The organism is Spirillospora sp. NPDC049024 (genome assembly GCF_040649235.1).
Taxonomy (GTDB): Bacteria; Actinomycetota; Actinomycetes; order Streptosporangiales; family Streptosporangiaceae; genus Spirillospora.
Genome location: NZ_JBEZFD010000006.1, coordinates 1 through 112,137, shown reverse-complemented (window position 1 = coordinate 112,137; position 112,137 = coordinate 1). Strand labels below are relative to the sequence as shown.

Genomic DNA, 112,137 nt, shown 5'->3' with positions numbered 1-112,137 from the left:
CCGACGAGGCCGGGCAGCACCTCGTCCACGAGGACCCGGGTGCTGCGCTCCTCTTCCAGGGTGTCGGCCTGCCGGAGCCGGTTCTCCCGGACGGGGCCGGTGTCGGCGGTGGCGCGGGTGGCCGCCAGCACGAGGCCGAGGACGAGGTCGGGGTGCCGCCGGCACAGCGCCATCGCCACGTACCCGCCCATGGACAGCCCGCCGACGACGGCCCGGCGGACGCCGAGCGAGCGGCACATGCGGGCGACGTCGTCGGCCATCGCGTCCACGGACGGCTCCTCGTCGCCCAGCAGGGAGCCGCCGAAGCCGCGCAGGTCGGGGGTGATGACCCGGAACCGGCCGGCGAGCCCCTCGCGCTGGGCCAGCCACATCGCCGAGGACAGGGGGAAGGCGTGCAGCAACACGAGCGGCGTGCCGGTCCCTACGTCCCTTGCGTACAGCTGCACCGTCATTGGGCAATGGTCGCCCGCCGGCGCGTCCCGTGGGACGGAGTGGCCGCGATCGGCCGCATGTGTTTATCTGTCCCTTTTATCCCTTTCAGTCGGTCCATTCGGTGGGGAGCGGAAAGGCGGCCGGCGCCACCCGCTTGACGATCTCGTTCAGCACGATCCGGACGTAGGGCTCGCCCACCCAGAGGTGCTTGGCGTTGTCCACCCCGACCACCTCGGCCTGCGGGACGCGCTTGAACCGCTCCCGCGCCTCCGCCGGGCGCAGGTAGTCGTCGAACTCCGGCACCAGCGCCACCACGGGCCGCCCGTCGGCGCCCCACGCGTCCAGGTCGGCGTCGCCGGCCCTCTTCAGCGGCGGCGACAGCAGGATCACGCCCTCGACCAGCGGGTCGCGCCCCCACTTGAGCGCGAGCTCCGTGCCGAACGACCAGCCGAGCAGCCACGGCCGCGGCAGGTCGTGGTACTCGGTGTACTCCAGCGCCGCCGCGACGTCGAACCGCTCGGTCTCGCCGTCGCCGAACTCGCCCTGGCTCGTGCCGCGCGCCGACGTCGTCCCCCGCGTGTTGAACCGCAGGACCGCGATGCCGGCGAGCGCGGGCAGCCGGAAGGACGCCTTGCGCAGGACGTGGCTGTCCATCATGCCCTCGGCCGTGGGAAGCGGATGCAGGCAGACCAGCGTCGCCACCGGCGGCCGCTCCGGCGGCAGCGCCAGCTCCCCGACCAGCTCCAGGCCGTCGGACGTGTGCAGCGTGATCTCCTCGCGCCGCGCCGGCAGCACCGTCGCCGCCCTGATCTCCGCCATCGCTTCTCTCCGTCTCTCGTTCGGCCGGGTGGTGTCCGCCGCGCTCCGGACGCCGGTCGTCAGTAGCGCGGGGCGTTGCGCGACCGCAGGACGCGGGGCGAGCGGCGGGTCCGGGCCTGCCAGCAGGGCCGGTGCCAGTGCCGCCGGTCGTCGCCGCCGTCCCCCGCCCGCCAGGCGACGACGTGGCCGACGCCCGGCGGGATCTCCTGGTCGCATCCCGGGCAGCGGTACGGCTTCACCGCGCCGGCCCCGGAGACGGACCGGACGATCCACTCGCCGTCCGGCCCCTCCTCGGTCTCCTGAGCCCACGACGTGCCCCCGCCCCTCGCGGGGCGTCCGGATTCGGCACGGCGGTTCTTCCGGGGGCTCATGTCCTCAAGCATATGAACCCCGCCCACCCCGCACGGGCCGCCCGGATCGTGAGGGGCGCCACGGAGCCTTCCGTCCGGGTCAGCGCAGCGGCTTGCCCGCGGTGGCGTGCTCCACGAGGAGCGGCGCCGGGGCGAGGGCCGGGTCGCGGGTCTCGGCGTGCAGGGCGCGCAGGACGGCGACGGCGCGGTCCGGGCCGATGCGGTCGAGGTCGGCGATGGGGCCGGTCGGGTAGCCGCAGCCCAGGGTCATCGCGGCGTCGATCGAGTCGGCGTCGGCGTATCCGGCGCCGAGCATGGCGGCGGCGTCGTTCAGGTAGGGCAGGCGCAGTGCGTCGACGATGAACCCGGCGCGGTCGCGGCAGCGCGCGACGGTGAGGCCGAGGCGCGCGAGGAGGGCGGCGGCGCGGTCGGCGACGCCGGGGTCCGTCGCGATCGTGGCGGACATCTCCGCCAGGGCGCCGGCCGGGTCGGGAAGGTGCAGCCCGACGACGTCGGACGGACGTCCGGTGGCCATGGCCTGCCGGATCGCGGAACCGTCCGCGGAGCCGTCCAGCGAGGTGACGGCGATGACCGTGCCGGGCTTGGCGGCCTGGACGGCGGCCGACAGCAGCGCCCGCGCGGCCTCGGGGTCCTCCGCGGCCTCGATGATCAGGTCGCAGCCGGCGAGGTCGGCGGCGGAGTCGCCGACCCGGGCGCCCGCCCGGTCGCACAGCGCGGCGACCGCGTCCGCGAGCGGGCCGACGCCGACGACGCCCACGGTCGGCGCCGCGCCGCCCGGCTCCCGCACCGCCTCCGCGGCCGGCGCCGACTTGTCGTAGGTGTAGAAGCCGCGGCCCGTCTTGCGGCCGAGCAGCCCGGCGGTGACGAGTTCGCGGAGCAGCGGCGAGGCGGCGTGCCGGCGGTCGCGGGACTCGGCGTAGATCGCCTCCAGCACCTCCAGGCAGGTGTCGAGGCCGATCAGGTCCATCAGGGTGAACGGGCCCATCGGCAGGCCGGCGCCCGCCTTCATCGCCGCGTCGATGTCGTCGCGGGTGGCGTGGCCGGTCTCCAGCATCGCCGCGGCCTGGTTCAGGTAGCCGAACAGCAGGCGGTTGGCGACGAACCCGGCCCGGTCCCCGATCGTCACCGGCGTCTTGCCGAGGCCCTTGACCAGGTCGGCGACCCGGGCGACGGACTCCGGCTCGGTGAGGACGGTCCCGATGACCTCCACCAGCTTCATGACCGGCGCCGGGTTGAAGAAGTGCACCCCGACGATCTTGGTGGGACGGCCGGTGGTGACCGCGATGTCGGTGACCGACAGCGAGGAGGTGTTCGTGGCGAGGACGGCGTCGTCCCGGCACACGCGGTCGAGCTCGGCGAACACCGTGCGCTTCAGGTCGAGCCGCTCGGGGACGGCCTCGATGACGAGGTCGCAGTCGCCGAGGTCGGCGAAGTCGGTCGACAGCGTGATCCGGCCGAGGATCTCGCGCTGGGCGTCCTCGGTGAGCCTGCCGCGCTTGACGGCCCGTCCGGTGGAGGACTCCAGGTTGCCGCGCCCGCGCTCCAGCGCCTCCCGGTTCACCTCGATGCCGACGACCGCGAGGCCGCCGCGCGCCAGCACCTCGGCGATCCCCGCGCCCATCGTGCCCAGTCCGACGACCCCGACCCTGTTGAACGAACCACCAGTCATGAACGGCAGTCTTGCAGAGCGGTCGCCCGAAGCCGCTGCCGGGTACGACGGGGACGTGCGCCTCGGAATCTTCCTCCTGTCCGCCCGTTTCCCCGGCGAGGACGACGCCGCCGCCCTGTCCCGCACCGTCGAGGCCGCCGTCGCCGCCGAGCGCGCCGGGTTCGACGACGTGTGGCTCGCCGAGCACCACTTCATGTCGTACGGGGTGGTGCCGTCCGCGGTCCTGCTGGCGGGTCATCTGCTGGCCGCCACCACCCGGATCGGAGTCGGGACGGCGGTGAGCGTGCTGTCCACCCAGCATCCGGTCGCGCTGGCGGAGCAGGCCGCGATGCTGGCGCTGCTGTCCGGCGGACGCTTCCGGCTGGGCGTCGGGCGCGGCGGACCGTGGCGGGACCTGGAGGTGTTCGGCACGGGCCTCCCCCGCTACGAGCACGGTTTCGCCGAGTCCCTCGACCTGCTGCTGGCGTGGCTGCGCTCCGACCGCCTCGCGTGGGCGGGCGAGCACTTCGCCTTCCGCGAGGTGCCGGTCGTCCCGCGGGCACCCGTCCCGCCTCCGGTGACGGTCGCCTGCACGTCGCCCGCGACCGAGGCGCTGGCGGCGGAACGCGGCCTGCCGATGCTCCTCGGCATGCACGTCGGACCGGAGGAGAAGGCCGCCGCCGTCGCCCGCCACGGCGACCCGTCCCTCCCGCACATCTCGACCCATGTTGCCCAGGTCGCCGACACGCGGGAGGAGGCGGTCGCCGCCCTCATGGACGGGATGCCGCCCTGGCTCGGCCCCGGTTTGGAGGGATACGTCGCCGTGGACGACCGTCCGCGCCCGTCCCGCGACCCCGTCGCCTACACGCGCCTGATGTGCGACCTCCATCCGGTCGGCTCGCCGGACGACTGCGTCGAATCCCTCGCCGCCACCGTCGAGCGGACCGGCATCGGGCACCTGATCCTGCTGGTGGAGGGCGCCGGGTCACGCGCCGCGACCCTGGAGAACATCACCCGCCTGGGCCGTGACGTCCTCCCCAGGCTTCGTGCCACCACATGAACGCGCGGCGTGCCGAACGTGTCGGCACGCCGCGGCGGTCGGGCGGGTCAGCAGTCGCGGAGTTCGGGGGACTGGTTGAGGATCTGTTCGCGGGCCGTGACGAACGTCCGGTACGCGCTGGAGTCGCCGGTGGGGAAGACCGCGACGCGGTGGCAGTTCTGGAACGCGAGTCTCACCCCGAAGTAACGCTCCAGCGCGCCGCGCATGGCGTCGCTCGCGAGGACGCGCAGGAGCTGGCCGCGCGCCTTCTCGTCCGGGGGCGGCGTGAGGTTGTCGGCGAAGTCGCCGCCGTCCACCTGCAGCCGGGCGACGAGGCCGCTGATCATCTCCCATGCGTAGGGGAGGGAGGTCTTGATGCACTCGACGAAGTCCGCGTCGCCGACCTCGCCCTTCTGCGCCGTCTCCAGCAGTTCCGGGGTCACGTCGAGAGACATGCGGGGTCCTTTCGCAGACGGAGGATGAACACCCACACGCCGACGGTAGACACGGCCCCGGGATAATTCCAGGCTTGACAAAGGTTTTCATTCCGCTATGAACGCGGCCCCGGCCGGCCCCCGGCCGACCGAGGCCTCCGTCATCCCGCGGCGGCGGCGTTGTGGTGGCGCCGCCGTCCGGCCGACCGGGCGGCGAGCCGCTCGGCGCAATCGGCCCAGTACTCGCGGGCCAGCCGCGCCAGCCGGGCGTCCCGTGCGGCCCCGGCCTCCGCGCGCAGGGCGCGAGCCCGCTCGCTCATGACCGACTGCATGATCTCGTGGTGGTACACGGCCCCTCCGTAATGGTCCGGGCCGCTCGGCACGACCCGACATCCAAGAGACTCGCGCTAAGGTCCCCGTCCCCACATGGGCACGACGCCTTATATCGCCCGGTCAGTGGCCTTAGGCGGGCTCAGGGGCCCGCGGCCCGGTACCGCTGGCATGATCGCGGCATGGCGGAACCGCTGGCGGGGCTGGACGGCATCGACTGGGCGGGCCTCGACCACGCCTACGGCTCGGCGGAGGACGTGCCCGACCTTCTCCGCGCCCTTTCCTCTCCCGACGAGGATGAACGGGACGCCGCGCTGGGCGAGCTGTTCACCAACGTCTTCCATCAGGGGAGGCGGTACGGCGCGGCCGCCGCAGCGGTCCCGTTTCTGCTCGCCCTGGCGTCCCATCCGGGCACTCCCGAACGCACCGGGCCGCTCTACCTGACGGCCGCGCTGGCCATCGGGTACGACGCGGCGCACCTGCCGTCCGGCGTCGACATCCGGGCCTGGCGCGAGGAGGCGGCACGGCTGCGCGCGACCGAAGACCAGGACCACTTCGACTTCGCGCGGGCCCTGCGCTCCGCGGAGGCGGAACTCGCCGCGTACGACGCCGTTCGCGCCGGGCTGCCCACCGTCCGGAACCTGCTCGGCGACGACGACCCCGGAGTGCGGGCCACCGCCGCGTACACGGCGGGCTGGTTCCCCGAGGAGGCGGCGGCCACGCTTCCCGCGCTGGAGGCGCTGCTCGAATCCGAGCGGGACACGAACGTCATCGCGCACGCGCTCGTCGCCGCCGGGCTGCTGGACGGCCGGGCGCTGCTCCCCCGGTTCCGCGAGCACCTGGCGGGCGCCGAGCCGCTGCCGCGCTGGGCCGCCGCGACCGCGCTCGCCCGGCTGGGCGCCGCCGACGCACCCGTCATCGCCGAACTCGCGGCCTCCAGCGCGTCCCCGCCCGAGGGCCACATGGTCTTCCTGGAAGGCGACCTGCGCCTCTACTCGGCTCTGACGCTGGCCGCACTGGACGAGGTGCCGCCCGATGCGGTCGACGCCGTCCTCGACGGCCTGTCCCGAACGTCCGACGACGCGTCGTTCCCGATGGCGGAGGCGGCGCTGAAGCTGACGTTCCGCACACCGGCCCTCCCATTCCCCCAGTTCGCCGACCTCACCCCCGCGCAGCAGCGGACCGTCCGCACGATCGCCGAACTGCCGCCCGAGAGCTGGCGCTGGGGCAACCTCATGGAGATCCTCCGCGCGTGGGGCCTGCCCGCCGACCCCGACGACTGCCGCCGGTACGCCCGTCTCGCCTAAAGCAGGCCGGGCGCCGCACTAAGGTGATGCACCGTGCGTCTCGTTATCGCCCGCTGCAGCGTCGACTACGCCGGCAAGCTCACCGCCCACCTGCCGATGGCCCTCCGCCTGATCCTGATCAAGGCGGACGGAAGCGTGAGCGTGCACGCCGACGACCGCGCCTACAAGCCCCTCAACTGGATGAACCCGCCCTGCTCGCTGCGCGAGGAGGGCTACGAGGAGAACGGCGCCGTCGCGCGCTGGACGGTCACGCACGGCAAGTCGGGCGAGCGGCTCATCCTCACCATCGAGGAGTTCCTGCACGACACCAGCCACGAACTGGGCATCGACCCCGGCCTCCAGAAGGACGGTGTCGAGGCGCACCTGCAGGAGCTGCTCGCCGAGCACATCACCACCCTCGGCGAGGGCTACACCCTGATCCGCCGCGAGTTCCCCACCGCGATCGGCCCGGTCGACATCCTCTGCCGCGACGCCGCCAGCGCCACCGTCGCCATCGAGATCAAACGCCGAGGCGAGATCGACGGCGTCGAGCAGCTCACCCGCTACCTGGAGCTGCTGAACCGCGACCCGCACCTGGCCCCCGTCCGGGGCGTCTTCGCGGCCCAGGAGATCAAGCCCCAGGCCCGCGTCCTCGCCACCGACCGCGGCATCACCTGCGTCACCCTCGACTACGACGCCCTGCGCGGCATCGAGCACGAGGGCACCCTCTTCTGACCCGCCGCCGGCCGCACGACCTCACATTTCCGGCCTCCATTCCGTCGTACCAGTGAGAAGCCGAACTCCCACGACGAACGGGGTTGGAAGGTCATGCCTACGCAGCACGAGGTCGACGAAGCCAGGATCCGCCGCCAGATCGACAAGATCGTCGAAGGGATCCGTGCCAAGGACCTGAAGGCACTGGAACAGGTCTACGCACCTGACGTCGTGTCCTTCGACGTCGAGCCGCCGCTCCAGCACGTGGGGATCGCGGCGAAGCTGAAGAACTGGACGAACGTGTTCACGTTCTTCCAGGACGTCTCCTACGAGATCCGCGACCTGACCCTCACCGTGGGCGACGAGGTGGCCTTCGGCCACGGCTTCGGCAGGCTCAGCGGCACGCTGGGGAACGGAACGGCGACGAACGGCATATGGGTCCGGGCCACCCTCTGCTTCCGCAAGACCGACGACACCTGGCTGATCGCCCACGACCAGGCCTCCGTCCCCCTCGACATCCCGACCGGCAAGGGAGTGACCGACCTCCAACCCTGACGCCCCGGCCGGCGCGCTAGGCAGCGGGGCCGTCGGTGTTGGCGATCATTTTTTGGAGGACTCTCACGGTGGTGGCGTAGTCGGCGTCGTCGATGCCCTCGTGGATGCGGGCGCGGATCTCCGGGGTGTGCCGCTTGAGGTCGAGGCGGGCCTGCTCCCCCGCTTCGGTGATCCACCACCGGCCCTCGCCGTCGCGGGTGAGGCAGCCGCGCTCCAGGAGGACCTTCGCCTCGGCCTCCAGGTCGTCCTCGCGCCTCAGGTAGGACTTCATGGCCTGCTCGAGTTCGGGGACGGTCATGCCCCGGCCGTCGGACGAGAGATCGTTCTTCGACAGGTGGCGCAGCAGCCAGAACTGGGGCTGGGTGAGGCCGAGCTCGGCCTGCCGGGCCCGGATGAACGCGATGATGGACTCGTAGGCCAGTCCGGTCCAGTAGCCGACCGGCTGGGCGGCCAGTTCGGCGTCGGAAACCTGCTGGGTCGCCATGTGCGGTGCTCCCATCGAATGATCATTGATGCGGCAACCGTAGAACCTGAAGTTAAGTTGAGGTCAAGGCGCGGAGCCGGGCGGCCCGCCGGCGGGGATCGCGCGTCACGGGGTCTGCTGGGCCAGGATGGCCGCCGCGCGGTCGAGCAGTTCGCAGAGGGCCGCGTGTTCGGCGGGGGTGAACGCGTCGGTCAGCGCGCGCTCCAGCACGATCACTTCCTCGTAGGCGCGCTCCAGCAGCCGGCGGCCCTCCTCGGTCGGTGTGGCGATCATGACCTTGGCGTGCACCGGGGACGGCTCGCGGACCACGAGGCCCTTGTTCTGCAGGCCGGTCAGGACGGTGGCCATGGTCTGCTGGGTGACGCCCAGGGCGCGCGCGAGCTGGGCACCGGACATGCCGCCCTCCCGGGAGAGGGTGAGCAGCACCGTGTACTGCGTCATCGTGAGCCCGTAGCCGCGCAGCACCGCCTCGTGGTGGCCCATCAGCGCCTGCTCGGTGCGCCGGATGCGGGTGCACAGGTACTCCTCGACCGGGATCTCGGTCACCGTCCCACCACTTTCACAGGTTGCTGTATTGACTAAGCATGCTGAGAATCGCTAGGTTCCCGAGTGTCAGGTTACTGATTCAGCTCAGGAGGCTGCAATCGTGAAAGCCGTCGTGCTCGACACCGACGACCAGTTCCACCTCGCCGATCTGCCCGAGCCCGTCCCCGGTCCCGGCGAGGTAGCCATCGCCGTCGCCTATGCCGGCATCCAGTACGGCGACGTGCTGGTCCGCGGCGGCCACTTCCCGCTGCCGCGCCCGTTCGTCCCCGGCTTCGAGGCGGCCGGGCGCGTCATCGCGGTCGGCGACGGCGTGGACCCCGGCCGCGTAGGGCAGCAGGTCACGGCGCTGACCAGCGGCGGCGCGTACGCCGAAGTGGTCCTCGCGCCGGATGTGCTCACCTTCGAGGCCGCCGGCCTCGACCCGCGGACCGCCGCCGGGTTCGGCTGGGTCACCCCCACCGCCTACGACCTGGTCAACACCGTCGGCCGCGTGCGGTCCGGCGAGAGCGTGCTGATCCACGCCGCGGCCGGCGGCGTGGGCTCCCTGGCCGTCCAGTTCGCCAAGGCCGCCGGGGCGGGGACGACGGTCGGCGTGGTCGGGAACGCCGGCCAGACCGGCTACGCCGCCGGGTTCGGCTTCGACCGGGTCCTGGTGAGCGAGGAGTTCCCCGACGCCCTGGACGACCGGCGGTTCGACGTGATCCTCGACCCCATCGGCGGACCCGCACGCCTCGCCAACCTGGAACGCCTCGCCCCGCACGGCCGGCTGGCCGTCTACGGCAACATCGCCACCTTCGAGCCCGTCCAGGTCTCCGCCAACGACCTGCTCATGGACGGCAAGTCCCTGCTCACCTACAACAGCAACCTGCTCAGCCAGACCCACCCGGAGCGGCTCGCCGACAGCGCGCGCCAAGCCCTCCGACTCGTCGTCGACGGCCAGGTCAGCATCGACATCACCGCCGAGTACGAAGCAGCCGACCTCGACACCGCCGTGCAGCGCCTCGCCGACGGCGCCGTGCACGGCAAGAGCGTCCTCCGCATCGCCTGAGTCCCAAGGGCGCGGAAGGACGGTGATCTTGCCTGCGGGCTCCCCCGGCGTCGGACGGGACGGGCATCATGGCGGGCATGACGTTTCAAGCCAGCGGCAGCTTCGACATCGAAGCATGGGACGCCGACAAGCCCTACGACGAGCAGGCGGGCAACCGGTTGACCCGCGTCCACGTCGGCAAGACGTTCCACGGGGATCTCGTGGGGACGAGCTCCACCGAGCTGATCACGGTTGAGTCGCCGGCGGGGCCGGTCGCCTACGTGGGGATCGAGCACGTCCAGGGCATCCTGCACGGCCGCGAGGGGACGTTCGTCCTGCAGCACAGCGCGGGCAGCGAGGACGGGACGTCCGACACCCAGTGGCTGCGGTGGCTCATCGTCCCCACCTCCGGGACGGGCGAGCTCGCCGGCATCCGCGGTGTCGGCCAGATCTCCGTCACGGAGGACGGCGGGCACACCTGGGCGCTGGAGTACACGCTGGACTGAGCGCCGATCTCCGGCCGGTAATGTTCGGTTCATGCCCCCGGTCACCGGCGACGCCACGCGCGAGCGCATCATCGACGCGGCCGAAGCGTGCTTCGGCCGCTTCGGTGTCGCCAAGACCACGGTCGAGGACATCGCCGCCGCCGCGCGGCTCTCGCGGGCGACCGTGTACCGCAGCGTCACCGGCGGGCGGGACGAGCTGATCCTCGCCGTGGTGGTGCGCGACCTGCACCGGTTCCTCGACCGGCTCGCCGACCGGCTGCGCCGGGAGCGGTCGGTCTCGGAGGCGATCGTCGAGGGCACGTTGGACGCGGTGGACTACGTCCGCAACGAGCCCGCGATCGCGCACTTCCTCGTCCCCGAGGCGGCGGGCCACATGCAGGCGGCGGTGGCGGGGGCGGCCGAGCACGTGCTCGCACTGTGCTGCGAGTACGTGCGGCCCTATTTCGAGCAGGCGCAGCGGCAGCGGACGCTGCGCGCCGACATCGAGGTGGAGGGGACGGTCGAGTTCCTCTTCCGCATCATCACCTCGCTGATCGTGATGGACCGCGACCGGGACGCCGACGGGCTGCGCCGCTTCCTGCGCACCTACGTCGTCCCGGTCATCGCGGCGCCGGCGTCCGGGCGGACGGCCTCGGCATGAGGATCTGGGACGGGACGCCGCGGAGACGGCGCGGCGAGAGGGGCCGGGAACGATGAATGGCACTGCGCGCGGGATGCGGGGCAACGCGGCCGTCCGGCCGAGCCCGGTGTTCCTCGCGGTCGTGGGGGCGACGATCCTGTGCGGCCTGATCGCCTGGCGCTACGGAACGATCCTGGACACCTACGGCCGGGTCGCGCTGTTCGGGTTCGTGATCGCGGCGTGGGTGCTGTCGCTGTCCCTGCACGAGTTCGGGCACGCGTACATGGCCTACCGCTCGGGCGACCGCAGCGTCGTCGCCAAGGGCTACCTCACGCTGAACCCGCTGAAGTACTCCGACGTCACGCTGAGCTTCCTCATCCCCGTCGTGTTCATCATCCTGGGCGGCATCGGCCTGCCGGGCGGCGCGGTGTGGATCGACCGGCACGTGATCCCGGGCCGGCTGCGGCACAGCCTGATCTCGGCGGCGGGCCCGCTGTCGAACGCGCTGTTCGCCGTCATGCTCGCGGTGATCTTCAAGAACTTCGCCGACGCCGAGCACGCGCTGTTCTGGTCGGGGCTGGCCTTCCTGGCCTTCCTCCAGGTCACGGCGGCGATCCTGAACCTGCTGCCGATCCCCGGCCTGGACGGCTTCGGGATCATCGAGCCGTACCTGCCGCGCCACTGGGCGAACCAGGCCAACGCCTACGGCGGCTACGTCTTCCTCGTCCTGATCGCGCTGCTGTGGCTGGGCCCGATCAACGAGGGCTTCTTCAACGTCATCTACCACATCACCGACGCCATCGGCCTCGGCGAGTTCCCCTTCGACGTCTTCGACGAGCGGATCAACCACCCGATCCAGCTCGGCCACTCGCTGTTCATGTGGTGGCAGAACTAGTCGTCGGCGGAACCGGTCATCAGGCGGCGGACGATGCGGCGGAGCTGCTCGGCGTAGCGCTCCTGGAACTCCGGTGAGCGCGGGTCCATGCCGAAGACGTGGCGGACGGCGAGGGGCTTGGTGACCGGCGCCGACACCATCGCCATGACGGCGAGCATGATCGCGGCCGGGTCCAGGTCGGGGGCCAGCTCCCCGGCGGCCTGGCGGCGCTCGATGTCGGAGAGGTCCTCCCCCTCGCCGGGCGGGATGTCGTCGAGGTCCTCGGTGAGGCCGCGCCAGGCGTTCAGCCGCGCGCCGCGCGGGTCGTCCAGGACGTGCCGCAGGTACCGGGCCACGATCTCGTCGAACGGGACGGCCGGGTCGTTGAACTCGGCCTCCCGCTCCGTCCAGCGGCGGTGGAGCTCGCGGTACAGCCCCTCCTTGCCGCCGAAGTAGTAGTTGATCAGCTGCTTGTTGACGCCGGCGCGGTCGGCGATGTCCTGGACGCGGGCGCCCGCGTAGCCCTTGGCGGAGAACTCGTCCAGCGCGGCGTCCAGCAGCAGGCGCCGCGACCGCTCGGCGTCGAGCGTGCGCTCGTCCGGGGCGGGGGCGCGCCTCGACTGCTTCGGCGCAGGCCGCTTCGTCGTGTCGGTCACGGTCCCCATGGTAGCCGGATGTTTGATCAGTTCAACCATCCGGCTGTTTGACAACTTCATCCAACTGGTTGAAGCTGGCCGCATGATTCTCGTAACCGGAGCGACCGGGAACGTCGGACGCCATCTCGTCGGCGAGCTGCTGACCGCGGGCGCCGCCGTCCGCGCCCTGTCCCGGGACCCCGCCACCGCGAACCTGCCCAGCGAGGCGCAGGTCGCCCGCACCGACGAGATGCCGCTGGACGGCGTCACGTCGCTCTTCCTCAACCCGGCCGCGTTCTGGGGCGGCCTCGGCGACCTGCTCCCCCGCGCCGCCGACCACGGCGTCCGGCGCGTCGTGATGCTGTCGTCCGCCGCCGCGCTGGACGACGACCCGTCCAACGAGCTGGCCTCGCACCACCTCGCCATCGAGCGGGCGATCGAGGCCACCGGGATGGAGTGGACTTTCACGCGGCCCGGCGAGTTCGCCACCAACACGCTGGCGTGGCGGGAGGCGATCAGCGCCGGCGAGCCCGTCCGCGAGCCGTACGCGGCGGCGCGCAGCACGCCGATCCACGAGCGCGACATCGCGGCCGTCGCGGCGCAGGCCCTGCTCACCGACGCCCTTGTCGGCGCCAAGCCGGTGCTGACCGGCCCCGAGGTGATCACCCATCCGGAGATGGTCGAGCTGATCGGCGAGGCGACCGGGCTTCCGGCGCGCTTCGAGGAGATCTCTCCCGAGCGGGCCCGGGAGGAGATGCTCGGCCGCCCCTACATGCGCGAGGGCCTGGTCGACATCCTGCTCCGCCTGCGCGCGCAGGCCGTCGAGGCCCCGGTCGAGCCGTCCGGGGAGGTCGAGCGCATCACCGGCCGCCCCGGCCGGACGTTCAAGGAGTGGGCCGCCGACCACGCTCACGACTTCCGCTGACCCACCCCGCCACCGGGCCGCGAGCCACCCGGCTCGCGGCCCTCCCCGCCCTCGCCGGCGCGCCCGTCTGCACTCTCGCGGGATGGAGTATCCGGAGCTGGAGTTGGCTCTACCGGGACCCGAGCGGGATCGCGGAGTGAAAGCGATCCTGTCCGGAGAGAAGACGGCGCTCACGGGGTTGCCGGAGCTCTACGAGCGGGCCGGATCAACGGGCGAAGACTCGATCGCCTAGCCGCGCCCGACTACTCGCCCGCGCTGGAGTCCTCGCGCGTGCCGGGCTGCTTCTGAGGGCGGCCGCGGTCGTTGAGGGACTCGATCTCGTCGGAGGCCCATTCGAACCAGTCGCGGCGCATCGCGGCGTAGCGCTTGCCGTACTCGATGACCAGGCGGCCGTAGACGGACAGGTCGTCCTCGCCCCAGTCGATGCCCTTCTCCAGTGAGGCCAGCTCGTCGAGGTACTTCCCGAGCCCCGCCGCGTGCGCCCGCAGGTAGCGCCGGGCCTCCTCCGGCTCGACCAGGCCCAGGAAGAAGACCCGCAGCAGCGACTCGTCCTTCCGGCTCCCCTTCGAGCGGACGTCCACCAGCCAGTGGCGCAGCTCCGCGCGGCCGGACTCGGTGATCCGGTACGCCTTGCGGCCGCGCGGCCCCTCCTCGGCGACCTCGATCAGCCCGGCTCCGGAGAGCTTGCCCAGCTCGCCGTAGATCTGGCTCTGCCGGGCCGGCCAGACGTTGCCCAGCGAGATCTCGAACGTCTTCAGCAGGTCGTAGCCGCTGGCGCCGTCCATCTCGGCGATGAGCCCGAGCACGGCGTGTCGCAAACTCATGCCGATACTTTAGCGTTCATTGTTGACATGTCAAAATTGGAACGTCTATCTTCGACGTGTCAAAGTTGGAACGTGAAGCCAGGAGCCCCCGGCATGCCGAAGTACTACGCCCGCACCTTCCTCCCCTGGATCCTGCTCGCCGTGGTCAGCGGCTTCGACGACCGGGCCGGCGCCACCGCCGGGCTCGTCGCCGCGCTGGTCCTGCTCGGAGTGGACCTGCGCCGGGGCCACCGCGCCGACTCGCTGATCCTGGAGGCCTCCACCTCGGTGTTCATGGCCGTCCTCACCGCGCTCGCGTTCACCGTCCCCGGCTCGGCGGTGCTGGACTACGGCGCCTCGCTCGCGATCGGCTGGCTGGCCCTCACCGCCTGGGGGACGCTCCTGCTCGGACGCCCCTTCACCGCGGGCATCGCGCGCCGCCAGGTCACCGCCGAGATCGCCGCGACGGACCTGTTCCGGAGCATCAACCGCGTGCTCACCGCCGTGTGGGCGGCGAGCTTCACCGTGCTGGCGGCCGCCCTCGGCTGCGTCCAGCACTGGACACCGGACGCCACGGCGCTGCTGGTCGCGGTGAAGGTCGCCGGGTTCATGGTCCCCGCCGTCTGCACCGCGCGGTACCCGGAGTACGCGCGCAGGCGCCATCTGGCCCGGCTCGGACTACCGTTGACAGAGGCGCCCGCCACGTCGCAGCCCGAGCCGTCCGTTCGCTGACCCCCGCCGAAGACCGGCTCGGAAAGGAGCACCGAGATGGGCGAGAACACCACCGAGCGCCCCGCCACCTGGCTGGACGGCCCCCTGGCCCCCGTCCCCGACGAGACCGACGCCCGCGACCTGGAGGTCACCGGCGCGCTGCCCCCCGAGCTGACCGGCCGGTACTTCCGCAACGGGCCGAACCCCAAGCCCGGCGAGCCGAGCAGGCACTGGTTCGGCGGCCACGGGATGATCCACGGCGTGCGGCTGCGGGACGGCCGCGCCGAGTGGTACCGCAACCGCTGGGTCCGGACCGAGGCCTTCGTCCACGGGACGTCCTTCGTCCGCGACGACCTCACCTTCGACCGCCGCGCGGTGCAGGCCAACACCCATGTGATCCCGCACGCGGGCAAGATCTGGGCGCTGGTGGAGGCCGGGTTCCCCTACGAGGTGACGCCCGAGCTGGAGACCGTCGGCGCGTGCGACTTCGGCGGGCGCCTCACCACCGCCATGACCGCGCACCCGAAGGAGGACCCGGCCACCGGCGAGCTCCTGTTCTTCGGCTACGGGGTGTTCGAGCCCTACCTCACCTTCCACCGGCTCGCGGCGGACGGGACGCTGGTCGAGAGCCGCGAGGTCGAGGTGCCGGGCCCGACGATGATGCACGACTTCGCGATCACCGAGAACCACGTGGTCTGGCTCGACCTGCCGGTGGTGTTCGACCTCGACCTGGCGCTGTCCGGAACGACCGGCATGCCGTACGTCTGGGACGACGCCTACGGCGCCCGGCTCGGCGTGATGCGGCGGGACGGCACCGCCGAGGTCGCCTGGTACGAGATCGACCCCTGCTACGTCTTCCATGTCGGCAACGCCCACGAGGACGCCGCCGGACGGGTCGTGGTGGACGGTGCGCGCTACCGTCCCGAGAACTTCGGCGCCCTGTGGGGGGACATCGGCGGGACCGTCGACCCCGCCACCGGGGCGGCGCGCTCGCAGAGCGCGAGCCTGCACCGCTGGGTCCTCGACCCCGCGACCGGCCGCGCGGCCGAGGAGTCCATCGACGACCGCGGCGTCGAGTTCCCCACCCACGACGACACCCGAACCGGCAGGGAGCACCGCTACCTCTACACGGTCGGCGGCGGCTCGATCGTGAAGTACGACCTGCGCGGGCAGGGGACGTCCGTGCACGACTTCGGCGAGGACGCGCACGTCGGCGAGGCGGTCTTCGTCCCGGCCGAGGGGGCCCGCGCCGAGGACGAGGGCTGGCTGCTGTCGATCGTCACCCGCGACGCGGCGTCCGACCTGCTGGTGCTGGACGCGGCCGACCTCTCGCACACCGCGACCGTCCGGCTGCCGCGCCGCGTCCCGGCCGGATTCCACGGAAGCTGGATCCCCGACGCCCGATCCGGCGCCTAGGGTGGTTTACTAGCCGGTACCGCCGCGCAAGCAGTCACTTACCAGGCCCCTCCCGGGAGGTCCCCATGTCCGTGGCCACGGAGAACACCGAGACGTTCGCGTCGCTGAACCCGGCCACCGGCGAGGTCGTCGCCGAGCACCCCGTCCAGGACGCCGCCGCCGTGGCGGCGGCGGTCGAGCGCGCCCGCGAGGCGGCCGACTGGTGGCGCGCCCTCGGCTGGAAGGAGCGCAGGCTCCGGCTGCTGAACGTCAAGGGCTCGCTCGCCCGCAACCTGAACCGGATGGCCGAGCTCATCCACCAGGAGACCGGCAAGCCGGTCCAGGACGCCCAGCTTGAGACGATCATGGCGATCACGCACCTGGACTGGGCGGCGCGCAACGCGCGGAAGGTCCTCGGGCCGCGCAACGTCTACCCCGGGCTCATGGCCGTCAACCAGCGCTGCGTCCTGGAGTACCAGGCGCTCGGCGTCGTCGGCGTCATCGGCCCGTGGAACTACCCGATCTTCACCCCGATGGGCTCGATCGCCTACGCGCTCGCCGCCGGCAACGCCGTGGTGTTCAAGCCGTCCGAGTACACCCCCGGCGTCGGCGTGTTCCTCGCCGAGCTGTTCGCCGCGGTGATCCCCGAGCACCCCGTCCTGCAGACGGTCACCGGGCTCGGCGAGACGGGCGCGGCGCTCGCCTCGTCCCCGCACGTCGACAAGATCGCCTTCACCGGCTCGACCCGCACCGCCAAGCGCGTCATGGCGGCGTGCGCCGAGAACCTCACCCCGCTCGTCGCCGAGTGCGGCGGAAAGGACGCCTGCATCGTCGACGCCGACGCGAACCTCGACGCCGCCGCCGACGCCGCGCTGTGGGGCGCCATGTCGAACGCGGGCCAGACCTGCATCGGCGTCGAGCGGATCTACGTCGTGGACGAGGCCTACGACAAGTTCCTCGGCAAGCTGACCGAGAAGGCCCGCGACCTGCGTCCCGGCTTCGACCGCGAGGCCGCCTACGGCCCCATCACGATGCCCTCGCAGCTCGACATCATCGAACGCCACATCAAGGACGCCATCGACAAGGGCGGCAAGGCGGTCGTCGGCGGCGCCGAGTCCGTCCGCAAGCCCTACGTGGAGCCGGTCGTGCTGACCGACGTCCCGGACGACTCGTCCGCAGTGTGCGAGGAGACGTTCGGCCCCACCATCACCGTCCACCGCGTGAAGGACATGGACGAGGCGGTCGAGAAGGCCAACAGGACCAGCTACGGCCTCGCCGGGACGATCTTCTCCGGCGACAAGTCGCGCGCCATGGACGTCGCCCGCCGGATGCGGTCGGGCATGACGTCCATCAACGCGTTCGCCGCGTTCGCCCAGGTCGCGGCCCTGCCGTTCGGCGGCGTCGGCGAGTCCGGCTTCGGCCGCATCCACGGCGCCGACGGCCTGCGCGAGTTCGCCCGCCCGAAGGCCATCACCCGACAGCGGTTCGCGACCATGAACCTCACCACCTTCGCCCGCAGCGAGAAGGAGATGGCGCGCGTCCTCGGCATGATCAACATGATCCACGGCCGCCGCTACAAGCGCTGACCGGGGAACGCCCCCGCCGGTCTCCGGCGGGTGCCCCGCCTACACTCGACACCATGAACGCCCCCGTGCGGAGCCGCCTTGAGGTGCGCCTGGGCGCGGCGCCTCCTCCCCCGCCCGGTTTCCGGCCGTTCACCGACGGCGACGTCCCCGCCTTGGCCGCCCTGATGTGGGACGCCTACCGCGGCACCCCCGACGAGGCCGACGTGGGGGACGTCCAGGGCGCCGTCCGCGAGATCCACCTCACCATGGCCGGCGAGTACGGCACGTTCCTCCCGGACGGGTCGTTCGTGGCCGACCACGAGGGCCGCCCTGTGGGCGCCGCCCTCGTCACCCTCTACCGCGACCTCCCCCTGCTCGCCTTCCTGTTCACCGCCCCGGCCCACGCGGGCCGCGGCCTGGGCCAGGGTCTCGTCCAGGCCGTCATGCACGCCCTGGCCGCGGAGGGCCACGACACCCTCACCCTGGCCGTGACCCGCCGCAACCGCCGCGCCCGCCGCCTCTACGACCGCCTGGGCTTCATCGAGGTCTGACCCGTCGCTAGTCGGCGACGAGGCGGGAGCCCCAGCCGCCGGGGGCGTACTCGCGCTGGCGGCGGACGGCGTAGCGGCCCGGCGTGCAGCCGGACGCGCCGTGCTCCGGGTGCAGCAGGTAGACGGGGGCGGACGCCTCGAAGACGCCGATGACAAGGCCGCCGGGCTCGGACACGTTCGTCGTCCAGCGGCAGGTGCCGGGGTCGGCGACGAGGGTGTGCGGGTTGCCGCCCGCCGCGCCCCGCAGCAGCTCGACGCCCTCTGGCGGCACGTCCGTCCACGTGCCGTGCTGCCAGAACGACAGATCCGAGATCTCGGACATGGGAATGACGATCAGATCGCCCTGGGCCTGGATGCCGTCGACGACGGGGATGCGGACCGACCGTTCGAGATGGTCGAGCACGGCGAGCCCGGTCCGCCGGGAGAGGGACGCGAGGGTCACGGGCGGAGCATGGTGCACGGTCATGAGAGTCACCTTCAGGTTCGGCGGACGAGTCGGGAGTACTGCTCGGCGGACAGCCCGTAGGTCCATCCGGCGGCGGCGACCGGGTCGGTGAAGACGCCCGGGACCGCCAGCCCGTACCGGCGGCGGTGCCCGTCGCGCTCGACGGAGCCGTTGACGGCGAGCAGCACCCTGGTCTGCTCGCGCAGGTCGTAGAGGCGCAGCTCCGAGCCGGGGTTGCCGGGGTCCGGGGCGGCGGCCACGAGCCGCAGCCCGGCCCGGTCGATGTAGTCGCCCCAGCCGATGCGCTCGATCGCGCACCGCCGGACCTCGACGTTGGCCTCCCGCTCGATCCGCTCGACGCTCGGGTCCTCCACCGCCCAGGCCGGCACCTTCGTGCCGTGCCAGGCGTGCGCGTCCCACCCGTCGGCGTACCGGAGCGCGGGGCCGTCCGGACGGTGCAGGCGCACCTGCGCCTCGTCTCCCCAGACCTCGGTGTGGAGTTCCACGGGCCGCTCGGACACCACGCAGACGTCCTCGCGCGGCAACCACCAGCCGCAGGCCCGGGCCTGCGTCGCCCACAGGCCGAGCAGACGATCCTCCTCGGGCGTGAAGACCACGCCGGACATCCGGCGAACCGCGTCGTAGTGGGCGCTCCAGGACGGGGACAGGGCCGCGTGCCAGGAGTCGCTCCGCTCGAACCTCTCGTACTCCGACCAGAGCGCCAGGCGCACCGTGCTCCGGACGGAGTCCGCGACCGGCATCCGGACCAGTTGCCGGATCATCGGGTCCAGCGTCCGCGAGCGCTGCATGACCCGGGTGTCCAGCTGCACCGACAATCCACCGATCAACCGGCGGAAACGCGTCGGAAGCGGCCATTCGGACAGGCGGTTCGCGGCCTCGTACGGGCGCGGCCGGACGCCGGGCGGTACGGTCTCCAGGGCCGCCAGCGGCGACGGCACCCAGTGGAAGCGGGGTGGATCGAGCCCGATCAGCAGGTAGAGCTCGGAGATTGCGGCCTCGGCGGCCGGACGGTCGGCGGGCGCGGTGGAGAGCAGATGCCCGAGCCACTCCGCGCGGACGGCGGCAGCTTCCCGCTGCGCCTCGACGCTCACCGGATGAGGGCGGCGCCGCCCCTTTCATTGATCATGGCTCGGATCCTCGCATACCGGCTCCCCTCCGTCCACCTCTTCCGGTCGGGCTCTTTAGCGCCGTCCGTCCGGGCGAGGACTCGGCTGACCGCCGGAAGGCCACGGGTCGGCGACCGCGTGCAGCAGCCGGCCGATGGCCGGCAGATCTCCCACGACGGCGGCGCTGCCGTCGGCGCACGCGGTCGCGAGCGCGTCCGGGTCGGTCAGCAGGGCGCCGAGCGTCTTGGGGTCGGTACGGAGCGAGACGTCCGCCTTCGCGGGTTCGCCGGGCTCCACCTGAACCCGTCCGGACGCCAGCCGGATCGTCCAGACCCGGCCGCCGAGTTCGAGACGGCACGTCGTCGGGGGCGCCGCGGGGTCGGGGCGCGCGGCGCGGCGCAGGAAGATCAGCACGGAGGTGGCGCTGAGCGAGGACGGCGCGGGGGGTTCCGGGACGGAGACACCCCAATCGCTCAGAGCCATCAGGACGGGCTCCAGCTGCCGGCCCCTCTCGGACAGTTCGTAGACCCGCGGGCCTTCCGCCGCTGCCGGCGCGCGGCGGATCACCCCGTTGTGCTCGAGTTCTCGGAGCCGGTCCGCGAGCACGTTGGTGCTGACGTGGGGCAGCGCATGCCGCAGCTCCGAGAAGCGCTGCGGCGCCAGGAGCAGCTCGCGGACGACCAGGAGAGCCCATCGCTCCCCGACGACGTCGAGGGCCCGGGCGATGCCGCAGGAGTCCCGATAGCTACGGCTGGTCGGCATGGCCTCCCTCTCCTCGTCCTTCGCGCCCGAAACTAGCACAAGGTCTAGTTGTTCTTTACAACTATTGCTAGTTGTTTTTAACAAGCGACTGTGTCTACCGTTGGGCACGAGAACCGATCACCTGGAGGACGCATGGGCGGACTGCTGCTCGAGAACAAGAACGCCGTGATCTACGGGGGCGGGGGCGCCATCGGCGGCGCCGTCGCACGGGTGTTCGCCCGGGAGGGCGCGAAGGTCTTCATCGCAGGCCGGACGCAGGCGAGGCTCGACGCGGTGGCGCGCGACATCGCCGCCGCGGGCGGAACGGTCGAGACCGCACAGGTCGACGTCCTCGACCCCCAGGCGGTCGACAAGCACGCCGACGCGGTCGCGGCGGCGGCCGGCGGCATCGATGTCGCCCTCAACGCCGTGAGCGTCATGCACGACCAGGGGACTCCGCTGGCGGATCTCTCGCTGGAGGAGTTCATGCGGCCGATCGACGGCTTTCTGCGGACCCTGTTCATCACGAGCAAGGCCGTGGCGCGGCACATGGGCCGCGGGCGTCCGGGCGTGGTCCTGACCCTGTCCGAGCCGGGCGCCAGACTCGCCGTGCCCGGCATCTTGGGGCACGGGGTGAGCTCGGCCGGCAAGGAGGCGTTCTCGCGGCTCCTGGCCGCGGAGCTGGCACCCGCCGGCGTCCGGGTGGTCGCCATCCGCCCGCACGCCGTGGTCGACGGGCCCGCCGCGGGTTCCTACACCGCGGACCTCTTCGAACGGTCCGCGGCAGCGGCCGGGCAGTCGGTCCAGGACTTCCTCGAAAGCGGGGGGATGGTGCAGGGGACGCTCCTGAAGAGGCTGCCCACGCTCTCCGAGATCGCGGAGACGGCCGCGTTCCTGGCCTCGGACCGGGCCGGAGCCATCACCGGCACGGTCGCCAACCTGTCCGGCGGCGCGCTGGTGGACTGAGCCCCGGTCTCCAGGCGCGCGCGGTCCGCAGGGAGGCGTCGTACCCCATCCGCGCTCGCCTCAGATCCCACCGGCGGGACGGAGCGGTCTAAGGCGTCCTAGGCATGCCTAGATAGGGCTTCGTCCCGATGTAGGGGGTGGGGCCTTAGGGCGAACCTTGTACATGTCGGGCCAAGAGGGCCCGGCGAGAACAAGGAGAAGCGGATGTTCAGCCAGGAGTTCATGAAGGTCGTCATCGAGGACCGGGTACGCATGCTGCGGACGGAGGCGAAGAACAGCCGGCGCGCCCGCATCGCGAAGGCGCTCAAGCGGTGAGCCCCGCAGCCTGTGCCCACGCGGCAACGCCCCCGTCGTCTCCGGCGGGGGCGTTCCTCATTTCGGGGCGCCGGCGGGGGTCAGGGGCGTGCGGCCCCGGATCAGGTCGGCGGCGCGCTCGGCTATCGCGATCGTCGGGGCGTTGGTGTTGCCGCGCGGGACGGTCGGCATGACGGAGGCGTCCACCACGCGGAGGCCCTCGACGCCGCGGACTCGCAGCTCGGTGTCGCAGACGGAGTCGTCGCCGCCCATCGCGCACGTGCTGGTCGGGTGGAACAGCGTCGCGGCCTCGCGGCGGACGAAGTCGGCGATGGCCTCGTCGGAGTCGACCTGCTCGCCGGGGGCCCACTCGCCGCCGATCAGCGACGCCAGCGGCCCGGTCGCGGCGATCTCGCGGGCCTGCCGGACGCCGGCGACGAGGATGTCCAGGTCGGCCTTGTCGGCGAGGTAGGCGGGATCGATCAGCGGCTTGGCGTGCGGGCTGGCCGAGCGCAGGGTGAGCTCGCCGCGGCTCGCGATCGCCACCGCGGTGACCATGACCGACAGCAGGCGCTCGGACGACTCGGTGAGGCCCTGGTTGACGAAGGGCGTCGGCAGCACGTGGTACTGCAGGTCGGGGGCGGGCAGTCCCTCCACCGTGCGGGTGAACCCGCCGGCCTCGGCGACGTTCGAGGCGTAGGGGCCGCGCGCCAGGGCCTGGTAGAGGGCGAAGGATCGGGCGTTCGCCAGCTCCCAGAGGGGCTTGGTGCGGGGGGTTGCGAACATGACGTTCACGAAGGGGTGGTCCTGGAGGCGCTGCCCCACCGGGGAGTCGACCAGGACGTCGATGCCGAGGGAGCGCAGGTGGTCGGCGGGGCCGACGCCCGAGAGCATGAGGAGCTGCGGGCTGTTCACCGCGCCGCCGGACAGGATCACCTCGGCCTCGGCGCGGGCCGACATCGTCTCGCCGCGCGCCTCGTAGCGGACGCCGGTGGCGCGGCCGTCCTCGATCACGACGCGGGTGGCGAGGGCGTCGGTGACGACCGTCAGGTTCGGGCGGTACTCGATCGGGTGCAGGTAGCCGGCGGCGGTCGACCAGCGGCGCCCGCGCTTGTGGGTGACCTGGTAGAAGCCGACGCCGTCCTGGTCGGCGCCGTTGAAGTCGTTGTTCGCGGCGAGGCCGTACGCCTTGGCCGACTGCACCCAGGCCCGGGTCAGGGGGTGCTTGTAGCGCAGGTCCTCGACGCGCAGCGGGCCGCCGACGCCGTGGTAGGGCAGCTCGCCGCGCTGCTGGTCCTCGGCCCGGCGGAAGTAGGGCAGCAGGTCCTCGTAGCCCCAGCCTTCGCAGCCGTGGGAGTCGCGCCAGGTGTCGTAGTCGTGGCGCGCCCCGCGGATGTAGATCATCGCGTTGGTGGACGAGCTGCCGCCGAGCGTGCGCCCGCGCGGCCAGTACACGCTGCGCCCCGCCGCGTGCTCCTGCGGGACGGTCGCGTAGTCCCAGTCGTACGGCCCCTTGATCAGCGCGGCCACGGCGGCCGGGATGTGGATCTCGGGGGCGTCGTCGGGCGGACCCGCCTCCAGGAGGAGGACCTTCACGGAGGGGTCCTCGGTCAGTCGGGCGGCGAGGACGCAGCCCGCGCTGCCCGCTCCCACGATGATGTAGTCGTACACGGCGGCCTCCGAGGTCTTTCCGAAACCCTACCGAACGGGCTTCTGCCTGCGGCAGGGCTAGGCTGCTGCTCATGGCGAAGAACAGGGACAATCCCGTCGTCCTCTCCCGGATCTACACCCGCACCGGGGACGACGGCACCACCGCGCTCGGCGACGCGTCCCGCACGTCCAAGACCGACCCGCGCCTCGCCGCGTACGCCGACGTGGAGGAGGCCAACGCCGCGATCGGCACGGCGCTCGCGCTCGGCGCCCTGCCCGAGCCCCTCGCCGCGCTGCTGACCCGCGTCCAGAACGACCTGTTCGACGTGGGCGCCGACCTGTGCGCCCCCGTCGTCCCCGACCCGGAGTACCCGCCGCTGCGCATCGAGCCGTCCTACATCGAGCGGCTGGAGGAGGCCTGCGACGAGCACAACGCCGAGCTTCCGGCGCTGCGCAGCTTCATCCTCCCCGGCGGGACGCCCGGCGCCGCGCTCCTGCACGTCGCGCGGACGGTGACCCGCCGCGCCGAACGGTCCGCCTGGGCGGCGATCGAGGCCCACGGCAGCGCCGACGCCGGGGCCGAGGGCGGCGTGAACCCGCTGACGGCCAAGTACCTCAACCGGCTGTCGGACCTGCTGTTCATCCTCTGCCGCGTCGCCAACGCCGAGCACGGCGACGTCCTGTGGAAGCCCGGCGGGGAGCGCTGAGGCGGCGGGGTGGGGCTAACCCCACCCCCGGTTGACCGGCTCCCCTCCTGGCGGGGCCCGCGGCCGCTGGAGCAGGCTGGGCCGTACGGGCGCACGCCGACAGCGGGGAGAGAGCACGTGAGGACCCTGACAGCCACGGCCGCCGCGACGGCGGCGGTGACGGCGGCGGTGCTGGCCGGCTGCGGCAACCTGAGCGTCGGCCGGCACCAGGAGGACCGCTCCTACGCCGCCCCCGCGGGCACCACCGGCCTGAAGATCACCACGAACGGGGGGCGGGTCGAGGTCACCGCGTCCGACTCCCCCGGCATCCGGGTCACCGAGCGGCTCCGCTGGAGCAACGACAAGAACAGGCCTAAGGCCCGGCACACCGCCGAGGGCACCACGCTGGCGCTGTCGTCCTCCTGCGGCACGAACGCGATCGGGTGGGGCACGTGCGGGGTCTCCTACCGCGTCCGCGTCCCGCGCGCCACCGCCGTGGAGATCGAGAACCGGGACGGGACGATCGAGGCGTCCGGGCTCGCCGGAACGGTGCGGCTGCGCACCGGCAGCGGCTCGGTCAGGGCCACGGACCTGCGCGCGTCGGCGGTGTCGATCGGCTCCGGCGACGGCTCGCTGCACGTGACGGGCCGCGCCGCCACCGCCGACCTGCACAGCGGCAGCGGCTCGATCACCGCCAGGCGGCTCACCACCGACCGGCTGAAGGTTCGCACCTCCGACGGGCGGATCGCGGTGAGCGGGCGCGCCACCGCCGCCGACCTCGGCACCGGCAGCGGCTCGATCACCCTGGACGGGCTCGCCGCCGACCGGATCACCGCCCGGACCCGCGACGGCGCCGTCACGATGCGGCTGGACGCGCCGCCCGCGAACGTCCAGGCCGTCTCCGGCAGCGGCGCGATCCGGCTGCGCCTCCCGGCCGGGGAGGCCTACGCCCTCGACCTGTCCGCCGACGGCGACAAGCGGATCGACCCGGGCGTCCACCAGGACTCGGAGTCCGCGCGGCGCATCAGGCTCGCCACCCGGGACGGCTCGATCACGGTGACGCCGAACTAGCGGAGCAGGTAAGGGCCCTGCCGCAGCGGCTCGTAGGGCGGGACCCGGACCCGGTCGAGTCCGGTGCCCCCGTTCACCGCGGCCGTCGACCGCGCCAGGTGCTCCAGGACGTACGCGACACCGTCGGCGTTGCCGTCGAGCAGCTTCAAGTCGACGTTCTTCAGGCGGTCGCACCTGGCGTGGTAGCACGGGTCGTACGCCTTGCCCGCCCTGCCGCCGAACGTCTTGGCCTCGGCGGCGGTCTTCAACCCCTCCGCGCCGGTGTCGATCCCGCCCGCCGGGATGCCCCGCTCGATGAACGGGCCGTAGTCGGACCGCCCGTCGAACCGGCTCTCGGCCACCGGCAGGTGGCGGCTCTTGAAGTACCGGTGGAACATCCGCTCGATCGCCCCGGAACCGGCGGGCGCCCGCGTGCCGGTGCCGGTCGAGTGGTCGCCGTCGTAGACGCCCCGCCTGCCGTTCGGCGAACCGAGCATGTCGAAGTTCAGGTTCAGGGCGATCCGCCGGCGCTGGGTCGCGGACAGGGAGCGCACGTAGTGCTCGGAGCCCTGCAGCCCCTCCTCCTCGGCGCCCCACCAGGCGAACCGCACCCGGTTGCGCAGCCCGCTCCTGCCGAGCTTGCCGATCTGCCCGGCGATGGCGAGCAGGGTGGCCGCGCCGGTGCCGTTGTCGTTGATCCCCGGACCCGCCGGGACGCTGTCCAGGTGGGCGCCGACGACCACGACGTTGTCGGCCCGCCCGACCCGGGTCTCCGCGATGACGTTCTCCGACGACCGCTTCCCGTGCGCGGTGTCGGTCTTCACCCGCAGCCTGAGCCCGCCCTTCCGGGCGGCCTTCACCAGGTCCGCGCCCACCTTGTGGGACGGCCCGATGACCGGGAACGCGTACGGCTTGGACAGCGTGCCGTGCAACGGCCCCTTCTCCCCCGGCTTGTTGAAGATCACGACGGCGGACGCGCCGGCCGCCCTCGCCTTCGTCGCCTTGACCGCGAACGAGCAGGTCCCCCGCTGGATGAGCGCGATCGAGCCCCGCTTGAAGCCCCTGAAGTCGCCGGCCTGGCAGCCGCTCGTCCCCTCGCCCTTGGCGGGGATGTCCACCGCCGTCACCGGCGCCGTCACGTCCCCGGAGCCGGAGAACGCCAGCGTGACGAAGTCGGTCTCCCGCTTGTAGGACGCCTTGGACGGCGCCGTCCGCGCGAACACCGCATGCGACCGCTCCCGCCAGTACGGGAAGGCGAACTTCTGCACCAGCGGCACGAGCCCGGCCTTCCTCAGGCGTCCGGTGACGTAGCGCACCGACATCGTGTAGCCGGCCCGCCCCGCCGCGCGGTTGCCGCCGTTGTAGTCGGCGATCTCCTGGAGCGCGGCCAGGTGCCGCCGGATGTCCTTCACCGTGACCAGCGCGGCGAGGTGCGGACGGGCCGGCGCGGCCCCGGCCATGGGCAGGGCGGCGGGCAGGAGGACGGCGGGCAGCGCCACGGCCGTCCCCACGAAGAGCCTGCGGCCGATGAGGAGCTTGCGCACGTGCACGATCCTCGCCCCGCGTCCCGGCGGCCCCGGGCAGCGGCGGCACAGGAAGATCATTTCGATACCGGGGTCTTACCGGTTCATGCCAGAAACGCCGTCCGGACCGCTCGTTGCGGACCCGTACCGCTCACTCCGGGGAGTGCAGGTCCACCGGGAAGCCGGGCGGGGCCGCCTCCAGCCACGCCAGGAAGCCGGTCAGCGCCGCCGCGCCCATCGCCAGCTCGACCGCCTGGTCGCCGTTCCTGACCTCGATGACGCTCACGTCCGGCAGCAGGCCCTCGGCCTCCTCCGGATCGGGGACGCGCCGGTTGGACACGACGAGGCCCCGGCGGTGGATCACCTGCCGGGGCCGTCTGCGGAAACCGAACACGCGGTGCCAGTGCAGGACATCGCCCTTGTAGCGGCCGATGCCGAGCCTCCACACTCCGGGGGCTCCGCCCTCCTGGGGCAGTTCGCGCAGGCTGCACTCCACGGTGCCGCCGCCGCGCGTGAAGAGCCAGCGGCGCACCGCCATGGAGACGAACAGCAGCGCCGCCACCAGGACGAGCGCGGCGAGCACCCCGCCGACGTCCAGTGCCAGGTGCTCGCCCAAATCCCCCGCCGTCCGCCCGAAACCTAGGCCTCGACGCCCGCCGCGCGCAGCCGCGCCCTGGCCCGCCGCTCCGGCGTCGCGTCCTCGCCCTCGGCGGCCAGCGCCGCGTCCAGCGCCCGCTTGGCGTCGTCCACGTCGATCTCTTCGTCCCGCTCGACCTGCTCGGCCAGCACCGAGACCTCGTTGGCGGCGACGGAGAAGAACCCGCTGCTGACCGCAGCGAGAACCGGCGCACCGCCGTCCGCGGGCTCGATCTTCACCACGCTGCCGTCGAGGAGGACGCCCAGCACCGGGGCGTGCCCCGGCAGGATGCCGAGCGAGCCCTCGATGGTCTGCGCGACCACCATCTTGGCCTCGCCGGACCAGATCTCGCGCTCCGGCGAGACCAGCCCGACCTTCAGGGTTGCCACGTCATTCCCTCCGACTACTGGAGCGGTTCCGGCGGGCCGCCCCGGGCGCGAGGCCCGTGGGCGGCCCGCCGGAGCGGACTACTTCTCCAGCTCCTTGGCCTTCTTCTCGACATCCTCGATGCCGCCGCACATGAAGAACGCCTGCTCGGGGAGGTGGTCGTACTTGCCCTCGGCGAGCGCCTTGAACGAGGCGATCGTCTCGTCCTTCGGCACCGTCTCACCGGGCTGGCCGGTGAACTGCTCGGCCACGTACATCGGGTGCGACAGGAAGCGCTCGATGCGCCGCGCCCGCTGGACGGTGACCTTGTCCTCCTCGGAGAGCTCGTCGATACCGAGGATCGCGATGATGTCCTGCAGCTCCTTGTACTTCTGCAGGATCCGGATCACTTCCTGGGCGACCTCGTAGTGCTCGTTCCCCAGGATCTGCGGGTCCATGATCCGCGAGGTGGAGTCGAGCGGGTCCACCGCCGGGAAGATCCCCTTCTCGGAGATGCTCCGCGACAGCGTCGTGGTGGCGTCCAGGTGCGCGAACGTGGTGTGCGGCGCCGGGTCGGTGATGTCGTCGGCGGGCACGTAGATCGCCTGCATCGAGGTGATCGAGTTACCGCGCGTCGAGGTGATCCGCTCCTGGAGCACGCCCATCTCGTCGGCCAGCGTCGGCTGGTACCCCACCGCGGAGGGCATGCGCCCGAGCAGCGTGGAGACCTCCGAACCGGCCTGCGTGAACCGGAAGATGTTGTCGATGAACAGCAGCACGTCCTGGTTCTGGACGTCGCGGAAGTACTCCGCCATCGTCAGCGCGGACAGCGCCACCCGCAGCCGGGTGCCCGGCGGCTCGTCCATCTGGCCGAACACCATCGCGGTGTCCTTGAGGACGTCCGCCTCGGCCATCTCCACCCAGAGGTCGTTGCCCTCACGGGTGCGCTCGCCGACGCCGGCGAACACCGAGGTGCCGCCGAAGTTGCGGGCGACACGGCGGATCATCTCCTGGATGAGGACCGTCTTGCCCACACCCGCGCCGCCGAACAGGCCGATCTTGCCGCCCTTGACGTACGGGCACAGCAGGTCGATGACCTTGATGCCGGTCTCCAGCATCTCCGTCTTCGACTCGAGCTGGTCGAATGCCGGAGCGCGGCGGTGGATGCCCCACCGCTCGTTGATCTCCAGCGAGGCGGTCGGGACGTCCAGCGCGTCGCCGAGGGCGTTCCACACGTGGCCCTTGGTGATGTCGCCGACCGGCACCGCGATCGACTTGCCCGAGTCGGTCACCGGAGCGCCGCGGACGAGGCCGTCCGTCGGCTGCATCGAGATGGCCCTGACCATGTTGTCGCCGAGGTGCTGGGCGACCTCGAACGTCAGGGTCTTGGTCTCGTCGCCCAGGGTGACCTGCGCGTTGAGGGCGTTGTAAATGTCCGGGATGGCGTCGGCGGGGAACTCCACGTCGACGACCGGGCCGATGACCCGGGCGACGCGCCCGGTCGCGGTCGCCGTCTCTACCTGAGCAGTCATTCTCACTCCCCGCCAGACTCGGCGAGCGCGTCAGCGCCACCGACGATCTCGCTGATTTCCTGGGTGATCGCGGCCTGCCGCGCCTGGTTCATCTGGCGCGTGTAGACCCCGAGCAGTTCGTTGGCATTGTCGGTCGCCGACTTCATGGCCCGCCGGACGGACGCCTGGAAGGACGCCGCCGACTGCAGCAGCATGTGGAAGATGCGGCTCTCGATGTAGTTCGGCAGGAGCAGGTCGAGCGCGGCCTTGGCGGACGGCTCGAACTCGTACGCCGGCGGGACCTTGGAGGACTCGGCCTCCTCGATCTCCAGCGGCATCAGCCGGGTGACCCGGACGGCCTGGGTCAGCATCGAGACGAACTCGGTGTAGACCACGTGGATCTCCCCGACCCCGCCCTCGGCGTCGGTCTTGAGGAAGTCCGCCGCCAGCCGCCGCCCGATCTCCTCGGCGTTGCCGAAGTGGGGGCGGTCGCTGAACCCGCTCCAGGTCTCGGCGACGTCCCGGCCCCGGAACCGGTACCAGGTGATGCCCTTGTTGCCGACGACGTAGGGGACCGGCTCGCGGCCCTGGTCCCGCAGCGCCCTGATCAACGACTCCGCCTCGCGGATGACGTTGGCGTTGTAGGCGCCGCAGAACCCGCGGTCACTGGTGATGACCAGCACGGCGCTGCGGTTGTCGGCCGGCTGCTCGTTCAGCAGCGGATGGTCGATCCCCACGTTGTGGCTCACCAGCGCGGTCAGGGCCTGCGTGATCTGGTCGGCGTACGGCTTGGAGGCCGCCACCGCCTGCTGGGCCTTGACGATCCGCGACGTGGCGATCATCTCCTGGGCACGAGTGATCTTGGCGGTCGACTTGACCGTCTTGATCTTCTGCCGGAGTTGACGAAGCTGTGCGGCCATGGCCGTCAGTCCTTCTTGACGCGGGTGATCGTCTCCTGCTTGACGTCCTCTTCGTCGAGCGCCTCGACGTGCTCCTCGGCGAGCAGCTCGCCCTCGCTCGTCTGGAAGCCCCTCTTGAACTCCGTGATGGCGTTCTTGAGGGCGGTGAGGCCGTCGTCGGACAGCTTGCCGGTCTCCCGGATGGAGGTCAGCAGGCCGCCCTCCTCGCGCTCCATGTAGTCGAGGAACTCGCGCTCGAAGCGGCGGATGTCGGCCACCGGGACGTCGTCCAGCTCGCCGGAGGTGCCCGCCCACACGGACACGACCTCCTGCTCGACCGGGAACGGGCTGCCCTGCGGCTGCTTCAGCAGCTCGACCAGCCGGGCGCCGCGCTCCAGCTGCGCGCGCGACGCGGCGTCCAGGTCGGACGCGAACGCGGCGAACGCCTCCAGGTCGCGGAACTGCGACAGCGCGAGGCGCAGCGTGCCGGCGACCGTCTTCATCGCCTTGATCTGCGCGTCGCCGCCGACCCGGGAGACCGAGATGCCGACGTTGATCGCCGGCCGGACGCCCTGGTTGAACAGGTCCGTCTCCAGGAAGCACTGCCCGTCGGTGATCGAGATGACGTTCGTCGGGATGTAGGCCGACACGTCGTTGCCCTTGGTCTCGATGATCGGCAGACCCGTCATCGAACCGCCGCCCATGTCGTCCGACAGCTTCGCGCAGCGCTCCAGCAGGCGCGAGTGCAGGTAGAAGACGTCACCGGGGTACGCCTCGCGGCCCGGCGGGCGGCGCAGCAGCAGCGACACCGCGCGGTAGGCCTCGGCCTGCTTCGACAGGTCGTCGAAGATGATCAGGACGTGCTTGCCCTGGTACATCCAGTGCTGGCCGATCGCGGACCCGGTGTAGGGGGCGATGTACTTGTAGCCCGCGGGCTCGGAGGCGGGAGCCGCCACGATCGTGGTGTACTCCAGCGCGCCGGCCTCCTCGAGGGAGCGCCGCACGTTGGCGATCGTGGAGCCCTTCTGGCCGATGGCGACGTAGACGCAGCGGACCTGCTTCTTCTCGTCGCCCGACTCCCAGTTCTCCTTCTGGTTGATGATGGTGTCCACGGCGACCGTCGTCTTGCCGGTCTGCCGGTCACCGATGATGAGCTGCCGCTGGCCGCGGCCGATCGGCGTCATCGCGTCGATGGCCTTGATGCCGGTCTGCAGCGGCTCGCTCACCGACTGCCGCTGCACGACCGTGGGGGCCTGCAGCTCGAGCGCGCGGCGCTCGGTCGTCTCGATCGGGCCCTTGCCGTCCAGGGGGTTGCCCAGCGCGTCCACGACGCGGCCAAGGAAGCCGTCGCCGACGGGGACCGAGAGGACCTCCCCGGTCCGGCGGACCTTCTGGCCCTCTTCGATCTTGCTGAAGTCGCCAAGGACAACGGCGCCGATCTCACGCACGTCCAGGTTCAGAGCCAGGCCACGGGTACCGTCCTCGAACTCAAGGAGTTCGTTCGCCATCGCGGAGGGCAGGCCCTCGACGTGGGCGATACCGTCGCCGGAATCGACGACGGTGCCGACCTCTTCGCGCGCGGCGGCCTCGGGCTCGTACGACTGGACGAAGCGCTCCAGCGCGTTCCGGATCTCATCCGGACGGATCGTCAGCTCCGCCATGATTCCTCTCTTGCTCCCTATGGGGTCAGCCAACCGGCGGGTCAGCCGGTGCCGAGCCGCCGGCGGACGTCGTCCAGCCGTCCGGCGATCGTGCCGTCGATGATCTCGTCCCCGATCTGGACCGACAGGCCGCCGATCGCGGTGGGGTCGAGCTCGATGTTCAGGTGTACTTCGTGCCCGTAGGCGGCGGCGAGCACCGCGGCGAGCCGCGTCCGCTGCTCCGCCGACAGCGGGACCGGCGTGCGGACCAGGGCCACCAGCCGCTGCCGACGCTGGGCGACGAGCCTGCCGTACTCGGCGAGCCCACCTTCCAGGCTACGTCCTCGCGGGCGCAGCACTAGCTCGGTGACGAGCGTCAGCGTCGCGTCGGTGACCTTGCCCTCCACCAGCGCGTTGACCAGGCCGAGCTTGTTCTCGCCCGGCAGGCCCGGGTTGGCGAGGGCGCCGCGCAGGTCCGGCTCCCCCTCGACGACCCGGGAGAAGCGGAACAGCTCGTCCTCCAGGTCGTCGATCCTCCCGTCCGCCTCGGCGCGGGCGGACTCGGCGGTGACCGCGAGGATCTCCACCGCGTCCGTCAGCTCCGACGGCGTCGACCAGCGCAGCCGGACGACGTCGGCGACCAGCCCGAGAGCGGCCGGCGACACCTTGCCCTCCAGCAGGATCTGGACGAGCTGCGCCTTCTCGGCACCGTCCCGCGACGGGTCGGAGACCGCCCGCCGCAGGCCGTGCTCGCGGTCGATCAGGTGCAGCACCGCGAACAGGTCGCCGCCGAGCCGCGCCAGGTCGGCGGAGGGGATCACGGCCTCCAGCCGCTCCTTGGCCTCGGCCAGCGACGCCCTGCTCACCGCTCCCGTGATGGTCATGATGTGATCTGCTCCTGGGTGCGAGCGCGTTCCTCGAGCTCCTCGAGGAACCGGTCGACGACCCGGCTCTGCCGCGCGCTGTCCTCAAGGGACTCGCCCACGACGCGTCCGGCGAGCTCGACCGACATGGCGCCGATCTCGGCGCGGAGCGACTGCAGCGCCTGCTGCCGCTCGGCCTCGATCTGGGCCTTGGCGTTCTCGACGATGCGGCGCGCCTCGACCTGGGCCTGCTCCTTGGCCTGGGCGATGATCTGCGCGCCCTGTTCCTCGGCCTTGCGCCGCTCGTTGGACGCCTCGAGCGCGGCCGCCTTCTGCTGGGCCTTGTACTGCTCGAGGACCTGCTGAGCCTCCTTCTGCGCCTCCTCGGCCCGGACGAGACCGCCCTCGATCGCCTCGGTCCGCTCCTCCAGCGTCTTCTGGATGCGCGGCGTGAGGATCTTGCCGAGGAAGATCAGGACGACCAGGAACGAGAAGATGCCGACGACCAGCTCGAACGGGTGCGGAATGAGAGGGTTGTTGCTCTCCGCCGCCAGGACGGAAGCTGCTGTGATCATGTCTGCAGCCCTTCCTCAGGTTCGGACGGCGCTCAGATGTTCTTGAAGATGAACGGCGCGACCAGGCCGATCAGGGCGAGCGCCTCGGTAAGGACGAAGCCCAGCAGCATGTTGGTGCGGATGACACCGGTCAGCTCGGGCTGGCGGGCGATGGCGTTCACGCCCTGGCCGAAGATGATGCCGACGCCGATGCCCGGGCCGATCGCCGCGAGGCCGTAACCGATCGAGGTGACGTTACCGCTGAGGGCAGCGAGGTCTCCCATGTTCTTTCCCTTTTCTGTCGGCCGGCGGGAGCTCCGCCGGTCTGGGCTTACGAGGTTGTCCGATGGGGTCCGCGGAGCCGGGGGCGTCGCGTGCCCCGCGGTCTCAGTGGTCGGCTTCCAGGCCGCTCTGGATGTACATGGCGGCCAGCATGGTGAACAGGAACGCCTGCAGGAACTGGATCAGCAGTTCCAGCGCCGTCATGGCGATGGTGACGAGCACGCCGATGATGCCGACACCGAACCCCGCGACCGTGGGCTTCTCGAAGATGAACCAGAAGCCGACCAGGCTGAAGAACGCCAGGATCGTGTGGCCCGCGAACATGTTGGCGAAGAGCCGGACCGCGTGGGTGAACGGGGCCAGGACGAAGGTCGAGAGGTACTCGATCGGCACCAGCAGGATGTAGACCGGCCACGGCAGGCCGCTGGGGATCATGTTGGTGAAGTACCGGATCCCCTGGTGCCGCAGGCCGAGGTAGACCTTGAGGATGTAGACGAAGAGCGCCAGCACGATCGGGAACGCGATGTGCGAGGCGATCGGGAACTGGATGACCGGGACGACCGCGAAGATGTTCCAGATCCAGATCAGGAAGAACATCGACATCAGCAGCGGCATCCACTGGTCGGTCTTCTTGCCGAGGAACGGGCGGGCGATCTCGTCCCGCACGAACATGTAGCCGACCTCACCGAGGTTCTGCACGCCCCGCGGCACGAGCTTCGGCTTGGCGAAGGCGCTCCAGAAGAAGACGCAGACCACCAGCGACCCGACGACCGCGAAGACGACGGGCTTGGTGAGCCAAGCGGGGCCGCCGGCGAACAGGGGCGGGAAGTCGAACAGCTCCGGGCCGGGGGCCTGGAACTCATCTCCGCCGGAGGCGAGGACCGTCAGCGCGTTCACGCGGCGTTCCCTTCATCAATGTGGTGATGTTTCACGAAGGCTTCCTCGGCGGCGGGGCCGCTCAGGAGGAGTCGCGACCGAACTTCACGTAGACCAGGTAGACGGCGAGCACAACGCCGATGACCAGGCCGACCGGGATCAGCCAGTCCTGGTGCGTCCACTTGGACAGCAGCCACCCGAGACCGCCCCAGATGAGCATCCCGGAGAGGAGGTAGCTGGGCACGGACCAAGCGGCGTCGGCGAATTCCCGCTGGCCGTCCTCCGGCCGGCGTTTCTGCTCGCTCATCGCGCTCCGGACGATAGCAGGCCATGCCTGCGGTGGTCATATTGGAGTAGTCCGTCATGAGGGCCGGCACCGTCCGCGGGCGCATCATCACGGACTCCGGTCCAGGACGTTCTCGGGGTCGTCAATGTAGGGCCTCCGCTGCAGGACGACTCGGAACTCGGCTCCGATCCAGAGCAGCGCGAGCCCGATGACCGTCCAGCCGAAGACCTGCGTGTCGAAGATCGACACGCCGTCGATGGCCGTGACCAGCACCATCACCGCGAGGATCTTCACCGCGTAGCTGGCGAGGGCGGCCAGCATCATGGTCTGCGCCGACAGCCGGGAGGCCCAGGAGAGCACCAGGGCGCTGACCGAGAAGAAGGCGACCACCACGACGGAGGCCAGTGCCGCCGCGAGGGCGCCCTTGGCGCCGGCGGTCAGCAGGCCGATCACCACGGCGCCCACCCCGACGACCGACGTCGGGATCGCGGCGCCGCGGAGCATCCGGGCGTCGGAGGTATGCATGAGGGCTCCGGCTGGTCACGGTAAGTGTTCGTCGCTTGTTCGTGAAAGGTATCACAAGCGTCCGGAATGTCCACAATTACCCTAGAGGTAATGCGATCCGGCGCTCGCGGCGCTACTCCGCGCAACACCCGCACCAGGGACTGTAGCCGAGCCCGCACCGTGCCCAGGCACGTCCACGCCCCCGAGCATCGGCCGGTTTCGTCTACGTGCACCTCGCCCACCTGCATCGGAGACGAACCGGCAGACCCGCTCGAGACCCTCCGACGACGCCGCGGCGACGCGCGTCCGCTTCCGTGGAAGGCGGCTCAACCGGGCCCCGCGTACGCGGATCTCGACAGGAGGAGGCTTCATGCCCCAGGTAAAGACCAGGAGACTGGCCGTCGCGGCGATGGCCGCGGGCACGATCGCTGCCATCGGCACCGGGACCTCGGCTTCCGCCTCGGCAGCGACGCCGGACATGCCGGCTCCGCGGGCCGCGGCGGCCGCCCCGGCCCACGCCGCGCCGACCGCCACGGCCAGTACGACCTGCCGCAACGCCAAGAGCAAGATCACCGGATCGACCGTGACCGCCCGCATCTGCTGGAGCGGCAAGAAGGTGTGGGTCACCGGCGTCATGTACGACACCAAGGGCGACCACCGCTCGGCCTGCGTCAAGGTGCACTACGTCAAGAACGTGACCCGAACGACGATGCGCGCCTGCATCAAGAACAGTAAGCCCGGCAAGAGCCAGAAGTGGAGCGACTACCAGGCCAAGGCGAGCCGGTACTACATCAAAGCCTGCACGCGGAACACAATGAAGACCTCGTGCGACGGCAGGTGGAGGTGAGCCTCACGAGCAGTCTGACCCCGGTGTGACCCCGGCCCGGCGCCCTTGCCGGGCGCCGGGCCCGACGCTCATCGAGCACGGGTCAGACGGGCATCGACGGCTGCTCGGCGGGCTGGTCGCCGGCGCCCGGGGCGGCCTTCGCCCGGGCGGCCTTGCGGCGGCCGGGGATGCGGAACATCAGCACCACGCCCGCGACCGCCACCAGCAGGGTGACGCCGAGGGTGATCCAGGCGGCGTCGAACAGCGCGAGGCCGACCAGCCCGGAGGCCAGCAGCCCGACCCAGAAGTACATGATCAGCACGGCGCGGCGGGTGGAGTGGCCGAGCTGCAGCAACCGGTGGTGCAGGTGTTGCTTGTCCGGCGAGAAAGGCGACCGGCCCTGGTTGGTGCGCCGCCACACCGCGAGCAGCATGTCCATGAACGGCACCGCCGCGACCGCCGGGATCAGCAGCACCGGGACGAAGAACGGGAACAGCCCGTTGGCGAGGATGGCCGGGTCGAACTGCCCGGTCAGCATGATGGTGGAGGCGCTGAGCAGCAGCCCGATCAGCATCGAGCCGGTGTCCCCCATGAAGATCTTCGCCGGGCTGAAGTTGTGCGGCAGGAAACCCGCGCACATGCCGAACAGCACCGCGGCGATGAGGGTCGCGGCGGTCAGCGTGGTCAGCCCGTTCGTCCGCGACAGCAGGTAGGCGTACGAGAACAGCGCCAGCGCGGCGATCCCGACGACGCCGGCGGCGAGGCCGTCAAGGCCGTCGATGAAGTTGACCGCGTTGATCGTGGCGACCACGACGAAGACGGTCAGCGGCACCCCGTAGGCGGGCGGCAGCGACAGCGAGTCGCCGGTCGGCAGCGGGATCACGTAGATCTGGATGCCCTGCATGATGAAGATCCCGGCGGCCGCGACCTGCCCGGCGAACTTGGTGAGCGGGTCGACCTCCCAGCGGTCGTCGACGATGCCGATCAGCACGATCAGCCCGCCCGACAGCAGCAGCGCCTTGCTGACGCTGATCCCGCCGTCGCCGAGGACCTTGCGCATCTCCGGCAGCCCCGTCGCGACCACCAGCGCGGCCACCATCCCGCCGAACATCGCGAGGCCGCCCAGCCGGGGCGTCGGGATCACGTGCACGTCGCGGTCGCGGGGGACGGCCTGGGCGCCGAACCACACGGCGAACCGGCGCACCGAGGGGGTCAGCAGGTAGGCGACGAGAGCGGCGACAAGGATCGTCAGCAGGTACTCCCGCACTCCCCTGCGCCTCCCTTCGCCGGTCGACCATGCCTACGTGCCCCGTCCTGGGCGGAGTTCACCTGGGTAGACGACCCGCCGGGACGATCGGTTCACGTCGAGACCGACCAACTGTAGTCCTCCCGGGCGGTGGTCCGCGGCATATCGGGCGGTACGGGTGTCGTGGACGCACACGATCCCGGCGCCGACGATCATGAGCGCCAGCCCGGCGAGGCACCGGTCGCCCAGCGAGAACGCCCACGGGCCTAGCGCCGCGACGTCGTCCCCGGCGTCCGCGACGACGAGCAGCGCCCCGGCGGCGAGCAGGCCGGCGCCGATCCGCCGCCGGGGCGCCGGACGGCGCGCCAGCAGGGGCACGGCGGCGACCGCGAGGGCCAGCACGGCGGTGCCCGTCCAGCCGCCCGTCCACCGCGGCGGGACGTACCGCGGCGGCGGGACGGCGATCGCGTGCTTGGGCAGCCGGACCCGGATCCGCATCCCCTCGTGCGGGGCGAGCGCGTTCTGGACGAAGTCGATGGCGTAGGGGCCGTCGCGGTCGCGCAGGCACCGGGTCGTCATGCCGGGCGCGCCCGCCCGGCAGGTCGCGTGCCGCAGCGGCACGGGCGCCTGGACCCGGACGGCCGCGTTCCCGATCGGCACGTCCCAGCTCGTCCCGATCGCGTCCCACATCAGCTCGTCGTGGTCGGCGCGGGGGGTGAACGCGCGGCGCACCTCGTACTCGATCACGTACGCCTGGCGGCCGCGGACCTCGCGGTGCCGGTCGCCGACGCTGATCTGCACGTCGTGCAGGAAGCGGGCCGTGCGGACGCGGGCCGGGGCGCCGGTGGACGAGCTGCTGCTGACGTTGCCCACCTCGTAGAGGCGGTCGCCGCGGCGGAACGGCACGTGCCGGACGATCCCGTGCTCCCCCGCCTGGTCGAAGTCGTAGGTGATCGTCTCCCGCACGTACAGCACGCCGTCGGCGCCGATCGTGAGGACGACGTCGAAGACCGGGATGCTCTCGCCGCGGAAGGCCGGCTCGGGGGGCGGCACGCCCGCCGACCCCCCGGGCGCGGGGTCGCCGCCCGTCGGCCCCGCGGCGTGGGCGGCCGGCGCGAGTGCGAGGCAGAACAGCACGAGAGACGCCGGCACCAGGCAGCGCAGCACGAGGCGGCGCAGCACCAGACAGGGCAGTACGAGACAGGGCAGCACGAGGGACGGCAGCACCCCCGCGATGGTCGCGGGGCCCCGGACACGGCCACGCACGTCAGGCATGCTTCCACCGTTGCCGTGATCGTGTCGCCGTAACGGCCCCGGTACGCCCCGCAGGGTGACGCTTGTCTCCCGGCACGGCGATCAGCGGCCCCTTGGACGCGTCCAGCGCCGGATCGGTTCGCCCCGGCGCCTGATTCGTCCTGCCCTGGTCAGTTGCGCGCACCTGCGGAAAATCACTGGTAGAGGGCTGCTAAGTTATCGCTCGCTAACCCCCAAACCGAGCCTGGAGGGACCTATGCGGCGATTCGCTGCAGTAGCCCTGACCGCCGGCACCCTGATGGCCGGCATGGCCGCTGTCGGTGCCCCCGCCGAAGCCGCCGCCACCGGCAGCTGGAGGCCGTACAACTCCTACAGCCACGTGGCCGCCTGGGGCTCCTACAAGCGGGCCAGCGGCAACACCTACGTCACCGGCTACCTGGCCGACGACAAGAAGAACGGCTGGACCGCCTGCGTGCGCTTCAAGTTCACCGAGGGCTCCAAGGTGTACTGGTCGCGCTTCAAGATCATTGGTGTGGCGCCCGACGGCACGCGCTACAACTTCGACGGCAACGCGAAGGTCAAGATCAGCGTGAAGTCGACCTACGGCAGCCACATGTGGGTCCAGGAGTGCGGCCGGAACAAGAAGACCGGCAAGTACTACTACGGCAAGGGCAGGAAGATCTTCTGATCCGCGGCTCTTCCGCCTGACGACACAGGCCCCGCCCGGCCCGGCGGGGCCTTTGCGCTTTCCGGGGCCGGCCTCGCCGCCGACCCCGTGCTCACCAGTCCAGGTCGTAGAAGCCCTCTCCGACTTCGAACCTGGACGCTCCTTCCGGCTTACCGAGATCCACCAGTCCGATGTCGGTCAGCAGATATCGTCCTGAAGGGTCGCCCTTCAATATGGGGGTCCCCGCGAAGAAGGAACTCTTCCGCCTGATCGACGTCAGCACCCTGCCGTCGTCGGCCGAGAGTTCCAGCACGGTGGAACCGCTCCCGGAATTCGTGTCGGCGGGTTCGCCGGATCCGGTGGCGGCGGATCCGACAGACGATTCGGTCACGAAGACCCGCCGACCGTCCCCGGAGACGGCCACGCCGTCGAACGCTCGCGGCGAAGGGATCCTGCGGAGCAGGCGCCCCGACGTCACGCGCCCGCCCTCGCCGCCGGCCTGCAACGAGCGCAGTTCTTGGATCGCCGTGCCGACACCCGTGTACCGCAGCCGAACGAAGAACAGGCGATCACCCAGCCCCGACCAGGCGAGCCGCTGGTCGGCGGCATCATCCGACTCCCGCCACTCTTTCCGCGCTCCGGTCGCCGCATCGAGGATCCCTACGCGTGCGCCCGTGCCCACCCCCTCCGGCTTCGGTTTCGGCGCGCACGACTCGACGCTGTAGGCCAGCCGGCGGCCATCGGCGCTGACGGCGAGTGAACCGCTCCCGACGGGAGCGCCGGCGATGGCCGGACCCGGCATCACACGATTTTCGACGATCTTCCCGCGGTCGTTGAGCGAGAGCCGGCGGATGGTGCTCACGCACGGCCCGCGTCCGCGTCGTTTCGCGAACGCGAAAAGCGTCCGGCCGTCTCCGGCGGCCGCCAGGTCGAGGAAGTTCGTTCCCTTGGGGGCGGCCTTCGCGTCCAGCAGGCGGCCGGTGCGGGACTCGCGGACCTCGACGCGGGAGGGGTCCCCGCCGCCGGCCAGGTAGCTGGCGAAGTAGAAGCGGGGCATCGTCGGGACCTTCTGGAGGCGCCGGTCGGGCTCCATCATCTTCCGGACGCCGACGATCCCGGCGGCCAGGGCGAGGACGGCCAGCACCGCGCAGACCGGGACCACCCACCGCCGCAGCGGGGCGGGGCGGGGCGCCTGAGCCCGGCGCTCGGGGAAGGGCCGCGGCGTGTCCGCGTCGACCATGCCGGCCGAGGCGTTCAGCGCGTCGCGCAGGCGGTCCTCCAGGCCGCTCATGGCACCTCCTCCCCCAGCTCCCTGGCCAGGGCGGCGAGCGCTCTGGCCATCGTGGACCGTACCGTCGCCGGCCGGATGCCCATGGCCGCAGAGACCTCATCGTCGCTGAGGTCGAGGTAGTAGCGCAGGACGACCGCTTCGCGTTGGCGGCGCGGCAGGCGCTGGAGGGCCCGCATGACCTCCCGGCGGTCCTCGCCGAGCATCGCCGCGGACTCGGCCGACCAGACCGGCGGCTCGTACGGCTCGGTGTGCCGCCACATCGTCCTGCGGCGGCGCAGGACCATTCGGCAGCCGTTCAGCACCGCGGCGCGGACGTAGGCGAGCAGCTTCCCCTCGTCGTCCAGCCGAGGGGACCTGTCCTGTAAGCGCAGGAAGACGTCCTGCACCACGTCCTCGGCGGTGGCCTCGTCCCCGACCAGCAGGACCGCCATCCGCACGAGACGGAGCTGATGCTCCTCATACAGCGCGACGAGATCGCGGGTCCGGGGGGTGACCACGGGGCGCGATACTAGCCAAGATCTCGCGCCGTTCCCGGCACGGACACGCGGGACCTGACGGCCGGTAAGGGGCACCGGTCACACGAACGCTCGCCGTTCCACAAGGCTCCGGAAACCGGGGCTGGGCTCGATCCCCAACTCCTCGACGAGAAGCCCCTGGTAGCGCGTGTAGACCCGCCAGGCGGCCACGTGGTCGCCTCGCATCAGGTGCGCGGCGGCCGTGATCCGGTGCGGAGCCTCGGCCAACCGGTCGGCCCGGGCGGCCAGCTCCGCCAGCTCGATCGCCGCCGCGACGTCCCCGTTCGCCAGGGCCTGCTCGGCGAGCCGTTCCAGGGCCAGCAGCCGCAGCCGGTCCCAGCGGTCCCGCGCCGAGCGCACGTCCTCGTCCGGCCAGGAGGGGAGGAGTTCGCTGCCCAGCAGCCGCACGTCCGCCGAACCCACGGCCGGCGAGCCTCCCCCCGCGACCTGGCGGGCCAGGCCTTCGGCCCGGTGCAGGTCGACGTCCACGGCCGAGACGAGCGCGACATGGGCGGACGTCACGGCCAGGATCCGCGCCCCCGTGTCCCGCCGGACCCGCCACAGCGCCTGCCTCAGCCGCTTGCCCGCCTCGGCCGGCGGCGTATCCGGCCACAGCCTCCCGTGCAGCGACTCCCGGGCGAGACCGCCCGGCTCCAGCGCCACGGTGACGAGCAGGCGGCACAGCGCCTGGGACAGGGAGACCTCCCGTCCGCCCAGCACGCAGCGGAAGGACGGAAGCAGACGGAGCCCGGCGTCATCATTCCGATCATCATGCATACCCTGTTGATGCGTGACGGGCCCCGTCTGCTGCTCGCGTCCGGCAGCGGATCTCACTCATTTCTCAGTCGTTCACCGGCCGCCACGAACGCGCGGCCCGGACGGCACCGACGCCGCCGACCACGCCGACCCCCAGGGCCAGCGCCGCGGCGGCCGCCATGGCTCCGCCGAGGGCCGCCCACGAGAACCGGCCCTCCTGCACCTGGGCGATGAAGAACATGCCGTGCCACGCGGTGACCAGGCCGCCGACGAGCGTCGCCAGCCACAGCGGCACGGTGAGGTTCCAGAGCGCCACCCGCAGGTAGACCGATCGCCGGTCCGTCTGCACGGCGAGCGGGCTCAGCGCCGTCCCGAAGCCCAGGAACTCCGCCGCCGCGCTCGTCGCCGCCGCCAGCAGCAGGACGAGGATTCCCGCGCCGCCGAACAGCACCACCCAGCCGCCGAGCCGGCTGAGCGACGCGGCCGCGCCGCCGTACTCGATGCCGAGCCCGTCCGCGGGCACGCCGAGGACGGCGAACGAGAGCTGCTGGACCCGCCATCCCTCGCCCCGCCGGGAGCCGATCAGGACCAGGGAGCCGCCGTGCGTCCTCGCATCGTCGGCATCGGACACGGCCTTGACCGGCAGCCCCCGGTCGTCCTCGGCCCGCCAGCGGACGAGTTCCCGGATCCGGGCGTCACCGTTGGTCAGGGACGCCGGCCGGGCTCCGGCCCCGCAGTCCAGCCGCATGCTCGTCAAGGCCGCGCACGTTCCGGTCAGCGTGAGGGGCCGCCCTTCCCCGCCGGTCAGCCGCAACGTCCGGAAGCCCTGCGGCACGGCCCGCAGGAACCGCTGCTCCTGGGCCCGGCTCGTGCCGTCGAGGTCGACGATGAGGACCTGGTCCCCTACCCGCCGGGAGGTCTCGACGGCGGCACGCGCGGGCTCGTTGAGACGGCTCGTCCACACCTGGACCTGGGTGATCAGCCCCAGCCCGATCACGAGCGCGGTGGCCAGCCGGACGATCACGCCGGGGTGCGCGGCGAGCCACCGCCCGGCGATCAGCCGCTCCACCCGCCCGCGACGCAGGCCGGCCGCGGCGAGCCGGCCGCCGGACCGGCGGCTCAGCGCGGCCGCGACGGACGGCAGCGCGGCCCACATCGCGACCGTGGCGGCGATGTAGAGCATGAGGCCGGTCGTCCCCGGAACGCCGCCGCTCACGACGATGCAGGCCACCGACGCGGCGAAGGCGGCGAGCCGCCACGTCGGCACCCGCGAGGCGAAGCTTCGCGGGCGCGTCGCACGCCCGGTGCGGTCCACCCTGTGCAGGCCCACGGCCAGCAGCAGGACGGCGAGGAACGCGGTGACGAGCACGAGCGGGACGGCCCACGCCCAGGCCCGGATGTCGGACGCGCCCACGACGTAGCCCGTGACCGGCAGCGGAACGTCCGAGGCCATCATCGGGACGAGCAGCGCCCCGCCCGCCAGCACGCCGAGCAGCGCCGGAGGCGACGCCTCCCCGATCGTCACCAGCGCCCGATGCCGCCACCCGGCTCCCAGCGTCTCCAGCAGCGCGCCGCGGCGGTCGCGGGCGGCCGAACCGCAGCGTGCCGCGACCACGACCAGCGCCAGGCACGGCAGCCCCGCCAGGCCGCCGACGGTCGCCAGCACCTGCGCCAGCGGCCACGCGTTCAGGCGCTCGCCCAGCGGCGACCAGGTGCGCCCGCCGAACCCGGCGATCTTGAGCCAGCCGTCTCCCTCCGGGTCGGCGTTCGCGGGTCGCACGTAGGCGAACAGTTCGGACGGGGAGCCGAGCCCCGTGGCACCGACCCGGCCGGCGTACCGGCCGTAGCGCGTCCTGATGTGCTCGGCCGCCGGACGGTCGGCCAGGGCGGGCGACAGGAACACCTCCCCGGGACCGGGCCAGCGGGTCAGGCCGGGCGGCGGCGGCGCGGTCGCGTCCAGCGGAACGACCTGGACGATCGTCACCGGAGTGCCGCCGAGCGTGTCGCCCGCCTCCCCCCACAGCGCGGCGGCGGGCGTACCGGATTCGGCCTGGAGCGGGCTGCGCGCGAGGTCCCGTCTCTCGCGCCCGTCGTAGACGGCCGCCGTGCAGGCCAGCGCCAGCAGGCCGACCGTCAGCACCAGCGAGGCGAGGGTCAGCGCGGCGAACCGCACCCGGCCGCCCCGGGCCGCCCGGCCCGCCGCCCAGCCGATCCTCAGCAGCCGCCCCGCCAGCCGCGGCCCGCCCCGCCCGCTCACGGCCGCTCCACCAGACGGCCCGCGTCCAGCGACACCCGCACGTCCGCCCGCCCCGCCATCACCGGGTCGTGCGTCGCGACGACGAGCGCGCATCCGCGCCTGCGGGGCACGTCGAAGAGGATGTCGGCGACGGTGTCGCGCGACCGGTGGTCCAGCGCGCCGGTGGGCTCGTCCGCGAGGACGACGGCCGGCTCGGTGACCAGGGCCCGGGCGACCGCGGTGCGCTGCCGCTCCCCACCCGACAGCAGTCCCGTCGTCCCCTGGAGCGGCACGCCGAGCCACCGCAGCAGCTCCCGCGCCGAACCGTAGGCCTTTCGGCGGTCGACCCCCGCGAGGAGCGCGGCGATCGCGACGTTCTCCAGCGGCGACAACTCGGGGAGCAGCTCACCGAACTGGAAGACGACGCCGATGTGCCGGCGATGGGCGGCCAGGGCCCGGGCCGACATCCGTGTCACGTCGCCGCCTGCGACCGTGACCGTCCCGGCGTCCGGCTTGACCAGTCCCAGCGCACACATCAGCAGGGTGGACTTGCCGCTTCCACTCGGCCCTGTCACCGCGAGCGAGCTTCCGCTCGGAACCTCGACGCCCAGGCCGTCCAGGAGGACCCGGTCCTTGAGCGCATACCGCAGTCCTTCGATGCGCAGCGCTGGAGCGCGACTGGTCACGACTCTTCTCCTCACCAGGCGGGAAGCCGGGCCGGCCGGGACGGTAGCCCGACTTGTTCCACAGCGTCCGCTCTCCAGGCCATCTCCGGGACGTCGCCAAGGCGTCGCCGGGGCGTCTCCCACCTCAGGTCAGACGGGCAGCATGCGCTGGGAAGAATCGGCCGCCTCCATCGGCGAGCGGAGCCGGCGCACGATGACCACGCGGGCCACGCCGACGGTTCCCACCACGATCGCCAGCGGAACCGTCATCTCGGCCACCACGATCGGGCCGTACGGGTATCCGTCCAGGCGGGCGAGCAGCGCCGTCCCGCCCGCCGCGGCGAGCCCGGCGGCCGGAACCAGCACGGCGAGCACCCGGACGGTCGCCTGCCGCGCCGCGTCGGCATGGAACCTCAGCACCGCCGAGGCCGCCGCGAGGGCGCCGGCCCAGGCGGAGACCGCGGTGACCGCGTAGAGGGCGAGGGCGAGCCACGTCGGCACGTCCACGGCGCTCTCCCTGCCGAGGACGTGGGCCATCTCGTCGCTGGACAGGCCGAACACCATGAACAACTCGGCGAACGCGCCCGGCAGCAGACCGGCCGTGGTCGCGGCCATGAGGCGTCCCGCGCGGTGGCGGAGCGGAACGGCACCGCGTTCGGACGCCCACGCGCGGGCGAAACCGGCCGGGTCGCCGCCGACATAGGACTGGGGGTCGCGGCCGTCCGCCCGGGCGGCCGACAGGTCCGCTTCGAGTTCGGCCGCCATGTCCGCGCAGTCCTCCCGCGACACGCCGATGCGGCGCCATGTGCGCGTGCACTGCCTGACGACCCTCTCGGTCATCGCACGACCCCCTTCTCCCTGCTCGGCGAACCGGCGAGGACGGCGGAGACCCCTTCGGCGAGCAGGCCCCACTCCCTGGACCAGACGGCCAGCGCGCCGGCTCCGTCCTCCGTCGGCCGGTAGTACTTGCGGGCCGGCCCGCCGGCGCTCTCCACCAGGTACGACTCCACGAGGCCCTCGCGCTGCAGCCGGCCGAGGGCCGGGTAGATCGACCCCTCGGCGACCGCGTCCAGCCCGGCCGCGGCGAGCCGCTGCACCATCTCGTAGCCGTACGCCGGCTCGTCGGCGAGCACGGCGAGCAGGCACAGGTCGAGGACGCCGCGCAGCCACTGGCTCCTGCGCCGGTCGACATCCACTGTCATGCACCGCATGCTAGTGGGCCATACCCTTGCGTTGCAAGATAGTGCGCGGTGCACAGGGGTCGCGGATTTCGCGCACGGGAATCAGAACCGCCGGTCAGTGCGGCCGGGACGGACCGCCCCCACCGTCGGTCGAACGGTCCGGAGACGTTCCGGAGACACCGCGAAGACGCCCTCTTGATGGCCTTTGCGCAAGAGAAGCCAAATGCCAGAGAGGTAGCATCCATGCGTATCACCATGCTTGCGGGGGCCGGGGCGGTCCTGGGCGCGGTGCTCACGAGCACCCTGACGGCGACAGCGCCCGCCGCGTCCGCCGACACCGAGCAGTTCTCCTCCGCGGGCGGGCCCGCGGCGGCGTCGGCGCCCGTCGCGCTCCAGCAGCGGGGATGGCGCTGCCGCACGGCGACGAGCACGGTCACCGGAGCCAAGGTCACCGGCAAGATCTGCTGGAGCGGCTACAAGATCAAGGCGTCGGGGATGATGTACGACACCAAGGGCGACCACAAGTCCGCTGGCGTGAAGGTCCACGTCGTGACCCCCAGCAAGGTGGTCCGCACGGGGTACCTCGACTGGATCGACGGCAGCAAGCCCGGCAAGAAGGAGAGCTGGGGAGAGACCGAGACCGGCTACAAGTACTGGTTCAAGGCCTGCGTCAGCGACTGGCGCAAGACCAAGTGCGCGTCGCACTGGAGCTGATCCGGAACTCGCGACCGGGCGTTCGCCGCAAGGCGAACGCCCGGTTCCGGGCGCCGCCGGCCGCTGCTCCGCCCGGTCGGGATTCCGCGGATCTCGGACGATGAGTTCTGGGACGCCGGGCGGTCCACCTCCCGATCGGCAACGTTCAGGAGGTCTCGATGGGCACCGTGGTCCTGTACAAGAGCATGTCGTTGGACGGCGTCGTCGCCGGCCCGGACGTCTGCGCGGAGCATGCCATGGGCAGGGGCGGCATGCGGCTGCACGAGTGGATGTTCACCGACCGGCCCGACCCGCGCGACAAGGAGGTCGTCGCCGCGATGAACGCCTCGGTGGGCGCGGTCGTCCTCGGCAAGCGCACGTTCGACGTCGGCCTTCCCCACTGGGAGGACACCCCGTACCCGGTGCCGACCTTCGTCCCCACCCGCGAGGCCCGCGACGAACTCGTCATGAAGAGCGCCTCGTTCACCTTCGTCACCGATGGCATCGACGCTGCGCTCAAGGCCGCCCAAGAAGCGGCCGGCGACAAGGACGTGGTCGTGATGGGAGCCCGGACGGGACGGCGGTTCCTGCGCGACGGGCTGCTGGACGAGTTGCAGATCAACCTGGTGCCGGTCGTGCTGGGCGCGGGAACCCGGCTCTTTGACGACCTGGGACACATCGAGCTGGAGCGCACGGACGTGATCGCCTCCGAGGAGGTCACGCACCTGCGGTTCCGTGTCGTGAAGTAGCGGGCCGCGGCCCCTGGGCTAGTCGGTGCTGGAGTCGTCCTTGCGCAGGGAAGGCTTGGTCGTGGCCTCAGACGCCTCTTGGGAAGTCTCAGAAGGCTCGTGGGAGGCCTTCGGGGGCTCGTCCTTGGTTAGGGAAGGCTTGGTTTCCTCGGCGGCGGAGGGGACCTCTGCGGGCTCGTCGGGCTCGTCCTCTTCGGTGAGGAGGACGCCCACCACGGCGCGGATCTTGTCCTCCGGAACGGCGCCGGCGCGCAGGAGGCGCGGGACGGGGCCGGTCAGGTCGATGATCGTGGACGGGTCGGCGTGGCCGGACTGGCCTCCGTCCAGGTACACCGCGACCGAGTCGCCGAGCATCTTCTCGGCCTCGTCGACCGTGCGGGCGGCGGGGCGGCCCGACAGGTTCGCGCTGCTCACCGCGAGAGGGCCCGTCTCCTTGAGCAGCTCGACGGCCAGCTCGTGCATCGGCATCCGGATGGCGACGGTGCCCTTGGTCTCGCCGAGGTCCCACATGAGGCTGGGGTTGGCGCGGCACACGAGGGTCAGCGCGCCCGGCCAGAACTCGTCGATGAGGTCCTGCCCGTAGGTGCCGAGGTCCTCCACCAGGGCCGTCGCGGCGCGGACGGAGCCGACCAGCACCGGCGGCGGCATCTCGCGGCCTCGGCCCTTGGCGTCCAGGAGGGCGGTCACGGCGGGCGGCATGAACGCGTCCACGCCGACGCCGTACACGGTGTCGGTCGGCATGACGATCAGCTCGCCGCGCCGGACGGCCGAGAAGGCCTCGGCGATCCCCCGGGTGCGCTCCATCGGCTGAGAGCAGTCGTAACGTCGGCTCACGGTCGCCCGTCTTCCCATCTGCACGCGCTCGTCCGGTCCCGCGCAGCGCTCTTCCGGCACTTCACAGCCGGTACGTCACAGCGCTCGCCGGTATGGCACCGCCCAGGATAGCGGGGCTAGTCGGCGGCCAGGCGGGCGGTGACGAAGCGGTCCCGGTTGGCCAGGTCGCGGCGGTTGCGCACGTCCCGCCAGCCGTTCTCCTCCGCGAAGATCCAGTAGACGCCGTTGCCCTGCAGGTCGCTGTGCTCGACGGCCACGTAGCCGCCGGGGCGCAGCAGGCGGCGGGCAGTGCGCTCCACGATGCGGATCGCGTCCAGGCCGTCGTCGCCGCCGCCCCACAGGGCATCGGCGGGGTCGTGGTCGCGGACGTCGCGGGGGACGTACTCCCACTCGCTCATCGGGATGTACGGCGGGTTGCTGACGACGAGGTCGACGGTGCCGTCCAGCTCGGTGAGGGCGGTGGCGAAGTCGTCCAGATGCAGCCGGACGCGGCCGCGCTCGTCGAGCTCCTCCACGTTGCGGGTGGCGTGGACGAAGGCCGTCGGGTCCTTCTCCACGGCGTGGACGCGGGCGCGCGGGGCCTCCAGTGCGATGGACAGCGCGATCGCGGCGGACCCGGTACCGAGGTCGACCACGAGGGGGTCGCGGACGTCCATGTCGCGCAGCGTCTCCAGCGCCCAGCCGACCATCACCTCGGTCTCCGGGCGCGGCACGAACACACCGGGCCCGACCTTCAGCTCCAGGTAGCGGAAGAACGCGCGGCCGGTGATGTGCTGCAGCGGCTCCCCCGCCTCGCGGCGCGCGACGAACTCCCAGAACCGGGCGTCGAAGGCGCTGTCGGGGACGCCGTGCAGCTCCGAACGCCGCACCCGGTGCACGGCCGCGGCGAGCTCCTCGGCGTCGGCGCGGGGCGAGGCGGCGCCCGCGTCGGCGAGCCGGGCGGTGGCCCTGGCGATCTCGTCGAGCAGCAGGTTCATGATCCTGTCTTTCGAGGGGGGACGACCCCCCACGCCCCCCGATTCGCTGCGCTCATGACTCTTGCTCCCCGAGGGGGGACGACCCCCCGCACCCCCCGATTCGCTGCGCTCATGATTTCTGGGCTTCGGCCAGCCGACGTTCCATCTCCGCATCGACAAGCGCCTGCGTGACGTTGTGGAGGTCGCCGTCCAGCACCTGGTCGAGGTTGTAGGCCTTGTAACCGACCCGGTGGTCGGAGATCCGGTTCTCCGGGTAGTTGTAGGTGCGCACCCGCTCGGAGCGGTCCACCGTGCGGACCTGGCTCTTGCGCTCGGCCGAGGCGGCGGCGTCGGCCTCCTCCTGCGCCATCGCCAGCAGCCGGGACCGCAGGATGCGCAGCGCCTGCTCCTTGTTCTGGAGCTGGCTCTTCTCGTTCTGGCAGGAGACGACGACGCCGGTCGGCAGGTGCGTGATGCGGACGGCGGAGTCGGTCGTGTTGACGCTCTGCCCACCCGGCCCGGACGAGCGGTAGACGTCGATGCGCAGGTCGTTGGGGTCGACCTGGACTTCGACGTCCTCGGCCTCGGGCGTCACCAGGACGCCGACGGCGCTGGTGTGGATGCGGCCCTGCGACTCGGTCGCGGGCACCCGCTGCACCCGGTGGACGCCGCCCTCGAACTTGAGCCGCGTCCAGACGCCCTCCTCCTGGGCCCCCTTGGCCTTCACCGCGACCGTGACGTCCTTGTAGCCGCCGAGGTCGGAGGGGTGGGAGTCGAGGATCTCGGTCTTCCAGCCGACGCGCTCGGCGTAGCGGAGGTACATCCGCAGCAGGTCGCCGGCGAACAGCGCCGACTCCTCGCCGCCCTCACCGGCCTTGACCTCGAGGATGACGTCCTTGGCGTCGTTCGGGTCGCGCGGGACGAGCAGCCGCCGCAGCCGCTCCTCCAGCTCCTCGCGGCGCTTGCCGAGCTCCTCGGCCTCGGCCGCGAAGGCGGCGTCCTCGCCGCCCAGCTCGCGGGCGGCGGCGAGGTCGTCCTCGGTCGCGGCCAGCTCGCGGTGCGTCTCGACGATCGGCCGCAGCTCCGCGTAGCGCTTGCCGAGCTTGCGCGCCAGGGCCTGGTCGGCATGGACGGACGGGTCGGCGAGGCGTTCCTCGATGCCCGCGTATTCGCTGATCAGATCGTCGAGATTCACGCTCAGTCCTGGCCCGTCGCGGCACGGGGGCGGCCGCCCCCGATCGCCGATTTCGGACGGCCCGGGGACCTGGAGAGTCCCCGGGCCGTCCCTGATGTCCGCGGTGCGGATCGTCCTACTTGCCGGCCTTCTTCTTGCCGAAGCGCTGCTCGAAGCGCGCGACCCGGCCGCCGGTGTCGAGGATCTTCTGCTTGCCCGTGTAGAACGGGTGGCAGTTCGAGCACACGTCCGCGTGGATCACGCCGTTCGCGGCGGTGCTGCGGGTCTCGAAGGTGTTGCCGCACGTACACGTCACGGTGGTGACGACGTAGTCCGGGTGGATGTCGGGCTTCATGGGTTCTCCTCGCTTCGGGCGGTCGCCGGGCGCCCCCGGCCCGCATGGCGATGCCAAGGGGCAGATGTGGGAGGCGTGAACCGGTACCGCAGCGGTTGCACACCAAGTGTGCCAGATACCCGAACGTGGCGAGGTCACCGGTCATTCCCGATCAGTGCTGGCCCAGGGGGGCGACCCCCTGGAACCCCCGTTACGAGCCGGGCGATCCTCACGCCACGGTGCGGGTTTCTGTGCCCGTGCGGGTTGGCTACGTGGCGCTGCGGTCGCCCGGCTCGGCGGGTCGTGCGGCCTCCAGGCGCTAGAGCGCCTTCCGGCCGCCCGACCCGCGCCCCGGCTCAGGTCCACTCCAAGAGCGCCAGAGCGTGGCCCGCCCAAGAGCGTCACGTGGCACGTCAGATAGAGCGCCTTCCGGCCCTCCGACCCGCGCCCCGGCTCAGGTCCACTCCAAGAGCGTGATGGGGTGGCACGTCCAAGAGCGTCACGTGGCGCGTCAGATAGAGCGCCTTCCGGCCGCTCGACCCGCGTGTCCTGGGCTGGGCTAGCCCCGTCCTAGGTAGGCGAGTACGGCCATGACTCGGCGGTGGCCGCCTTGGGCGGGTTGCAGGTTCAGTTTCATGAAGATGTTGGAGATGTGCTTCTCCACGGCGCCCTCGGTGACGACGAGGGCCGCGGCGATGGCGCCGTTCGAGCGGCCCTGCGCCATCAGGCCGAGCACCTCGCGCTCGCGCGGGGTCAGCGCCTCCAGCGGGTCGCCGGTGCGGTGGCGGCCGAGCAGCTGGCCGATCACCTCCGGGTCGATGACCGTGCCGCCGGCGGCGATGCGGCGGACCGCGTCGATGAACTCCTCGACGTCCGACACCCGCTCCTTCAGCAGGTAGCCGACGCCCTGCGCGCCGCCGCCGATGAGGTCCGTGGCGTAGCGCTCCTCCACGTACTGGGACAGGACGAGGATCGGCGTGCCCGGACGGCGCTCCCGGACGGCGAGGGCCGCGCGCAGCCCCTCGTCGGTGAACGAGGGCGGCATCCGGACGTCCACGATGGCGAGGTCCGGAGAGTGCTCCTCGACGATGCCGAGCAGCCCCGGCCCGTCCCCCACGGTCGCCACCGTCTCGATCCCGGCGTCGCCGAGCAGCCGGACGAGCCCTTCCCGCAGCAGCACCGAGTCCTCGGCGATCACTACCCGCATCCGGCCATTATCGGGCCCGCGGCGCCGCCGCGCGCCGGGATCACCACGTGCAGGGCAGTTCGGCGCGCACGGTCGTGGGGCCGCCGGGCGGGCTGTCCACGGTCAGCGTGCCGTCGATCGTCGCCGCCCGGTCGGCCAGCCCGGCGAGGCCGCCGTCCGGCCGCGCGACCGCGCCGCCCACCCCGTCGTCGGCCACCTCGACGACCACCAGGCGGTCCTCGCGGGTCACGCGGACGGTCGCGCGGGTCGCGCGGGCGTACTTGGCGATGTTGGCCAGCGACTCGGCGACGATGAAGTAGGCGATGCTCTCGACCGCCGCGGGCGGGCGCTCGGGCAGGTCGACCTCCACCTCGACGGGCACGGGGGCGCGCCCGGCGAGCCCGGACAGCGCCGGGTCCAGGCCGCGGTCGGTGAGGATCGCCGGGTAGATCCCGCGGGCGAGGTCGCGCAGCTCGGAGATCGCCTCCTTGGTGCCCGCGTGGGCCTGCTCGATCAGCGCCCGCGCGCCCTCGGGGTCCTCGTCGAGCTTGGCGCGGGCGCGGCCGATGTCCATCGCCACCGCCAGCAGCCGCTGCTGCGCCCCGTCGTGCAGGTCCCGCTCGATGCGGCGCCGCTCGAACTCGGCCGCGTCCACCCCGCGGGCGCGGCTGGCCCGCAGGTGCTCGGTCCGCTCGCGCAGCGCGGCGTTCTCGGTCTGGGACGGGCTCGGGCCGAGCATCAGCGCGGCGAACGCGGCGTGCCCCATCGCCATCGCCCGCGTCACGTACATCGCGAGGACGAGGAACCCCAGGCCGACGACCGACACCGGCAGCGCCTCGACCGGGTTGCCCGCCCAGTACGAGACCCCGAAGTTGACCTCGGCGCCGCCGCTCACCGCCACGACCACCGGGAGGAACAGCAGCGTGCCCGCCCCGGCCCACACCGCCGCGGACACGACGAACTCGAACATCGTGATCGGGAGCAGCACCGCGAGGTAGAGGAGGTCCTTCCAGGTCGCCGGGTCCGCCGCCATCCGCCTGAGCTTGGCCAGCGGGTTGCGCCCGGCGGGCAGGGGCCGGTACGGGCTCGGGATCCGGACGCCGAACGCCGCCCGGACGAGCCGCCGCTCCAGCACCGCGCCGAACCGCCACGCGACCATCAGCAGCGCCAGCAGCGGGACGCCCACCCATATGATCAGCAGCCCGACCGACAGGGCCAGCCCGACGGCCAGGACGACGAACCAGCCCAGCCCGAAGGCCAGGCTGACGGCCAGGTACAGCGCCGAGCGCCAGGTCAGCGACGACGTGACCATCGCGAGCGGATGCCAGGGGCGGTTCATGACGGACACCGGCTCCCCGCCGGCGCGCGTCGCCGTCGCCCATCGCGCCGCGACCCACCGGACTGCGCCGCCCGCTCCGTCCGGGTCCTTGCTCGACTCGCCCACGTCGTCCCTCCGTGCTCGCTCCGACCTACGTGGGCCCGTGCTCGCCTGCGTGTGCCCGTTTCCGACTGACAGGACAAGCGTGCCTGGCCGAGGACGGGGCGACCATGACGCGCTCCGCCGGATCGGAGGTGGGGCTAACCCCACCTTGCCGGAGGCACCGACGGCGACGCCCCCGCCGGAACGGTCCGGACGGGGGCGTGCGCGGCGCGTGTCAGCGGTCGTCGGAGACGGTCGTCTTCTGCACCTGGAGCAGGAACTCGGCGTTGGACTTGGTCTCCTTCATCTTCTCGATGAGGAGCTCCAGCGCCTGCTGCGTGTCGAGCGCGTGCAGCACCCGGCGCAGCTGCCAGACGACCCGCAGCTCCTCCGGAGCCATGAGGATCTCCTCCTTGCGGGTGGAGGACTGGTCGACGTCCACCGCCGGGAAGATCCGCTTGTCCGCGAGCGACCGGTTGAGCTTCAGCTCCATGTTGCCGGTGCCCTTGAACTCCTCGAAGATGACCTCGTCCATGCGCGACCCGGTCTCCACCAGCGCGGTGGCGAGGATCGTCAGCGAGCCGCCGTTCTCGATGTTGCGGGCCGCGCCGAAGAACCGCTTCGGCGGGTACAGCGCGGTCGAGTCGACACCACCGGACAGGATGCGGCCGGACGCGGGCGCCGCCAGGTTGTAGGCCCGGCCCAGGCGGGTGATCGAGTCGAGCAGCACGACGACGTCGTGGCCGAGCTCGACGAGCCGCTTGGCGCGCTCGATGGCCAGCTCCGCGACCGTGGTGTGGTCCTCGGCGGGACGGTCGAAGGTCGAGTGGATGACCTCGCCCTTCACCGTCCGCTGCATGTCGGTGACCTCTTCCGGACGCTCGTCCACGAGGACGACCATCAGGTGGCACTCCGGGTTGTTCTTGGTGATCGCGTTGGCGATCGCCTGGAGCACCATCGTCTTGCCGGCCTTCGGCGGCGACACGATCAGGCCGCGCTGCCCCTTGCCGATCGGCGACACCAGGTCGATGATCCGGGTCGTCAGGATGCCCGGGTCGGACTCCAGGCGCAGCCGCTCCTGCGGGTACAGCGGGGTCAGCTTGGAGAAGTCGACGCGGCCCTTGGCCTGGTCGGGCTCCATCCCGTTGACGGTGTCGAGGCGGACCAGCGCGTTGAACTTCTCGCGCCGCTCGCCCTCGCGCGCCTGCCGGACGGCGCCGGTGATGACGTCGCCCTTGCGCAGCCCGTTCTTGCGGACCTGCGCCAGCGACACGTACACGTCGTTCGGGCCGGGCAGGTAGCCGGTCGTCCGGACGAAGGCGTAGTTGTCGAGGATGTCGAGGATGCCCGCGACGGGGATGAGGACGTCGTCCTCGGTGATCACCGGCTCCTCGTAGCGCTCGCGGCCGCGGCCGCGGTTGCGCTCCCGGAACCGGCGCCCGCGCCGTCCCCGGCCGCTGCCGTCGTCGTCGTCGTGCTGGCCGCCGCCGCCCTGACCGCCGCCGCCCTGGCCGCGCTGGCGTCCGCCGCCCTGCTCACCGCGGTCGCCGCGCTCACCACGCTCGCCGCGGTCACCACGCTCACCGCGGTCACCACGCTCACCGCGGTCACCGCGGTCACCGCGCTCACCGCGCTCGCCCCGGTCGCGGCCCTCGCCGCGCTCCCGGCCGCCGCGCTGCCGCTGGCGCCCGCCGCCGTCGCGGCTTTCGCGGCCCTCGCGCCCGTCGCGGTTGCCGTCACGGCCGCCCTGGGACTCGCCGTCCTCGACGTTCTGCTCGCGGCCCTGGTCACGCCCCTGGTCGCGGCCCTGCCGGTCGCCGCGTCCCTCGGAAGCTCCCCGGTCCTGCTTGTCGCCCCGCTGCCGACCGCCCTGCCGCTCGGCCTTCTCCTGCTTGTCGCCCTGGCCGGCCTTCTCCGCCGTGCCCGGCTGGGCCGCGGCTTCGGACGCGGGCGCGCTCTCGGGCGCGGCCACGGGCGCGGCGCCGGCGATGGCGACCTGCTCCTCGGACACCTCGCGCTTGGCCGCGGTGCGGGTGCGGCGCGGGCGCTCGGTCGCCACCGGCGCAGCGGCTCCCTGCTCGCCCCCCGCCGAGCCCTGCCCCTGGCCGCCCTGCTTCTCCTGGATGGCGGCGATGAGCTGGCTCTTGCGCATCCCGGTCGTGCCGGTGATGCCGAGGCTGGACGCGAGCGCCTTGAGCTCGGGGAGCACCATGGCCGACAGGCCGGTGCCGCGGCGGCGCCGGGGGGTGGCGGGCTCCGCGCCGGCCGGAGCGGCGGCGGTTTCCGTGCTGGTTGCGTCCGTAAGGAGTTCGCTGGATTCGCTCACTAAGGGTCCTTCCCAGGGCGCGGGCGTTGGCCGGCGTTCGGCCAGTCGACCCGGTGGTGCGGCCCGGCGGGGGCGCCGGATCGGGCTCCGCTGATCACGATGGAACCGGGATCTGCGTGTTCTGGGCACAGCCAGATGGTGGACGGGACGTTCCGCTCGTGCGTGTCCCCGGTACCGCCACGTCCGAAGTTTCGCTGGAATGCCTGACAACGGGAAGTCACGGTGTCGGGGAGCCTGGTACGCGGGACCGACACGACCGGAGGGCCGAAAAGGTGACGCGCGGCTGACGAGCACGCTGCCCCGAACGGGGCATCTGGTGCGGCAATAAGCCTAACATCACCAGGGCACACTGCTATTCCCCAGAGGTCGATGTCTTCGCATTTTACCTAGTGGGATCGAGCCGGAACGGGCACCGGCCGGAGCGACGCATGGCCCCCGCCACCGGCGACGCCGTCAGGCCCGGGTCCCGGATTCGCCGGACACGACGTGTGCGCCGCGGGTCGCGACGTCCAACGGGTGTTCGTGCCAGCCTTTACCCACTTCGCCGCCCATCGAATCAACTTGCGCCGCGGTTGTGAAGGCCAGGACGGTCGGTCCCGCGCCGGAGATCACCGCCGGCACGCCCGCGTCCCGCAGCCGCGCGACGAGCGCCGCGGACTCGGGCATGGCGGGCGCGCGGTACCCCTGGTGGAGCCGGTCCTCGGTCGCGTCGAGCAGGATCCCCGCGTCCAGGCCGCCGGTGAGGGCGGCGACGAGCAGCGCCGCGCGCCCGGCGTTGGCGGCGGCGTCCCCGTGCGGGACGGTCTCGGGCAGCAGCCCGCGGGCCCGCTCGGTCGCGAGCCGCTGCTCGGGGACGAAGGCCACGACCCGCCTGACCTGGGGTTCCAGCCGGACCGAACGGGCGCCGCCGGGCGTCGTCCAGGCGACGGTCAGGCCGCCGGCGAGGCACGGCGCGACGTTGTCGGGATGGCCCTCGATCTCCGTCGCGAGGCGCAGCGCCCCGGCGTCGTCGAGGAGCTTCCCGGCGGGGTGCAGCGCGCGGGCCGCGACGATACCGGCGACGATCGCGGCGGACGACGAGCCGAGGCCGCGGCTGTGCGGGATCCGGTTCCGGCACCGCAGCCGGAGGCCGTCCGGGCGGGCGGGACCGGTTCCGGCCAGCTCGTCCAGGACGTCGAAGGCCCGGCGCAGCACCCGCACGATCAGGTGCCGCTCGCCGCGGTCGGCGACCTCGGCGCCCTCGCCGTCCACCTCGATGGACAGCCCCCCGCCGGTCGCCTCCACCTCGACGTCGTCGTACAGCGCGAGCGCGAGGCCGAGCGAGTCGAATCCGGGGCCCAGGTTGGCGCTGGTCGCGGGGGTCCGCACCAGCACCGGGCCGTCAGCCCAGCCCACCTCAGGTGAGGCCGAGCTCGGACGCGGCGGAGTGCGCGTCGACCTTGATGGTCGTCGGCGCGGGCGCCCCGGAGATGGCCCAGTCGGGGTCCTTGAGGCCGTTGCCCGTCACGGTGCAGACGACCCGGGACCCGGCCGCGACCGCGCCCTGCTCGCTCGCCTGGAGCAGGCCCGCGACGCTCGCCGCCGAGGCGGGCTCCACGAAGACGCCCTCCTCCCGGGCGAGGAGCCGGTAGGCGGCGAGGATCTGCCGGTCGGTGACCGAGTCGATCGCACCGCCGGACTCGTCCCGCGCGGCCACGGCGAGGTCCCACGAGGCGGGGTTGCCGATCCGGATCGCGGTGGCGATGGTCTGCGGCTTCAGGACGGGCTCGCCCTTCACGAACGGCGCCGCGCCGCTCGCCTGGAAGCCCAGCATGCGCGGGGTGCGCGAGGAGACGCCGTCCTTGGCGTACTCCTTGTAGCCCATCCAGTAGGCGGAGATGTTTCCGGCGTTGCCGACGGGCAGGCAGTGGACGTCGGGCGCGTCGCCCAGCGCGTCCACGATCTCGAACGCGGCGGTCTTCTGGCCCTGCAGCCGGTACTTGTTGACCGAGTTGACCAGCGCCACCGGGTAGTCGACGGACAGCTTGCGCGCCAGTTCGAGGCAGTCGTCGAAGTTGCCGTCGACCTGCAGGAGCCGGGCGCCGTGCACCAGCGCCTGGGCCAGCTTGCCCATCGCGATCTTGCCGTTGGGGACGAGGACCGCGCAGGTCATCCCGGCCCGCACCGCGTACGCGGCGGCGGACGCCGAGGTGTTGCCGGTCGAGGCGCAGATGACGGCCTTCGCGCCGTCCTCGGCCGCCTTGCTGATCGCCATCGTCATGCCGCGGTCCTTGAACGAACCGGTCGGGTTGGCGCCCTCGACCTTGAGGAACACCTCGCAACCGGTCAGCTGGGACAGCCGGTGGGCGGGCACCAGAGGGGTACCGCCCTCCAGCAGGGTGACGACGGGCGTCGCGTCCGTCACCGGAAGCCGGTCGCGGTACTCCTCGATAATGCCGCGCCACGCGCGGGCGTTCGCGTTCACGTCGGTCTCCTCGGCTGACCTGCGATGTCACCCGAAGTCTATCGGGACGGACTCCGCCTCACTCGTCCCCTTCGACGCGCATGACGCTCGTCACCTCGCGGACGATCTCCAGCCCGCGCAGGCCCTCCACCGTCGCCGACAGCGCCGCGTCCGGCGCCCGGTGCGTCACGACGACGAGCTGGGCCTCCTCGCCCGACCCGACCTGCCGGACGGCTTGGATGGAGACGCCGTGCCTGGCGAACTCCTCGGCGACCGTGGCGAGGACGCCGGCCTCGTCCGTCACGTCGACCTGGATGTAGTAGCGCGTGACGGTCTCGCCCATCGGAAGCACCGGAAGCTTCGCGTACGTGACCTCCACCGGGCCGGGCGTGCCGCCGACGACGTTGCGGGCGACCGCGACGAGGTCGCCGAGGATCGCCGACGCGGTCGGGGCCCCGCCGGCGCCCGCGCCGTAGAACATCAGCGACCCGGCCGACTCCGCCTCGACGAACACCGCGTTGTACGCCTCGCGGACGCTCGCCAGCGGATGCGACCTCGGGATCATCGCCGGATAGACGCGGACCGACACCCCGCGCCCGTTCCGGCCGTCCTGCGAGGGGATCCGCTCGCAGATGGCCAGGAGCTTGACGACGCAGTCCATGCCCTGGGCGCCCGCCACGTCGGCGGCGCTCACCTCGGTGATGCCCTCCCGGTGGACGTCCGCGGCCGTCACCGGCGTGTGGAAGGCGAGCTGCGCCAGGATGGCCGCCTTGGCCGCCGCGTCGAAGCCCTCCACGTCGGCCGTCGGGTCGGCCTCCGCGTAGCCGAGCGCCTGCGCCTCTTCCAGCGCGTCGTTGAAACCGGCGCCGTGCGTGTCCATCTGGTCGAGGATGTAGTTCGTGGTGCCGTTCACGATGCCGAGCACCCGGTGGATGTGGTCGCCGACCAGCGACTCCCGCAGCGGCCGCAGCAGCGGGATCGCGCCCGCCACCGACGCCTCGTAGTACAGGTCGGCGCCGTACTCCCGCGCCGCCGCGAACAGCGTCGCGCCGTCCTCGGCCAGCAGCGCCTTGTTGGCGGTGATGACCGACTTGCCGGTCTTCATCGCCTCCAGCATCAGCGTCCTGGCCGGCTCGATGCCGCCGATGACCTCGATGACGATGTCGACGTCGTCCCTGGTCACCAGCCCCTGCGCGTCCGTGGTCAGCAGCTCCGGGTCGACGCCCGCGCGGACCCGGTCCGGCCTGCGCACGGCGATCCCGGCCAGCTCCAGCGGCGCCCCCACGCGCGCCGCCAGATCGTCGGCCTGCTCGTTCAGCAGCCGGACGACCTCCGTGCCGACCACGCCGCAACCGAGCAGCGCCACGCGCAGTCCGGGTTTCACGCTTCGACCTCCGCATCCAGCCGCAGCAGGTCCTCCGCGCTCTCCCGGCGGACGATCACGCGCGACCTGCCGTCCCGCACGGCCACCACGGCCGGCTTCGGGACATGGTTGTAGTTACTGGCCATCGACCGACAGTACGCACCGGTCGCCGCGACCGCGACGAGGTCCCCCGCCGCAAGATCTTCGGGGAACCACAGGTCCCGCACGACGATGTCGCCGCTCTCGCAGTGCTTGCCGACAAGCCTACTGAGCATGGGCGCGGCCTCGGAGGACCTGCTCGCCAGCACGCCGGTGTACTCGGCGCCGTACAGGGCCGTCCGCAGGTTGTCGCTCATGCCGCCGTCCACGGAGACGTACGTGCGCAGGCCCTCGACGTCCTTCACCGTCCCGACCTCGTACAGCGTGACGCCGCCGGGGCCGATGATCGCCCGTCCGGGCTCCACGGTCAGCCGCGGCATCGACAGCTCGTACGCCCGGCACTCGCGCGCCACGATGTCGCGCAGCCCGTCCGCGATCGACTTCGGGTCGTGCGGCTCCTCGCCCGGCACGTACGCGATGCCGTAACCGCCGCCCAGGTCCAGCTCCGGAAGCTCGATCCCGTGCTCGTCCCGGATGGCGACCAGCAGCTCGGCCAGCCGGTGCGCGGCCACCTCGAACCCGTCCACATCGAAGATCTGCGACCCGATGTGGCTGTGCAGCCCCACCAGTTCGAGCTGCTCCAGCTCCAGAACCCGCCTGACCGCCTCCAGAGCCGCCCCGGAGCTCCTGGAAAAGCCGAACTTCTGGTCGTCGTGCGCGGTGGCGATGAACTCGTGGGTGTGCGCCTCCACACCCGTGGTGACGCGCACCATCACCTTCGGCCGGACACCCATTTCCTGGGCGAGGTACCCCACGCGGGCGATCTCCTCGAACGAATCGAGCACGATCCGTCCGACCCCCACCTCCAGGGCCTTCTCCAGCTCCCAGGCCGCCTTGTTGCTCCCGTGCAACGTGATGCGCTCGGTAGGAAAGCCCGCCGCCAACGCCACGGCAAGCTCACCCCCGCTGCACACGTCCAGGCCGAGGCCCTCCTCGTTCAACCACCGCGCGACCGCCGTGCAGAGGAACGCCTTGCCCGCATAGTGGACGTCCCCGTCATGGAACGCCGCCGCGTACTCCCTCGCCCGGCTCCGGACGTCCTCCTCGTCGTAGACGTAGAGCGGCGTCCCGTACTCCTTCGCCAGGTCCCTGACGTCCACTCCCCCAACGGTGAGGACGCCCTCCTCGCGCTTGGAGTTACGCGGCCACACCGAGGGCTCCAGCGCGTTCAGGTCCTCCGCCGGCCCGGCCGGATGGTCCTCCGGCAGGACGTCGGCATGCCGCGGCCCAGCAGGGTGTACTCGACTCATATCCGCTCTCTAGGGGTCTCACCGATCATGTTCAGCCCGTTGCCGAGGACGACCTTGACGGCCTCCGCCAGGCCGACCCGTCCCGCATGCACGGCCCCTGGCTCCTCATCGCCCATGGGCACAGCGGGACAACGTTCGTGCACCTCGTGGTACTCCTCGGCCACCTTCTCCAAGCACAACAGCAGCGGCCTGGCATCCCGTTCCCGCTCCGCTTGCGCGGCCCGCCCGGGCATGTCCCCCAGAGCCCCCACGAGCTCCTCCGCCCCACCCCCGAACGGCCCGGCCTTGACCCCGAATTCCCGGGCCCAACGCCCCACCCAACAGGCCCGCGCATAGGCGTAACGCACGGAGAACCCCGGATTCTCGAACGTCCGGGGCCACTCGCTCCACCCGCCCGGCGGCACCCGGGCGACCCCGTAACGAGGATCACTCCGGACGGCGTCCACCAACTCCGGCCCCACCACGACCCTGACGAACCCGGGCCCGGAGACGCTCCCGCCCACCCGGCGCGCGATCACCCGCGGATCCACCCCGAGCCGCAGCGCCACCGGGCTCTCGAAGACCCCGCCGCCCCGCCCGAAGACCACGACCTCCTCGGGGACCGCGACATCGATCTCCCCCGCGGCCACGGCGTCCCGCACCGCGCGCACGAGAGCATCGCCTGGAGTCACCCTGGTGAGACTAGCCGACCACTATCTGGACACCGCAGCCAGTTTCCGCACCGTCTGGATCAGGTGGTTGGGGTCGAACGGCTTCGTCACGTACGCGTCGACGCCGATCTCCATCCCCCGCCGCACGTCGTGCTCCTGCGCCCGCGCCGTGATCATCACGACCCTGATGTGCGCGGTCCCGGGGTCCTCCCGCAGCCGCACCGCCGTGACCCACCCGTCCAGCCTGGGCATCATCACGTCCAGCGTGATCACGTCCGGCCCGACCTCCGCCACCTTGTCCAGGCAGTCCTGCCCGTCCACCGCGGTCGAGACGTCGAACCCCTCCAGTTGCAGGTTCACGGCGATCAGCTGGCGGATCACCTCGTCATCATCGACGACCAGCACGCGTCCCAGTGGCTCGGTCACGGCCTCGAAGTTAGCCCACTCCACCCCCGGCCCGCACGGCGAACAACCCCGTACGCGCCACCCCGCCAACCCTGGTAACCTCATACCGCGTCGCGCCCCCTTAGCTCAGGGGATAGAGCAACGGCCTCCGGAGCCGTGTGCGCAGGTTCGAATCCTGCAGGGGGCACCTCAGACGACAAGCAAAGACCCCGGCCGACCAGGCACCCCGCCTGCCGCCGGGGTTTGTTGCGTATGCAGCAAAGCTCCCGCTTGCCCCACTCCCCGGACCATACGCGGACGATGCCGCCAGCCAGCGTCGCCGCCAAGGCCCACCGTCAGCCACCAGATCAGCCACCGAAGGCTTCGGCTACCTTCTCCCGCACTTGGCCGTAGAGACGTGCGTGTCGCGACGCATCCAAGCCCTCGGCCCGAAAAACCGCAGCCGTGAACCCGTCTACGTCACTTGGTAGAGAGGCACACAGCGAAGCTTGATCCTCCGGCGGCAGGCAGAACCCGAGGTCGATGCAGAGGTCGCGGAGCAGGAGAGAGACATCCTTGGGAGACAGCTTTGCCGGTTCCACGTCCCAACGGTGACACACCGCCCAGCGAGTCGGGAGCGCGAACGTGACGGTGCAAGCCTCACCGGCGCCGCCCACCTGACATCAGCCGCTAGCTGTCCTCTGCCATGGGGCTGGTGGAGCAGTGGACAGCAGCCCCATGGAGAGGACGATGGTCTCTAGGAGCTCTCGGTATTCCCCGGTGTGAGACCGGGCAAAAGGTCGGCGGGTGCGGAACCACATCGTCCACTCGAAGCTGAGACCGGCTCCCGCCGTGCCTCATACAGAGCCGACGCTTCTGCCGCCGCCCACCATCGACTGGCGTGCGACATTGCCACAGATGTGGATGCGCCGAAGGCACGGCTTCCTTGAGCGGGCATGTACCACGGGTCCAGTCAAGGTCGCCCCGAAGAAGCCTATAGGCGCAGTAACGCGGATTTATGCGAGCTTTGAGCGATATTAGATTTCGCTTGAGCGGCAAGAGGGCACGGTGCGACTGAGGTTCGGACTTACTAGGCGGATCGAACATGTCGCACCGAAGAAGACGCAGCAGGCCTGATCCGGCTCCGCTCCCCGGATCCTTCTGGCTCGGGTGGTACGCCACCTTCGGAGTACTGCTCGTTCTCACGTTGATCTCCCCATACCTTGCTGGCAGCCTCCAGGCACAGCCAGAACCAAAGGCGAAGGGCTGGCCGGCTGACGCGCCCCAGTGGTTCGCGAAGTGGCTGGAAGGGCTCAACGTCCTGGTTACTGGCGGACGTGATTTCCCTATATGGAGCCTTCGAATCGTCTGCCTCATTCTAGTGCTCGCGACGTTGTGGGCATTGCGGCGGGGCATGCTCGGCAGGACGGCCTTCAAACCTGGCCCAATCGATGTAAAGGAGTTCGAAACTGACATCCCCACGGGTGATCCGGTGCCCGCGGCCAAGGATTTGACCGCCCGATTCCAAAGACAGTTGTCGGAGACCGATTTGTACGCTCCGATCAACCTTCCCGCTGAGGCTCCTGCGGAGAACTTCCTGGACCTGCTCGGGGACGTCAACCTCCAACCCAAGAATCTGGCCTCCAGCCTGCTGCATCTAGTCAGCCGTCTGCGTCCCCGGATCGCCTACCGAGTCAACGGAGTGCTGACAGTCCGCGACGCGGACCCCTGTTTCGGGCTCACCGTGACTCTGACGTCCTACGCGATCCGCGGGTCGCGCATGCAGACCTTCTGGGAGCAAAGCTGGGAGCAAGCCGTCCGCAGCGCCGGTTTCTGGGTGATGGCCTCGTTGATTCCGGTCACCCGGTTCGGCAGGAACCAGCCCTGGAGACCGTGGCGGGATCGGAACCTTCCGCCCGAACTGTTCGCCGCATACCAGCAGGGGCGCGAGTTCGCTCGTAACCGCAGGTTCGACGAGGCTCTCGACAAGTTCTACCGGGCGCTCCACATGGATCCCCAGAACGCCTACTTGCGAAATCAGATCGGCACCGTTCAGGAACAACTGGGCCTCTATCTGGACGCCATGGAGACATATTACGACGTCATCAGCGCAGCCGGGCTGGGCAAGCAGAAGGAGCATGATCGCCTATGGGGTGGTTGGTGGCAGCGGGCCACGGCCCGCCTCCATGGGTGCAAACCGGCCCTTCTGCAGGCCCGATATCGCTTCGCGGTCATCCTGGGCACGTCCGAACTTACCGCCGAGCAATGGTGCAAGCCAGAGGGCACCCCCGCAAGGGATACCGCTCGAGAGCATATACGGCAGGCACTCGCTCCCGCGCTGACCGAGCGCTACAGCGCAGGGGGCGGACTTGGCGAGAACAACACAGACGATAAGTCCCACGAGCAGGCATTGCCGCAAAAATTCCTGGGGATCGACTCCGATGAAGGAGAAGGCCGAGCAAACCAGGAAGAAATAGAGCTCATCTTTCAACTCATAAGCGCTTTCGAACTACGTCGACTCTTCAAGGATTTTAATACTGCACGATTCTTCCTGAAGGCACTGGGCCGCTCGAGAGAGCTTGCACTGACCAAGCCAGCTTTGAAGGTCGGCAAGGACGCCTGGGCACCGTTGCGCTTGTCGCAAAAATGGAGAGAAGTGAACCAACTCCTAATGAAGCAGGACCGGAGCGTGTTGTCGACAACACATGTGCCGATCGCGGATAAAATGAACCTGGACGAGATATCGTTGACATACCCCAGCCCCAAGGAACCGTCGCTCCCACTTCCTCACTGGCGTCGAGATTGGCAAGCACATTACAATGCAGGCTGCGTCCTCTCTGTTGCCATGAGGACGACCAGAAACCGCGGTAAGCTGGCCGAACGCGCCTGCCAGGAACTGAAAATGGCTGTACAGTATTCAACAAGCGGATACGTGCCGCTAGCACGCTCCTGGCTTCTCTATGAGGATCCTGATCTGGCAGAACTACGAAAAGAGCAAGCCTTCAAGCGCTTCGTCCGTGAATTCTTTCCTCATGCCACCCCCAACCTCCTGCCCATCGCACAGGAAGGCGATGAGAAGAGGGTGCGCCCCACCGATATCGAGGTCACCGCCTATGATCGGGAGTTTCTCGGACAGATCGGCAAGGCGATGGAGAGGGTCTGGCATGAACGCGCCGCACATCTCCCGGCGAACCTTGCCGCGGTCGGTGACTGGTTCGCTCGGGAAAAACTGATCTGGAAGCTGATGGACACCATATGCGCCAGCCAGGCGCGCAACTGGCCCAACCGTGAGCAACTGCTCGGCCAGGTCAACGAAGTCACCGACCCGTCACTGCGGGCGAGGCTCGAACTGCCGCCGGCCGTCCCGGAACTCGAACAGATTCTGGAACTGGACAATACGATCCTCGATCAAGCGTGGACGCAAGTGGACGATGCGGCCAAGCGCATGAAAGACCTGCCACGAGTTCTTGACGAGCAACTCTTGGCCCTGCACAGGACATTGCGCAGCCGGTCTAGATGCTCGCCGATCGAATACAGCCAGGCCTGGCTTGAGGAAGTCAGGCGCCGCAGCATATGGGGCTGGGATCCGCTGCGTAAGGAGATTCTCCGAGACGCCTGCGATCGATACGCGAAGATTTGGCATGTATTCGCCACTCAGTTTTCTGCACTGGTCGATCCCGGCATGGTCACCCGCGACTTCGCCGTGGCCGCGGAGGAGCTCTGCGCGTTGGAACCGCTTCTACTGGTGGACAGATAGCCGTCCGTGCGGATCAACGACCGCCGGTCTACTCGCCGAGCGCACGGAACACCCGTCCCCCACAGCGTTCACGCGAGCTGCGGTGGCTCGGCGTCGGCATGTTGCCGCGACGACGCCGAGCCTCCTCCCGCCGGGGACGACGGGCTTGAATCACCGAACCGGCACCCGTGGTGGTTACTCGGCGTAGGGCTGGTCTTCGCCTTGGGCGCTGTAGCCGAGGCTCCAGATGTAGCCGTCCGGGTCGGCGAAGGTGCCGCCGTAGCCGCCCCAGGGGAGGGCGCCGGCGGGCTTGAGGACGGTGGCGCCGGCCTTTTCGGCCTCGGCCATGATCTCGTCGACGCGCGACTCGCTGCGTACGACGTAGGTGAGGACGATTCCGCTGAAGCCGCTGCCCTCGGGGCTCATGCCCACCTGCTCGGCGAGACCTTCACGGCCGTAGAAGCCGACCGGCGAGGCGCCATCGGACTCGAAGAAGACCGAGATGCCGTAGTCGTTCTTGATCTTCCAGCCGAGGCCCTCGGTGTAGAACTTCTTGGCCCGGTCCATGTCCCGGACGGCGAGGAGGATCGAGCTCACATGTGCCTTCATGGCGTGTCTCCTTGTGTGTGCGTGGTGGCCGCCGCCTGAGCCGGGCGGGTTCTGGCGGCCACATCGGCGCAGGTGAGCCCGTCGGCCACCGGTATCCGCCGCTGTGGAGATCACGCTATGTAAGGAGTAGGGGCTGGCACTTCTCGATTCCTGACCGATCCCCCGGCCCGGTGTGCTGGGTGGCGTGCCGGGCCGGGGAGGGTGGGTCAGGTTGAGTGGAGGTCCAGGGCGGTGCGGACTATCGCGTCCGTGTCTATGCCGTGGTGGCGGTAGACGTCTTCGATCGAGCCGGACTGGCCGAAGGTGGTGACGCCCAGGGTCGCGCAGGGGACGTTGTTGATGCCGGACAGGAAGGCCAGGGTGTGGGGGTGGCCGTCCAGGACGGTGACGAGCGGGGTGGCGCGGGAGGCGGGGAACGCCTGGTCCAGAATCCAGTTCGGGCCGTCGTCGAGGCCCTGGCGGGAGCGGAGGGCCTGGAAGAGCAGGCCGGGGCTCGTCACGCACACCACGTCGGTGCCGATGCCGGCCTGTTCGAGGCGGTCGGCGGCGGCGAGGGCCTCGGGGACGAGGGCGCCCATCGCCGCGATGGTGACGGCGGGACGGGCGGCGCGGCGCAGCGGGTAGGCGCCGGCGATCACCTGGCGGCGGCGGCGCTCCCGGGCCGCCGGGTCGGCCGGGACCGCCGCGAGGGTCTGGTCCACCGGACGGGTCGACAGGCGCAGGTACGCCGAGCCGCCGTCGGGGCGTCCTAGGCGGGCCATGCTCGCGAGCAGGGTCCATTCGGTGTCGAGGACGAACGCGGGCTCGTAGGCGACGCAGCCCGGCTGCTCGACGCCGATCGACGGGGTGACGATGGACTGGTGCGCGCCGCCCTCGGGGGCCAGCGTGACGCCGGACGGGGTGCCGATCAGGATCGACTGGCCGCCCGCGTAGATGCCGAACGACCAGGGTTCGAGCGCGCGACCGACGAACGGGTCGTACAGGACGCCGATCGGCAGCAGGGGACGGTTCCAGCGGCTCCAGGTGGCGCCCAGCTCGCCGAGGAGGCCGACCAGGTTGGTCTCGGCGATGCCCAGCTCGATGTGCTGGCCCGCCGGGCTCTCCCGCCAGTGCAGGATCGTCTCGCCGTCGTCGGCGAACCAGTCGCGGCGTTCGGACGGCGACCAGACGCCGACCTTGTTCACCCAGCCGCCGAGGTTGGTGCTGGAGCTGACGTCCGGGCTCACGGTGACGACCCGGGCCGCGGCCTCGGGGGCCTCCCGGGTGAGGTCGAGCAGCAGGCGGCCCAGTGCGGCCTGCGTGGTCGCGGTGCCCTTGGGGGTGCGGCCGATGTCGTCGGGCAGCGAAGGCGGAGCCTCCGGGTCGGTGGAGGTCCGGCGCAGCCGTGCGGCCGTTTCGGCGCACAGCCGGGCGGCCTCCGATCCCTCCTCGAAGCGGGCCCACGGGGTGTCCGGGTCGACGCCCAGACGGGGCGCGAGCTCGGCGATCTGGTCGGCGGTGAGGAGCGAGGAGTGGTTCTGCGGGTGGCCCTCGCTGGGCAGGCCGTGCCCCTTGACGGTGTACGCGAAGATCACGGTGGGCCGGGAGTCGTCGATGGCGTCGAACGCCTCGGCCAGGGTGCCGAGGTCGTGGCCGCCCAGGTTGCGGAGGGCCGCGAGGAGCGTGGCGTCGTCGAGTTCGGCGATCAGGCGGGCGACGGGCTCGCTGCCGCCGGGGAGGCGGTCGCGGAGCTCGGCGGCGTCGCAGCGCAGCAGGCGCTGGTACTCCGGGTTCGGCATCGCGTCGATGCGGGCGCGCAGGTCCGCGCCGCCGGGGCGCTCGAACAGCTCGGTCAGCAGCCGGCCGTACTTCAGCGTCAGCACCTGCCAGCCGGCGGCGGCGAACATGCCCTTCAGCCGGTGCGCGGCCAGGTACGGGACGACCCGGTCGAGGGACTGCCGGTTGAGGTCGACGATCCACACGATCTCGCCCAGTTCGGCCACGCCCGGGTCGAGGATCGCCTCCCAGACCGCGCCCTCGTCCAGTTCCGCGTCCCCGACCAGCGAGTACTGCCGGCCGGCGGGCGCCCCTTCGACGTACCGGCGGGCGACCGCGCCCCAGATCGGCGCGGTGGCGCCGATGCCAACGGACCCGGTGGAGTAGTCGACCGGGTCGGGGTCCTTGGTCCGGCTCGGGTAGCTCTGCAGCCCGCCGAACTCGCGCAGGGACGTCAGGTACCGCTCGTCCAGGTCGCCGAGCAGGTAGTTGAGCGCGTGCAGCACCGGGGAGGCGTGCGGCTTGACCGAGACGCGGTCGTCCGGGCCGAGGTGGCGGAACCACAGCGCCGTCATGATCGACGCGATGGACGCCGACGACGCCTGGTGGCCGCCCACCTTGAGCCCGGACGGGTTGGGCCGCACCCGGTTGGCGTGGTGCACGATGGCCGTCGCCAGCCACAGCACCCGCCGCTCGACCTCTTCCAGCACCCCGGAGTGCGTGGCCGTCCCCACCGGATCGTTCATCATCGGCTCCTTTGCCTCAGCGCCAGGGCGGGGGCAGGCCGGCGGAGATCGGCCGGATCTCCGTGTCGGCCTCCGCGAGGTGGCGGCCGCCCGGCCGGCCGTCGCCGCTGCCGGGACCCGGCACACCGCCCAAGGGCACGGCGGCCCCCTTTGGCTGCCGGTACCACTGGCGATGGCCTGTCCCGCGCGGATCCGGTCGGCCACCCGCCAGGGTACGGGCCCTGTCTCGGCTTAAGACCACCGAGTCGACGGCGGGACGGCGTCCGGTGTCGAGGTCCGGCCCGCCGGCGAACGGAGCGTGGGTGCCGGCTCCGGGGCGCGGCACCCAGGCGTCCGTCAGCGGTGGGTAAAGACCGGGTTCCAGGAGCCCGCCCGGTCGGACCGGCGGTACCCGGTGAGGGGGGTGATCTTGCCCTTCAGGTCCACCAGCAGCAGCCGGTTGCGGAACTCGCCGAGCCCCTTGCATTTGAGCGGGTCGCAGCCGATCGCGAAGAGCGTGCGGTCGTCGGCCCAGGCCTCGGCCGATTCGATCGGGAGCACCGCCGCCTTCTTCCCGGTGGCCACGTTGGTGACGGTGACGGCGGGGCCGGGCTTGGGGCCGAACTTGGGCAGCAGGGTCCCGTTCGGGGACAGGCCGGCTTCATGGTCGTCGTATTCGGCCTCGTGCGCCGGTGCGGGCCGCTTCTCGCCGTCCAGGCTGTAGAAGACCTTGGTCGGCATGGTCGCGGTGGGCGCCCAGATGAGGGCGCCGTCCCGGCTCCATCCCAGGTCCTGCCGGCTGCCCGGGTTGTCGCGGCTGGCCGGCATGGCGTGGAACGGGCCCGGCCCGGCCGCGCTGTCCGTGACGTAGTAGCCGGTCCTGGGCGATGCGCCCGGGTCGGCCTGAGTGTCGGGGTTCTTGCCGTAGGCGGTCAGCAGCAGCCGGCGCCCGTCGGGTGACCAGGCGGCCCCGCCGACGGCGTGGTCGACCCGGATCCAGCGGACGACCTTCCGCGTCTTCATGTCGAACACCCCGACCCGCTTGGCGGGCAGGGGCCCCTCCAGCACGGCCGCCCGCGCCATACCGGGCGCGACGCTGATGTAGGCCCAGGGCACGGCTTCGTACTCGCCGGTCGACGGGTTGTACAGGTGCCAGGCGCGCTGGAAGGTCTGCCCGCCGCTGCCGCCCACCGTCCGCCCGGTGTAGTAGGCGGACACGGCCATGTGCCCAGCGGCGACGAGCTTGCGCGGGAAGGCGCTGCCGAGGTCCTTGAGGAGTGTCGTGTCGGACGACAGAGCCACCGGTTCGAAGGCGGGCGCCGAGGGCCGGGGAGGCGTCGTCCCGCCGCTGGAGACCAGGGCCACGGCGGCCGTTCCGGCGAGGAGCGCGGCCGTCCCGCCGACCAGCGCGATCTTGAAAAGCGGCCGCCGGGGGCGCGCCCGCAGTGCCCGGTCGGCGAGGCCGTCCGGGACCCGTGCCTCCGCGCCCCAGTCCTCGAGCGCGTGCTTGACGATCGTCTCCGGTTTCATCGCCGGGCCTCCTCTGCCATCTCGGGTTCGTTCAGTTCGGGCGCCAGCCGGCGCAGCCGCGCGAGGGAGCGATGGGTCGTGCTGCGCACCGTGCCGACGCTGCAGCCGAGGATCTGCGCGACCTCCGCCTCGGGCAGGTCCTCCAGGAAGCGCAGCGCCAGGACCAGCCGCTGCCGGGGCGTGAGGCAGGCCAGCGCGCCTCGCATGGCGAGCTTGAGGTCGACCGCCGACGTGCCGTCGGGTGCGCCCGTCTCGGGGAGCTCCGCGACCTGCGCCTCGCGCCGCCGCCACGCGGGCCGCCAGAAGCTGGCCTGCTGGCGGTACATCACCCGCCGCACGTAGGCCTCCGGGTTCTCGATGTCGGCCCAGCGGGCGGCGGTCTTGAACAGCGCGGTCTGCAGGACGTCCTCGGCCGCGTGCTGGTCGCCCCCGGTGAGGAGGTAGGCCAGCCGCATCAGCGCGGTCGACCTCGTCTCCACGAACTCACGAAAATGTCGCTCTGCGGCGGCATCCATCGTCACCTCCGAATTGCTGTCGCCACTGAGACGCTTCCGGAGGGACGCCACTATGCCTGCGCCCCCGAGTTTCCGCGCAGCCAGCCGATCGCGCGCGTCGCCCTGGGCCGCCGGACCAAAAATGACCGGGTGGTCATTTGAGGATCGCGGCTCCTCGGGGACGTTCGGGGCATGTGAGACTGGGGCCTCGTTCTGCGGGAGGGGACGATGTCCACAGGATTCTGGCCGGATGGGCCTCAGGTGGCCACATCCGCTTCGGGGGTCGCGCTCACGTCCGGGACGGCTGAGCGGATCGCGCAGCGGCTGATCGCCGGACTGGGGGACGCGTTCGCCCAGGGGTGGCCGCATCTTGCTGCGCCGCCCGTCCTGGACGCCTCCGTGGCGGACCGGACCGGGTACGCGGCGTCCTTCGCGCACCTGCTGGGGAGCGTCGGCGGGGCGGTGGAGAGCGGGCTGGTGCTGGCGCCGGCCGCTTGCCATCACCTCTATCCGCTGTTCGCCGGGCGGACGTTGGACGAGCCGGTGGGGCTCAGCGTGGTCGGTCACTGCTTCCGGGGCGAAGCCACTGCCGAGCCCGGGCGGTTGCGCTCCTTCCGGATGTACGAGGTCGTCCGGCTGGGCGGGTCTCCGGAGGAGTGCCGGGCTTGGCGCGACCGGGTTCTCGCGGAGGCGGCCGAATGGCTCGAGGGTCTGGGCATCGCCGCCGCGGCGCGGCCCGCGAACGACCCCTTCTTCGGGCGGAGCGGCAGGCTGATGGCCTCGGTCCAGCTCGACCAGGAGCTCAAATGGGAGTTGGCCGCGCCCGTCGGCGCGGACGTCTCCCAAGCGCTCGTCTCAGCGAACTACCACAAGGACCATTTCGGCGAGGCGTTCGGGATCGTCACCCCGGACGGGACTCCGGCGCACACGGCTTGTGTGGGGTTCGGGCTGGAACGGCTGCTGCTGGCCCTCCACCACGCGCACGGTGACCCGGAGAGCTGGCCCCGTCACGTGCTCGACACGCTCGGGCCGACGCCCGACCACCGCGACACCGAGGCGGGCGACGCGGCGAAGAACTCCTCCGCGAAAGCGGTCGCGGCGGCCGAGGGCGGCCGGGCGGCGCGCTCGCCCGCGGCATCGGGGAGGACGGACGCGGCGGCGGAGAGGAACGCGTCGACGTCGGCGTCGGTGAGGGCCGCGGACGGCATGAAGCGCTGACCGTAGCCGATGACGAAGCCGCGCTCCCTGACGAGCCGGAAGAAGGCGCGCCCCTGGCCGGGGTCGGCGAAGACGACGTCGAACATCGTGGGGTGCGCCAGCGCCCACGCCTGGACGGAGTGCTCGGCGAACAGGTCGTTCAGCCCGTCCATGAGCGCCGCGCCGGCCCGGCTCATCCGCGCGATCGCGGCGCCGCCGGCGGAGGCGTCGAGCGTCGCCAGGGCGGCGGCATAGGGAGTGGTCTCCCGCTGGTAGGTGTTGCTGAGGTGGGTACGGGTGGCGGCCGCCATGACGTCCGCGCGGCCAGCGACCGCCGAGAGCGCGAAGCCGTTGGCCAGGCCCTTGCTCAGCGTGATGAGGTCGGGGGTGACGCCGGCGGCGGCGTGGTAGCCGCCCCAGGCGTACCGGAACCCGGTCATCACCTCGTCGACGATCAGCAGGGCGCCGTGGTCGCGGGTGAGCCGTGCCAGCTCGCGCAGGTACTCCGGGGGGAAGAAGTTGACCTCGGGGGTGACGATGACGGCCGCGACGGGGGCGCGGCGGCGGGCGAGGCGGTCCAGTTCCGCCAGGTCGTAGCCGAAGTCGGCGGTGTCGGGGTCGCGGTCGGGCAGGGCCATCGAGGGCCGGTACTGGAGCTGCCAGTCGTGCCAGCCGTGGTAGCCGCTGGTCAGGACGGTCCGGGCCGCGGTGTGGACGCGGGCGATGCGGACGGCGGCCGTGGTGGCGCACGATCCGGTGCGGAAGAACTCCGTGCTCTCGGCCGCGGGCATGACGCGCGTCAGCCGCTCCGCGACCTCCGCCCGCAGCGTCGAGGCGGTCTCGGGCACGACTCCCCCGGTGCGGTGCAGTTCGGCGACCACCCGGTCCAGGACGGGCGGGTATCCGGCGCCGAGGGGGGCCGCGCCGCTGCACGAGGTCAGGTCGATGTGGCAGGTGCCCGACTCGTCCCATGCGCGGGCGCCCCGCGCGCGGTCCCAGCGGATCTCAGCGGTCATGACGTGCTCCTCCCGAGGGTGACTGCGGTGGTGGCCGCGTCCGCCGCGAGGTCGGCGGCGATGCGGTGGGAGATCCGGACGGCGTTCGCCAGGATGGTCAGCGTCGGGTTGACGCCGCCGGGATAGGGGAAGTACCCGCCGTCCACGACGTAGACGTTCTCGTGGTCGTGCATGCGGCCGTCCCGGTCGACCACCGACGTGGCGGGGTCGTCTCCCGCGCGGCATCCGCCGTGCAGGTGGCGGCTGCCGTGCTCGTACCGGCTCGGCTCGAAGGCGACGTCGGTGGCGCCCGCCGAGCGGAGCAGGCGGGCGGCCCGGCCCGCGAGGTGATCGAGCCGCGCGCGGTCGACGGGGTGGGTCGCGTAGTCCATGACCAGCCGGGGCACGCCCAGCGGTGACCGCTCCTTGCCGAGCCGGACGCGGTTGCGCCACATCGGCTGGTCGGCGGCGTGGTAGTGCACGCGCAGGGGGAGCCGTCCGTCGCGCGGGGCCCGGTCCTCCGGGCTCGCCTCGTACAGGACGCCGCCGAGGCCGGTGGGGCAGGCGTCGTCGAGGTAGTGGTCGGTGAAGGCGACCGTCGAGAACGGCCCGGCGGCGGGTCCGGCCGGGGCGGAGGACGGGGCGGGGGCCGGGACGGTCGCGTGTGCGTAGCCGCTGACCTTGAAGCAGAGCCCGCGGCCGACGACGTCGTAGCGGTTGCCCAGGCCTTCCGGCGACCACCGGTTCGCCGAGCGCAGCAGCAGCGCCGAGGACTGCACCGCGTTGGCGGCCAGCACCACGCAGCGGGCGCGGGTGACGTGGCGGCGCCTGGCCCGCAGGTCCAGCCACTCGACATGGCCGGCGCGGTCGAAGCGGCCGGAGCCGATGCGCAGGGCCTTGCTCCGGGTCGCAATGGCCAGCGCCCCGCTCCGCGCGGCAGGCCTCAGCAGGGTGTCGATCACGTCGGCCTTGGCGCCGATGGGGCAGGCGTACTCGTTGCAGGGCCCGCACTGGACGCAGGCAGGGCGCCCCCGGTACGGGACGGAGTTGATGAGCAGGGGGGTCGGGAACGGGCGCAGGCCCAGGGAGGCGCCCGCCTCCGCAAGAACGGCGCCCTGGGGGCTGAACGGGTGGGGCGGCATCCGCGGAGGGGCGGACGGCGGGTCCAGAGGATCGGCTTCGTGGGCGCGGGCGACGCCGAACAGGTCCTCGGTCTCCTCGTAGCCGGGGCGCAGGTCGGCGTATCCGATCGGCCACCGGGGGTCGAGCGCGTCCGCCGCGACGTGTGCGCGCGCGTCGAAATCGACCTCCCGGAAGCGGAAGCCGATTCCGGCGAACAATCGCATGCCGCCGCCCAGCGCCCGCGCCGACCACGGTTTTCCGAGTGGACGGAATGACCCGTCGGGGGACGGGACGAGTGCCGTCTCCCACCCGGGCTCGACGGCCTTGAGGCTTGCCCCGGCGCCGATTCGGCCGCCCTCCTCGATAAGCAGCACGCGAAGGCCCCGGCGGCTCAGGATGTGGGCGGCCGCGGCACCGCTCGCGCCGCCGCCGACAATGCAGACATCGGTATCACGATAAGGGCTTGAACGGCTCCTCAATAGACCTCACCCCGAATTCTGGTCGCGGTCTCGCCAAAGCGGTCCGCCGCCGGTCACACTATCGTTCGATCCGCATTTCGGGTTTGGCGCCACAAGGGTGAGGTGTTTTTCCATCGGATATTCGCGCCCGCGCGCGGACGCGTTCTACCGCGCCTTCCCGACGCGTCAGGGCTCAGCAAGGAGGAATCGATGGCAGCGGTGACATGGCGGTCGTTCGGGTTCTCCGGCGCCGGCGCCGCGACCGGCCCGGCCACGTGCGGGCAGAAGGGGCTGTGGCTGGACATCGCCGCCAAGGAGCACGAGACCGCCTTCTTCAACCCGTCCAAGGAGATCGAGGTCCCCGCCGGGCTGTCGGTCGACGACCTGTTGGCCGACCTGCGGACCCTGGTCGTCCGCCACCGGTCCCTGCGCACCGTCCTGTACCGGGACGCGACCGGCGCCCTGACCCAGGAGGTGCTGGCCGGCGGGGAGATCGAGGTGCCGCTGGTGCGGATCGGCGACGGCGCCGAGGCGCTGTGGGACGCCGTCGCCGAGCACCGGCGGCGCGCGGAGCGACGCCCGTTCGACCTGGCCGCCGAGCCGCCCATCCGCCCGGCGATCTTCCTGTCCGGCGAGAAGCCGCTGGCGGTGCTGCTGTGCACCGCGCACACGGCCGCGGACGGCACCGGGGTCGGCAACCTCGCCGCCGACTACGGCCGGCTGCTGGCGGCGCGAACCGGCGGCGACGGCGCCCTGCCGGCGGCGCGGCAGCCTCTGGAGCAGGCGCTTTACGAGCGCTCCGCGCTGGGAAGGCGGCGGCTCTCCAAGGCCCTGCGCCATTGGCGGACCGTCCTGGAGACCGCCCCGCGGACCATGTTCCCGTCGGAGCCGGAGGGGCCGCCCCGCCACCACGCCGGGACGCTCTACTCGCGCGCGGCCGCGATGGCGCTCGACGCCGCGGCAAGGCGCCTCTCGGTGAGCAGCAGCACCGTGCTCCTCGCCGCGACCGCGGCGGCGCTCGGGCGGCACACCGGCATGCCGCGCTGCCCCGTCCAGCTCATCTCCGCCAACCGGTTCGCCGACCCGGAGGTGAACGCGGTGGCGTGCATGATCCAGGGCACCCCGGCCGTGGTCGACCTCGACCGGCCCCTCTTCCGGGACGTGGTGGACGGCGCGTGGGAGGCCTCGATCCGCGCGCTGCGCCACGGGGTCTACGACCGGGAGAGGCTGCCCGGGATCGTCTCGTCCGTCCAGCGGCGCCGCGGTGTGCACCTCGACCTGTCGTGCTACTTCAACGACATGCGCGCCCGTACCGCGCCCGATCCCGCCCGGGCGGCCATCGGCGCGGACGTGCTGGCGCAGGCGGCGGGCGAGTCCCGGTTCCGCGTCGAGGACGCGGTCGAGCAGGAGAAGTTCGCCCTCTACGCCGAGAACGCCTCCACCTACGACGACGAGACCGACGAGCTCGTCGAGCTGGTGCGGCTGACCGTGCACGCCGACGCGCGCTTCGTGGGCTCCGGCGAACTGCGCGCCCTGCTGTTCGGCATCGAGAGACTGCTGGTCCAGGCGGCCTGCCGCGAGGTGCGGATGGACGAGATCGAGCAGATCACCGGGATATCGCCGCCCGTCCGGGGACCGCGGTGGGTCCTGCACGAGGGCTGCTGGGTGGATCTCGACGCGGTGGAGCGGATGGTGCGGCAGGCGGTGGACGCGACCGCCGTGCGGGCCGGGATGGAACGGGCGCCGGACGGCACCGAGGAGATCGTCGCCCGCATCCGCCCGGCTGCGGGCGGGCTCACGGCCGAGGATGTGCGGGCCGCGTGCCTGCGGATGCTGCCCGGCCTCCAGACCGCCGTCCTGCCCCGGCGCTTCGTCCTGGAGGGCGGGGCGGCGTGAGCGGCGGCCACGGCGCGAGCGGGACCGCGGAGTTGACGGAGTTCCTGGACACGCTGCTGCTGGTCCCCCACGCGGTCAGGGACTTCGAGGTGCCGCGGGCGCAGGCGGAGACGGCCTATCTGCTTCCCGCCGGCGTCCTTGAGGCGATGGCCGCCGCGGGGCTGGCGGCGGACCGCCCGAGCAGCCCGGACGGTCCCTGCTTCGACCACTTCGACCTGCTCAATGTCTCTCTCGAACTGCGCGTCGCCAACCCGTGGGCGTTCGGTCCGGGCGCGTGGGGACGCGCCCTGCGCGCCTCGGTGCGCCGGCCGTCGACGCGCGTGGAGGTCGAACCGATACCCGAGTGCTCCGGCGCCGAGCACCGGGGCGGAGACTGCTCGCTGACCGTGCGCCTGCCTGAGGGATGGCGCCCTTACACCGCGGATTCCCCACCCGTCCTGCGCCGAGAACTCCGGACGTCCTGGCCCGCACCCGACGCCGGGACCTCCGCATTGCTGGAGGAATTCGGGCGGCTGCGGTTCGTCCGCCTTCCCGCGCTGGTGGGAAACGATCCCGAATTCATCCGCCGCACCGGTGTCGCCGACTGCAACGGGGCGGCAAGGCTCATGGCGGAGGAGGGAGCCCGGCGCGGGCTCAATTGCCGGCTCGCACACGGCGTCATCCTTTCACCGCCGTTCTCCATCGCACACTACTGGACCGAGGTGGAAACCGACGGGATCTGGGTTCCCCACGACCCGCTGATCGTGAACGCGATGGTGCGCTGGGGAATCCTTGACGGCGCCGAATGGGATATCTATCGTTCGACGGGCGCAATTTTGGTCCGGCTCACCGACAAGCCCGGCGCGCTCGCCCTCGACCACGGCGAACCGGTCGGCGTCTCGTTCGCCACCCGGCTCCCGACCTGACCGAACGAGGCTCCCCCGGGAGATCGAAAGGGGCGTTGGACATGGACGAAACGATGACGTCGGTGGAGGACCGGCTGCGCGAGGTGTTCCGGCGGTGCGCCGTCCCGCCGCGCGGGCTCGACGGGGCCCGGCCCGACACCGACCTCTGGGACCTGGGCATGGACTCGTTCGCCACCATCAAGGTCATGGTGGCGATCGAGGAGGAGTTCGCGATCGAGTTCCCGGACGCCATGCTCACGCGCGAGACGTTCCGCACGCTGGGGTCCATCACCGCGGCCCTGGAGGAGATGCTCGGCGCCGGGAAACGGGGCTGAGCCCGTGGACACCGTGACGGCCGGCGAAACGGTGACGGACGGCGACCCGCGGACGGCGGTCGAGGTCTGCCGCGAGCTGGCCCGCACCACGCTCGCCGAGCACGCCGCCGACGTCGACCGGCGGGCCCGTTTCCCTGAGGAGGGCGTGCGCGGGCTGCGCGCCGCCGGGCTGCTCGCGGCGGCCGCGCCGGTGCGGATCGGCGGCCTCGGCGCGGACGTGCCGGCCATGGCGGACATGGCCTCGGCCCTGGCCCGCGGCTGCGGCGCCACGGCGATGATCTGGGCCATGCAGCAGGTGCAGCTGGCCTGCCTCGCGCCGGACGAGGAGGATCCGCCGCTGCGCGCCGAGATCGAGGCGATCGTCCGGGAGCAGCGGCTCGTCGCCTCGGCCACCAGCGAGGCCGGGGTCGGCGGGGATCTGCGCACCAGCCGCTGCGCCGTCGAGCCCGCCGCGGACGCCGGCCCCGGGGAGGCGCGCCGGCTGGTCAAGCACGCCACCACCGTCTCGTACGGGCCGCAGGCCGACGCGTTCCTGGTCAGCGCGCGCCGGGCACCCGGGTCGGGGCCCGGCGACCAGGTCGCGGTCCTGCTCGCCGCCGACCGCACCGACCTGGAGGCGCTCGGGCCGTGGGACTCCCTCGGCATGCGCGGGACGTGCAGTCCTCCCATGCGCCTGCGCGGGCGCTTCGAGGGGTGGCGGGTGCTGGCCCGCCCGTTCGCCGAGATCGTCGAACGGGCGATGACGCCGCTGGCGCACGTGCTCTGGTCCGCGGTGTGGCTGGGCCTCGCGGCGGAGGCGGCCGACCGCGCGGTGGCCTGGTCGCGGAAGAGGGCGGCGGGCGGCCCCGCCCCGAGCCCCGGCGTCGCCGAACTCAGATGGCGGACGGCGGCGGCGCGGGCCCAGCTCGCCGAGGCCGCCCGCCGCGCCGACGCCGTGCTGGCGGGGACGGCCGCGCCGACCGTCGGCTTCGCGGTCGAGCTGAACTCCCTGAAGCTGGCGGCCTCGGAGAGCGCGGTGCAGGTCGCGCTGCTGGCGCTGCGGGTGTGCGGCATGGCGGGCTACGCGGAGACCGGGCCGTACTCGGTGGCCCGCATCGTCCGCGATCTGCTGTCCGCCCCGCTGATGATCGGCAACGACCGGCTGGCCGCCGCCAACGCGACCCTCGCGCTGATGTCCCGCTGAGCCGCCTCGCCGCCTGCTGTCCCGTCGACGGGACGGCGGGCGGCGAGGCCGGCCGCGGAAGGGCTCAGCCCGGCAGGCCGACCGTGCGTTCGAGCAGGCCGCGGGCGGGGACGGTCACGAGGTCGCGGGTGAGGTTGCCCGCCATCGACAGCAGCTTGAGCCGCGGGTGGCTCCAGCCGGTGACCAGCGGTTCCCAGAAGAACGTCACCGCCGTCGAGTAGCCGGGGCTGCGGACGAGGTGTCCCCAGTACAGCGGGATGAACAGCGCCTCTCCGGCCCGCACCTCGCAGCGCCAGGGGTGCGCGTGCTCGTGCCGCAGCTCGCGGTCGAACGCGATGCGGCTGAAATTGAACCGGTAGGAGTACCACGGCTCGTAACGCAGGAGGCGGTGGTCCTCCGGCGGAAAGAGCGTGACGTCCTTCCGCCCGTCGACCATGCACTGGAGCGCCTGATTGGCGCTGTGGTAATGGAGCCCGGTGACGGTGTCGCGGCCCAGGAAGAACGCGGCCCCCAGGTTGGGCGCGGAATGCAGCAGCGCCGGGACCTCGATGTCGGGAAGCAGCTCCGGGAACACCTCGGGCAGCGGCACCTGCGACACATAGCACTGTTCGGGCTCCGCCGCCGTGATCAGGTCGAGATACGCGGCGAACCGCATTTCCACGTTGATCTCGGGATCGAAGAACGACCCGGTGGGATAGAACTCGACGCGTACCCGCCGGGAGCCGACCGTCCGCCGCAGATGGTCGAGCGTCCAGCGCTCCATAGCAGGCCAGCCCTCCTGGACACCGGTGATGATCACCGGCACGCCCGCCCGCTCCAGCCGTTCCAGGCCGTCCACCTCGCTCAGCGGGATGCGGGGTACCGGCGTCTCGTACGCGCGGGTTTCGCGCGTCGCGTCCGTGCGGCTCTCGTTCATGCGCGTCATTCGCCCTCCGGGGTTCCGAATGCCAGTCCGGATGTGCTGATAATTGTCGACCCGCGACGGGAGATTTGTCCCGTCAACGGGACAGGATCGAAAGGGACGTCATGCCGGTCTTCCTGCACGAGGTGCTCGCGGTGCGGGCGCGCGCGCACGGCGGCGCCCCGGCGTTCACCGTCCACGGGGGCTCGTCCCTCACTTTTCAGGAATGGCACGAACGCGCACGCGCGTACGGCGCCGCGCTGAAAGTGCGGTCCGGCGACCGCGTTCTGCTCGTCTTCTCCGACGACGAGTGGCAGTCGTTCGCGGCCTGCTTCGCGGCGGTCACCGGGGCGGGCGGTACGGCGGTCGCCGTACGGCGTCCCGTCCCGTCCGGGCGGCTGGCGGAGATGGCGCGGCTCGTGGGCGCGGTGGGGGCCGTCACCGGGCGAGGGGTGCCCCCGGTCCCCGGTTGCGCGTGGACGGTTCCCGTCGCCGACCTGCCGCCCTCGTCGGCCCCTGGCGAGGCGGCGCGGCCCGTCGAGGCCGGATGGCCCGCCAAGACGCGGCCGGCGCCGGAGCAGCCCGCCTCGATCCTGTTCACGTCCGGGACCACGGGACGGCCCCGCGCGATCGTCTGCCCCCACGCCGACCTCATGACCACCCGGCGGATGCGCGACGACCTGCTCCGTCCGCAGCAGCGCGCGCTGCTGACCTCGGTGGCCGTGGGCACGAACGCCGCCCAGACCACCCTGCGGGACTGCCTGCGCAACGGGGTCCACACGGTGCTGGTCAACCCGTTCGACCCGGACGCGGTCGGGCCGCTGGCCGAGGAGCACGGCGTCAGCGCCGTGAGCCTGGTCCCGACGACCGCGCGGCTGGCCGCCGAGGCGCTGGTCCGGGCGGGCCGCACGCTGCCGCACGTGCGGTCGGTGGTGTGCTCGTCGGCGCCGCTCGACCGGACCACGGTCGCCCGGCTCGCCGAGGCCTTCCCCAACGCGCGGATCCGCAACGTGTACACGATGGCCGAGGGCGGTCCCAGCCTGGTCGCGTCCTGCGCGCCGGACCGTCAACCCGCGCTGGGCGCCCTCGGACCGGGCGTGCGCGTCGCCGGCGAGGACGGCCGGGACGTCCAGGCCGGGCAGGTGGGCGAACTGATGCTCCGCGCCGGAGCCCGCCGCCGCTCGTACGTGCCGGCCCCCTCCCCGCCCGGCGGCTCCGGGACGCGGTACCTGCCCGGGGGCTGGATCGCCACCGGCGACCTGTGCCGCGTGGAGGCCGACGGCACCCTGGTGTTCGTCGCCCGCGCCGACGACGTGATCATTTCGGGCGGACGCAACATCGCCGCCACGACCGTGGAGGCGGAACTGCGCACCCATCCCTCCGTACGGGACGTGGCGGTCTTCGGCGTCCCGCACGAGTCCCTGGGGCAGATGCTGGTCGCCGCCCTCGTCCTGACCGAGGACGGCGCACTGCCCCGGGTGCGCGAGCACGCCGCGCGCCGGCTGCCCGCCGAGCACGTGCCGCACGACCTCGTCGTCGTGCCCGAGATCCCGGCGACCGCGAGCGGGAAGCCGCGCAAGCGCGTGCTGATGGAGCGCTACCGCTCCGCGCCGTCCCCCGCGACCGCCCTCGACGCGGACGCCGCGGACGCCGCGGGCGCCGCGGGCGGCGTGGAGGCGACGGTCGCGGCCACACTGCGCGACGTCCTGGACGTCCCCGCGCTGGACGGGGACGGCAACTTCTTCCGGCTGGGCGGCCACTCGCTGCTCGCCGTCCGGGTCGCGGCCGAGCTGAGCAGCCGGACGAGGCAGGAGGTTCCCGCCGAGTGGGTGCTGCGCTATCCCCGCGTGCGGGATCTCGCCTCCGTCATCGCCCGCGCACGTGACGAGCGCGTGCGATGACGAACGCCGCGCCCGCCGCGCCCCGGGCCGCCATCGCCCCCGAGCCCGCCATCGCATCCCAGACGGTGCGCCTGCGCGAGGAGATGCTGCATCTCCTCGACCGGGGAATGAAGAGCGCGCCGCCGGGGAGGTCCGCCGCGGAGTCCCTGGCCGCCGAGGCGCGGTGGTGGGAGGGCGCGCGCCTCACGGACCTGGCCGCGGCCGTCCGGCGCGCCTTCGCCGCGCGGCGGCTCCTGCTCGGCACGCCCGACCGGCGCACATGGCGCGACTCCCTGTCCTACATCGGCGACGCCGACCCGGCCGACCTGACGGTGTCCGAGCACGAGTACGAGCGGTCCGACATCGCGCTGCGCGAGGACCATCCGCTCGCGGCGCCGTATCCGTGGTCCGCGGGCCGGGACGTCGGGACGGACGTCCGCTACACCGCCTCCGGCATGGCGGCGATCGCGGCCTGGTACCTGGCGCTGGCGAAGCTCACGACCGGCGTCACCGTCGTGACGAACACGCTCTACTACGAGACCGAGACCCTCTTCGACCTCTGCTCCTCCCCCCACGTCCGTGTGGAGCCGTGCGCCGGGCGGGAGGACTTCCTGGACCGGCTGGGGACGGCGCCCGGCCCGGTGGTGGCGTTCCTCGACTCCTGCCAGCCGTTCGGCGACGCCGCCATGGTCGGCGAGGTGCTGTCCCGCGCCGAGGAGCTGGGCCTGCTGGCCGTGGTCTGGGACAACGCGTGCGCGCCTATCGCGCAGGACCCCTGCCCCGGCGGGTGGACGGGCGTCCCCCTCGTGCTGCTGCGGAGCCATCACAAGCTCGACGAGCTGGGCCTGGAGCTCGCGACGCTGGGCTCGGCGGCGGTCGCGGCGCCGCCCGGCCTCGACGGGCCCCGGCAGAAGCACGCCGAGGGGCTGCGGGACCTCCTGCCCAAGGTGCTGAGCGTGACGGGCGGGCACGCCACCGCCGCGTCACTGCTGACCATGGACCGGTACGGGCTGCCCGATCCCGTGCTGACGGCGCGCGCGAACGCGGCGACCCGGGCCGCGAACCGGAGCGGGGGCCGTGCGCTGCGCGCCGCGCTCGACGGGGCCCGCGGCTGCCTCGTGCAGGAGTACGAGCACGGCTGCTTCGTCAACGTCCGCCTGACCGGGCTGCGGCCGAGGCTCGGCACCCCGGCGCTGGACATGGCGATCCGGCGCGCCGCCGACGCCGCCGCGGCCGAAGGGCTCGCGGTGTGGCGGTCGGGGAGCTTCGGCTTCCACTACACCGCGCTCAGCGGCTGGGCGGTCGCCTCCCACGACGCGGAGAGCCTCGGCCACGGCGCGCACACGGTGCTCCGGGTGTGCTTCGGCGCCCATGACGACGACGCGGCGGCCGCGGTCGCCCGCCTGGTCGCGCGGCAGGTGCGGGAGCTGGCACCGGCCGCGAGGACGCCCGCATGACCCCGCCGGCGATGCTGTTCCCCCAGCTGGACATCGCTCCCGCGACGCGGCGGGCGATCGAGGCGGCGGCCGCCGCGGGCCGCTCCGGCTGGTTCGTCGATCTCGACCGGTTCGCCGAGCGCTGCCGCGGCGCGGTGGCGGCCGCCGCGCCGCACGGCGTCCGGCTGCTGCTCGCGGTGAAGTCGACGACCGTCCCGGAGCTGCTGCGGGCCGCGGCCGCCGCCGGGCTCGGGTTCGACGTGGCCAACATGGCGGAGTACGACGCCGTGGCCTCCGCGCTTGGCGGCGCGCCCTCGTTCGTGAGCATGACCTCGCCCGCGCTGCCCCCGGACGAGCTCGACCGGCTGGTGGAGGCGGTCCGCTCCGGCCGCGTCCACCGGTGCCACTGGGACAGCCTCCGGCAACTGGACGAGGCGTGCCGGTCGCTGCCCGTCCGGGACGTGGGCGTGCGGGTCAACCTCGACGGGGAGGACGACCTGCCCGAGGCGTTCCCCCGCGTCTCCCCCAGCCGGTTCGGTGTCCGCGCCCGCGACCTGGCGGCCGCGCGGGAGACCGCCGAAAGCGCGGGCCGCCGGCTGCGGTGGCTGCACATGCACAACGGCTCGGAGGAGAACGACCACGCGAGCTTCGTCACCGCGGCGGAACGCGTCCTGCGGCGGGCGCGGGAGGCGGGGCTGCGCCCGGCGGCGCTCGACCTCGGCGGCGGGCTGCGCGGCGATCCGGCCGCCCTGGCCGGCCTGTTCGCTCGGCTGCGCGCCGTGGTGGACGGCGGGGCGGACGGCGCGGCGGACGGCCCGGCGGACGGCGGCGCGGACCGTGTGGAGATCGTGCTGGAGCCCGGGCAGTTCTGGACCCAGGACTGCGGCTACCTGTCCACCCGGGTACTGGACGTCAAGCCGCTGGACGACCGGATCCTCGTGGTCTGCGACTGCGGCACCCTCAACCACCTGCAGTGGTCCACCTCGTCCGTCCTGCCGAGGCTCGGGCGCGGGCCCGGCCGGGATCCGCGCCCCTACGTGCTGTGCGGGCGGACCTGCTTCGAGTCCGACTACGTCGGCGCGGTGCCGCCGCGCGGCGGGGCCCCGGTCCCGCGGGCCGGGGACTGGCTGGTCGTCGGCGGCGTCAACGGCTATTCCGCGGAGCTCGGCAGCGCATTCAACGGGATCGCCCCGCATCCGCCGGTGCTCGTCGCGGAACGCGCTTCCGACGGTGCGGCCGAAACGCGGCCCGAGGCCCCGGAGGAAAAAACTTCGGGAAACGCGCAAACGCCCGGGGATGTGCACCGAACCATCGGCATTTCCCGGTGAAGACTAGGCCGCCGCGGGCCCGGTCATTAATATCCGGAAAGGATGGCCGAGCCATTCCAGGGTCGGCCGCACCCGAGAGGAAGGATCCGAATGGGGCACAGCTCTAAGCCCAAGGACAGCTGCGGCGGCACCCGCGGCTGCGGCGGCAACATGCTGCTGGTGGGCGTTCCGCAGCAGCGGGACTCGGCGGTGAAGCGCAATTTGCGCGCGCTTTCCGACATCGTCGCGGCGGTCAAGGCGACCCGGACCCGCTGAATCCATGAAAGCTCCTGAACGAGTTCAGGAGGAAGGGGTCTCCCGGTTCACCGGCGGACCCCTTTTCCTGTCCGCGGCGGACGGCCGGCGATCACCTGATCCGCTGGAGATAGCACCGGCCCGCAGGTTCTCCCTGGCCGATCTGGCGCCGAGTTTCGCCAATCCGTGGGTGGACGGGGAGATCCGTCCCGCGTGCCCGTGGGAGGGAGTCGAGCGGATCGAGCGCACCCCGGAGCTGCCGCCGCCCGGCTCGTCCGATCCCGCCGAGCTGGCCGAGCGGTTCCGCCGCGCGGTCGAGGCCGCGATGGGCGACGCGGAGACGGTCGTGGTCATGTTCTCCGGGGGCATCGACTCCACCGCGGTGCTGTGGCACGCCCACCAGGTGTGCCGGCGGCAGGGCCGCAGGCTCGCCGCCGTCACCTGGGGCCTGCGCGACCAGTTCGGCCGGTCGACCGGCATGGTGGCCGAACGCTCCCTGCGGGGCCTCGGTCTGGACCTCGACATCACGGTGGTGCCCACCGAGTGGCGGAGCCTGCCCGAGCCGCCGTGGTCGCCGACCGGCCCGCGGCACGACTACTACGTCGGCCTCTTCCAGGCGTCGGTGGACCTCGCCGAGGCGATGGGCGCGGGCGTGATGCTCTGGGGCGAGGGCGGCGACGAGATCCTCGGCGCGTGCCACTACCTGACGCGCGACCTGGTCCGGTCGCGGCGGTGGCGCGACCTGCGCGCCTACCTGTGGGGCTCGGTCAACGGCGAGTCGATGGCGGCGGTCGCGGGCGAGCTGGCGTCCTGCGCGGCGCCGCGGCTCCCGGCGGGGCCGTCGCGCAGGCTCTACACGGCGTTCGAGCTGTCGGCGTTCCTGCGGGACCTGCCCGTCCCCGTCCTGCGGCCGCCGTACCAGGAGGTCGCCCGGACCCGGCGGCGGGAGTGGCTGGACGAGCGCGCCGCCGTGTTCGCCCAACGCGGCCACGGGCGGGACTGGACGCAGGCGGCGATGTGGGACCTGTGCTTCCCCTTCGCCAACGACCCGTACCCGATCTCGGCCGGGATCCCGCAGCGCTCCCCCTTCTTCGACGACGCGTTCCTCGGGTACGCGCTCGGCCTACCGACGTCCGCCCGGTTCCGCAGGATCAGCCGGTACCCCTACCACTGGTACAAGGCGCTGCACTTCGGGCTGATCCCGTCCCGCGCGCACACCGCCCTGCCGACCTTCAGCCAGGACTACTACCCCGAGTTCCGGCGGCACGCACTGGAGGTGCTGCCCGAGGGGCCGCTGGAGTGCGTCCGGCTGGGCCTGCTCCGCCCGCTGGACAGGCTCGACCTCGAACGCGTCCACCTGCGGCTGCCGATCGTCGTGCGCAACATCGAACGCTGGGTGGTCGGGGCGCTGGAGGCCGGCGCCGAACCGGTCCCCGTGGAGGGGTGAGGGTGCGCCGCGTCCGCCGGAGGGGCCGGGGCGCCGTCCCCGCGCGTGCGCTGTTCGCCGAACCGGCCGTCGCGGAGATCGGCGTGAGCGCCGACGGCGGGTGGGTCAGCCAGGTCGTCCGGCGCCGCGGCGGCGAGTCGATCACGGTGCGCCGCGTCGCGGGCGGTCTCCTGGACGGCGCGGAGCGGACCGTGGCGAGTGCTCGGGGCATCGCGGCGCACGCCTGGCTGCCGTCCGGCGGCACGGTCCTCTATCTGGCGGAGGACGAGGGCGGCGACCGGGCCTTCACCGTCGACGTCGCCTCAGGGGAGCGCGGTGAGGTGACCCCGGAGGGCGCCGCCGGCCTCACCCTCATCGATCCCGACACGCACCGCCGCCTCGGACCGCTGCTGTCGGCGCGCGACGCGCGGGGCCGATCGGTCCTGCACCGCGTCGCCGGCGCCGGCCGGCCCGCCGTGCCGATCGACGCGGCGGGCGAGGCGGGCCAGTGGTTCCTGGACCGCGGCGACCGGCTCCGCGCGGCGACGAGGCTCGACGACGACGGCGTCCTGCACGTGCTCGCGCGTTCGGGGGACGGCTGGTCGGTGGTCCGGAAGGTTCCGCCCCCCGCCTCACTGGCCACCCACCCGGTCGAGGTGTCGGCGGACGGCGGCGCGCTGCTGTTCGTGGCGCCGACCGGGATCGGCAGGATGGGCCTGGTCTCGATCGACCTCGGCTCCGGCGAGGAGCGGACGGTCGTCGCGCACGCCGACGCGGACCTCGACTACGTGGAGACCCATCCCGAGAGCCGGGCGCTGCAACTGCTGGTGTTCGCCGGCCCGCGGGCGCTCTACCGCCCCGTCGACGACGGGTTCGGCGCCGCGCTGGAGGGGCTGCGGCGGATGGACCCCGGCGATCCCCAGATCGTGTCGAGGTCCCGGAACGACCGGACCTGGGTGGTGCGGTTCGACGGCGCCGACAGCCCGCCCGCCCACGTCGTGTGGCACCGCGAGGAGGGCCGCGGCGAGCCGCTGCGCGACCCGTACCCGGCGCTGCGGCGGCGCTCGCTCGCGACCCCGCGGCCCGTGTCGTTCGAGGCCAGGGACGGCTGGACGCTGGAGGGATACCTCACCCGCCCGCGGCCGGCGGGCCGCGGGCCGGGCCCGCTGGTGCTGCGGGTGCACGGCGGCCCCTGGACCCGGGACGCGTGGGAGTTCCAGCCGGACCCGCACTGGCTGGCCGACCGCGGCTACGCCTGCCTGCAGATCAACTTCCGCGGCTCGGACGGCGGCGGCCCCCGGTTCCTGGACGCCGCGGACGGCGACTGGGGCGGCGCGCCGCAGGACGACCTGGAGGACGCGGTGCGCTGGGCCGTCCGCGAGGGCCACGCCGCCGAGGACCGGATCGCGATCTGCGGCCAGTCGTACGGCGGGTACGCGGCGCTCGTCGCGGCGACCATGCGCCCCCGGCTGTTCCGGTGCGCGGTGGCCGTCTGCGCGCCGGTGGACCTGGTCGACTTCGTCACCCACATCCGCGACGCGGGGCTGCCGACGCGCGGACACTTCCTGCACCGGGTCGGGCATCCGGACCGGGACCGGGACCGGCTGGCCGAGCGCTCTCCCCTCGCGCACGCGTCCTCCTGCCACACGCCGGTGCTGCTGGCGCACGGCTGCGCGGACCCGCTGGTGCCCGTCCGGCACACCGAGCGGTTCGCCGCCGCGCTGGCCGCGGCGGGCCGCCCCACCGAGCCGCTGCTGTTCCGCGACGAGGGCCACGGCATCGCCGGGCGGCGCGACCGCGTCCGGCTGGCCCGCGCGGTCGCCCGCTTTCTCGCCGAACACCTGGACCGAGGATGACGATGACGCCGACGACACGCGACCGCGGCGGGGCCGGCCTGCCGCCGTTCCGCTACGCGCGCCCCGCACGGCCCGGCGAGGCGTTCCAGACCGCTCCGCGGTACCGCCTCGGGGACGGCGCGCTCGCCGGACGGCCCGCCGCCGGCGGACCGTTCTCGGCCGCCCGGCTGGCGGCCGGATTCACTCCGCAGGCCCTGGACCGGGGCCTGTTCCCCGAGTCGCCGTGGGCGGACTCCGCCCGGGTCAGGCCCGCCCCGCCGCGCCCGTCGGGCCGGTCGGCGCCCGCCGAGTTCGCCGAGCGGTTCGAGGACGCCCTGGAACGGATGATCGGCGACCGCGAGGTGGTGGCGGTCGCGCTGGCGGGCGACCTGGAGTCGGCCGCACTGGCGGACCGGGCGGCCCGGCTGTGCCGCCGCACGGGCCGCACGCTGCTCGCCGTGACCGTCGACGACGCCGACGACCTCGGGCGCCGCTCGCGCCATCTGTCGGAACGGCTGATGGAGCATCTCGGGCTGCGCTGCCGCCACCTCGCGGTCGAGGCCGTCCCCGGCCGGTGGCCCGAGCCGGAGTGGAGCGAGCACGGCCCGCGGTTCGAGATGTTCCCGCGTTTCCGCAGCGGCATGGGCCTTGTCGCGGAAGGGGCCGGCGCGCAGATCCTGCTGCACGGCACCGGCGGGGAACGGCTGCTGGGGGCCACGCCCTACCTCGCGAGCCGGTACCTGCGGTCGCGGGCGCTGCACGACCTGGTCGGGTACTGGCGGGACGGCCGCGAGGCGCCCGGGTTCCCGGCCGGGGAACTGCTGGCGGCCGTGTGGCGCCGCACCGGCCGGGGCAGGGCGGGCCGCCTGTTCTGGACATGGACGGGCCTCGGCCGCGACGGCGCGCCGGACGGCGGTCCGGCGCCGCTCACCCCTCCGATGGCGGCCGCGGCCCGCGCCTGGTCGCAGGCCCTGCAAGCGGAGGCGCTGCGCGCCGTGGTGCGGGCCGGCGCCACCTGGCCCGCCGCCTTCGCGCTGCACCGGCTGTTCCCGTACGACGTGTCGCCGCCCGCCACCGGCCTGCCCGAGGCGTCCCCGTTCCTCGACCCGCGGTTCGCGGCGTACGCCTACCACCTGCCGCCCGAGGCGCGCTATTCGGCGGACCACCCGGACCCGGCTCTGCGGGAGCACCGGCTGCTGGCCGACCTGCTGCCGGACGGGATCGAGCGCGTGGTCCCCTCGTACGGCCGGCACATGTACCGGGCGTTCGACCGGTACTGGCGGGCCTGCCCGCTCGACGGGGAGCGCTGCGTCGAACTGGGGCTGCTGCGCCCCGACTGGCGGGGCCGATGCGCCGGCGCCGCCGAGGCGGCCGCGGCGCTCGCGGCGGAGATCTGGGTCCGCGGCGCCGAGGAGCGCGGGGCGGTGGCGAAATGACCGGCTCCGCTCGCACGACCGGCGCGACGGCGGCGCGGCCGTCCTTCGAGCGGCTGGCCTGGTACCTGTCGGCCCCGTCGCTGGCGCTGGACTGCTACCCGGCGTCCCCCTGGGAGGACGTGTCGCTGGACGAGCCGCCTGCCGCGGGCGGCGGAGACGGCCGGGCGGGGCTGCGGGAGCGCTTCGAGTCGGCCGTGGACGACTGCCTGGCGGGGCACGACCACGTCGCCCTGCTGTATGTGAACGATCTCGCCTCGGCCGTGCTCACCGAGCGCACGGCCGAGGCGTGCCGCCGGTCCGGACGCCGGCTGCTGGTGATCGTCGCCGACGGGGTCGCCGCGGACGGGACCAGCCTGGCCGCCCGGTCCCAGGAGGCGATCGCGCGGCTGGCCCGCGGCGCGATGGTCCGGATCGTGGAGCCCGACCGCTGGTTCCGCGCGATGCCCCGCCGGGGCAATCCGGTGGCGCCCGACATCCGGCACACCGAGTTCGTCGCGCGGGCGTCGCTGCTGGCCGCCGAGGGAGGCGCCACCGTCCTGCTCTCGCCGTCCGGCGCGGACGCGGTGCTCGGCGCGCCGCGCTTCCTGGCCCCGCACCTGTCCCCCGGCGCCATGCCCGCGCGCCTGCGCGACTCCTGGCGTGAGTCGGGGCCTGGCGGCCTGCTGGCGGAGGGCTTCGCGGGGTTCGGCGGCCGGGCCCGCCCGGGGCGCGGCGGTGCGGTGCGCCTGGCCGTCAGCGGGCTCGCCGTCCCCGCCGCCCCGCCCCCGGAAGGACTGACGGAGGCGGCCCGCGACGCGGCCCGGGCGTGGGCGTCGACCTGGCTCGACGAGGTCACGGCCGCGCTCGCCGGGGCCCGTCCGGCGGCGGTGGAGGCGTCGTACCGGCGGCGCATCGCCGTGCGGGAACGGGTGGTCGCCGGGTACGGCACCGTCCTGGAGGACGGGCGGGGCGAGTGCGCCGCATCGGTGCCCCGGCGGCGTCTCCCCTTCCTCGATGACGGCGTGGTCGGCCACGCGGCGGCCATGCCCCTCGCCCGCCGGTACGACCCGGCGCTGCCCTCGCCGTACCAGCGCACCCGCGCCGCGCTGGTGCGCCTGATGCCGTCGCACCACCGCGGGTGCCTGCCGATGGCGCCGCCCCTCCCCGGACCCGACGACGCCTACCGGCCGCGCGTCCCGGACGAGGGGTTCCGCCATTGCGCCGACGCGGGCCTGCTGGCGAGGCCGGCGCCGCCGCGGGGCCTCCAGGGCCCGGTGCTGCGGCGCCTGGCGATCCTGGAGGACTGGCTCGCGACGGTGACGGTCTCGCCGTGACGGTCCGGCGCCGCGCTCAACCGGGGTCCGGGTCGGCGGGGCCGGGCGCGCCCGGCTCGATGAGGTCCCGCCAGATCCACGTCCGCTCGTAAGGGAAGGCCGCGCCGGACCGCGCGCCGCCGTCCGCGGCCGCGGCCCAGAGCACGCGGAGCGCGTCGGCGCGCTTCTGGTCGACGGCCCCGGTGGGCAGCCAGCGCCCGAAGGCGCCGAGGTGGGCCCGGTCGACGCCCGCGTCCGCGGCGTCGCCGAGCAGCCGGTCGTAGTCGCGCTCCGCGTAGTAGGTGGCCTTGGCGATCGCCGCGAGCGCCGTCCCGGTGCCCGCCGGGATCACCCGCTCGCGCACCGCGGCCTCCACCGTGACGCGCATGTTGACCAGCGCCTCCGTCAGCGCGCGGTGGTCGCCGCGCGCCGTCGCGTGCAGCACCGTCACCTCGTCGTCGCCGGTCAGCTCGCCGCACCGGAACCGGCGGAACACCTCGCCGACGCCGATCATGCCGTAGGGGTGCAGCTCGGCGGCTCGCAGCGCGCCCATGCTGGCGCCGCCGTACAGCCGGACGCCGCGCGACAGGACGAACATCAGCTCCTTGTGCCAGACGGCGGGCACCCGTTCGAAGTAGCCGTCGACGAGCACCACGGCCCGCGCGCCGTCCCGCACCGCCGCCTGGACGTCTCCCAGCGCGGCCGGGGGGCGCACGTCCGCGCCGGGCAGCAGCGCCCGTGCCGTGCGCGCGGGAAGGCTGGGGCCGACGAACACCACCGTGCCGTCCGCCTTCCGCCGCCGTGCGACGGCCCGCGCCGCCGCCCGGGAGACCGCCCTCATGGCCGCCACCGCAGCCCGGGGACGACGACCTTCACGACGGGCAGATCGATGCCCGCGATGGTGAGGTCGACGACGATCACCTGCGGCGCGCCCGCCTTGGCCAGGCGTTCGAGGAGCCAGTCCAGGTCCGCGTTGAACGTCTCGTGGTCGGCGTGCGGGACGCCGGCGAAGTCCCGCCGCGGAGGGAGCGCCAGCGTCCCGGCGACGTCCGCGCGTTCCCGCGCGTCGAAGTACCAGCGGTAGCGGTCCCAGCCGATGTCGTCGCGGGAGCCGGCGATCACGCTGGCGCGCGCCTGGGCCGCCTCGGTCAGCGCGCGCAGCAGCGCGATCTCCCGCCGCGGGTGCGCGCCCGCTCCCTGCGCCTGGGGCAGCGGGTGGTACCAGGGCGGGTCCACCTCCACCATCCAGCAGACGAAGGTGGCGAGGCCCAGCTCGGACGTGCAGTCGAAGATGACCGACTCCACGCCGTTGCCGCGCAGCAGGTCCAGCAGGGCCCGGCAGTCGGGGTCGTCGACGGACTCGGTGCTCACCCGCCGGTCCGCCTCCCCCGCCTGCCCCAGGTCCTCGAAGGCGACGACCGCGTCCCGCTCCATCACCTCGCACAGGCCGTGCACGGTGGCCTCGATCAGCGTGTTCCCGGACGCCAGCCCGTTGGACCCGTTGACGAACGCGTGCTCGCCGCACACCTCCGGAAGCCGCCAGTCGCAGTGCACCACCTCGTAGGGCACCCAGGCCGGCGCGCCTGCGAGGAGGTCGTGGCCGAGGACCCAGCGCAGCGGAAGGCCGGGGTGGAATTTCTCGCACGCGCACCGGACGAGGTCTTCGACCTCCGCCACCGCCTCCCCCGCGGAACGCAGATCCGATGCGGTGTCGAACCGGAATGGCAGATGGTGCGTCTCGGCATGCCAGAGTTCGAGCGACTCCATCAACGCCGACACTTTCGCGGCGTCCGGGAGGAGCCCTTTCCCCTGGGAGGCGGCGAGACTGCGCGACGCCGGGCGGATCGCCGTGTGGACGGGCATGCCGAGGCGGTCCAATCCGGTGATGTCGGCGAGCCGGGTGATGCCCGCGACCTCCGCGAGCGCGGTCGCGCGGGCCAGCGACTCCTCCAGCGCGGCGGCCCGGTCGGTGCCCCCGCGAAACGTCTTGCGCACTTCTGTCGACAATGCTGCGGGCAATCCGGAGATAGCTATTTTCACCTGCCTCGTCGGGAAATCCTCGCCTTTGGTTTATCGTAGATCTCCGCACCGGGCCAGGGCGTTCAGAAAAGAGGGCGGAGAATGGATTCCTCGGGCACCGATCGTTTCGCCTGCCTGCCGTATTCGCCGGACGGAACGGCGGACGGCGAGCGCGGCGACGTCGCGGTGGTGGGCGTGCCGCTGGGGGCGGGCGGGTCGCCCGAGCCGTCGGACGACGGCCCCGACGCGATCCGCCGCGCCGCCCGCCTGACGCCCGCCGCCTACGACCCGGCCACCGACACCGAGATCCTCGGCCGGTTGCGCACGGTCGACGCGGGGAACGTCCGGGCCTCCGGCGGGATCGAGGCGGTCGCCGAGCGGCTCGCGCGCGTCCGGGCGAACACCGGTCTGCTCGCCGTGCTGGGCGGCGGCCCGGCCGCGTCCGCGCCCGCCGTCGCCGCGGCGGCCGCGGGGGCCGCGCAGCCGCTCACGCTGGTCCGGCTCGCCGCCTCGGCGGGCCTGGCGCGCGGCGGCGACCCGGCCGCCGGAGCCGTCCGCTGGATGATCGAGCGGGACCACCTGGCCCGCGTCTTCCAGATCGGCCTGCGCGGGTTCGGCGCGACCCGCGCCGACCTGCGGTGGGGCGCCGGCACCGGCGCCGAGTACTGGAGCATGGCCGACGTGGAGGAGATGGGCGCCGCGCCGTTCCTGGACCGCGTCGTCTCGGTGATCTCGACGCCGGCCTACCTGTCGGTCGACCTGGACGTGCTCGACCCCGCCTACGCGCCCGGCGTGGCCGCGCCGGAGCCCGGCGGCCTCACCGCACGCGAACTGCTCGGCATCGTCCGCATGCTGGCCCGCCACGTCGACCTGGCCGGGCTCGACATCGTGGGCCTGGCACCCGGCCGCGACGCGGGCGGCGCGACGGCCCTCCTCGGCGCCCGCGTGCTGACCGAGGTGCTGGCCGGACGCGCCGCCGGGATCTCGCCCGGCGCCGTCCCGGCCCCGGCCTGACCGCGCGGGGGCGGATCCTGCGGCGGGCGCCGCTCAGCCGGCGAGCCGCCCTCACCCGGGCGGCGGGTCGGGCGGGACGGTCGACGCGGAGGGTCCGCGGCTCTCGTCCCGCACGGGACTCGCGGTTCTTCCGGGCTCCGCGGCCCGCCCGTCCCGTCGCGGACGCGCGGCGCGGACGGCGCACGCGGCCTCCTCGAAGGCGGCGTGCTGGGCCGCGTAGACGCCACCGGCGCGCAGCAGCTCCTCGTGCGTCCCCTCCTCGGCGAGCCGCCCGTCGCGCACCATCAGGATCCGGTCGACGACCCTGGCGCTGTCGAGCCGGTGCGTGACGAGCACGACGGTGCGCGGACCGGCGTCGTGCCGCAGGTGCCGCAGGAAGCCGACCTCGGCGGTGGGGTCGAGCGCGGCGGTGGGCTCGTCCAGGATCCACACGGGCGCGTCACGGTAGAGGACGCGGGCCAGGGCCAGGCGCTGCCACTGCCCGCCCGACAGCTCCCGCGAGCCGGGGAACTGGCGGCCGACCAGGGTGTCCACTCCCTGCGGGAGCCGGTCGGCGACCGGCCGCAGCCCCGCCAGGTCCAGCGCCCGCCACATGCGGTCCCGGTCCAGCTCCTCGTCCACCCTGCCGAGCCGGACGCCCTCGGCCAGGGAGAACTCGTACCGCCCGAACTCCTGGAACAGCACCCCGACGAGGGCGCGCACGCGTTCCTCGCCGAGTTCCCGGACGTCCGCGCCGCCGATCAGCACGGCGCCCGCGTCCGGCTCCAGCAGGCCGAGCAGCAGCTTGACCACGGTGGACTTGCCCGCGCCGTTCTCCCCCATCAGCGCGACCAGCTCCCCCGGCCCCACCGTGAACGACAGGCCGCGCAGCGCCGGGACGCCGCTCGGGTAGGCGTACCAGACATCACGGAACTCGATCGAGGGCGCGACCTCCGAGGACGGATCGAGCGTCCGGCGGGGCGGCGGCCCGGCACTCGGAGCCGTCCGCGCCGCACCGGCGGCACGCTGCTCCGCAGCCGGCCCCGCCGCGCCGGGAGGCGGCTGCTGAGGGTCGACGAGTTCGAAGTACTCCGCCAGGTAGGCCGAGTGCTCTTCGAGGTCCACGGCGATTCCGAACAGGTCCACCACGCCGCCGGTCAGGGTGGCGAAGGCCGTGAACGCCAGGAACAGCTGCCCGGCCGACACGCCCGCGTCCGCCGCATGCCGTCCCGCCGTCAGGTAGGCCGCGAACAGGCAGACCGCGCTGAGCACCCCCGCGAGCGCCGACCAGGCGACGTTGCGGCGCTGCACCGCCAGCTCGCGGCGCAGCATCTCCTCCGCGACCTCCGCGTGCCCGCGGGTGAACGCGCGGCCGAGCCCGTACCCGCGCACGTCCTTGGCCAGCTCGGGCCGCAGCAGCACCTCGACGAGGTAGTCGCGCCGCCGGGCGCGCATGGTGTTCTCCCGCCGGACGCGGTACAGCGTGCGCGCCTTGACGCGCCGGTGCACGAGCATCGGCACCGCGGCCAGCACGCCGAGCACCAGCATCCCGGTCTGGAGCGTCCCGATGATGGCGGCCAGCCCGCCGATCGTCGTCACGGTGCCGAGGAACCTCAGCGCCGTCGCCATCGCGAGCTCCGGGCGCCAGTCGATGTCGTCCTCGGCCCGGGCCACCGCGTCGTACCATTCCGACTCGTCGAACCGGGTCAGCGGCACCCGGGACGCGACGCCCAGGAGCCGCTGCTCGGCCGCCACCCCGATGCGGGCCGCCAGCTCCTCCTGCTTCATCGCCAGCAGCGCCTCCGCCACCGTGCGCAGCGCGTTCACCGCGGCGATCGCCGTCACCAGCGGCACGGCCGCCGCCTCGTCGCCCTCCACCCACGCGTCGACGACCAGCCGAACCAGGACCAGCGTCGCCGGCGTCACCGACGCCGACACCACCGCCAGCACGACGACCACGGCGACCAGCCCGGGAGACGCCCGCCAGGCCAGCCGCAGCACCGCCGTGACCGTCGTGCCCGCGCGGCGGGCCGAGGCGCGGGATCCCCGAAGGCGCGCGACGGCGACACCCCACGCCCCGGAAGGCGATGTCGCGGGACGCGGGGGCCGCCGCCGGAGCGCGCGCACCCGTCAGGGGCCGATCACATCGACGAGGTCCGCCGCGGGCGGCGGCACCTCCCGATGCCAGTCCTCAAGCGTCTGGGCGAGCACGAACGGCGCCTCCCTGCGGGGCCAGGGGGTCCTGACCCACCGCTTGGACGACCAGCCGCGCGTGAGGGCCCCCCATCCCGGCAGCCGCGGGTAGTGGTGCGGCTCCAGCGACGCCTTGCAGACCGGTAGGCGGGCCGGCTGGTAGCGGGCCCACAGCGAGCCCGCCAGCCCGGAGGACAGGTTCTCGTCGCAGCCCCAGACGGTGAGGCCGTGCAGCAGCACGACGTCGCCGGGCTCCAGGTCCTCGCCCACCCACCAGGCCGGGTCGTCCGCGGGCGGTGCCTCGCTCTCGGCGCCGCCGATGGGCGCGGGCAGGGAGGTCAGCGGCCGGACCCGCCGCGGCCCCGACTCCCGCAGCACGCGCAGCGCACTGGTGTCCGGGCCGGACCGGGTCAGCGGGATCCACGCGGTGAGCACGTCCGCCGTCCCCTGGATCTGCAGGTACTCCTGGTGCGGCGGGATCCGGAACCCCGGCGGGATCAGGCTGAGGTAGCGGCGGGGATGGTTCAGCAGGCGCCCGCCCACCGTCGCCCGCACCGGCCTGGTCAGCGCCGGGTGGTGCGCCAGCCGGTGCATCGCCTCCAGCCGCTGCAGGTCCTCGTACATGTGCCACCAGCCGGGGCTGCCGTCCCGCCGGTTGGCGTCCGGGACCAGGTCGTCCGGTCTGGTCCCGTCCTTCAAGTGGCCGTGGTCCGCCAGCACTCCGGCGACCAGCCCGCGCAGGCCGGACACCTCCTCGGCGGGTAGCAGCCTTTTGAGGACGACGAAGCCGTCCCTCCTGATCCGCTCCCGGATCATCGCGCCCGCCGCACGCGCGGGCGCCGTCGTTCTCGTGACCTCTGCCATGGCGCTCCTCATGCGCTCGTCGATCCGGGGCCGCGACCCGCGCTCACTCGTAGCGGGAGAACACCACGGCGTCCTGCTTCCAGTGCCGCCGGCCGCGCCAGAACGCCAGGCCGGCGCGCCAGTCATGCGGGACCTCGACGTTGTAGACGACCACGCCGCGGCGACCGAGCTCGGCCACCGCCGCGTCCACCAGCTCGGTGGCCAGACCGCGCCGCCGGTAGGCGGGCAGCACGAACAGGTCCTCGATCCTCCCGGCGCGGTTCTCGAACAGCCCGATCGGCCCGACCCCGCCGGTCACGAAGCCGACCGGCCCGCCGTCCTGTTCGGCCACAAAGCAGAAATGCGGCGACGCGGGCGACAGCATGTCCTCCAGCAGCGCCGACACACCGGTGTGCGGATCGGCGGTGAGCGCCTCGACCTCCTCCACTTCCGGCCTTGCGGGAACCGGCACCCCCGGTCCCCAGCGGTCGTAGGAGATCAGTTCGATGTCCTCACCGCCGAGATGGCCCCAGAGGTTCAGGACCTTGTCGATGTCCTCTTTGTGAAGCAGTCGTACCCGAGACAGAATCGGCCTCCCGTCGTGGGAGCGCCACCGGCCGATGGCGCCGCGAATTCCCGGTTGTTCGTCATTCGGTGTCACGCTCCAGTGCGAGCACGGCGGCCCGGTCGAGCGCCTCGCAGACCCAGCGGGTCATATCGGCGCCGGTATGCTCGGCCGCCTCCGCCCAGCGCCGCTGCCTTTCGGCGTCCACATTCATGCGGGGAATGAACGTGGGATCGTCCGCGGCGTCCGCCGTCCTGTTCCGCCGGACGGCCCGCAGCCGCCTGCGCAGCTCGCTGACCGACCAGCCCTCGCACGCCGCCCGGCCGAGCCATTCGTCCTGCTCATCGTCGGGAAGCGCCACCACCTCGGCATGGTGCTGCATGCTGAGCGCGTCCCGTCGACGGGACATCGGAAAACGGCGGGCTATCCACGCGTAATTGCGCAGGGTCTGGTACGAGAGCCCGGTTCCCTTCATCGCGCGGCGATAGCGCCCGGGATATGCCTCCTGACCGTAGACGAGCCAGTCGCCCAGCCACCACGAGGACGCGTCCGCGATAACGGATATCTCTTTCCCTATACTCACCCAGGAGTCGATCGACAGTTCTTCCGGGAGCAGCAGGCTCGTCCGCTTGGTCATCGCCCGGCGATCCATCGACAGTCGCCTGCCGTGGTCCGAAACAACCCTCATACCCGTCTCTTCCCCCGTTCCCCAGATCGTTTCGGCCGAAGTCGAATTCTTCAATTCAGGGACATCGCCGGCGTACGGTCACCGGTCGCGCGATATGCCGTCCAGCCGCGGGACGGCACGATCGAACCGCATGAAAAGGTCACTTGGACGGTGGGAGCACCTTGATCACGAGCCGATGCTAATGACGAGTGGATCTTGATTTCAAGGGAGTTCGGCGGGTCTCGGAAGAACCAATCGCCACGCACCGTGCGCGACCCATTTCAACGGGTGACAATTCCGAGCGTGCGGCGGGGGCGATGGAAGCGGGACGCGCCCTCGGGACGGGGCGGCTCTACGCCGACGTCGCGGCGACGAGTTCCAGGGAGGCGCGCACGGCGGCGGGCAGTGCCCGCAGCCGGTGGACCGGGAGTTCCAGCAGGGTGACGTCCCTCGCCCAGGGAGCGGCGTCGGCCACGACGGCGCGGGCCTGCCGCTTGGTCAGCCCGGCATGCGCGTCGATGAGCGCGTCTCGCCAGACGTTGGCGACCTTCCCGTGGGCCCGGTCCGTGATCGCGCGCACGACCCGCCCCACCTGGTCGGCTCCGTCGGGCGAGGTGCGCACCGCTTCGACGGACGAACCGCGCCGGGTCAGCCCGTACACGCCCGCCAGCGACGCGGCCTCGTCCGCCAGGTCGCCGGGAGGCTCGGGCAGGAACACCCGCACGTTCTCGGCGCGCGTGGCCAGCAGCACCCGGACCAGTGCCGCCTCCAGCCCGGGGGGAAGCGCCACGGCCGCCCGCCGCACCCGCGCCGCGTACGGTTTGGCCAGCCAGGTCGTCAACCGGACCCGCGGCACCTGCGGGAGCACCTGCTTGGGCCAGTCCCCGACCAGGACGTCCGGCCGCAGGTCGGCGAGGTCGTCCGGCGGCACCTCCACCGCCGTCCGGGCTTCGACCGCCTGGGGGCCCCGGGTGTAGATGGCCGTCGCGAAGCGGTCGGCGCGGGCGTCGGCGGCGGGCAGGGACTTGCCAGTCGGCCGCAGGACGTACATGTCGGCGCGCGAGCCGATCGCCTCCGCGCCGAAGTAGCGGTTGAAGTCCGGGTAGACGGCCTCGTTCACGAGGTTCAGGTCCTGCAACGCCTGCTGGACCTTCAGCGCGAGCATCGGAGTGCGGTCGCTCGCCCCGTAGGCGAGCAGCACCCGGCCTTGCCCCTGGTCCCGCAGCCCCTGCACCGCCCGCGCCACGAACAGCCCGACGCCCTCCGGCGTGTACGGGGGGTCGGTCACCGCCAGATCGGCGTACTCGACGGCCGACGCCGGCAGCCCCAACCGCAGGTCCGCCCACCGGGTGCGCACGTCCGCCCCCAGTTCGGCGGCGCACTCGTCGATGTAGGCGAGGATCCGCTCGTCCACGTCCACGACGGTGGTCTGCACGCCCGGGTGGACCAGCCCGACGGCCAGCGAGGTCAGATCGTGGTCTCCCACGCAGAGCAGGCGCGTTCCCGGCAGCCAGAACCGGGCTCCCAGGAGCAGGGCCCGCCGCACCACCGTCTCCGGCGTCGCCGATACGTGGTCGAGCACGTGCCGTGCCCGCGGCGCCCGCTCGATCAGCCCGGCCATCCGCTCCACCACGGCGGCGTGCTCGGGCAGCAGGTGCCCCACCGGGTCGGCCGGCTCGAACGGACGGTGCCCGGTGCGCAGCCGCTCGGCGATCTCGTCGCGCTGCTCGGGGGTGAGGCGGAACCGGTCGCCGCCGGAATGCTCCAGCGACAGCCCGGCCAGCAACGACTCCACCGAACGCCGCGGCGCGCCCGTCTCCCGGACCAGCTCGCCGAGCGTCCACCACCGCCGGTCCGCCAGCAGGCTCAGCGCGGTGTGGATCCGCCGGGGGTCCATGTCCGCCGCGACCGGTGGCCCGGCCGGCGTTTCGCCATCAACCACCCGCGAATGCTACCGGGGACCGCCCGGTCGCCGGGCGGTCCCCGCGCCGCGCGGCTCGTCCGGGGTGCGGACGAGGTCGCCGCCCAGGCCACCGTCGGGGCCCGCCAGGACGCGACGGGCCACCCGGCACTGGTCGACGGCGTCCCAGGCGTACTCATCACCATGGGTGGCCGCCCGTTCCTCCTGATGGCCTTCACCGTCGAGGACGGCCGAATCACCAAGATCCGGACGCTCTCCGACCCGAAGCGACTGGCCCAGATCGTCCCCTCCTGGGTCGCCTGACACGTCGGCCCGCACGCCTTGAGCGCCCCTTTCGACGGGGGCGCTCAGGGTGGCCGGGCGCTAGTGGGCGGGGGTGTCCTGCTGGGGCGGGGTGCGGATCAGAAGGGTCACCAGGACGGCCACGGTGGCCAGGGCGAGGGCCGAGACGGTCGCCGCGGTGGTGTAGCCGTGGACGAGGGCGCTCACCCGGGAGGCGGCCGGGCCGTGCTCGCGCAGGTAGCCCGCCGTCGCGCCGATCGCGACGGTGTTGACGACGGCGGTTCCGATCGACCCGCCCATCTGGGACGCGGCGTTGACGACGGCGGCGGCGACCCCGGCCTCGCGCGGGGAGACGCCGGCGGTCGCCAGCGAGAAGGCCGGCGGGAACACGGCGCCCATGCCGATCCCGAGCAGGATCTCGACGGGGACGACCGAGGCGGCGTAGCCGCTGCCCGGGTCGAGCCGGGTCAGGACGGCCAGGCCGGCCGCGGCGATGAGCAGGCCGCCGCCGATCAGCAGGCGGGCGGGCACGCGCCGGGTGAGCAGGGCGCCGACCAGGTACCCGCTGACCGAGTTGGCGAAGGCGAGCGGCAGGAACGCCAGGCCGGTCCGCATCGGGGAGAAGTGCGCGACCACCTGCAGGTAGTAGGTGAGCGTCAGGAAGATCCCGAAGGCGCCGACGACCGCGGTGGCCACGGCGAGGTAGGCGCCGGCCCGGCCGCGGTCGGCGAGGATGCGCAGCGGCAGCAGCGGCGCGTCGTGCCTGGCCTGGCGCGCGACGAACAGGGCGAGCGCCAGGGCGCCGGTCGCGAGCGGCGCGGTGGTCTGCCACGCGTCCCAGCCGTGCGGGGCGGCCTGCCCGGCGCCGTACACGACGGCCGCCAGGCCGCCGGTGACGAGGACGGCGGAGATCCAGTCGACGCGCGCCCCGGGGAAGCTCGGCGGGGCCGGAAGGACGATGCGTCCCGCCACGGACGCGGCGACGGCGATCGCCACGTTGACGTAGAGGCACCAGCGCCAGTCGGCGTACTGGGTCAGCGCGCCGCCGAGCAGCAGCCCGACGGCCGCGCCGCTGCTCGCCACGGCGCCGTACACGCCGAACGCCTTCGCGCGCTCCTTCGGTTCGGTGAACGTCACCGCCAGCAGGGAAAGGGCGGTGGGCGCGAGCAGCGCGGCGAACGCCCCCTGCAGGGCGCGCCCGACCACGAGGACGCCGAAGCCGGGCGCGGCGCCGGCGATCATCGAGGCGACCGCGAACCCGGCCAGCCCGGCCAGGAAGCTGCGGCGCCGCCCGACCAGGTCGGCGATCCGTCCGCCGAGCAGGAGCAGCCCGGCGAAGGACAGGGTGTAGGCGGTGATCACCCACTGCCGGTCGGTGTCGCCGAAGCCGAGCGCGTGCTGGGCCGTGGGCAGCGCGATGTTCACGATCGTGGCGTCGAGCGCGATCATCAGCTGCGCGACGGCGATGACGACCAGCGCGGCCCAGCGGCGGTTCGGGACGCCCGCGGACGGGCCGGACGCGGTGCGCGACGTGATGGCGGTCATGGAACCCACCTCCCATTAAGTGAAGGGTTCTCCTCCAGATATTAACTGGAGGTTTCTCCTCCGTCTAGAGGTGGAGCGGGATCGCGTAGGACCCGGAAGGGGAGGGGCTCAGAGCGCGTCGGGATCGCCCACCGGGGCGCTGAGCTGCGAGTTTGATCGAGGGAAGCTTGCCATCCCTTGGTGATTTCTGTAGGTTTGCCGCTCCAAGACGCCATCCAGGCGTTTTGTCCCACTTACGTGGGCGGGGTGCCCTCCCCGCGGAACAAGGCCCCGAGACGGTCCATCGATCGGGCCTCACATCGTCAGCGCCGCTTCTCCCTCAGCGGCACCCGCCGAGTCCGCCGTCGCGCGGAGCCGGGGACCCACCTCGCACCGGGGTGAATCGGCCTGCCCAGGCCGTAGGGCGACTTCCACGCCCGAACCCGTCAGCTAACCCGGTAGGCGGCACTTGGAAGCAAGGAGCCCCCCTTGAAAGGCAAGCACAGCAAGCAGTCGCGCCGTCTGAGGCTCGCCCCCTGGGCCATCGGCACGATGACGGGTCTCGCCACCTTCGGCGTGACGGCGGCCCTGCCGACGACCTTGCAGCACGCGACCATCGAGACGGCCGCCGCCGCCCAGACCGTCCCCCAGCAGCAGACCGCGCAGCTGATGGCCGAGCGGCGGACGCAGGTCGGAGAGCGGAGGCAGGCCCGGGCCGCGGCCCAGTTCCAGAAGGAGTTCAAGGCGCCGGCGAAGGCCGAGGCGGCGAAGACCCGGTCCTCGGCGAAGGTCGAGGCGAAGCCGGTCTCCGCGAAGAAGCAGGCCGTTCCCCAGCAGCAGGCGGCCGATCCCAAGGCGGCCAAGCGGGCCCTGGTCATCAAGCGGGCCAAGAGCTGGCACCCGCACACCGCCCAGCGGGTCCCCTACAGCCAGACCGGGTCGCACAACGGCTACCGCACCGACTGCTCGGGTTACGTCTCCATGGCGCTGGGGCTGCCCAAGCCCGGGCCCAACACCGTCGGCCTGACCTCGTCGCGGTACACCGAGCGCATCAAGATGTCCCAGCTGAAGAAGGGCGACCTCGTCATGGACGCCCTCGGCAGCAACACCACCCGGCACGTCGTCATCTTCGAGAAGTGGGCGAACAAGCAGCACACCTCGTACTGGGCGTACGAGCAGCGCGGGCGGTACGGCACCGACCACCGGACGCTCACCTACGGGCTGTCCTCCGGCGACGAGTACAAGGCGTACCGGCCGACGTCCCTCAAGTAGGCGGCGGCTCAAGAGAAGCGCCCGGCATCGGCGGATCGCCGGTGCCGGGCGGAACCGGCCGGTGACTGGTCAGACCGAGCGGACGGCGCGCATGGACTCCTTCAGGGAGCCGAGGGTCGCGAAGACGGCCGTGGGCTCGTAACCGCAGTGGGCCATGCAGTTGGCGCAGCGGGAGTCGCGGCCCCGCCCGTAGGAGTCCCAGTCGGTCTCGTCCAAGAGTTCCTGGTAGGTCTGGGCGTAGCCGTCCGACATCAGGTAGCAGGGCCGCTGCCAGCCGAAGAGCGAGTAGGACGGGATCGCCCAGGCCGTGCAGGGGAAGTCGGCCTTGCCCTCCAGGAAGTCCAGGAACAGGGGCGAGTGGTTGAAGCGCCACCGCTTGCGGTTGCCGTCCGCGAACGCCTTGCGGAACAGCTCCCGCGTCTCCTGGACGCCGAGGAAGTGGTCCTGGTCGGGAGCCTTGTCGTAGGCGTAGCCGGGCGAGATCATCATCTCGTCGACCTCGAGGTCGTCGTTGAGGTAGTCGAGGACGTCGATGACGGTCTGCGGCGTGTCCGTGTTGAAGATCGTCGTGTTCGTGGTGACGCGGAACCCGCGCCGCTTGCACTCCCTGATGGCCGCCACCGCGTCGTCGAAGACGCCCTCCTTGCAGACGGACTCGTCGTGCCGCTCGCGCAGCCCGTCGATGTGCACCGCCCACGCGAAGTAGGGCGACGGCGTGAACTTGTCGATCTTCCGCGGGATGAGCAGCGCGTTCGTGCACAGGAACACGAACTTCTTGCGCCGGACGAGCTCGTTCACCAGCTCGTCGATCTGCGGGTGCATGAGCGGCTCGCCGCCCGCGATGGAGACCATCGGCGCGCCGCACTCCTCGATGGCGGCGAGGGCCTGCTCGACCGGCATGCGTTTCTTCAGCACGTCGTGCGGGTGCTGGATCTTCCCGCAGCCGGCGCAGGCGAGGTTGCAGGCGAACAGGGGTTCCAGCTCGACGATGAGCGGGAACTTCTCCCGCCCGCGCAGCTTGTTGCGGAGGATGTAGCCCCCGATGCGAAGGCTCTGGCGGAGCGGCATGCTCATGGTGTCCGGACCTCCTTGGGCGGTGCGGGCCCGGTGGACTCCACCGGGTCGTGGGCGGGCCGTGTCATGTCGCGGCCCGCAGGTAGCGGCCGAGCGCGCTCACGGGGAACACCAGCCGGTACAGGTGGTAGTTGATGTAGAAGTCGCCGGGGAAGCCTGTGCCGGTGAACAGGTCCTCGTCCCAGTTCCCGTCCGGGCGCTGGTGGTCGACGAGCCACTGGACGCCCGCCTCCACGGCCGGGGAGCGCTCGCCCGCGGCGAGCAGCGCCAGCAGCGCCCAGGCCGTCTGGGACGGAGTGGACTCGCCCCGCCCGATCCACGCCGGGTCGTCGTAGGAGCGCAGGTCCTCGCCCCAGCCGCCGTCGGCGTTCTGGTGGTCCTCCAGCCAGGCGACGGCGCGCCGGATCGCGGGCTTGCCGGGACGGACCCCCGCCGCGATGAGCGCGGGCACCACGCTGCCCGTCCCGTAGACGTGGTTCGCCCCCCAGCGCCCGAACCACGACCCGTCCTCCTCCTGCGCCCTGAGCAGCCACACGACGGCGCGCCTGACCACGGGCGACTCCGCGAGGCCCTCCCCGGCCAGCGCCTCGACGACGTGGGCGGTGACGTCGGCGGACGGCGGGTCGATGACGGCGCCGAAGTCGCAGAAGGGCAGCTTGGTGCACAGCTCGCGGGTGTTGTCGGCGTCGAACGCGGCGAAGCCGCCGTCCCGCGACGCCATCCCGTCCAGCCAGCGGACGGCCCGCCTGACCGGCTCCTCCGCCTCCGGGAAGGACACCTTGCGCAGCGCCAGGATCGCCTCGGCGGTGTCGTCGGTGTCGGGGTAGACGTCGTTGTCGAACTCGAACGCCCACCCGCCCGGCGGGACGTCCGGCCGCTTCACCGCCCAGTCCCCCGGCCCGCGGACCTCCTCGCCGACGACCCATCCGGCGGCCTTCACCAGGGCGGGGTGGTCGGCGGCCACGCCCGCGTCGGCGAGCGCGTTCATGGCGAGCACCGTGTCCCAGACGGGCGACTGGCACGCCTCCAGGCGGCGCCCCTTGTCGTCGCGGATGATGAACCGTTCGAGCCCGTCCAGCCCCCGTTTGACGACCGGGTGGTCGAGGCCGTAGCCGAGCTCGTGCAGCGCCATGAGCGAGTACACCCACGGCGGCTGGATCCCGCCCCAGCAGCCGTCGGCCTCCTGCCTGGCGATGATCCAGTCGGCGGCCCGGCGCAGCGCCGCCCGGCGCAGCGGGCGCACCGGCCGCCGCTCGTACACGTGCAGGACGCGGTCGAGGGCGTTGAAAGCCGCCCCCCAGCCCTTGGCCTCGTTCGCCGGCATCGCTCCGCACCGCAGTTCCGGCAGGTCGAACGGCAGCGCCCGGACGGGCCGCAGCGACCCGAGGACCGTCAGCGGGACGATCGTCTGCCGCGCCCAGCACGCCCAGTCGTAGACGTTCAGCGGGACGCGGCTCGGCAGGAACATCAGCTCGGGCGGCATGACCGGCAGGTCGTCCCAGGACCACTGGCCGAACAGCGCCAGCCAGATCCGGGTGAACACGCGGCTGCCCTCGACGCCGCCCGCCTCCCGCACGTACTCGGCGGCCTTGCGCATGTGCCCGGCGTCGACCGGGTCCCCGGCGAAGCGCAGCGCGACGTAGGCCTCGATCGTGGTGGACAGGTCGGCCGGGCCGCCGTGGAAGTTCGCCCAGGTGCCGTCCTCGCGCTGCTGGGAGCGGATCCAGCGCGCTGCGTCCTTGGTGTCGGCGTCGGAGCGGATGCCGAGGAACTGGCGGAGCAGCAGGTCCTCGGCGTCCATGGTGACGTTGGTCTCCAGTTCGGCCTTCCACCAGCCCTCGGGCGACTGCAGGCCGAGCAGGTGGTCGCGGGCGGCCTCGACGGCGGCGGCCGCCGCGCCGGTGAGTCCGGACACGTCGGTGGTGGTCATTCGGTCCTTCCCTTCTGGCGCGGCGGGTCAGTGGTCCCGGGAGGTGACGAAGAGCGCGATGTCGCGGAACTCGGCGGCCACGAGCTCGTCCATGCCCGAGTCGTCGAGGTGGCGCCCGGCGGCGGCGACGCGGCGGTCGGCCTCGGCCACGGCCCAGTCGCGGCCGCCCGCCGCCTCCACGAGGCGGGCCATCTCCCGCAGGACGTCCTCGGACGGCGGCCCGGGTTCGGCGTACAGCGCGGCGAGCCGCTCGGACTCGGGGCGCCCGGAGTTCAGGGCGTACACCACCGGCAGCGACTTCTTGCGCGCCCGGAGGTCGGCCAGGACGGGCTTGCCGGTCGCCTCGGAGCTGCCCCAGATGCCGAGCAGGTCGTCCACGAGCTGGAACGCGAGGCCCATCTCGGTGCCGAACCCGGTCAGGTGCGTCACGAGGCGGGTCGGGCCCTCGGCGAGCATCGCCCCGATCGAGCAGGCGCAGGCGAGCAGCGCGCCCGTCTTGTCCCCCGCCATGGTCAGGCACTCGTCGAGCGTCACGTCGTCGCGCTGCTCGAACCCGATGTCGAGCGCCTGGCCCGCGATGAGCCGCTGCGTGGCGGCGGTCAGCGCGCGCGCCGCCCAGTGGGCGCCGCGCGTCTGCTGGTCGAGGAGCAGGTTCTCCGACAGCGCCAGGAGCGCGTCCCCGCCGAGGATGGCGGCGGACGGGCCGAACACCGTCCACGCGGCGGGACGGTGCCGGCGGGTCCGGTCGCCGTCCATGATGTCGTCGTGCAGCAGCGAGAACGCGTGCACGAACTCGACGGCGACGGCGCCGGGCAGCGCCGTCTCGTGGGGCGCCCCCGCGGCCCGCGCGGACAGCAGCGCCAGCGCGGGGCGCAGCGCCTTGCCGCCCGCGGCGGCGGGCTCGCCGTTCTCGTCGGTCCAGCCGAGGTGGTAGGCGACGACGCGGCGGGTCCACGGGTCGAGGCGCTCCGCGCAGGCGCGCATGGCCTGGTCGACCAGGGCGCGGCCGTCGGTGATCGAGGCCGGGACGGTGGTCATCGGCCGCTCCCCCCGTCCCGGCGGTGCTCGTTCCGGACGGTCGGTCTCAGGTGGCGGCGGACGAGACGGGCCGCGGTCAGACCGCTGCGCACGGCTCCCTCCATCGTGTCGGGCCAGCCCGTGTCGGTCCACGCGCCGGCGAGGAACAGCCACGGCAGCCGGGTGGCGGACGCGGGACGCAGCGCGTCGCTGCCGGGGCTCTGGCGGAACGTCGCGTGCCGCTCCCGCGTCACGAAGAAGTCGGTGACGCGGGCGCGGCGGGCGGCCGGAAGCAGCCGCCTCAGCTCGGCGAGGTACACCGAGCGCAGTTCGGCGGTGGGCGTGTCGATCCAGCGGTCGGCCGCCGAGACCGACACCGCCAGGTACTGGCCGCCGCCGGTCAGGCCGCTGACCGCGGTGCGGTCGAACACCCACTGCACGGGCGAGCCGACCGCGGCGGCGAACGGCGGGTCGGCGCCGTCGACCCGCAGGACGGGCCGGTCGTAGACGACGTGGACGTTGACGATCGGGCTGGAGCCGAGCCCGTCCCAGCGCGCCCGGTCGGGGGCCGCCTCCTCGGGGACGAGCCCGGCCGCCGCCCGGTGGGGCACGGCGAGGACGACGGCGTCGGCGCCGACCGGCGAGCCGTTCACCACGAGCTTCGGCCCGGCGTCGATCGCCGTCACCTTCGCGTTGAGGTGGATCCGGCCGCCGTTCCGCTCGATCCGGGCCGCCGGGAGCGTGCCGTGCAGGTCGCCGAGCGGGACGGCGGGCACGCCGATGTCGGCGGCGTCCGCGCGGCCGAGCAGCGCGGTCTGGCACACGAACGCGGCGGGGCCGAGCGCGGCCCCGTCCAGGCGGACGTTGAGCGCGGCCGTGACGAACAGCTCCCAGAGCGCCGCGCGCGCCCAGGGCCGCTGCCCGTGCTCGGCGAGCCAGGTGCCCATGCTGATCCGGTCGAGCGACGGGTCGGCCGGGTCGACGCGGTCGAGCGCCAGCGACGCGCCGACCGCCCGCAGCCGGTCGGACGGAGAGAGCAGCCGGTACCCGGCGAGCGCCGGGAGCAGGTGCAGCGGGCCGGGGGCCTTCGCACGGCGGAGCCGTCCGCCCGGGCCGTCCGGGGTCAGGACGCGGACGTCGAAGCGGTCCTGGACGCGGACGCGGTCCAGCGCGTCCAGCCGGGCGAGCAGCCCCTGGTACGCCGAGCAGCATTTCAGGAAGATGTGCTGGCCGTTGTCGACGGTCAGGCCGTCCCGCGTGAACGAGTGGGTGGCGCCGCCGAGCCGGGGCCGCGCCTCGTAGACCGTCGGGCGCAGCCCCGCCTCCTGGAGCGCCAGCGCGGCGGTGAGGCCGGCGAGCCCGCCGCCGACGATCGCGACCTCCGCCGGGCCGCCGTCGCGGGCGCTCACCGGTGGATCCCGGCCATCGCCATGGCGGACACGGTCGCCTTCTCCCACGCGGGCAGGGACGTCCGCGTCTCCAGTGCGGTCAGCGGATCGGCCGTGATGCGGCGCAGCAGGTGCCGGTAGATGCCCGCCATCGCGCCCGCGCACGCGGCGCTGCGCCGGTCGAGCATGGGCAGCAGCTTCAGGCCGTCGGCGTACCACCGCTCCGCCCGGTCCGCCTGGAAGCGGACGAGGCTCGCCAGGCGGTCGGGGTCGTCGGTCGTCCGGCCCGCCTCGTCGCGCTCCAGGGTGCATCCGAACCGGGCGAGGTCCTTCGCGGGCAGGTAGACGCGGCCGTTCGTCCAGTCCTCCCGGACGTCGCGGAGGATGTTCGTGAGTTGCAGCGCGACGCCGAGCGCGTCGGCGCGCGGCACGGCAGTGGCCGGGTCGTCGGTCCCGAACACGCCGAGCGACAGGCGGCCGACGGAGCCGGCCACGCAGCGGCAGTACCAGAGGAGGTCGTCGAAGGTGTCGTAGGTCCCGCCGCGCACGTCGGCCTCGCAGCCGTCGATGAGCTCGCCGAACGCGTCGAGCGGGATCGGGTGGCGGCGGGCCGCGTCGGCTAAGGCGACCAGCACCGGGTCGGAGGGGTGGGCGCCGGGGTCGGCGATCCGGGCGCGCTCGCGGGCGAGCGCGGCGAGCCGGTCCGCGACGGGCGCGCCGTGGTCGTCGCCGATGTCGTCGACCCGCCGGGCGAACGCGTACACGGCGCTGAGGGCCCGCCTCTTGGGGGCGGGAAGCAGCCGGATCCCGTACGAGAAGTTGCGCGCCTGGGAGCGGACGACGCTCTCGCAGTGCCGGTAGGCGGTGGATGCGTCCATCTAAGCTGCCCTTCTCCTTCCCATGGTCCGCGACCACTCGGCGAGCAGCCGCGCCTTCCTCGGCCGCGGCGGGCCCGCGAGGACGTCGTAGGCGGCGCGCTCCAGCGCGTCGAGGGCGGCGAGGCCGCCCGCGACGTATCCGGCGACGGCGACCCGCGCGAACCCCTGGAGCCCGCCGGTGAGGGCGACGCCCTCCGCCAGCATCCGCCGCGCCCGCCCCGCCTGGAGCGCCACGACCCCGCGCAGCCGGGTCGGGGTGGCAGCGGCGGTGAGGTCGTCCTCGGTGCAGCCGAACCGCCGCAGGTCGTCCGCGGGCAGGTAGACGCGGCCGTTGCGGTGGTCCTCGGCGACGTCCTGGCAGTGCTCGACGATCTGCAGGGCGGTGCACACCTTGTCCGACAGCCGGATCCGGTCCGGCGTGGCGGCGCCGAAGACGTGCAGGACGATGTGCCCGACCGGGTCGGCGGAGAGCGCGCAGTAGCCGAGGAGGTCGTCGAACGTCGCGTACCGGGTGACGGCCTGGTCCTGGCGGTTCGCCTGGATCAGGCGGCGGAACGGCTCGGCGGGGATGCGGCGGGCGACGATCGTCTCGGCCAGGTCGCGCAGCACGGGCAGTTCCGGCCGCTCGCCCGCGTAGACGCGGTCGAGGTCGCGCTCGACCAGGTCGAGGAGGTCCGCCCGCTCGCCCGGCGGCGCCTCGTCCCCGATGTCGTCGACGAGCCGGGCGTACCCGTACACGTTCAGCAGGTGGGCGCGGTGGCGGGCGGGGAGCAGCCGCGAGGCGACGGGGAAGTTCTCCCCGGCCTGCAGTTCGGTCCTCGCCCGGCGTTCCTCGGTGGCGTTCCACAGACGCTCGCTGACGGACATGGTGTTCCCCCTGGGGCGGTGGCGGCGCGGGGGCGCTTATCGATGCCCGTTAACCGGGTGATCGACCGGTAAACCTGGCATCGTCGGGGCCCATGGTGCGTACGTCCCCGATCGACAGCGCGAAGCCTCCCGAATCTCCGTCGTTCATGAATATAGGCCGGAAGTGGTCAGGCGGGAATATGGGTTCGGGCGTCCGAACGATCACCGTCCGTCATCCCGCATTCACCTGAGAATGGCGGCGGCTCCGCGGGACGGAGGCCTCGGGACGGGCGGAACGGGCGGCGGGAGGCTCAGTAGGTGGCGAGTATTCGGGCGAGGACGCGAGGCGTGTGCTCGGGCGGCGAGGCCTCGGTGACCAGTGTGTTGAATATGTGCCAGTGGTGCTCGATCTCGGCGCGCCGCGTCGGGTAGACGGCATTGTCGGGACGCTCCAGATAGACCATGTCCTGCAGCCCCTGCTGCGGGAACCGGACGAGGGTGAGCGACCCGTCTCCGGCGACCTGGCCGGAAATGCCGAGGGGCGCGATCTGGATGGTGACGTTCGGCCGCCTGCACAGCTCGACGATGTGCAGGATCTGCCCGCGCATCGTCTCGGGCGCGACGAGGGGACGCCAGAGCGCCCCCTCGTCCAGCACGACCCAGAGGTTGAGCGGGCGCGGCCGGCGGCGCAGGACGCGCTGGCGCCGCATCCGGAACTCGACGCGCCGCTCGGTCTCGGCCTCCGACCTGGACCCGGCGCGGGAGGCGACGAGTTCGCGGGCGTAGTCCTCCGTCTGGAGCAGGCCGGGGACGAACCGGGCCTCGAACGTCCGGACCAGCTTGGCCGCCTGCTCGGCGCTGAGGTAGTCGCGGACCCAGCGCGGCACGATGTCGCCGTCGGCGTGCCACCAGGGCGGAGCGTCGGTCTGCTCGGCGAGGGCGAGCAGGGTGGCGCGCTCGCCCGGGTCGGCGCCGTAGCGGTCGAGCAGCCGGGCGACGTCGCCGGGCTTGGCGCGCGAGCGGCCCAGCTCCAGTCTGGTGATCTTCGACTCGGAGCCGTAGATCGCCAGGCCCGCCTTCCGGCGGGAGAGCCGGGCGGCCTCCCGCAGCTCGCGGAGCCGCCGGCCGAGCAGCATGCGCGGGACGAGCGGGTCGCCCTGCCCGGAGGCCGTGCTCACCGGAGCGTTGCGGGTGCGGGCCGACCGCGGCTTCCTGCTGCCGGTGATCGTGGCGGAGGCCAAGGGGGGACTCCTCATCGGAAGACGGCGTGGACGACCGCTCCGACTATAGTTCACGCTGCGCGTCGGAGATAGGACCGTATGTTACGTAGCGTCTCGGACATATAGCCCAGTCCCGGGAGGCGACCCCCGGCACGGCGCCTCAGGGTTTGCGGGCCACCCCGCATCTGGTCGGCAGGTTCTCGCCGCCGATCGGGCCCACCTCGGGGCGCCACGCGCCGCTCGTCACCAGGCCCGGCTCCTCCAGTTCCAGCCCGTCGAAGTAGCCGCGGATGAACTCGGGGCTGCGCAGCCGGAACGGGATGGCGCCGGTCTCGTCGTAGGCGCGCTGCGCCGCGTTGAACGCCTCGTTCTCGTCGGTGGAGTCGTGCAGGATGAGGTAGCTGCCGGAGGGCAGCGGGTCCATCAGCCCGCGGACGACGTCGTACGCCTCGTCCGGGTCGACGATGTGCCCCAGCACGCCGATGATCATCAGCCCGACCGGCCGGGACAGGTCCAGCAGCTCCGACGCCCGGTCCATGATCGTCTTCGGGTCGTGCAGGTCGCAGTCGATGTAGGCGGTGCGGCCCTCGTTCATCAGGGCGCGGGCGTGCGCGAGGACGAGCGGGTCGTTGTCGACGTAGACGACCTTGGCCTCGGGGGCGGCGCGCCGGGCCATCTCGTGGGTGTTGTCGACGGTGGGCAGGCCGGTGCCGCAGTCCATGAACTGGCGGATCCCGCGCTCGAGGGCCAGGAACCGGATCGCCCGGTCCATGAAGTAGCGGCCCGCTCGGGCGATCTCCACGATGCCCGGGTACAGCCCGACGTAGTGGTCTCCGGCGAGCCTGTCCACCTCGTAGTTGTCGGTCCCGCCGAGCCAGTAGTTCCAGATCCGCGCCGACTGCGGAACGCCAGTATTGATCTTGGAGTCCGATCCCTTCCCCGGGCCGGGCGTGGCATCCGTCATGGTCTGACGCTCCTTCCAGCAGGTACGGGCACCCTGCCCTCAACCGGTGGAAGCAATTCCGCTGGTCAGTAGCTCGGCGAACACTTCCTTGGGCTTCTTGAATCCGAAGATAGCGCGGGGTCGGTTG

General features: G+C 72.6%; 109 protein-coding genes, 1 tRNA gene, 1 pseudogene and 1 riboswitch (1 of these 112 only partly in view). Of the genes and pseudogenes, 38 read left to right on the top strand and 73 right to left on the bottom strand.

Features of this window, described 5'->3' with window-relative positions; all coding sequences use genetic code 11:
* From AB0C21_RS12955 to AB0C21_RS12940, 4 genes are all read right to left on the bottom strand, one after another.
* On the bottom strand, window positions 1-452 hold the 5' portion of the coding sequence (locus AB0C21_RS12955) for an alpha/beta fold hydrolase (protein ID WP_500204197.1). It extends 340 nt beyond the left edge of the window; only the first 452 of its 792 coding nucleotides appear in the window; the start codon lies at window positions 450-452; the stop codon falls past the left edge of the window.
* An 85-nt stretch (window positions 453-537) separates the two neighbouring features.
* Complete coding sequence (locus tag AB0C21_RS12950; protein ID WP_500204196.1) at window positions 538-1,251, bottom strand: alpha/beta hydrolase; 714 nt, start codon at window positions 1,249-1,251, stop codon at window positions 538-540.
* A 59-nt stretch (window positions 1,252-1,310) separates the two neighbouring features.
* Complete coding sequence (locus AB0C21_RS12945) at window positions 1,311-1,622, bottom strand: Rv1322 family protein (RefSeq protein ID WP_149259432.1); 312 nt, start codon at window positions 1,620-1,622, stop codon at window positions 1,311-1,313.
* 79 nt (window positions 1,623-1,701) lie between these two features.
* Entirely contained in the window at window positions 1,702-3,291 is a 1,590-nt protein-coding gene (locus tag AB0C21_RS12940) for a 3-hydroxyacyl-CoA dehydrogenase family protein (protein WP_500204195.1), read from the bottom strand.
* A gap of 55 nt (window positions 3,292-3,346) precedes the next feature.
* Here AB0C21_RS12940 and AB0C21_RS12935 point away from each other — a divergent pair, with 55 nt between their 5' ends.
* Window positions 3,347-4,330, top strand: coding sequence for an LLM class flavin-dependent oxidoreductase (locus AB0C21_RS12935; RefSeq protein ID WP_500204194.1), 984 nt, complete (start codon window positions 3,347-3,349; stop codon window positions 4,328-4,330).
* 47 nt (window positions 4,331-4,377) lie between these two features.
* Here the strand turns inward: AB0C21_RS12935 and AB0C21_RS12930 are convergent, their stop codons facing one another.
* Together AB0C21_RS12930 and AB0C21_RS12925 are read right to left on the bottom strand one after the other, a co-directional pair.
* The gene (locus AB0C21_RS12930) at window positions 4,378-4,764 is read right to left on the bottom strand and encodes an SCO5389 family protein (protein WP_500204193.1); all 387 of its coding nucleotides are present in this window, start codon (window positions 4,762-4,764) and stop codon (window positions 4,378-4,380) included.
* A 140-nt stretch (window positions 4,765-4,904) separates the two neighbouring features.
* The gene (locus AB0C21_RS12925; protein WP_500204192.1) at window positions 4,905-5,093 is read right to left on the bottom strand and encodes a hypothetical protein; all 189 of its coding nucleotides are present in this window, start codon (window positions 5,091-5,093) and stop codon (window positions 4,905-4,907) included.
* Between the two features lie 162 nt (window positions 5,094-5,255).
* Between AB0C21_RS12925 and AB0C21_RS12920 the strand changes: the two genes are divergently transcribed.
* The 3 genes from AB0C21_RS12920 to AB0C21_RS12910 all read left to right on the top strand — a co-directional run bounded on the left by AB0C21_RS12920 (window position 5,256) and on the right by AB0C21_RS12910 (window position 7,628).
* Window positions 5,256-6,380: a HEAT repeat domain-containing protein gene (locus AB0C21_RS12920; protein ID WP_500204191.1), complete on the top strand. Its 1,125-nt coding sequence runs from the start codon at window positions 5,256-5,258 to the stop codon at window positions 6,378-6,380.
* Window positions 6,381-6,413: 33 nt separating this feature from the next.
* On the top strand, window positions 6,414-7,094 hold the full coding sequence (gene nucS, locus AB0C21_RS12915; protein ID WP_500204190.1) for an endonuclease NucS: 681 nt from the start codon (window positions 6,414-6,416) through the stop codon (window positions 7,092-7,094).
* A 93-nt stretch (window positions 7,095-7,187) separates the two neighbouring features.
* Window positions 7,188-7,628 carry a YybH family protein gene (locus AB0C21_RS12910; protein ID WP_500204189.1) on the top strand — a complete coding sequence of 147 codons (441 nt, stop codon included), beginning with the start codon at window positions 7,188-7,190 and terminating at the stop codon, window positions 7,626-7,628.
* Between the two features lie 16 nt (window positions 7,629-7,644).
* On the opposite strand, the gene AB0C21_RS12905 is transcribed toward AB0C21_RS12910, so the two are convergent.
* Window positions 7,645-8,127, bottom strand: a complete 483-nt coding sequence (locus AB0C21_RS12905; protein ID WP_500204188.1) for a winged helix DNA-binding protein — start codon at window positions 8,125-8,127, stop codon at window positions 7,645-7,647.
* Window positions 8,128-8,217: 90 nt separating this feature from the next.
* Entirely contained in the window at window positions 8,218-8,658 is a 441-nt protein-coding gene (locus AB0C21_RS12900; RefSeq protein WP_500204187.1) for a MarR family winged helix-turn-helix transcriptional regulator, read from the bottom strand.
* Between the two features lie 100 nt (window positions 8,659-8,758).
* Between AB0C21_RS12900 and AB0C21_RS12895 the strand changes: the two genes are divergently transcribed.
* The 4 genes from AB0C21_RS12895 to AB0C21_RS12880 all read left to right on the top strand — a co-directional run bounded on the left by AB0C21_RS12895 (window position 8,759) and on the right by AB0C21_RS12880 (window position 11,705).
* Entirely contained in the window at window positions 8,759-9,706 is a 948-nt protein-coding gene (locus AB0C21_RS12895) for a quinone oxidoreductase family protein (RefSeq protein ID WP_500204186.1), read from the top strand.
* 77 nt (window positions 9,707-9,783) lie between these two features.
* Window positions 9,784-10,191 carry a DUF3224 domain-containing protein gene (locus AB0C21_RS12890; protein WP_500204185.1) on the top strand — a complete coding sequence of 136 codons (408 nt, stop codon included), beginning with the start codon at window positions 9,784-9,786 and terminating at the stop codon, window positions 10,189-10,191.
* Between the two features lie 31 nt (window positions 10,192-10,222).
* Window positions 10,223-10,831, top strand: coding sequence for a TetR/AcrR family transcriptional regulator (locus AB0C21_RS12885; protein ID WP_353817361.1), 609 nt, complete (start codon window positions 10,223-10,225; stop codon window positions 10,829-10,831).
* Between the two features lie 52 nt (window positions 10,832-10,883).
* Entirely contained in the window at window positions 10,884-11,705 is an 822-nt protein-coding gene (locus tag AB0C21_RS12880) for a site-2 protease family protein (RefSeq protein ID WP_500204184.1), read from the top strand.
* Here the strand turns inward: AB0C21_RS12880 and AB0C21_RS12875 are convergent.
* Window positions 11,702-12,340, bottom strand: coding sequence for a TetR/AcrR family transcriptional regulator (locus tag AB0C21_RS12875; RefSeq protein WP_500204183.1), 639 nt, complete (start codon window positions 12,338-12,340; stop codon window positions 11,702-11,704). The genes AB0C21_RS12880 and AB0C21_RS12875 overlap by 4 nt on opposite strands.
* 82 nt (window positions 12,341-12,422) lie before the next feature.
* Here AB0C21_RS12875 and AB0C21_RS12870 point away from each other — a divergent pair, with 82 nt between their 5' ends.
* Together AB0C21_RS12870 and AB0C21_RS12865 are read left to right on the top strand one after the other, a co-directional pair.
* Window positions 12,423-13,244 (top strand): SDR family oxidoreductase, encoded by an 822-nt coding sequence (locus tag AB0C21_RS12870; protein WP_500204182.1) that lies wholly within the window; start codon window positions 12,423-12,425, stop codon window positions 13,242-13,244.
* A gap of 82 nt (window positions 13,245-13,326) precedes the next feature.
* Window positions 13,327-13,476 carry a hypothetical protein gene (locus AB0C21_RS12865; RefSeq protein WP_500204181.1) on the top strand — a complete coding sequence of 50 codons (150 nt, stop codon included), beginning with the start codon at window positions 13,327-13,329 and terminating at the stop codon, window positions 13,474-13,476.
* Between the two features lie 10 nt (window positions 13,477-13,486).
* Here the strand turns inward: AB0C21_RS12865 and AB0C21_RS12860 are convergent, their stop codons facing one another.
* The gene (locus tag AB0C21_RS12860; RefSeq protein WP_500204180.1) at window positions 13,487-14,068 is read right to left on the bottom strand and encodes a PadR family transcriptional regulator; all 582 of its coding nucleotides are present in this window, start codon (window positions 14,066-14,068) and stop codon (window positions 13,487-13,489) included.
* Between the two features lie 93 nt (window positions 14,069-14,161).
* Between AB0C21_RS12860 and AB0C21_RS12855 the strand changes: the two genes are divergently transcribed.
* The 4 genes from AB0C21_RS12855 to AB0C21_RS12840 all read left to right on the top strand — a co-directional run bounded on the left by AB0C21_RS12855 (window position 14,162) and on the right by AB0C21_RS12840 (window position 18,269).
* Window positions 14,162-14,779: a hypothetical protein gene (locus AB0C21_RS12855; protein ID WP_500204179.1), complete on the top strand. Its 618-nt coding sequence runs from the start codon at window positions 14,162-14,164 to the stop codon at window positions 14,777-14,779.
* Between the two features lie 36 nt (window positions 14,780-14,815).
* Window positions 14,816-16,174 (top strand): carotenoid oxygenase family protein, encoded by a 1,359-nt coding sequence (locus AB0C21_RS12850; RefSeq protein WP_500204178.1) that lies wholly within the window; start codon window positions 14,816-14,818, stop codon window positions 16,172-16,174.
* Window positions 16,175-16,239: 65 nt separating this feature from the next.
* Entirely contained in the window at window positions 16,240-17,739 is a 1,500-nt protein-coding gene (locus tag AB0C21_RS12845; protein WP_500204177.1) for an aldehyde dehydrogenase family protein, read from the top strand.
* A gap of 53 nt (window positions 17,740-17,792) precedes the next feature.
* Entirely contained in the window at window positions 17,793-18,269 is a 477-nt protein-coding gene (locus tag AB0C21_RS12840) for a GNAT family N-acetyltransferase (RefSeq protein WP_500204176.1), read from the top strand.
* A gap of 7 nt (window positions 18,270-18,276) precedes the next feature.
* On the opposite strand, the gene AB0C21_RS12835 is transcribed toward AB0C21_RS12840, so the two are convergent.
* The 3 genes from AB0C21_RS12835 to AB0C21_RS12825 all read right to left on the bottom strand — a co-directional run bounded on the left by AB0C21_RS12835 (window position 18,277) and on the right by AB0C21_RS12825 (window position 20,603).
* Window positions 18,277-18,735, bottom strand: a complete 459-nt coding sequence (locus AB0C21_RS12835) for a DUF8820 family protein (protein ID WP_500204175.1) — start codon at window positions 18,733-18,735, stop codon at window positions 18,277-18,279.
* Window positions 18,736-18,746: 11 nt separating this feature from the next.
* Entirely contained in the window at window positions 18,747-19,826 is a 1,080-nt protein-coding gene (locus AB0C21_RS12830) for a DUF6745 domain-containing protein (RefSeq protein ID WP_500204174.1), read from the bottom strand.
* A gap of 90 nt (window positions 19,827-19,916) precedes the next feature.
* Window positions 19,917-20,603 (bottom strand): winged helix-turn-helix transcriptional regulator, encoded by a 687-nt coding sequence (locus AB0C21_RS12825; protein WP_500204173.1) that lies wholly within the window; start codon window positions 20,601-20,603, stop codon window positions 19,917-19,919.
* A gap of 132 nt (window positions 20,604-20,735) precedes the next feature.
* Here AB0C21_RS12825 and AB0C21_RS12820 point away from each other — a divergent pair, with 132 nt between their 5' ends.
* Window positions 20,736-21,548, top strand: coding sequence for an SDR family NAD(P)-dependent oxidoreductase (locus AB0C21_RS12820; protein ID WP_500204172.1), 813 nt, complete (start codon window positions 20,736-20,738; stop codon window positions 21,546-21,548).
* 372 nt (window positions 21,549-21,920) lie between these two features.
* On the opposite strand, the gene AB0C21_RS12815 is transcribed toward AB0C21_RS12820, so the two are convergent.
* Entirely contained in the window at window positions 21,921-23,513 is a 1,593-nt protein-coding gene (locus AB0C21_RS12815) for a GMC family oxidoreductase (RefSeq protein WP_500204171.1), read from the bottom strand.
* 71 nt (window positions 23,514-23,584) lie between these two features.
* On the opposite strand from AB0C21_RS12815, the gene AB0C21_RS12810 reads away from it, so the two are divergent.
* Window positions 23,585-24,199: a cob(I)yrinic acid a,c-diamide adenosyltransferase gene (locus AB0C21_RS12810; protein ID WP_500204170.1), complete on the top strand. Its 615-nt coding sequence runs from the start codon at window positions 23,585-23,587 to the stop codon at window positions 24,197-24,199.
* Between the two features lie 117 nt (window positions 24,200-24,316).
* Window positions 24,317-25,249, top strand: a complete 933-nt coding sequence (locus AB0C21_RS12805; RefSeq protein ID WP_500204169.1) for a DUF4097 family beta strand repeat-containing protein — start codon at window positions 24,317-24,319, stop codon at window positions 25,247-25,249.
* On the opposite strand, the gene AB0C21_RS12800 is transcribed toward AB0C21_RS12805, so the two are convergent.
* From AB0C21_RS12800 to AB0C21_RS12745, 12 genes are all read right to left on the bottom strand, one after another.
* Window positions 25,246-26,772, bottom strand: a complete 1,527-nt coding sequence (locus tag AB0C21_RS12800; protein ID WP_500204168.1) for a M28 family peptidase — start codon at window positions 26,770-26,772, stop codon at window positions 25,246-25,248. The two genes, AB0C21_RS12805 and AB0C21_RS12800, sit on opposite strands and share 4 nt — an antisense overlap.
* 130 nt (window positions 26,773-26,902) lie before the next feature.
* Window positions 26,903-27,367 (bottom strand): DUF2550 domain-containing protein, encoded by a 465-nt coding sequence (locus AB0C21_RS12795; RefSeq protein ID WP_353817338.1) that lies wholly within the window; start codon window positions 27,365-27,367, stop codon window positions 26,903-26,905.
* Between the two features lie 23 nt (window positions 27,368-27,390).
* Window positions 27,391-27,777, bottom strand: a complete 387-nt coding sequence (locus AB0C21_RS12790; protein ID WP_149259399.1) for a F0F1 ATP synthase subunit epsilon — start codon at window positions 27,775-27,777, stop codon at window positions 27,391-27,393.
* A 78-nt stretch (window positions 27,778-27,855) separates the two neighbouring features.
* Window positions 27,856-29,286, bottom strand: a complete 1,431-nt coding sequence (gene atpD, locus AB0C21_RS12785; RefSeq protein WP_500204167.1) for a F0F1 ATP synthase subunit beta — start codon at window positions 29,284-29,286, stop codon at window positions 27,856-27,858.
* A 2-nt stretch (window positions 29,287-29,288) separates the two neighbouring features.
* On the bottom strand, window positions 29,289-30,185 hold the full coding sequence (locus AB0C21_RS12780; RefSeq protein WP_500204166.1) for a F0F1 ATP synthase subunit gamma: 897 nt from the start codon (window positions 30,183-30,185) through the stop codon (window positions 29,289-29,291).
* 5 nt (window positions 30,186-30,190) lie between these two features.
* Window positions 30,191-31,825, bottom strand: coding sequence for a F0F1 ATP synthase subunit alpha (atpA, locus tag AB0C21_RS12775; protein WP_500204165.1), 1,635 nt, complete (start codon window positions 31,823-31,825; stop codon window positions 30,191-30,193).
* Window positions 31,826-31,866: 41 nt separating this feature from the next.
* Window positions 31,867-32,688, bottom strand: a complete 822-nt coding sequence (locus AB0C21_RS12770) for a F0F1 ATP synthase subunit delta (protein ID WP_149259395.1) — start codon at window positions 32,686-32,688, stop codon at window positions 31,867-31,869.
* Complete coding sequence (locus AB0C21_RS12765) at window positions 32,685-33,242, bottom strand: F0F1 ATP synthase subunit B (protein WP_149259394.1); 558 nt, start codon at window positions 33,240-33,242, stop codon at window positions 32,685-32,687. The genes AB0C21_RS12770 and AB0C21_RS12765 overlap by 4 nt, the downstream gene beginning before the upstream one ends.
* A gap of 32 nt (window positions 33,243-33,274) precedes the next feature.
* Entirely contained in the window at window positions 33,275-33,505 is a 231-nt protein-coding gene (gene atpE / locus AB0C21_RS12760) for an ATP synthase F0 subunit C (RefSeq protein WP_179846409.1), read from the bottom strand.
* 103 nt (window positions 33,506-33,608) lie between these two features.
* Window positions 33,609-34,400: a F0F1 ATP synthase subunit A gene (gene atpB / locus AB0C21_RS12755; protein WP_500204164.1), complete on the bottom strand. Its 792-nt coding sequence runs from the start codon at window positions 34,398-34,400 to the stop codon at window positions 33,609-33,611.
* A 61-nt stretch (window positions 34,401-34,461) separates the two neighbouring features.
* On the bottom strand, window positions 34,462-34,686 hold the full coding sequence (locus AB0C21_RS12750; protein WP_500204163.1) for a hypothetical protein: 225 nt from the start codon (window positions 34,684-34,686) through the stop codon (window positions 34,462-34,464).
* Between the two features lie 87 nt (window positions 34,687-34,773).
* Complete coding sequence (locus AB0C21_RS12745) at window positions 34,774-35,190, bottom strand: Cg1360 family ATP-synthase-associated protein (RefSeq protein ID WP_149259390.1); 417 nt, start codon at window positions 35,188-35,190, stop codon at window positions 34,774-34,776.
* Window positions 35,191-35,539: 349 nt separating this feature from the next.
* On the opposite strand from AB0C21_RS12745, the gene AB0C21_RS12740 reads away from it, so the two are divergent.
* Window positions 35,540-36,016 (top strand): hypothetical protein, encoded by a 477-nt coding sequence (locus AB0C21_RS12740; protein WP_500204162.1) that lies wholly within the window; start codon window positions 35,540-35,542, stop codon window positions 36,014-36,016.
* An 82-nt stretch (window positions 36,017-36,098) separates the two neighbouring features.
* On the opposite strand, the gene AB0C21_RS12735 is transcribed toward AB0C21_RS12740, so the two are convergent.
* Window positions 36,099-37,262 (bottom strand): MraY family glycosyltransferase, encoded by a 1,164-nt coding sequence (locus tag AB0C21_RS12735; RefSeq protein ID WP_500204161.1) that lies wholly within the window; start codon window positions 37,260-37,262, stop codon window positions 36,099-36,101.
* A gap of 33 nt (window positions 37,263-37,295) precedes the next feature.
* On the bottom strand, window positions 37,296-38,516 hold the full coding sequence (locus AB0C21_RS12730; protein WP_500204160.1) for a DUF2207 domain-containing protein: 1,221 nt from the start codon (window positions 38,514-38,516) through the stop codon (window positions 37,296-37,298).
* Window positions 38,517-38,802: 286 nt separating this feature from the next.
* Between AB0C21_RS12730 and AB0C21_RS12725 the strand changes: the two genes are divergently transcribed.
* The gene (locus AB0C21_RS12725) at window positions 38,803-39,183 is read left to right on the top strand and encodes a hypothetical protein (RefSeq protein WP_500204159.1); all 381 of its coding nucleotides are present in this window, start codon (window positions 38,803-38,805) and stop codon (window positions 39,181-39,183) included.
* 91 nt (window positions 39,184-39,274) lie between these two features.
* Here AB0C21_RS12725 and AB0C21_RS12720 read toward each other — a convergent pair whose 3' ends face one another.
* The 7 genes from AB0C21_RS12720 to AB0C21_RS12690 form a co-directional block, all read right to left on the bottom strand.
* Window positions 39,275-40,453 carry a hypothetical protein gene (locus tag AB0C21_RS12720; protein ID WP_500204158.1) on the bottom strand — a complete coding sequence of 393 codons (1,179 nt, stop codon included), beginning with the start codon at window positions 40,451-40,453 and terminating at the stop codon, window positions 39,275-39,277.
* Complete coding sequence (locus tag AB0C21_RS12715; RefSeq protein ID WP_500204157.1) at window positions 40,450-40,950, bottom strand: RNA polymerase sigma factor; 501 nt, start codon at window positions 40,948-40,950, stop codon at window positions 40,450-40,452. The genes AB0C21_RS12720 and AB0C21_RS12715 overlap by 4 nt, the downstream gene beginning before the upstream one ends.
* Before the next feature lie 78 nt (window positions 40,951-41,028).
* A complete protein-coding gene (locus AB0C21_RS12710) occupies window positions 41,029-41,745 on the bottom strand; it encodes an AfsR/SARP family transcriptional regulator (protein WP_500204156.1) in 717 nt (238 codons plus the stop codon).
* Between the two features lie 64 nt (window positions 41,746-41,809).
* Entirely contained in the window at window positions 41,810-43,981 is a 2,172-nt protein-coding gene (locus AB0C21_RS12705; protein ID WP_500204155.1) for a hypothetical protein, read from the bottom strand.
* On the bottom strand, window positions 43,978-44,646 hold the full coding sequence (locus tag AB0C21_RS12700) for an ABC transporter ATP-binding protein (RefSeq protein WP_500204154.1): 669 nt from the start codon (window positions 44,644-44,646) through the stop codon (window positions 43,978-43,980). The genes AB0C21_RS12705 and AB0C21_RS12700 overlap by 4 nt, the downstream gene beginning before the upstream one ends.
* A 129-nt stretch (window positions 44,647-44,775) precedes the next feature.
* A complete protein-coding gene (locus AB0C21_RS12695; protein ID WP_500204153.1) occupies window positions 44,776-45,465 on the bottom strand; it encodes a hypothetical protein in 690 nt (229 codons plus the stop codon).
* Window positions 45,462-45,827, bottom strand: a complete 366-nt coding sequence (locus AB0C21_RS12690; protein ID WP_353817326.1) for a PadR family transcriptional regulator — start codon at window positions 45,825-45,827, stop codon at window positions 45,462-45,464. Before AB0C21_RS12690 ends, AB0C21_RS12695 begins: the two co-directional genes overlap by 4 nt.
* Window positions 45,828-46,049: 222 nt before the next feature.
* On the opposite strand from AB0C21_RS12690, the gene AB0C21_RS12685 reads away from it, so the two are divergent.
* Window positions 46,050-46,520 (top strand): hypothetical protein, encoded by a 471-nt coding sequence (locus AB0C21_RS12685; RefSeq protein ID WP_500204152.1) that lies wholly within the window; start codon window positions 46,050-46,052, stop codon window positions 46,518-46,520.
* Between the two features lie 158 nt (window positions 46,521-46,678).
* Window positions 46,679-47,248: a dihydrofolate reductase family protein gene (locus AB0C21_RS12680; protein ID WP_500204151.1), complete on the top strand. Its 570-nt coding sequence runs from the start codon at window positions 46,679-46,681 to the stop codon at window positions 47,246-47,248.
* 18 nt (window positions 47,249-47,266) lie between these two features.
* Here AB0C21_RS12680 and AB0C21_RS12675 read toward each other — a convergent pair whose 3' ends face one another.
* The 13 genes from AB0C21_RS12675 to AB0C21_RS12615 all read right to left on the bottom strand — a co-directional run bounded on the left by AB0C21_RS12675 (window position 47,267) and on the right by AB0C21_RS12615 (window position 61,748).
* Complete coding sequence (locus AB0C21_RS12675; protein WP_500204150.1) at window positions 47,267-48,082, bottom strand: L-threonylcarbamoyladenylate synthase; 816 nt, start codon at window positions 48,080-48,082, stop codon at window positions 47,267-47,269.
* Window positions 48,083-48,198: 116 nt separating this feature from the next.
* Entirely contained in the window at window positions 48,199-49,059 is an 861-nt protein-coding gene (gene prmC, locus AB0C21_RS12670; RefSeq protein WP_149259384.1) for a peptide chain release factor N(5)-glutamine methyltransferase, read from the bottom strand.
* A gap of 109 nt (window positions 49,060-49,168) precedes the next feature.
* Entirely contained in the window at window positions 49,169-50,233 is a 1,065-nt protein-coding gene (prfA, locus tag AB0C21_RS12665; protein ID WP_500204149.1) for a peptide chain release factor 1, read from the bottom strand.
* A 115-nt stretch (window positions 50,234-50,348) separates the two neighbouring features.
* Entirely contained in the window at window positions 50,349-50,567 is a 219-nt protein-coding gene (gene rpmE, locus AB0C21_RS12660) for a 50S ribosomal protein L31 (protein WP_149259382.1), read from the bottom strand.
* A gap of 538 nt (window positions 50,568-51,105) precedes the next feature.
* Window positions 51,106-51,753, bottom strand: a complete 648-nt coding sequence (locus tag AB0C21_RS12655) for a response regulator transcription factor (protein WP_500204148.1) — start codon at window positions 51,751-51,753, stop codon at window positions 51,106-51,108.
* A 40-nt stretch (window positions 51,754-51,793) separates the two neighbouring features.
* On the bottom strand, window positions 51,794-53,176 hold the full coding sequence (locus AB0C21_RS12650; protein ID WP_500204147.1) for a sensor histidine kinase: 1,383 nt from the start codon (window positions 53,174-53,176) through the stop codon (window positions 51,794-51,796).
* A gap of 211 nt (window positions 53,177-53,387) precedes the next feature.
* A complete protein-coding gene (gene rho / locus AB0C21_RS12645; RefSeq protein WP_500204146.1) occupies window positions 53,388-55,478 on the bottom strand; it encodes a transcription termination factor Rho in 2,091 nt (696 codons plus the stop codon).
* Window positions 55,479-55,931: 453 nt separating this feature from the next.
* On the bottom strand, window positions 55,932-56,873 hold the full coding sequence (gene thrB, locus AB0C21_RS12640) for a homoserine kinase (RefSeq protein ID WP_500204145.1): 942 nt from the start codon (window positions 56,871-56,873) through the stop codon (window positions 55,932-55,934).
* 1 nt (window position 56,874) lies between these two features.
* Window positions 56,875-57,942: a threonine synthase gene (thrC, locus tag AB0C21_RS12635; protein WP_500204144.1), complete on the bottom strand. Its 1,068-nt coding sequence runs from the start codon at window positions 57,940-57,942 to the stop codon at window positions 56,875-56,877.
* Window positions 57,943-58,000: 58 nt separating this feature from the next.
* Window positions 58,001-59,305 carry a homoserine dehydrogenase gene (locus AB0C21_RS12630; RefSeq protein WP_353817318.1) on the bottom strand — a complete coding sequence of 435 codons (1,305 nt, stop codon included), beginning with the start codon at window positions 59,303-59,305 and terminating at the stop codon, window positions 58,001-58,003.
* Window positions 59,302-60,693, bottom strand: coding sequence for a diaminopimelate decarboxylase (gene lysA / locus AB0C21_RS12625; RefSeq protein ID WP_149259377.1), 1,392 nt, complete (start codon window positions 60,691-60,693; stop codon window positions 59,302-59,304). Before lysA ends, AB0C21_RS12630 begins: the two co-directional genes overlap by 4 nt.
* Complete coding sequence (locus AB0C21_RS12620) at window positions 60,690-61,364, bottom strand: DALR anticodon-binding domain-containing protein (protein ID WP_500204143.1); 675 nt, start codon at window positions 61,362-61,364, stop codon at window positions 60,690-60,692. Before AB0C21_RS12620 ends, lysA begins: the two co-directional genes overlap by 4 nt.
* A 21-nt stretch (window positions 61,365-61,385) precedes the next feature.
* The gene (locus AB0C21_RS12615; protein ID WP_500204528.1) at window positions 61,386-61,748 is read right to left on the bottom strand and encodes a response regulator transcription factor; all 363 of its coding nucleotides are present in this window, start codon (window positions 61,746-61,748) and stop codon (window positions 61,386-61,388) included.
* A 115-nt stretch (window positions 61,749-61,863) separates the two neighbouring features.
* On the opposite strand from AB0C21_RS12615, the gene AB0C21_RS12610 reads away from it, so the two are divergent.
* Window positions 61,864-61,935: transfer RNA gene (locus tag AB0C21_RS12610), tRNA-Arg, on the top strand.
* A gap of 1,173 nt (window positions 61,936-63,108) precedes the next feature.
* Window positions 63,109-65,484 (top strand): hypothetical protein, encoded by a 2,376-nt coding sequence (locus AB0C21_RS12605; protein WP_500204142.1) that lies wholly within the window; start codon window positions 63,109-63,111, stop codon window positions 65,482-65,484.
* Between the two features lie 174 nt (window positions 65,485-65,658).
* Here AB0C21_RS12605 and AB0C21_RS12600 read toward each other — a convergent pair whose 3' ends face one another.
* From AB0C21_RS12600 to AB0C21_RS12565, 8 genes and pseudogenes are all read right to left on the bottom strand, one after another.
* Window positions 65,659-66,072, bottom strand: a complete 414-nt coding sequence (locus tag AB0C21_RS12600) for a VOC family protein (protein WP_500204141.1) — start codon at window positions 66,070-66,072, stop codon at window positions 65,659-65,661.
* A 206-nt stretch (window positions 66,073-66,278) separates the two neighbouring features.
* On the bottom strand, window positions 66,279-68,573 hold the full coding sequence (locus AB0C21_RS12595) for a thiamine pyrophosphate-binding protein (protein WP_500204140.1): 2,295 nt from the start codon (window positions 68,571-68,573) through the stop codon (window positions 66,279-66,281).
* 16 nt (window positions 68,574-68,589) lie between these two features.
* Window positions 68,590-68,712 (bottom strand): hypothetical protein, encoded by a 123-nt coding sequence (locus tag AB0C21_RS12590; protein WP_500204139.1) that lies wholly within the window; start codon window positions 68,710-68,712, stop codon window positions 68,590-68,592.
* 197 nt (window positions 68,713-68,909) lie between these two features.
* The gene (locus AB0C21_RS12585; RefSeq protein ID WP_500204138.1) at window positions 68,910-70,082 is read right to left on the bottom strand and encodes a hypothetical protein; all 1,173 of its coding nucleotides are present in this window, start codon (window positions 70,080-70,082) and stop codon (window positions 68,910-68,912) included.
* Window positions 70,079-70,597: a SigE family RNA polymerase sigma factor gene (locus AB0C21_RS12580; protein WP_500204137.1), complete on the bottom strand. Its 519-nt coding sequence runs from the start codon at window positions 70,595-70,597 to the stop codon at window positions 70,079-70,081. The genes AB0C21_RS12585 and AB0C21_RS12580 overlap by 4 nt, the downstream gene beginning before the upstream one ends.
* A gap of 986 nt (window positions 70,598-71,583) precedes the next feature.
* Window positions 71,584-72,789, bottom strand: coding sequence for an aminotransferase class III-fold pyridoxal phosphate-dependent enzyme (locus tag AB0C21_RS12575; protein WP_500204136.1), 1,206 nt, complete (start codon window positions 72,787-72,789; stop codon window positions 71,584-71,586).
* Complete coding sequence (locus tag AB0C21_RS12570) at window positions 72,786-74,114, bottom strand: GMC oxidoreductase (RefSeq protein ID WP_500204527.1); 1,329 nt, start codon at window positions 74,112-74,114, stop codon at window positions 72,786-72,788. The genes AB0C21_RS12575 and AB0C21_RS12570 overlap by 4 nt, the downstream gene beginning before the upstream one ends.
* Window positions 74,115-74,219: 105 nt before the next feature.
* A pseudogene (locus tag AB0C21_RS12565) lies at window positions 74,220-74,369 on the bottom strand (FAD-dependent oxidoreductase); the annotation flags it as partial.
* A gap of 189 nt (window positions 74,370-74,558) precedes the next feature.
* Here AB0C21_RS12565 and AB0C21_RS12560 point away from each other — a divergent pair.
* Genes AB0C21_RS12560 through AB0C21_RS12545 form a run of 4 tightly spaced genes read left to right on the top strand, consistent with a single transcriptional unit; the run spans window position 74,559 to window position 78,646 of the window.
* Window positions 74,559-76,244 (top strand): condensation domain-containing protein, encoded by a 1,686-nt coding sequence (locus tag AB0C21_RS12560; RefSeq protein ID WP_500204135.1) that lies wholly within the window; start codon window positions 74,559-74,561, stop codon window positions 76,242-76,244.
* Window positions 76,241-77,149, top strand: coding sequence for a transglutaminase-like domain-containing protein (locus AB0C21_RS12555; RefSeq protein WP_500204134.1), 909 nt, complete (start codon window positions 76,241-76,243; stop codon window positions 77,147-77,149). Before AB0C21_RS12560 ends, AB0C21_RS12555 begins: the two co-directional genes overlap by 4 nt.
* Window positions 77,150-77,190: 41 nt before the next feature.
* Complete coding sequence (locus AB0C21_RS12550; protein ID WP_500204133.1) at window positions 77,191-77,463, top strand: phosphopantetheine-binding protein; 273 nt, start codon at window positions 77,191-77,193, stop codon at window positions 77,461-77,463.
* A 4-nt stretch (window positions 77,464-77,467) separates the two neighbouring features.
* Window positions 77,468-78,646, top strand: coding sequence for an acyl-CoA dehydrogenase family protein (locus AB0C21_RS12545; protein WP_500204132.1), 1,179 nt, complete (start codon window positions 77,468-77,470; stop codon window positions 78,644-78,646).
* A 64-nt stretch (window positions 78,647-78,710) separates the two neighbouring features.
* Here the strand turns inward: AB0C21_RS12545 and AB0C21_RS12540 are convergent, their stop codons facing one another.
* The gene (locus tag AB0C21_RS12540) at window positions 78,711-79,571 is read right to left on the bottom strand and encodes a cupin-like domain-containing protein (RefSeq protein ID WP_500204131.1); all 861 of its coding nucleotides are present in this window, start codon (window positions 79,569-79,571) and stop codon (window positions 78,711-78,713) included.
* A 101-nt stretch (window positions 79,572-79,672) separates the two neighbouring features.
* Between AB0C21_RS12540 and AB0C21_RS12535 the strand changes: the two genes are divergently transcribed.
* The 8 genes from AB0C21_RS12535 to AB0C21_RS12500 all read left to right on the top strand — a co-directional run bounded on the left by AB0C21_RS12535 (window position 79,673) and on the right by AB0C21_RS12500 (window position 90,435).
* Window positions 79,673-81,448 (top strand): AMP-binding protein, encoded by a 1,776-nt coding sequence (locus AB0C21_RS12535; protein ID WP_500204130.1) that lies wholly within the window; start codon window positions 79,673-79,675, stop codon window positions 81,446-81,448.
* Window positions 81,445-82,884, top strand: coding sequence for a hypothetical protein (locus tag AB0C21_RS12530; RefSeq protein ID WP_500204129.1), 1,440 nt, complete (start codon window positions 81,445-81,447; stop codon window positions 82,882-82,884). The genes AB0C21_RS12535 and AB0C21_RS12530 overlap by 4 nt, the downstream gene beginning before the upstream one ends.
* Window positions 82,881-84,191, top strand: a complete 1,311-nt coding sequence (locus tag AB0C21_RS12525) for a diaminopimelate decarboxylase family protein (protein ID WP_500204128.1) — start codon at window positions 82,881-82,883, stop codon at window positions 84,189-84,191. Before AB0C21_RS12530 ends, AB0C21_RS12525 begins: the two co-directional genes overlap by 4 nt.
* 90 nt (window positions 84,192-84,281) lie before the next feature.
* Window positions 84,282-84,446, top strand: coding sequence for a hypothetical protein (locus tag AB0C21_RS12520; RefSeq protein ID WP_500204127.1), 165 nt, complete (start codon window positions 84,282-84,284; stop codon window positions 84,444-84,446).
* Window positions 84,447-84,615: 169 nt separating this feature from the next.
* A complete protein-coding gene (locus AB0C21_RS12515) occupies window positions 84,616-85,872 on the top strand; it encodes an asparagine synthase-related protein (RefSeq protein WP_500204126.1) in 1,257 nt (418 codons plus the stop codon).
* On the top strand, window positions 85,869-87,707 hold the full coding sequence (locus tag AB0C21_RS12510) for a S9 family peptidase (protein WP_500204125.1): 1,839 nt from the start codon (window positions 85,869-85,871) through the stop codon (window positions 87,705-87,707). The genes AB0C21_RS12515 and AB0C21_RS12510 overlap by 4 nt, the downstream gene beginning before the upstream one ends.
* A gap of 2 nt (window positions 87,708-87,709) precedes the next feature.
* Window positions 87,710-89,122 (top strand): asparagine synthase-related protein, encoded by a 1,413-nt coding sequence (locus tag AB0C21_RS12505; protein ID WP_500204124.1) that lies wholly within the window; start codon window positions 87,710-87,712, stop codon window positions 89,120-89,122.
* Entirely contained in the window at window positions 89,119-90,435 is a 1,317-nt protein-coding gene (locus AB0C21_RS12500; protein ID WP_500204123.1) for a hypothetical protein, read from the top strand. Before AB0C21_RS12505 ends, AB0C21_RS12500 begins: the two co-directional genes overlap by 4 nt.
* Before the next feature lie 16 nt (window positions 90,436-90,451).
* Here the strand turns inward: AB0C21_RS12500 and AB0C21_RS12495 are convergent, their stop codons facing one another.
* Together AB0C21_RS12495 and AB0C21_RS12490 are read right to left on the bottom strand one after the other, a co-directional pair.
* The gene (locus AB0C21_RS12495) at window positions 90,452-91,255 is read right to left on the bottom strand and encodes a TfuA-like protein (RefSeq protein WP_500204122.1); all 804 of its coding nucleotides are present in this window, start codon (window positions 91,253-91,255) and stop codon (window positions 90,452-90,454) included.
* The gene (locus AB0C21_RS12490; protein ID WP_500204121.1) at window positions 91,252-92,409 is read right to left on the bottom strand and encodes a YcaO-like family protein; all 1,158 of its coding nucleotides are present in this window, start codon (window positions 92,407-92,409) and stop codon (window positions 91,252-91,254) included. Before AB0C21_RS12490 ends, AB0C21_RS12495 begins: the two co-directional genes overlap by 4 nt.
* Before the next feature lie 126 nt (window positions 92,410-92,535).
* On the opposite strand from AB0C21_RS12490, the gene AB0C21_RS12485 reads away from it, so the two are divergent.
* On the top strand, window positions 92,536-93,447 hold the full coding sequence (locus AB0C21_RS12485) for an arginase family protein (protein ID WP_500204120.1): 912 nt from the start codon (window positions 92,536-92,538) through the stop codon (window positions 93,445-93,447).
* 51 nt (window positions 93,448-93,498) lie between these two features.
* Here AB0C21_RS12485 and AB0C21_RS12480 read toward each other — a convergent pair whose 3' ends face one another.
* From AB0C21_RS12480 to AB0C21_RS12460, 5 genes are all read right to left on the bottom strand, one after another.
* Window positions 93,499-95,427 (bottom strand): ABC transporter ATP-binding protein, encoded by a 1,929-nt coding sequence (locus AB0C21_RS12480; protein ID WP_500204119.1) that lies wholly within the window; start codon window positions 95,425-95,427, stop codon window positions 93,499-93,501.
* A 129-nt stretch (window positions 95,428-95,556) separates the two neighbouring features.
* Window positions 95,557-96,483, bottom strand: coding sequence for a phytanoyl-CoA dioxygenase family protein (locus tag AB0C21_RS12475; protein WP_500204118.1), 927 nt, complete (start codon window positions 96,481-96,483; stop codon window positions 95,557-95,559).
* 43 nt (window positions 96,484-96,526) lie between these two features.
* Window positions 96,527-96,934 (bottom strand): GNAT family N-acetyltransferase, encoded by a 408-nt coding sequence (locus AB0C21_RS12470; protein WP_500204117.1) that lies wholly within the window; start codon window positions 96,932-96,934, stop codon window positions 96,527-96,529.
* Between the two features lie 175 nt (window positions 96,935-97,109).
* Complete coding sequence (locus AB0C21_RS12465) at window positions 97,110-97,664, bottom strand: LmbU family transcriptional regulator (RefSeq protein WP_500204116.1); 555 nt, start codon at window positions 97,662-97,664, stop codon at window positions 97,110-97,112.
* A gap of 382 nt (window positions 97,665-98,046) precedes the next feature.
* Window positions 98,047-99,636 carry a bis-aminopropyl spermidine synthase family protein gene (locus AB0C21_RS12460; protein WP_500204115.1) on the bottom strand — a complete coding sequence of 530 codons (1,590 nt, stop codon included), beginning with the start codon at window positions 99,634-99,636 and terminating at the stop codon, window positions 98,047-98,049.
* 6 nt (window positions 99,637-99,642) lie between these two features.
* On the opposite strand from AB0C21_RS12460, the gene AB0C21_RS12455 reads away from it, so the two are divergent.
* Window positions 99,643-99,918, top strand: a complete 276-nt coding sequence (locus AB0C21_RS12455) for a hypothetical protein (RefSeq protein ID WP_500204114.1) — start codon at window positions 99,643-99,645, stop codon at window positions 99,916-99,918.
* 60 nt (window positions 99,919-99,978) lie between these two features.
* Here AB0C21_RS12455 and AB0C21_RS12450 read toward each other — a convergent pair whose 3' ends face one another.
* Window positions 99,979-101,442: an MFS transporter gene (locus AB0C21_RS12450; protein WP_500204113.1), complete on the bottom strand. Its 1,464-nt coding sequence runs from the start codon at window positions 101,440-101,442 to the stop codon at window positions 99,979-99,981.
* 320 nt (window positions 101,443-101,762) lie between these two features.
* Window positions 101,763-101,901, top strand: a riboswitch (cyclic di-AMP (ydaO/yuaA leader).
* Window positions 101,902-101,910: 9 nt separating this feature from the next.
* On the opposite strand from AB0C21_RS12450, the gene AB0C21_RS12445 reads away from it, so the two are divergent.
* Window positions 101,911-102,693 (top strand): NlpC/P60 family protein, encoded by a 783-nt coding sequence (locus AB0C21_RS12445; RefSeq protein ID WP_500204112.1) that lies wholly within the window; start codon window positions 101,911-101,913, stop codon window positions 102,691-102,693.
* 69 nt (window positions 102,694-102,762) lie between these two features.
* Here AB0C21_RS12445 and hpnH read toward each other — a convergent pair whose 3' ends face one another.
* The 8 genes from hpnH to AB0C21_RS12405 form a co-directional block, all read right to left on the bottom strand.
* Window positions 102,763-103,767: an adenosyl-hopene transferase HpnH gene (gene hpnH, locus AB0C21_RS12440; protein WP_500204111.1), complete on the bottom strand. Its 1,005-nt coding sequence runs from the start codon at window positions 103,765-103,767 to the stop codon at window positions 102,763-102,765.
* 64 nt (window positions 103,768-103,831) lie between these two features.
* Entirely contained in the window at window positions 103,832-105,697 is a 1,866-nt protein-coding gene (gene shc / locus AB0C21_RS12435) for a squalene--hopene cyclase (RefSeq protein WP_500204110.1), read from the bottom strand.
* Window positions 105,698-105,724: 27 nt separating this feature from the next.
* Window positions 105,725-106,735: a polyprenyl synthetase family protein gene (locus tag AB0C21_RS12430; RefSeq protein WP_500204109.1), complete on the bottom strand. Its 1,011-nt coding sequence runs from the start codon at window positions 106,733-106,735 to the stop codon at window positions 105,725-105,727.
* Entirely contained in the window at window positions 106,732-108,123 is a 1,392-nt protein-coding gene (hpnE, locus tag AB0C21_RS12425; RefSeq protein ID WP_500204108.1) for a hydroxysqualene dehydroxylase HpnE, read from the bottom strand. Before hpnE ends, AB0C21_RS12430 begins: the two co-directional genes overlap by 4 nt.
* Window positions 108,120-108,980 carry a presqualene diphosphate synthase HpnD gene (gene hpnD, locus AB0C21_RS12420; RefSeq protein WP_500204107.1) on the bottom strand — a complete coding sequence of 287 codons (861 nt, stop codon included), beginning with the start codon at window positions 108,978-108,980 and terminating at the stop codon, window positions 108,120-108,122. Before hpnD ends, hpnE begins: the two co-directional genes overlap by 4 nt.
* Window positions 108,981-109,847 (bottom strand): squalene synthase HpnC, encoded by an 867-nt coding sequence (gene hpnC / locus AB0C21_RS12415; RefSeq protein ID WP_500204106.1) that lies wholly within the window; start codon window positions 109,845-109,847, stop codon window positions 108,981-108,983.
* A gap of 290 nt (window positions 109,848-110,137) precedes the next feature.
* A complete protein-coding gene (locus AB0C21_RS12410) occupies window positions 110,138-111,067 on the bottom strand; it encodes a helix-turn-helix domain-containing protein (RefSeq protein ID WP_500204105.1) in 930 nt (309 codons plus the stop codon).
* Between the two features lie 139 nt (window positions 111,068-111,206).
* Window positions 111,207-112,010: an SAM-dependent methyltransferase gene (locus AB0C21_RS12405; RefSeq protein ID WP_500204104.1), complete on the bottom strand. Its 804-nt coding sequence runs from the start codon at window positions 112,008-112,010 to the stop codon at window positions 111,207-111,209.
* Window positions 112,011-112,137 lie beyond the last annotated feature (127 nt).

What these genes read in the sequence shown, in the direction of transcription:
- AB0C21_RS12950 (WP_500204196.1), bottom strand. Translation starts at nt 1,251, where the DNA reads ATGGCGGAGATCAGGGCGGCGACGGTGCTGCCGGCGCGGCGCGAGGAG.
- AB0C21_RS12945 (WP_149259432.1), bottom strand. Translation starts at nt 1,622, where the DNA reads ATGAGCCCCCGGAAGAACCGCCGTGCCGAATCCGGACGCCCCGCGAGG.
- AB0C21_RS12940 (WP_500204195.1), bottom strand. Translation starts at nt 3,291, where the DNA reads ATGACTGGTGGTTCGTTCAACAGGGTCGGGGTCGTCGGACTGGGCACG.
- AB0C21_RS12930 (WP_500204193.1), bottom strand. Translation starts at nt 4,764, where the DNA reads ATGTCTCTCGACGTGACCCCGGAACTGCTGGAGACGGCGCAGAAGGGC.
- AB0C21_RS12920 (WP_500204191.1), top strand. Translation starts at nt 5,256, where the DNA reads ATGGCGGAACCGCTGGCGGGGCTGGACGGCATCGACTGGGCGGGCCTC.
- AB0C21_RS12910 (WP_500204189.1), top strand. Translation starts at nt 7,188, where the DNA reads ATGCCTACGCAGCACGAGGTCGACGAAGCCAGGATCCGCCGCCAGATC.
- AB0C21_RS12905 (WP_500204188.1), bottom strand. Translation starts at nt 8,127, where the DNA reads ATGGGAGCACCGCACATGGCGACCCAGCAGGTTTCCGACGCCGAACTG.
- AB0C21_RS12890 (WP_500204185.1), top strand. Translation starts at nt 9,784, where the DNA reads ATGACGTTTCAAGCCAGCGGCAGCTTCGACATCGAAGCATGGGACGCC.
- AB0C21_RS12885 (WP_353817361.1), top strand. Translation starts at nt 10,223, where the DNA reads ATGCCCCCGGTCACCGGCGACGCCACGCGCGAGCGCATCATCGACGCG.
- AB0C21_RS12880 (WP_500204184.1), top strand. Translation starts at nt 10,884, where the DNA reads ATGAATGGCACTGCGCGCGGGATGCGGGGCAACGCGGCCGTCCGGCCG.
- AB0C21_RS12870 (WP_500204182.1), top strand. Translation starts at nt 12,423, where the DNA reads ATGATTCTCGTAACCGGAGCGACCGGGAACGTCGGACGCCATCTCGTC.
- AB0C21_RS12865 (WP_500204181.1), top strand. Translation starts at nt 13,327, where the DNA reads ATGGAGTATCCGGAGCTGGAGTTGGCTCTACCGGGACCCGAGCGGGAT.
- AB0C21_RS12860 (WP_500204180.1), bottom strand. Translation starts at nt 14,068, where the DNA reads ATGAGTTTGCGACACGCCGTGCTCGGGCTCATCGCCGAGATGGACGGC.
- AB0C21_RS12855 (WP_500204179.1), top strand. Translation starts at nt 14,162, where the DNA reads ATGCCGAAGTACTACGCCCGCACCTTCCTCCCCTGGATCCTGCTCGCC.
- AB0C21_RS12850 (WP_500204178.1), top strand. Translation starts at nt 14,816, where the DNA reads ATGGGCGAGAACACCACCGAGCGCCCCGCCACCTGGCTGGACGGCCCC.
- AB0C21_RS12845 (WP_500204177.1), top strand. Translation starts at nt 16,240, where the DNA reads ATGTCCGTGGCCACGGAGAACACCGAGACGTTCGCGTCGCTGAACCCG.
- AB0C21_RS12840 (WP_500204176.1), top strand. Translation starts at nt 17,793, where the DNA reads ATGAACGCCCCCGTGCGGAGCCGCCTTGAGGTGCGCCTGGGCGCGGCG.
- AB0C21_RS12835 (WP_500204175.1), bottom strand. Translation starts at nt 18,735, where the DNA reads ATGACCGTGCACCATGCTCCGCCCGTGACCCTCGCGTCCCTCTCCCGG.
- AB0C21_RS12825 (WP_500204173.1), bottom strand. Translation starts at nt 20,603, where the DNA reads ATGCCGACCAGCCGTAGCTATCGGGACTCCTGCGGCATCGCCCGGGCC.
- AB0C21_RS12820 (WP_500204172.1), top strand. Translation starts at nt 20,736, where the DNA reads ATGGGCGGACTGCTGCTCGAGAACAAGAACGCCGTGATCTACGGGGGC.
- AB0C21_RS12810 (WP_500204170.1), top strand. Translation starts at nt 23,585, where the DNA reads ATGGCGAAGAACAGGGACAATCCCGTCGTCCTCTCCCGGATCTACACC.
- atpD (WP_500204167.1), bottom strand. Translation starts at nt 29,286, where the DNA reads ATGACTGCTCAGGTAGAGACGGCGACCGCGACCGGGCGCGTCGCCCGG.
- AB0C21_RS12780 (WP_500204166.1), bottom strand. Translation starts at nt 30,185, where the DNA reads ATGGCCGCACAGCTTCGTCAACTCCGGCAGAAGATCAAGACGGTCAAG.
- atpA (WP_500204165.1), bottom strand. Translation starts at nt 31,825, where the DNA reads ATGGCGGAGCTGACGATCCGTCCGGATGAGATCCGGAACGCGCTGGAG.
- AB0C21_RS12770 (WP_149259395.1), bottom strand. Translation starts at nt 32,688, where the DNA reads ATGACCATCACGGGAGCGGTGAGCAGGGCGTCGCTGGCCGAGGCCAAG.
- AB0C21_RS12765 (WP_149259394.1), bottom strand. Translation starts at nt 33,242, where the DNA reads ATGATCACAGCAGCTTCCGTCCTGGCGGCGGAGAGCAACAACCCTCTC.
- atpE (WP_179846409.1), bottom strand. Translation starts at nt 33,505, where the DNA reads ATGGGAGACCTCGCTGCCCTCAGCGGTAACGTCACCTCGATCGGTTAC.
- AB0C21_RS12750 (WP_500204163.1), bottom strand. Translation starts at nt 34,686, where the DNA reads ATGAGCGAGCAGAAACGCCGGCCGGAGGACGGCCAGCGGGAATTCGCC.
- AB0C21_RS12745 (WP_149259390.1), bottom strand. Translation starts at nt 35,190, where the DNA reads ATGCATACCTCCGACGCCCGGATGCTCCGCGGCGCCGCGATCCCGACG.
- AB0C21_RS12740 (WP_500204162.1), top strand. Translation starts at nt 35,540, where the DNA reads ATGCCCCAGGTAAAGACCAGGAGACTGGCCGTCGCGGCGATGGCCGCG.
- AB0C21_RS12730 (WP_500204160.1), bottom strand. Translation starts at nt 38,516, where the DNA reads ATGCCTGACGTGCGTGGCCGTGTCCGGGGCCCCGCGACCATCGCGGGG.
- AB0C21_RS12725 (WP_500204159.1), top strand. Translation starts at nt 38,803, where the DNA reads ATGGCCGCTGTCGGTGCCCCCGCCGAAGCCGCCGCCACCGGCAGCTGG.
- AB0C21_RS12720 (WP_500204158.1), bottom strand. Translation starts at nt 40,453, where the DNA reads ATGAGCGGCCTGGAGGACCGCCTGCGCGACGCGCTGAACGCCTCGGCC.
- AB0C21_RS12710 (WP_500204156.1), bottom strand. Translation starts at nt 41,745, where the DNA reads ATGCATGATGATCGGAATGATGACGCCGGGCTCCGTCTGCTTCCGTCC.
- AB0C21_RS12695 (WP_500204153.1), bottom strand. Translation starts at nt 45,465, where the DNA reads ATGACCGAGAGGGTCGTCAGGCAGTGCACGCGCACATGGCGCCGCATC.
- AB0C21_RS12690 (WP_353817326.1), bottom strand. Translation starts at nt 45,827, where the DNA reads ATGACAGTGGATGTCGACCGGCGCAGGAGCCAGTGGCTGCGCGGCGTC.
- AB0C21_RS12685 (WP_500204152.1), top strand. Translation starts at nt 46,050, where the DNA reads ATGCGTATCACCATGCTTGCGGGGGCCGGGGCGGTCCTGGGCGCGGTG.
- AB0C21_RS12680 (WP_500204151.1), top strand. Translation starts at nt 46,679, where the DNA reads ATGGGCACCGTGGTCCTGTACAAGAGCATGTCGTTGGACGGCGTCGTC.
- prmC (WP_149259384.1), bottom strand. Translation starts at nt 49,059, where the DNA reads ATGAACCTGCTGCTCGACGAGATCGCCAGGGCCACCGCCCGGCTCGCC.
- rpmE (WP_149259382.1), bottom strand. Translation starts at nt 50,567, where the DNA reads ATGAAGCCCGACATCCACCCGGACTACGTCGTCACCACCGTGACGTGT.
- AB0C21_RS12655 (WP_500204148.1), bottom strand. Translation starts at nt 51,753, where the DNA reads ATGCGGGTAGTGATCGCCGAGGACTCGGTGCTGCTGCGGGAAGGGCTC.
- lysA (WP_149259377.1), bottom strand. Translation starts at nt 60,693, where the DNA reads ATGAGTCGAGTACACCCTGCTGGGCCGCGGCATGCCGACGTCCTGCCG.
- AB0C21_RS12600 (WP_500204141.1), bottom strand. Translation starts at nt 66,072, where the DNA reads ATGAAGGCACATGTGAGCTCGATCCTCCTCGCCGTCCGGGACATGGAC.
- AB0C21_RS12595 (WP_500204140.1), bottom strand. Translation starts at nt 68,573, where the DNA reads ATGAACGATCCGGTGGGGACGGCCACGCACTCCGGGGTGCTGGAAGAG.
- AB0C21_RS12585 (WP_500204138.1), bottom strand. Translation starts at nt 70,082, where the DNA reads ATGAAACCGGAGACGATCGTCAAGCACGCGCTCGAGGACTGGGGCGCG.
- AB0C21_RS12580 (WP_500204137.1), bottom strand. Translation starts at nt 70,597, where the DNA reads ATGGATGCCGCCGCAGAGCGACATTTTCGTGAGTTCGTGGAGACGAGG.
- AB0C21_RS12575 (WP_500204136.1), bottom strand. Translation starts at nt 72,789, where the DNA reads ATGACCGCTGAGATCCGCTGGGACCGCGCGCGGGGCGCCCGCGCATGG.
- AB0C21_RS12570 (WP_500204527.1), bottom strand. Translation starts at nt 74,114, where the DNA reads ATGCGATTGTTCGCCGGAATCGGCTTCCGCTTCCGGGAGGTCGATTTC.
- AB0C21_RS12560 (WP_500204135.1), top strand. Translation starts at nt 74,559, where the DNA reads ATGGCAGCGGTGACATGGCGGTCGTTCGGGTTCTCCGGCGCCGGCGCC.
- AB0C21_RS12550 (WP_500204133.1), top strand. Translation starts at nt 77,191, where the DNA reads ATGGACGAAACGATGACGTCGGTGGAGGACCGGCTGCGCGAGGTGTTC.
- AB0C21_RS12540 (WP_500204131.1), bottom strand. Translation starts at nt 79,571, where the DNA reads ATGACGCGCATGAACGAGAGCCGCACGGACGCGACGCGCGAAACCCGC.
- AB0C21_RS12535 (WP_500204130.1), top strand. Translation starts at nt 79,673, where the DNA reads ATGCCGGTCTTCCTGCACGAGGTGCTCGCGGTGCGGGCGCGCGCGCAC.
- AB0C21_RS12530 (WP_500204129.1), top strand. Translation starts at nt 81,445, where the DNA reads ATGACGAACGCCGCGCCCGCCGCGCCCCGGGCCGCCATCGCCCCCGAG.
- AB0C21_RS12525 (WP_500204128.1), top strand. Translation starts at nt 82,881, where the DNA reads ATGACCCCGCCGGCGATGCTGTTCCCCCAGCTGGACATCGCTCCCGCG.
- AB0C21_RS12520 (WP_500204127.1), top strand. Translation starts at nt 84,282, where the DNA reads ATGGGGCACAGCTCTAAGCCCAAGGACAGCTGCGGCGGCACCCGCGGC.
- AB0C21_RS12505 (WP_500204124.1), top strand. Translation starts at nt 87,710, where the DNA reads ATGACGCCGACGACACGCGACCGCGGCGGGGCCGGCCTGCCGCCGTTC.
- AB0C21_RS12500 (WP_500204123.1), top strand. Translation starts at nt 89,119, where the DNA reads ATGACCGGCTCCGCTCGCACGACCGGCGCGACGGCGGCGCGGCCGTCC.
- AB0C21_RS12495 (WP_500204122.1), bottom strand. Translation starts at nt 91,255, where the DNA reads ATGAGGGCGGTCTCCCGGGCGGCGGCGCGGGCCGTCGCACGGCGGCGG.
- AB0C21_RS12485 (WP_500204120.1), top strand. Translation starts at nt 92,536, where the DNA reads ATGGATTCCTCGGGCACCGATCGTTTCGCCTGCCTGCCGTATTCGCCG.
- AB0C21_RS12475 (WP_500204118.1), bottom strand. Translation starts at nt 96,483, where the DNA reads ATGGCAGAGGTCACGAGAACGACGGCGCCCGCGCGTGCGGCGGGCGCG.
- AB0C21_RS12465 (WP_500204116.1), bottom strand. Translation starts at nt 97,664, where the DNA reads ATGACCAAGCGGACGAGCCTGCTGCTCCCGGAAGAACTGTCGATCGAC.
- AB0C21_RS12455 (WP_500204114.1), top strand. Translation starts at nt 99,643, where the DNA reads ATGCTACCGGGGACCGCCCGGTCGCCGGGCGGTCCCCGCGCCGCGCGG.
- AB0C21_RS12450 (WP_500204113.1), bottom strand. Translation starts at nt 101,442, where the DNA reads ATGACCGCCATCACGTCGCGCACCGCGTCCGGCCCGTCCGCGGGCGTC.
- hpnH (WP_500204111.1), bottom strand. Translation starts at nt 103,767, where the DNA reads ATGAGCATGCCGCTCCGCCAGAGCCTTCGCATCGGGGGCTACATCCTC.
- shc (WP_500204110.1), bottom strand. Translation starts at nt 105,697, where the DNA reads ATGACCACCACCGACGTGTCCGGACTCACCGGCGCGGCGGCCGCCGCC.
- AB0C21_RS12430 (WP_500204109.1), bottom strand. Translation starts at nt 106,735, where the DNA reads ATGACCACCGTCCCGGCCTCGATCACCGACGGCCGCGCCCTGGTCGAC.
- hpnD (WP_500204107.1), bottom strand. Translation starts at nt 108,980, where the DNA reads ATGGACGCATCCACCGCCTACCGGCACTGCGAGAGCGTCGTCCGCTCC.
- hpnC (WP_500204106.1), bottom strand. Translation starts at nt 109,847, where the DNA reads ATGTCCGTCAGCGAGCGTCTGTGGAACGCCACCGAGGAACGCCGGGCG.
- AB0C21_RS12405 (WP_500204104.1), bottom strand. Translation starts at nt 112,010, where the DNA reads ATGACGGATGCCACGCCCGGCCCGGGGAAGGGATCGGACTCCAAGATC.